Below are 115,343 nucleotides of genomic sequence, written 5' to 3'. Positions count from 1 at the left end.
GCTGATGTTAAAGGCATTACCAATCAAGAAGGTCACTGCCATGGTCTCACCCAATGCACGGCCAAGCCCCAAGATAACGCCGCCAACGACACCGGCTTTGGTATACGGCAAGATAATCTTGAACATCACTTCCCACGTCGTCGCGCCCATACCGTAAGCTGACTCTTTGAGTAGATCTGGCACAACAGAGAAAACGTCACGCATGGTGGCAGCGATAAACGGGATAATCATAATGGCCAGTACCAAAGAGGCGGTAAACATGCCCAAACCCATAGGCGCGCCCTCAAACAACTTACCAACGATAGGCAATGGGCCAATGTGCTCGATGAACCATGGCTGAATGTGATCGCCAAAGAATGGCGCAAATACAAACAGTCCCCACATACCATAAATGATAGAAGGGATACCAGCCAATAGCTCAATGGCAATACCGAGTGGTTTTTTGAGGAACTTAGGACACATTTCGGTCAAAAATATGGCAATCCCAAAACTGACAGGAACGGCGATCGCAATGGCGATAAATGACGTCACTAAGGTGCCATAAATAGGTGCAAGTGCACCGTACTCATTGGCGACCGTGTCCCAATTGTTACTGGTATAAAATCCAAGGCCAAACGTTTGGATACTTGGCCAAGCACCAATAATGAGAGACACCAAAATGCCCCCTAAAGATAGGAGCACCAGTATGGCAAACGCTTTAGTAGAGTTGACAAATAAAGCATCGTAACGTTTTTGTTTAGCCAGTTGGGACCTTAAGTCTGTCATAAGTGTCTCAGCATTGAATGGGTGAATTCAAAAAACCAGTGTGTACATCTTGTCTTATAACAGTAAACTCAACCCATATAATCATTGATGGCGGTTCTCAAATATACCCATCATTACTATCAACATTATGGTCAAATTTGCTGTGATAAAACCTCTCAAACCACTACCGGAGAATAGTGATTTAAGAGGAGATTTATAAAGTTATGAAACAATGACTAGCGTAGGAATATTACTGTGCAGGCTTATAAACAGGCTGACCATCGCTACCTTTAACATCGTTCCATTTCGCTTTGAATAAGGCCACTGCTGTATCAGAGAATGGCACATAGTCTAGTGACATGGCGCTGTCATCACCTTGAGTGTAGGCCCAATCAAAGAAGTTCAGTACACCAGCTACTTGCTGCGGATTCTCTGGTTGCTTATGTACCAAGATAAAGGTCGCAGCAGCGATAGGCCATGCTTGCGCAGTCTCAGAGTTAGTGATGACTTTATAAAAACCTTCTTGTTGTGACCAATCAATGTCACCTGCAGCAGCAAAGGTTTCAGCAGATGGCTGAACGATGTTACCAGCGGCATTTTTTAGTGCCGTATGTGACATTTTGTTTTGCTTAGCGTAGGCATACTCAACGTAGCCGATAGAGTTTTTCATACGGTTTACGTAGCTTGAAACCCCTTCGTTACCTTTACCACCTGCACCAGTCGCAGACGTTGGCCATTTAACCGTTTTATCAACACCAACTGTGTCTTTCCAATCTGGTGAGACTTTGGCTAGATAATCAGTAAAGTTAAAAGTCGTGCCTGAACCATCTGAGCGGAATACCGTGGTAATAGCAGCATCAGGTAGCGTTAAATCTGGATTCATAGCAGTGATAGCAGGATCGTTCCACTTGCTAATTTTACCTAAATAAATATTGGCTAGCGTTTCACCATCTAACTTCAATGCACCAGGCTCAATACCGTCGATATTGACGATTGGTACAACACCACCGATAACTGTCGGGAACTGGATAAGACCAGATTCTTCAAGCTCTTCAGGTGTCAATGGCGCGTCAGAGGCACCGAAATCAACTGTTTTTGATTGAATTTGCTTGATACCACCAGATGAACCAATCGACTGATAGTTGACTTGGCCGCCGGTAGCAGCATTGTAGTCATAAGACCATTTGGCATAAATAGGTTGCGGAAATGATGCACCTGCACCCGTGATATTCATGGCGATATTTTCAGCAGATTTAAAACCTGAAGTAGTAGAAGGTGTCGTTTCAGTTGTCGTGACAGCGCTACTGCTCGTGTCAGCAGTGGTTTCTGCTGTCTCTGTTGATTTATTACACGCCGTGAGCATCAATGTACAACTAACAGCCACTGCCAATAACGAATAACGCATGTAGAGCTCCTAAAGTTTAACAACGGTATGAAAAAGCATCGTTTGTGATATGCATGCTATCTTGCCAAATCTTTATGACAGTTTCATGACAGTTGTCACAATCTTTCATTCGCTTTACATAATATTTAGGTAGCACTGCTATATTTTTAATAAATACATATAATATCAATATCTTATAGCAAACACCCTAACATAACCGTACTCATGCAAACCATCAGATGCCATCTTAAGTTGCCATATACTTAGCTAAATACTATTGGCCGTTGGTGCAGAATTTTGTTAGTATGAAGAAGATTTACAACACTGACAGACTCGGGGTGCGGTGTGTTATTGACTGACTAATAGTTGGTTCTAATACATTCGCTGAGAGATCACCCGCCGAACCTGATGCGGTTAGTACCGACGCAGGGAAGTCTTAAGCACTTTGTTATTTATGACAAGGGACGCGTAGAAATACCTTTTTATCATCACTACTGTCTTCATATGCGTAATGCATGACTAGATAGCGACGATCGATACAAAGCTGCGTCTGATATTTGATGACCAATACCTGCGACGATATTTTTGGTTGCAGGCTTGTACTCACAATATAAACTTGTCTAAATGATGGATGCTACCTCCGCAGATACTGGCGGTGTTGATTTTATTCAAAAACCAACACGCTAGGACAGCATATGACTATTTCAGACACCATCTCAAAAACTAATGCCGCTCAAACCCATACTCCAGCCAGTGCCTCACTCAATACCACTGACAGCAAAGCGGATAAAAAAGCAAACGCCTTAAAAACACCTGCTCACCGCGATCAGACAGACGTGCGCTTTGAAGAAGATGCGCGCGACTTACACCGTATTTTGCCCGCGTCTCGTAAAGTCTATATCGAAGGCTCACGCCCTGATATTCAAGTACCCATGCGCGAGATCACGCTTGACCCTACCCCTGTGCAAGGCGTGTCTGAGAACGAATGGGAACAGAACCCACCCTTTTATGTCTATGACACCTCTGGCGTTTATACCGATCCTAACGTTGAGATTGATTTGACCAAAGGCTTGCCAAAGCTGCGTGAAGGCTGGATAAACGAGCGCGGTGATACCGAACAATTAAGTGGCTTGTCTAGCGCTTATGGACTGGCTCGCGCTCGTGACATCAGCACTGCTAACCTTAGATTTGCTCATATCGACAAACCGCGCCGCGCCAAAGATGTCGATGGCAAAACTGGCAACGTCACGCAAATGTACTACGCACGTCGCGGCATTATTACCCCAGAGATGGAATATATCGCCATTCGTGAAACGCAAAAGCAACACGCATTGACTGACATGCGTCAACACGACGGTGAGAGTTTCGGTGCCAATACACCCAAAATAATCACTCCTGAATTTGTGCGTAGCGAAGTGGCGGCAGGTCGCGCCATTATCCCCAACAACATCAACCATCCAGAATCTGAACCGATGATTATTGGGCGTAATTTCTTAGTGAAAATCAACGCCAATATCGGTAACTCAGCGCTTGGTTCTTCTATTGATGAAGAAGTGTCAAAAATGACGTGGGCAACACGTTGGGGTGCGGACAACATTATGGATTTGTCGACTGGCAATCATATTCACGAAACCCGCGAATGGCTGATTCGTAACTCGCCAGTGCCGATTGGTACTGTCCCGATTTATCAAGCACTAGAAAAAGTCGATGGCGTGGCTGAAGACCTGACGTGGGAGATATTCCGCGATACGCTCATTGAACAAGCCGAGCAAGGGGTGGATTACTTCACCATTCATGCAGGTGTACTATTGGATTATGTGCCAATGACTGCCGGACGCCTAACCGGTATTGTGTCACGCGGCGGCTCTATCATGGCGCAGTGGTGCATGGTGCATCAACAAGAAAGCTTTTTGTACACGCACTTTGAAGACATCTGCGAGATTATGAAAGCTTACGATGTCGCCTTTAGCTTAGGTGATGGTCTGCGCCCTGGGTGTTTACAAGATGCCAATGACGAAGCGCAATTTAGCGAACTCAAAACCTTGGGTGAGCTGACCAAAGTGGCGTGGGAGCACGATGTGCAAGTCATGGTTGAAGGACCAGGCCATGTCGCCATGAACCGTATTAAAGAAAATATGGATTTGCAGCTTGATCTGTGTGCTGACGCGCCATTTTATACGCTAGGGCCTTTGACGACTGACATTGCACCCGGCTATGATCATATCACCAGTGCTATAGGTGCTGCGATGATTGGTTGGTTTGGCACTGCCATGCTCTGTTATGTGACGCCAAAAGAACACTTGGGTTTACCTAACAAAAAAGACGTTAAAGACGGCATCATCACTTATAAGATTGCGGCTCACGCTGCTGATCTGGCTAAAGGTCATCCAGGTGCACAGGCACGTGACAATGCCTTATCTAAAGCCCGTTTTGAATTCCGCTGGGATGATCAGTTCAATCTGGCGCTCGATCCAGATACAGCACGTGAATTCCATGATGAAACGTTGCCAAAAGATGCACACAAAGTTGCTCATTTTTGCTCAATGTGTGGCCCTAAATTCTGCTCAATGAAGATCACTCAAAACGTGCGGGATTATGCGGCGGGGCTCAAAGCCTTATAACTAGGTATTAAACTTAACCCAATAGATAAAAATAAAAGCTGCCTTTTTAAGGCAGCTTTTTTACTTTTGCAAACAATTAAATTTTAACAAACTTTTGTGTATAAAATATAGACAAATTCATAGAATAGAGTAATATACTGGTCAATTAGTAATCAAATGTTACTTAAAAAACCCATTCTCTTAAGGTTCCAGTATGAATCATGTCTACCGCGTTGTCTTTAATCGTTCATTAGGTGTTTATCAATGCGTGTCTGAGCTTGCCAAGTCTCGTGGCAAGTCATCAGGTAAATCACAAGTATCTACTAAGCTCATACTTGCTCCATTAGCAGTAGCTATGCTTGGATTGTCGGGGACGGCCATAGCGGCTGATGTTGTAATCAATGATGGACAGCGGACAGAGTATCAAGACGATGTTGCTATTAATGGTAGTGTTTTGATAACGGGTTCAGGCACTGTTATTACAGCGCCAAACCATCAAATTAACTTCGGTGCAAATCCAGATGGTCAAATTTTGGTTATAGATACAGACGTTTTTATTAAAAATAAGGCCGCTGTAGAAGCAGGTGTCAGTAGTACCGTAGGAGTGAGTAGATTTAGTAGAGTTACTGTCGATAACGCCTCATTAAATGCACCAGCTATAGCGATAGGGGGGCTCGTTGATGGTGAAGTTAACGTTATCAACAATGGAGAGCTAAAGGCTACCGATAAAGTAATATTAGGCTACAGTCCAAACACTACAGGACGTTTGAATGTAGATACCTCAGGCAAGGTTACGACAAATAATCTGATCATTGCCGACGCTGCAGATTCAGTAGGCAACGCGGTCATTGATGGTACTGGAAGTAATTTAACTGCTCAAAATAATACCTTTGTCGGTGATAATGGTATAGGTAGTCTCTCCGTTCAAAATGGTGGTGAACTTACTAGTAACACTCTAGTCGTTGCTAATGATATAGGTTCTTCGGGAAGCAATGTAGTTGTTAAAGGTGTAGGATCAAACATCAACGTTAAAGATAGTTTTTTTATAGGAACAACTGAGGATGGTTCATTAAGCATTAACGGTGCAGGGGCTGTTACTAGCGACAAAATATCTGTAGGCGATCTATCAAAGGCTAAAGGTACCCTTTCTATTACTGATTCAAATTCTGTAGCTAATGTTACTTCAAGTCTAATAGTAGGGCGAGAAGGCTCAGGAATTATAAATATTACAAACAACGCTACACTAAATTCTAATAATGCTGATTTAGCTCAAGAAAGTAGCGCTCTAGGCGAAGTAAATCTCTCTAACGGTGGAAAGTGGAAAAACCTAGATACCATTATAGTGGGTGTCGAAAATATAGGCACTATCAATATGACAGGGCAACAATCTCAGATTGAGACCAGCGACCTTTTAGTTGGAGGCGTTAATGGTAAAGGAGTCGTAAATATTAGAGATAAAAGTAGTCTGAAAGTTGACCGAATCACTCAAGTTGGCGGTTTTGACCAAGATAGTCAAAACGCTATTGGAGAGTTAAACATTGATAATGCAAGAGTCGAAACTCTCGGAATGGTGGTCGGTGCATCTGGTAAGGGTACTGTTGATGTCAAAGAAGGTGGTATCTTGTCTGTAAATGATTTAATTACTGTTGGTAATGAGTCAACAGGAAAAGGCACTATTAATTTAGATGGCGGTTCAAAATTTTTTACGAGTAGCATCGATAGTGAGCGACTCGTAATAGGCAGAGAAGGCAAAGGCATCGTAAACATTAACAACACTTATGATGTTGATGATGGTGCTTGGTCTATTGGAATGGAGATCTCAGAAGATACTATTATTGGTGATACTACAACAGGTATCGGTGAGCTCAATATTGATAGTGCTCTTGTCGATGCTGGTAACCTTATAGTTGGTAATGAAGGGTCAGGGACTCTAAGGGTCGTTAATGATGGATTTTTAGCGGTTGATAATATTTCGCGCGGTGTCGACTCGACACTTTCTGATGTTTATTTTGATCGTGCAGATTTAACTATTGGAAATGACCAGCCAAATCTTTTTGCCAACTTTACCGACAAGCAGCCCATCAAAATAGGTTCAAACGGTCTAATATTTGATGTTATTGATAATGATGTCACGATTAACCCAAATGCTGTACTGATGGGTAATGTAGGCGCTGTGGATTTTGAAGCAGTCAAAGGAGGGTTCGCTAAAGTTGGTACTGGGACTTTGACGATGTCTGCTAATAGCAAGCAATGGACAGGCGAAACTTTAATTACTGAGGGTATTCTGAAGTTGAACGGCGACTATACTATGGCGACAAATGACACGCTAGGTATTGCCCTTGATATCGAAGATGAAGGTAATCTAGAGAGTTATGGTCAATTAGTCGTTAATGGTAATGCTGATATCAGCAAAGGGGCTTTAAAAGTTTACGCTTCTGAAGCTATCGCAGGCATGTCTGGTAGTAATGAGTGGAAAAATATCGTTAGCGCAGACAGTCGTACTGGTGAGTTTGTATCAGTCAGCGATAACAGCCCACTGGTCAGTTTTTACGCAGATTACAGTGACGCTAATGCTGTACATTTAAAAATGGGTACAGCACCAGTTGAGCCTGAGACACCAGTAGTCACACCTGAACCACCAGTAGTCACGCCTGAACCACCAGTAGTCACGCCTGAGCCACCAGTAGTCACACCTGAACCGCCAGTTGTTGATACCACGTTTGTAGAATCAGTAAATACTCAGTCTCAACGTAATGACGTAGGCATCGCCTATGTATTAGACAAAGCCATTCAGGACCGTGTGACAAATGGTGACAATGTATTGGCTGATAGCTTGATTAACTCTACCATCAACTTCAATCAGGCTCAGCTTGCGACAGCTACCAATCAGTTACAGCCATTATTTATGGGTGCAACCAGTCGTATCATCACTGATGCTAACTATGCAGTGACTGATGCTATCAACGAACATAGCCAGACTACCCCTCAGCGTAACCTTTGGGCTCAACTGCTCGGTAATGACAGTAGCCATGATACCGAAAACGGTATTACTGGCTATGACTCTGAAGGATACGGTGCCATTGTAGGATTAGACACACCTGTCAATAGTGATTTAAACCTAGGCGTTGCTTTCTCCTACATCAAGAGTGATGCAGATACCGACGGTACTAGTCTTGATCAGGAGCTAACTACCAAAAACTGGCAAGTATTGGGATACGGTAATTATACTGTAAGCGAAGCAACTGCTCTAAACTTCCATGCAGGTCTAGGTAACAGTGACGTTGAAGGTGAACGTCGTATGACCATATTGACAGATGCTATTGCAAGCTCTGATTACTCTGTTGATACCTTACAAGCAGGACTAGGCGTTGATCATCGTATTGGCACTCAGCAGCGTAATGTGACTCCGTTCGCCCAAGTGAACTATGCGCGTGCTGAGAGCGACAGCTATCGTGAAACAGGGGCTGGTGTATATAACTTAAATGTCGATGAAAATACCTATGAGTCAATGCGTTGGACTGCAGGGCTGCGTTTGTCACAAGCATTGACACCAACGCTTGCACTCACTGGTCAATTGGCAGCAGCTATTGAAAATGGTGATCGCCGATCTGATATTACGGCAAGCTTCATCAGTATGCCTAATGATGAATTCACTACCATTGGACAAGAAGTTGGCCGCGAAATTGGTATTGCAGGTATTGGTTTGAGCTACACACCAACTATCAATACTAAGCTATCTGTAGGTTATCGTGGTGAGTGGCGTGATAACTATGACAGTCAAGGCGCAAATATTTCCTTACAAACGACTTTTTAATAGTTAATACTGCTGCAGAATAAAAAAGCTTGAATCTAATTATCTTAGGTTCAAGCTTTTTTTATGCGTCTAATTTATTGTAAATTTCGTTATTTTTAACCTAAACTTTCGACGCCTGATAAATCTCTTCGATAGAGGTGTTGATAGTGTCAGCAAACTCGCTATCGCTTTGCTGTTTACTCAAACCTTCGGTGAAGGCACGTGAGAAGCTGGCAATCATACCGGGGTTTTGCTTGAGCTTAGCGCATGCGTCACTACGGCTATAACCACCCGATAGTGCCACTACTTTTAATACATTAGGATGGTCAATCAATTCTTGATAAAATCCCGCTTCCTCTGGCAATGTCAGCTTAAGCATGACTTGTACGCCGTCACTCAAACGTTCAAGATTGCGCAAAATATTGGTTTTGAGTATGACTTCGCATTCGTGCTTATTGCTACTGTTGATATCCACTTCTGGCTCAACGATTGGCATTAGACCTTTCGAGATGATTTGTTTGGCCACATCGAACTGCTGCTGTACGACCAGCTCAATACCATCGACGTTTGGCTCATAGATAACAGAACGCATTTTGGTACCAAATACCGGATAGTTTTTTGCTTTGTCTAATAGCAAGTCTAGATTTGGTATCGGCTTCATCACTTGCACGCCACTCATTTGCTCAGCCAAACCCTTATCTACCTTCAGAAATGGCACGATATTTTTATCTTCCCATAGATAATTGGCGGTTGGCTTACCATTGATTTCACGCTCCATGGTGTCTTCAAACAAAATCGCGCCAAGTACCCGTTCATTATCAAAAGCCTTGCACGTTATGATACGAGCACGCATTTCATGCACCATATCAAACATGGCCTCGTCATTATCGTAATCATCACTACCCACGCCATAAGTTTCTAGCGCCTTAGGTGTACTGCCCCCACTTTGATCGAGCGCCGCGATAAAGCCTGAACTGTTTTTTATGCGCTGTAATTGCTTTTCATATTCCATTGAGAGTGCATCCTGTTTTTATTGATTAAAGTTAAACGTTATAGATTGAGCTTTTGTTAGCTTATACAAATCATGCTATTTTTAGATAACCTTACCATAGGATGCTTTGTCTGCCTATATGGGATACGTGAGCATGGCCTAGATATTTCGATGTGTTAATTTATTAGATATCCATTAACGACACCCTAAATCTATCACGCCAAAAATAGTACCGCCACACAACAAACAGCCAGCCCCAATCCCAGCATGTTGACACGATTAAGCGTCTCTTTAAACACCCCAACCCCTATCAATGTTGCCACGGCGATGACCCCAACATTCATACCTGTAAAGACGATACTGGGCGATTCGTGCAATACCTGGTGAGCGCGTACATAGGCATAAATATTCCCCATGTTTAGTGCGCCCAGTAATACCCCAGCTGCTAGTGCATTGCCTTGCCAGCGCACTCGCGTGACGAGCAAATAGATAAAGAGCAGCAAACCGGCCAGACCAAAACTGAGGAACAACGTCAGTGGAAACGCAGTACCATGTTTGGCGACCTGCTTAAACAATATGTCAATGATTCCGTAGCCCGCCAACACGCCAAAGAGCCACAATGGAGTCTGTTTTGCCTGGGCAGTAATACTGTGCTGCTGTGGCCGATAGATCAATGCGCCCAATGCCAAAAAGCCTAGCACCAACCCAAACACACGCGTACCCGTCAGTATCTCACCAAAAAATAAAAAAGCGGCCACAATCGGAATAATGAGAGACAAACGCTGCGCGGCATCAGTTGCGACCATACCCACTGATTCAATAGCACGTCCAAGAATAATGAACACCGCTGGCAGTAGGATACCAAGGGCGATGACAATACCCCAAGCACTTCCAAGCGCATTGATACTACTAAGATCAGGCTTTAGCAAAAACCAAGTGAGCAAAAAGGCAATTGGGTAACCGGCAACGATGGTCTGACGGATGTCTATGTTTTTCTGTCGTAATATTTTTAGAAGTACTGAAACGGCGACACTACATAGCACCGCAATGGTTAAATACATCATACTTTTTGCCTTATTATGCTTTGATATTTTATGCCAATTGATGTGAATACCAAATCTGCCATCACAACTAAATTGAAACAAAATTTGAAATGTAGCAATATATTCATTATAGAGCCAGACATTTCTCAGTGCTCAAAAGATAAAGTGCCAGATAGTGTCTGCTACGTTCAAATTACAATTAGCCTGCAGCTCTACTGGGTAATTTTGCTAAAATAGCGGGTAACCCCAATCACAAAAGTAAAGATTTGAGATAACGAGTCCTCTCGTTCATCTTGACGTACTGCTATTGATGTTTTATGACTGCCTATGAATGCTCTATTTCGCTTTTTCGAAAACCGTCTGCCCGCCTTTCCTGATACCCCTATGCCATTGCCATCACCTCGTGATGGTATGCTCAAGTTTTTGTGGGCATGTACCACTGGACTGCGCGGCTGGCTACTGATTTTCATGATTTTGTCCGCTGGTATCGGCATTTATGAGGCCATGCTATTTGCTTGGATTGGCAATATCGTTGACTGGCTGGGCGTATATACGCCGCAAAATTTATGGCTAGAAAAAGGCGATATGCTGCTCCTGATGCTCGCGGTTATGATAGTCAGTCCGATATGGATTGCCTTATCGTCTTTTATCCATTTTCAGACCTTGCAAGGCGTGTTCCCCATGCAGATGCGCTGGCGTTTTCATCAGCGGATGCTGGGTCAGTCCATGCAGTTTTATCAAGATGAGTTTTCGGGTCGAGTCTCAGCCAAAGTCATGCAGACGGCTCTAGCCGTTCGCGATACGGTGATGACTGTCACCGACATGTTCATGTATGTCTCTGTGTATTTTATCACCTCAGGGGTGATTTTATTTAATTTAGACAGCCTGTTACTTATTCCTTTTATGATTTGGTTGGTTTTGGTTGCGATCACTATTTGGTACTTTATCCCTAAACTCAAGGAGACGGCCATAGTTCAAGCAGATGCGCGCGCGTTGATGACGGGGCGCATCACCGATGCGTATGCCAATATCATGACCGTTAAACTGTTTAGCCATTCGCGTCGTGAGCTCGGCTATGCCAAAAATGCCATGGGACAATTCCTAGGCACTGTCCATGCACAAATGCGCTGGGTCAGTTATTTGGAAGTATCCACGCATATGATTAGTGTGATTTTGGTCAGTAGTACGGCCGGTATTGGGCTTTATTTATGGCAGCAGGGCGCCGTTGGTGTTGGTGCGATTGCAGCAGCGACCGCCATGGCACTACGCCTAAATGGATTAACACGCTGGATCATGTGGCAGACAGCCAGTTTGTTTGAAAGTATCGGTACGGTACAAGATGGTATGCGCACGTTGTCGGCGCCGCAAACGATTGTGGACAAACCTAATGCGCCAGCGCTTGCTGTTACGGACGGTCGCATCGTATTTGACCATGTTGATTTTAGCTATGAAGGGGATGAGGACGAGAGTATAGACGGAGCGCCTCTTGATGCTACTAAGCATACGCCAACCGCATACACCAAATTATTAGACGATTTTCACCTCGACATCAAACCCGGTGAAAAGATTGGTTTGGTCGGACGCTCAGGTGCTGGTAAATCAACGCTCGTTAATTTATTACTGCGCTTCTTCGATGTCGATAGCGGTAAAATCCTGATTGATGGTCAAGCTATCGATGCCGTTACGCAAGAGTCGTTACGCAGTCAAATCGGTATGGTGACTCAAGATACGTCATTGCTACATCGTACTGTGCGTGAAAACATTGCCTATGGTCGTCCTGATGCGACGGATGCAGAAATTATGATAGCGGCCAAACAAGCGCAAGCGTGGGATTTCATCAAAGACTTGTATGATGACAAAGGCAACGTCGGCCTTGATACCCAAGTCGGTGAACGCGGCGTCAAACTATCTGGCGGTCAACGTCAGCGTATCGCCATTTCACGTGTTATGCTAAAAAATGCGCCCATACTACTCTTGGATGAAGCGACCAGTGCGCTAGATTCTGAGATCGAATATGCTATTACCGAGAGCCTAAACGATATCATGACCGGCAAAACCGTCATCGCTATTGCGCATCGTCTCTCTACCATTGCCGCGCTCGATAGACTGGTTGTCATGCATCAAGGTCGCATCATCGAGCAAGGCAGCCATGATGAGCTGTTGGCATTAAATGGCGTCTATGCCCGACTGTGGCAGCGTCAAAGTGGTGGTTTCTTAGGTGAAGACAACTAATACTCATCAAGAAAAATCACGATAAAACAAATCGCAACAATAAGTCACAAGGAAGTGTCTATTTTATGGAAGCATTCACAAACAGCATTGATATTGGCGGAAAACAAGCACGCTATTATAATCTTAGCCAATTTAATCAGCCATTAGAATCCAGCACTACCCCACGCGCGCCAGCACATTTTTATAGCGGTAATAGTTTTACCGTTGGTACCTATACGCCACTATTAAGTGAGCTGGCGACTGAGTTTGATATCAGCTCCCTCGCCCTGCGTGGCTACTGGTATGACAAACCTCAAAGCCGTCGCCTTACGCGTGAGCAAGATGCCGACATGCTGATTGAGTTCTTAGAAAAAACCCAAGACAACCCTGTCGTTGGCATTGGTCATTCGCAAGGCGCAACAGCTACCGCCATTGCAGCAGCCAAACGTCCAGAGTTATTTTCGCAGCTGTATCTCATAGAGCCTGTGACCTTTACCAAAAACCAAGCCACCTTATATAACTTATTACCGCGTAAGCTTTTGCTGAACCGTGAGCCTTTTAAAAGCACGTTAATCAAGCAATCTACTTGGCCGAGCGTCCATAATTACTATGAGAGCCTACGGGCGCAGCGAGCCTATAAACGTATCAGCGATAAGCATTTGCAAGTGTTTGCCGAGCAAAGCTTGAGCAAAAATAAAGATGGTCGCTATACGTTGATATTCGCGCCTGAGCAAGAGCTCGCCAACTATTTTGGCGCACCTCATATTGATGCGGCGCTCAAAAAACTGCACTGTCCGTATACCTTGATTACGGGTAAGCCTACCTTATTCATTAATAACAAAGTGCGAAAACAATGGCAAAAATTTGTCCCAAATAGCAGTATCATCTCGCTGTCAGATTACGGTCATCTTTTGCCAATGGAGGCGCCTGAACTGTGCGCTAGGATCATCAATGAGCATTATCAAAACAGCCAATAAGGACTTAAGACGACTAACCTATGACTGATCTCTTTGCCCCTGCGCCCACCGATAATTTACTACCCTATGATGGTAATGTGAACGATTTAGGGGTAATTATCGATGACGCCAACACCCTTTATAACACCTTACTCACCGGCCTTCCTTGGCAATCAGATATCGTGACGTTGTTTGGTAAGACTCACGTGACGACTCGACAAATCGTCTGGATGGGAGATACAGAGGCAGACTATCAATACTCAGGGCATGTGCGGCAAACAGTGCCATGGTCAAGTACAGTGTTCCACGTGAAACAGTATATTGAGCAAGCTTTAGCAAAAACTGGGGTTATTGCCCATTTTAATACTTGCTTGCTTAACTATTACCCTTCTGGTGTTGATGGTATGGGCTATCATGCAGATGATGAAAAAGAGCTGGGTACTCAGCCAGTTATCGCCTCGCTATCTCTTGGTGCAACACGAAAATTTGTGTTTAAACATAAAAAAACTCAAGATAAAGTTGAATTTTATCTTGAGTCTGGTCAGTTAGTTGTGATGCATGGTGACACACAAACCTTTTGGAAACACACCATTACGAAAACTAAAAAAGTCTCAGAAGGGCGTATTAGCCTGACGTTTAGGCAGATGGTTTTGAGCTAGTCAGCTTTCAAAACTATCTTGCCAAAGGCGTCGCCTTTTTGCAGCTCATGGTGAGCGGCAACGACTTCAGAGAGTGGATAGATTTTTTGAATCTTTAGCGTCAGCTTGCCATCAGCGACTTGCTGCAAAACACGCGCCATATCTTCACCATTACGTTGCGACTTATAACCGGCCACATTTAAGTTCTTTTGACTACCCGCTTCTTTGAGCTTATCTACCCAAATGGTGGGTAATACATAGACATGCCCTTCGGGCTTGATCACGCTAAGCGCTCGTATACCTGCATCACCGCCCACCAAATCTAACAGCACATCCGCTTGCAGCTCAGGGAACGCCTCATCCTTAGTATAATCAATCCAGCCAGTCAGCTTAGATACATCTATCAATTCATCAAGCTTGGCGTACTTTTCCGGCGAGCAAATTACCGTTACTTTGATATTATCTTGCGCCACTTTATTCATGAGCAATTGAATCAATAAATGTCCGACGCCGCCTGCTGGCGCATTGATCACCACATGTTCGCCTGCTTTTATATCCGCAAAATCCACAAACTGTAACGCCGTCTGGCCGATACAAGGCAATGCCCCTGCTTGCTCTAATGTGACATTTTCTGGCACTTTTGCGAGTAGCTTGGCATCTACTGCCGCATATTGTGCATAGCCGCAACCGCTAAAACTCAAAGCGGCCACTCTATCCCCGATAGCAAACTCGTCGCTATTACTGCTGACTACTTCGCCTGCTACATCAAAACCTAAAATTGCAGGCTGGTCATTGTCGAATTTTTCTTTTTGGATGGCAGCCGCTCCCCAACCCTTACCTTGACGTGTTTTATAATCGACAGGGTTGATGCCAGCGTAGGCAATTTTTATTAATACTTGGTCTTCCACCAATTCTGGCATCGCTACACCATCTTGATATTGCATCACTTCAGGCGCGCCAAATTCACGTATGAGCACCGCATGCTGAGTATTTGGTATTTGATTATTAGACATCGTTATATATCCTTATATGTTATCGGACGATTTATTTTGCGCCCATTTTTTGATTGACACTTTATTTGATAAAGGCTGCATTTTATAGAAGCTTAATTTTATAGAACTTTTCTCATTATTTTTTTAGTACTTTATCGCTATTTTATAGCAAAGCCAATTCTGCGCTAATTGGCAGATGATCTGATAGCGTTGACCATGGTTTGCCAGTGTGTACCCAAGCGTCCTTAACAACCAGATTGCGTACATAGATACGATCTAGGCTGAGTACGGGTAACTTGGCTGGGAACGTCGGCATTAGCTTGCCATGGCAATGTTTAAAGGCTTCGGTCATACCAAGATCATGCGCCAGTTTATCGCAAGACATTTTCTTCCAATCATTAAAGTCGCCTGCCAAAATCAATGGCTGATCATCAGAAATCTCATGACATATATAGTTAGTAATGGCTTCATACTGCTTAATACGATCACGCTCAAACAGATTTAAATGCGCGCATAACACAACGACAGGTCGCTCCCAACCGATAGGCTGTACCTCACAGTGTAAGACGCCGCGTTGCTCAAGTTTATTGACGGTGATATTGACATTGTGTTTTGGATCTAACGGAAATCTGCTCAATACGGCATTGCCATGATGGCCGTTCTCGTATTCTGAGTTTTTACCATAGCTGTTTTCTAGATCTAAAAACTCGCCAAACCATTCGTGCTGCGACTGATCTGGGTATTCGTTGTATTGTATGTTGCGCTTGAGGTTTTGTCCTTGCACTTCTTGCAAGCACAGTATATCCGCACCCGCAGCTTCTAGTGCTTTAGCAATACCTTGCATTTTTACTTGGCGGTTCAGTGGTGACATGCCTTTGTGAATATTGTAGCTGGTCAGCACAAAAGAGGTGGTAGTCATAATTTCGTTCGTCATAAAAAGATCAGCAAGCAGATGAATACGCTACTGAGTATAACAGCAGTCGTATTTATCAGCAGCAGTTAATCAGAGATAACTCGTAGTAGTATTGCTAAGAGAAACTGATAAATAGATCATAGTCTTTATGACTCAATACGATAAAGCACAACCAATGCGCCGTATGGCTAACAACGATCGTGCTGGTTAAAATTAATGCTACATGATGCCATTGATAATTTAATATAAATGGTTATGTTACTGATTTGTTTATATCCAAAGGCGTCATACGTGGAATATCTGGCATATCTGTCAACGCAGGATCAATAACAGGCTGTGGATTGTGAACAATACTATTGATATGAGCTTTTAGTTGTAAAAAATGACTGTCTGTCACAATATCAGGAGAACGAGGCCGTGCGAGCGGCACTTCAATAATCTCTTGTACCTCACCTGGATTGGCCTTTAGCACAACGATACGATCTGACAGTAATACTGCCTCATCCATGTCATGCGTAATAAATACGATGGTAATATCAATATTGCGCCACAAATCTAGCAAATGCTTCTGCATTTTTTGACGCGTGTAAGGATCAAGTGCGCCAAAAGGCTCATCCATGATCAATACTTTTGGCTCATTGACCAGCGCTCGCGCAATCGCAACACGCTGCTTCATACCGCCAGACAGCTGATGTGGATAGTGGTTTTCGTACTTGGTCAGTCCAACCACATCAAGCCATTCACGAGCGCTACGCTCTGCACTCGACTTGCTGCGGCCACCCATGATAGGGCCAAACATCACATTCTCTTTGACAGTCTTCCAAGGAAATAACGTATAGCCTTGAAAAACCATGCCACGACTGGCGCTTGGGCCTTTGACTTTTTCTTTATCAACGATCACCTCGCCGCTAGGATACGCATCTAAGCCTGCAACGATACGACCCAATGTTGATTTACCGCAACCAGAAGGCCCAATCACACATACAAACTCACGCTCATAGATTTTTAGGCTGACATCCTTCAATATCACTTTTTGGCTACCACCTTGATCAAACGATTGTGTCAGTTGATCAACTTGCAGCACCACATCTCGCTGATAAAGCGCTTTGAAATAATCATCAGTGGCACCGCTATGGGTGGTGCGTGCACTATCTGTAGGGACGGAAGAGACCATATCGTTATTTATCATTTAAATACTCGCTTTCCATTTGAAGAGTTTTTTACCGAGCTGGTACAACAAGATATCTGTACCTAAACCGATAAACCCAATGAGTAGAATACCTGCATAGACGTTATCAAAATGCTGGTAGCGGGCTTGTTGCACAATAAACCATGTAATACCGGACGTCGTCCCTATCAGTTCAGCGACAATCAGATACGTCCACGCCCATCCCAGTAGAACACGCAGGTCTCGATAGACATCAGGCAAGACTGCAGGCAGCAGTACATAAAAGAAGCTTTTTAGTTTGGTCGTGCCTAGCGTGTAGCCTGCCTCAATCAAACCAAGATCCATGGTGCGCGTGGTATTTGCAATGATTAGAATCTGTTGAAATAGAGTCCCAATCACGATGATGGCAATTTTTGGTCCGTCGTAGATACCGAGCACTGCCACGGCCAAAGGCCCGAATGCTGGCGCTGGTAGGTAACGAAAGAACTCTACGAAAGGCTGAGTGATTTGTGCGATTTTCTGAGAAAAACCGCACAGCAGACCTAGCGGTATACCGACGATAGATGAGATAAAAAAAGCAATAAACACCGTACGGATACTCTGCCAGAGACTCTCATGCAACCAAGGGCCATCCGCTTGCGCAGGCGGGGTGACAAACGCAGTGACCATCGCTGTGGCTACCTCATCAGGTGCTGGCAAGTAGACAGGATTGACCAGCTTGCCTTGCGGCGGTACTGCATCAGAGGCCATCGCATCCTGTGCCTCACGGTAAAATACCTCTTTATCAATACGGCTGCCCTCTTGTAAATAAGTACTTCCGCCTGCATCGGTAATCTCAACTTGCGGATGCCAAATAAAAGGCAGATAGCTGACCGCACACCATATTAAGATTGGAATCAAAAACGAGAGTACATTGAGCCCAAGCGTGGTTTTCTTGGTGAGATATGTATTGATATGACTCATAGACTACCCTCTAAAACGATGATAAAGACTCGACAACCACTGCCTTTGTAATAAATGAAAAAGCAGTTATCCTTACTTATTAATCAAATCAGGATAGATCAATTTATCTATGTCGAGCTTTTGATCATAAACTTTATTATCAATATTGAACTGGTTGACATGATAGCTTGACCCATAAATAGAGCTCAGCTCATCAGACTTTGCAAAAATCTTTTTATTGTCCTCAAGGCTCATCAGTTTTGTCCCATCTAAGAAGGCACTGTACTGATCGGCAGGGACATTGACTTTGTTAGACATAATGCTAATCGCATCATCTCTAGTCGCTGGATCATTGATATAGTTGACAACTTTGCCCCACACCTGAATAATTTTGGCATACTCTGCCTTGTGCGCAGACAGACTGGCTGGACTGACGGCTAACGTGTCATAAATAAGACCTGGCTCATCCGCTGAGGTATAGATGGCTTTTGCACTTGGCACGTTTTTCAGTGCTTGGTTGGCATTAGGCTGCCAGATAGCAATGGCATCAATACTGTCATTTGTGAAGACTTGCGGTAACTCGTTTGTAGTGGCATTTACCAGTGTTACATCAGCCTCTGTCAATCCGTTGTCAGCCAGTGCACTGTTGAGCAGTAAATGATCTACTAAGCCTTTTTCGACACCGATTGACTTGCCTTTTAGGTCGGCTATGCTAGTAATAGAGGGTTTAACGATGATCTGATCATTACCTGCTGAGTAGTCATTGACCAAGATAATGATGCCCTCACTACCACTCGCAGCGTTGACTAGATTGTCGCCATTGGTGACAGAGATGGCATCCAACTGGCTTGATGCAAAAGCAGATAACGAGGCAGAGTAATCAAACCATTTAAACTCAACATTCACGCCAGCTTCATCAAACCAGCCTTTATCAATCGCAATCTGCCACGCTACCCAGCCAGGCCAATCACTGTAGCCGATAGAAATCGGTTCATCATTTGAGGCAGTGACATTTTCTGGTGCCGCTTCCCCTTCAGGTGCTGACACGGTGGCCGTGTTGTCACAACCAAATAGCATAAAGCTTGAGAGAACCGCAAAAGTAAATAAGCGTCGATTCATGAGTCTTGCTCCTTGAATAAAGACAGGCCCATTATGGGAATGTCCGTTGATTATTGTTTGCAATACCACGAGAGAGAATATTACTGGCGCTACTATTTTTGGATCATAAGTCAATTGAGTCAGTCTAAGTTACGGGCTCTGACTGCTTGGCTATATAAGCTTTCCAACCACCGAACGCGGTCACATCTGTACCGCCTTTAAACCCATATTCTTCACAAATGAAGCTCTTGACCCAACGTCCGTCTGCCAATTCAACATTACCGATGCCTAATGGCGCAGGTACTTCGTTGACGATATCGCCAAATCTCGCTCTAGGAATTCTCCAAACTTCTACCGCAATAGAGCGTCCTTCATCATGGCGTTTCAGTCCCGGTTTGGCAGGTGTCGATCCTGCCAATGCAAAGAGCTGATAAGTTGCTGCCGTTTGGGTTTGTTCGGACAACACACCGCCTCTATCGGTCAGCTGATAATTGAGCGGCATACCACTCAAATGCGCACCAACCACGGCTAACGCCACGCTACTATCACTGCCATCTGTACTCAGTGGAATAAGCGGTTGTGGTTGTTCAGATTGAGCTGTTTGTGTTTGAGAGGTGCCGGAGTGATAACGATGGTTAGAGGTTCCCATTGGTATATCCAGAGCGGTCTGCCACTGATGACCAAAATTGGCTAAAGCTTCGTCATGCCAGCCCATAGCGATAAAGGTCACACCGCGCGGCAGGCCATCTCTAGCGATTAGATTCGGCAACGCCAACGCCGACAAGTCCGCTAGATTCACAAAATTAGTATAAGCACCCATGTGACTGTTTTTCGTTAACGGGTCGGCATTGACCGCATCGATGGTATAGATGGTTGGTGCGGTTGGCACCATTAATGCGTCAAATTCAGATAGCGTTTGTTGAATACGGCGACTTAATGCAGCACGAGAATACTCAGCACTCATCGCATCAACCGCATTGTAGTTCTCAGCTTGACTGATGATTTGGCGAGTGACAGGCAACAATGTGTCACGCTCGACGAGCTGATCAATGGCAAAGGTGCGTTCACTAACCCAGCTGTCGTTATAGAGCGCATCTGCTAACTCATTAAAGACGGTAAAGTCTATCGGTGTGATCTCATAACCCATCGTCTGTAGCTGCGAGATGGCTATCTCAAAAGCCTGCTCTGACTCGGTATCACCATAGAACTCTAAAATATCAGGGATAGCGATTTTGCCAAGGCTAAAGGCGACTGGCACAGTGGCAGGATGGATACGACTGTAATCATCCTCTTTATCGTAGCCCTTCATCAGCTGTGCTACGTGCCACGCATCATCAACACCCAGTGCAAAAATAGAAATCACATCATGTAATCGACAAGCGGGAATGAGACCCGTACTGGAGAACCAGCCTTTTGTAGGCTTCAAACCCACTATATTGTTATGACCCGCAGGCACACGTCCAGAGCCTGCTGTATCCGTTCCTAATGCAAAAGGCACGATGCCATTTGCCACACTTACCGCAGAGCCTGAGCTTGAGCCACCACTGATATAGTCAGGATTGAAACTGTTGGCCACTGCCCCATAAGGTGAGCGCGTACCTACCAGTCCTGTCGCGAACTGGTCAAGATTGGTTTTGCCGATGACGATAGCGCCTGCTGATTTGAGCTTGGCGATCACATGCGCGTCTTTGTCAGCCAAATACAAAGGATCTGTACACCCTGCCGTGGTATGAAACCCTGCCACATCGATGTTGTCTTTTACCGCAAATGGTATGCCGTATAGCGGTAAGTCTTGAGGAGTTTGCGCGGCGATACTATCAATCTGTGCGGTTAATTGCTCAGAAGTTGCAATCTCAATCCAAGCATTATTGTCATTGCTAATACCCGCCACATAATCCAGTAGATCACTTAGTTGGGCAGTTCCTTCGGCATAAGCGCTTTGCCAATCTTTGATCGTCCAATTCTTTTGCATAGTTGCTCTCTCTATTATTCTTCGCCATTTTTATCGTTGTTTTGCTATCTCACTATCGTCTAGATGAGTTCGTACAGCATCAGCTTTCTTCGTGTGCGTTTGAGTCTGCCACCAATGTCTCGTGAGCAGTAATGGGTGCAAGTACAAATAACGGTTGCTCGGGTTTCACTGTAGTACCAATCTCAATTTCAATACTCACGACCTGCATCGCAACGGGTGAGACAATTGGTATCTCAATTTTCATGGCTTCTATGATTGCTAGGGTCTGCCTCTCGTCGACTACATCACCTACCGCGCAAGAAATCTTCCAGACACTGCCCATCATATGAGCTTTGACGACTACCCCGCCCTCAGGTACAGAGACCTCTGATGACACTTCTACCGCGTCGATATCTTCGCCAACATACTGGTCAAGGCCTTGTTGCTTCCAGCGTTGTCGTTCAGCATCAAAGTTGGCTTGCTGCTGATCTTTGAACGTCTGAATACTGTCTTTATTTTCACTCAACATATCGTAATACTCAGCGAGGTTTAACACACTATCTTCAACCTCGATCGATAGCTCACCCGCTTTAAAGGCAGTACGCATCGATAACAGCTCTTCTTCACTGACTTCATAAAAGCGAATCTGATCAAAGAATCGTAGCAGCCACGGTTTTTCCGCTTCAAAGCTTGGATGCGAGCGATAGCGGTTCCAGATTTGTAGCGTCCTACCGACGAACTGATAGCCGCCTGGGCCTTCCATACCGTAGATACACATATAAGCGCCGCCGATACCCACCGCATTCTCTGGCGTCCATGTTCTGGCAGGATTGTATTTGGTGGTGACCAAACGATGTCTTGGATCAAGCGGTGTGGCAACAGGCGCACCCAAATAGACATCACCAAGTCCCATAACCAAATAGCTGGCATCATAGACAATATCTTTGACCGCTTGGGCAGAGTCCAAGCCGTTGATACGTCTGATAAATTCGATGTTGTCAGGGCACCAAGGTGCGTCAGGATAGACAAGTTGCTGATACTTCTCAGTTGCTAGCTTAGTCTGAGAGTCAGCCCACGCCATAGGTAGATGAACAATTCTGGACGGCACTTGCATGTGCTTAATATCGGGCAATGCACTTTCTGCTTGCTTGAGGATTGCCAGCAGTGCTGCCTGTGGCAATTTTAATGAATGGTAATGCACTAATAACGAGCGAATACCTGGCGTCATGTCGATGATGGCATCGATATGCTGTGCTTGTAGGCACTCCATCAACGCCTGAACGCGGAAGCGCAATTGAAAATCAAGCACCTGCTCGCCATACTCAATCAATATATAGCTGTCTCCAGCAGGGCGATACACCACTTTTGGTTGGTCGTTATTGATGGGTAAAGTGTCTAATATGGCTGTCTGCAAAGTCGCGTTTTCTGTATGAATGGGTAAATCATAATCCACCAAATCACAGTGATCAGCCCGTAGCATGTCATCGTAACGCTGATGTAATTGTGCTGCTTGATCGTAGCGGACAGGGACAAACTGCACTCGATCACCTGCCTTGAGCTGTCCCATTTTCCAGCGTTCACCTGCAACAATGACGCTTAAACACACAAAGCCACCGAGGCTTGGGCCATCAGGACCTAAAATGATCGGCATGTCACCTGTGAAGTCAATCGCACCAACAGCATAGGCATTGTCATGGATATTTGAGGGATGTAGTCCTGCCTCGCCGCCATCTTCACGCGCCCATTCAGGTTTGGGTCCGACTAGACGTATACCGGTACGGCTAGAGTTATGATGCACCTCCCATTCATGTTCAAAGAACTTCGTCACATCATCGTCCGTAAAGAAATCTGGCGCGCCGTGTGGTCCATACATGACCGCGATTTGCCATAGTCCATTAAACGCTGGTTGCTGTGCAGCAGATAAGGTTTTAGTAGCAATAGACGTATCGCACTGTACAACCGGTAGCATGTCGCCGATAAGTAAGTTACGACCAGCATGACCACCAAACTGGCCTAAACTAAAGGTCGCTTGACTACCCAAATACTCAGGAACATCTATGCCACCCTTGATAGCGATATAGCTTCGGCAGCCTGAGGTGATATTGCCACAAATAAGTTTTTGACCTTTACGTATAGGAATGGTTTGCCACATCGGCTGCTCTACACCATCCAAGGTACAAGCCATGTTACCGCCAGTAATGGCAATCTGACTGTCGCAATGGAACAATAAGGTCGGTCCTGTAACCACGCATTCAAGACCTGCGGTGTTAAATGGATTGCCCAACAGCTGATTACCCGTATTGAGACTCAGACCATCTATTGCCCCTGATGGTGGTACGCCCACATCCCAGTAGCCTTCTCGGCCAAGTACATCTTGTACGGCCGTCTGTACGCCCGACTGCAACACTTCAATTTTTTGACTGAGCCACGTAAAAGTGTTCAAAAATCTTGTAGTCTGCTCGCCTGCATGAAATGTCTCTGAGGCCACTATCTGCTGCAAATACTCAAGATTGGTTTCAAGACCTGCCATACGTGACACGGCTAAACTTTGACTCATTCTCTCCAGTGCTTGCTTGCGATCAGGTGCCGTGACAATGATTTTTGCTAGCATCGGGTCATAAAAGGCTGATATCTCACTGCCTGTTTCTATCCAAGTCTCGACACGAGCGGCTGGGTCAAAATAAGCATCCGTTAAAATCCCCGTACTTGGCTGAAAGCTTTTGACAGGGTCTTCTGCATACAGACGCACCTGAATTGAATGTCCTGATGCATGCAATGGCAACTCTGGTAACACGAACTCGCCTGCAGCCAGCTCAATCATCCAGCGTACTAGGTCCACGTGATAGATTTCTTCTGTGACGCCATGTTCAACTTGCAAGCGTGTGTTCACTTCCAAGAAATAGAAGTCTTGCGTAGACACATCCATCACAAACTCAACGGTACCAGCAGAGCGATAGTTGACTTGTTGCATCAACTTAGTAGCCACCGCTTGTAGGTTTTGTCTTTGTGCATCTGATAATAGCGGCGCTGGTGTTTCTTCAATCACTTTTTGATTACGACGCTGGATAGAACAGTCACGCTCTCCTAAAGTGATGATATTACCTGCCCCGTTACCAAACACTTGCACTTCGATATGGCGAGCATGCTCTACAAATTTTTCGAGATATAGCCCAGCATCACTGAAGTTGCTTTGTGCCAAATGATGCACAGACTCATAAGCATCCTTTAGTTCGACCTCATTCCATACCAGACGCATGCCGATACCGCCGCCGCCTGCAGTGCTTTTTAGCATGACAGGGTAGCCAATACGCTCGGCCTCACATAATGCTTCGTCCACATCTTGTAGCAGTTCGCTACCAGGCAACAATGGCACTTGGCTGTCAATGGCGAGCTTACGAGCCGTATGCTTGAGCCCAAAACTCAGCAGCTGCTCAGAGGTTGGCCCAATAAAAGCAATACCAGCCGCTGTACAGCGATCACAGAACGCCGCGTTTTCTGATAAAAACCCATAGCCAGGATGAATCGCTTCTGCGCCTGAATCAATCGCTGCTTGCAATACTTTATCCATATTTAGGTAACTATCACTGGCAGGGCCAGAGCCAATATTGATGGCTTCATCAGCCTGACTGACATGTAGTGAGCCTCGATCTACATCGGTATAGACAACGACTGAGCCGACGCCCATTTGCTTTAAGGTACGTATAATTCGGCAAGCAATAGCACCGCGATTGGCAATCAATACTTTTTTAAACATTACAACTTCCTCAGCATTCTCATTAATAGGCAGTATCGTCTTGTTCGAAAATCGCTTACTTACTCATAAATCACCAGCTCAATGGGTGTAGGGTTATAGCCGTTGCAGGGATTGTTGAGCTGAGGACAGTTCGATATCAGGACAATCATGTCCATTTGAGCGGTGATATCGACGTATTTGCCAGGGGCTGAGATGCCATCATCAAACGCCAAACTACCATCAGGCGTAATAGGCACGTTCATAAAGAAATTGATATTTGGTCCGACATGACGTAGGTTCAGATCATATTTTTGAGCAATGGGATGCGTTGCTAGAGTATGCATAAAGTTGTTTCGGCAGCTATGCATAGGATAAGTATCATGAGCATAACGCACGGTATTACTCTCACATGAGCATGCACCGCCCAACGTATCATGACGACCACAGGTGTCATCTGTGATAGTGGCAATGACGCGCCCTCTATTAGTGAATAGCTGACTACCCATCTCTAAAAACAGCTTTTGATTTTGTGCCAATGTATCCGTGGCACTATAACGTTCAGCAATATCGGCACAGCTTATAAACAAGGTATCGACCGCTTGATTGCCTTCGGTATCTATAATACGCAAGGTCTGGTTTTTCTTAACCTCTGCCATCCATCCCTCTCCAGCAGCACAAACCTCACGTAGCTTGATCGTCTTGGAATCGATTGACTCTAAAGTTGTTGATGCTGGATTTTGAATAGCTTGATCTTTATTTTTAGTATCATTGTTAGTTGTCATGAGTCTGCTCTCTTAGTTGATATGACTGGTTGTAAACGTTATAGGCATAAATGTTATGTGAATGAGCCTATAAAACTCGTTTTGTCAGTCAAAAATTAGAAATTGGTAACCACTTAATTGATAAGCATTTAATAGCTGCTTTCGCCTATCGAACACTGCCTTTCGTTAGGCGTTCGTATAGTCGCCAAAATAGCGTGCATTATTCTCAAACCCGCGTTGGTTTTGCGAGCAAGAGTCACGGCAAATATCAAACTCTGCCTTTGGCACTATAGGCGCTGCTTGCTGAATGGTTAGCTCAATATCAGCTGGATCATAGATGTCTGATGGATCAAGTGGGTGCGGGGCATTACAGATGAATACTAAGCAATTCATCTCAAACCGTAGGGCGATAGATTGGTTGGTGTTGTCAGCAGCGATATAGGACAGCTGCCCTTGTAGATCGGGGGTGACTTTGGAGAACAGGTTTATCGTTGCCGTAAGGTCGCGCTCATTTAGCGCAAACTTCGACATCTCTGTTAGTAGTCCGTCAAGACCGTTTTGATAGCGCTCGTTACGAGCATCTTGGAAGGTTTTTTTGCCATATTGTGAGCTGATCATAGCAGCGGTGCTAGGGCCACAAATGGCATCGTTCCAGCCATGGTCATCGCTGATAATAGAGGCTAGCACTCGGCCCATATCGGAGTAGAGTACGTGACCTTCAGATAAATATAAGGTGTGTTGTGCTTTTAGACTATCTGGCATGTTGAAGCGTTCAAGCTTCTCATCAGCATTGACCACATATAGGCTAGCATTGGCATTGGCTGCCAGTGATTTAAGCGTTAATACAGTGTTTTTATTGATACGGCCACACCAATGATGGCCACCTGGTAGAGGCGTGGTAAAACGATCTGAATACGAGCTATCGGAAGTAGTAATTGAAACGGATGACATAAAAAACTCCACAGTTATGAGCTTAAGTGAACAGTGTCACTTAGAGTCTCCCGGGCTTTTATCCCTCCGTGTAGTTCTTTCGAACCGCCATCTCTCGGACCAGTCATATAGTTTTAGAAAATGATCTACTACTATATCGGAACCCTAGACGGCATTTTTTTAGCTCTTAGATTGATGATATACGGTAGTTAACCGTGTACTAACAACGATGCAAGCCTTGTGCCAGCTAAGATTTATAATGCTTAATTTATCGCTTATGTTTAGTTAAAAAGAAAATCTACTCAGCAAAAAATCAATAATATTGGCCAAATAAATCTTTAAAAAATCATACTAATAATTCCTTCAATCAACTGATATATATAGGATGTACGCAATATTTATATTACTAGCACTACCTTAAAATCCGAAGCTCACAGTATTCAAAATAATTATTCCAATAAACTTTAGAGAGACTAATTGCCAAATTTAAAAATGCACTATAGTAGAACATGGTGCACCACAATGATAACGACTGCCCTACTCTGCACCGCCCAAAATTGATAAAAGATGGCTTCCTCTCTATTAATACAAGTATCTTCACACAAAAAAAGAGCACTGGCTCATGTTGAACCAGTACTCTCATATCAAAACTACCTGTCATTAATGGCTCATTTATAAATGAACATCGCTAATAGCAGTCACTGTTAGATTAGTAACGAGTGACCAAGGCAATCGGTTGATCTTCACCCATAATATCTTGTGGCATAAACACGGCCTCACCGCCATTATGAATGACGTGCTCGATGATTTCGCCAACGGCATCATCAGTCACCCCTTCTGCAGTAACGTCATCTGCAAGACTTAATGTTTGTGCTTTTTCATCAATTTTGGCAGATTGTATATAGCCACGGCGTACATAGAGGGTCTCGCCAGCACCTTGGAACGCGCTACGATATACTTCCTGCAAATCCGTCTGTAACATATTGGCACCGCGGGCTTTGTCAATCTCGCCCAAAGCAGCATGATGTAATGACGTACGATATCCTTCTACAGATTCTTGCACACTATCAACGATATGCTGTGCACTACCATCCTCTAGATTGGTGGCGTTTGATACCGTGGCGATGATGTTGTCTGGACGATCACAGACTTCTTTGTAGTAACCTATATTTTTGGCATCACCCACAATCACAAGTGGCATTTTATGCTCGCCCCACAGCTCTTGTACGCTTTTATCGACTTGGTTAAAGTATTCTTTTAGATGGCTGCTCTCATTATTTGATGAGCGATCTGAACCGCCGTCACCTGTTGTATATAACCCATTATTCTCAACAGGGAACTGAATATTTTCCATGTTATTTTGTGCATCGTCATCTTTATCAAACTCTCTGATGACACGATCATTTGATGCTTCAATCAAGCGAGCCTTATCACGGGTCAGCACGACTGTATAGTAATGAACGGCACTTGCCATATCACGAACTAGGTCGCGCGTGGCAAAACTGTCCGAAATAACCACACGCTCTGTCGTATCGATGGGCATACGGATCACTTGTACATCGTCGGTACTGGCAAATATGGCTAAGGTATCAAGGTTATAATTATGGTTTAATTCGCTGGTCTTAGCATGAATCTTATCTAAGATAGTTGTCGCTGTACTCTTATCATATTCTTTGGTTAAGCGATCTTCTACGACTTTTAGCTGATTTTTTAGAGCGATTGGATCTTGCTCATTGGCTGGATGCGCTCGATGTGTCTTAACAAAGATACTGACCGCTGGATTGGCTTTGGTTTCACGTAAACTTTTAAGAGTCGCTTTCATATACTGCTCCTTGTTTTATTATCATTTACTTTCTATTTTACACGGATTTTCACCAGCACAGCATTAGAGCTTCTTGCTCTACAGCTTACTGGCATTGGCGTTAGTAGATCGCTTGTAGACAATCAACCATGCTTTTCTTTTATCAGTCGTTTTCCATCTATATACTATTAATATACCCTATGAGCGGGCAATATTTATATTCCTTCACATTGATGCTAACAGTTACTCCTTACTGGCTATAGGGTTAATTTGCAAGCAAATGATAGCGCTTTGTAAGTAGAGCACTCTGCATTGTTCAATATGTAGACTATCTCAACCAAAGCACACATGTGTCAATATCCTGAGCTTTCATGGTCAGTTTATGAGCACTCAGGTTGTATTTTCACTAAATGAACCCATCTTTTATATACCTTAACTATAAAATGTCACCCACTCGCATCACAATGCGCCGTATATGTCAGCAGTGACCAAAATAATGTAACACCAGATTTTCTCTATAATAACTCATCAATATCGGATACCTTTATGACACTTACCTCTCCAGATTTGCGCCTCGTCGACTTTGCCGATACTGCGCCAAGCACCCTACAGAGCCAAGTTATTGACGCCATTGATGCTGCCAATACTTTCTTGGATACATTGACAGTGATAGAAAGCGATAACGCTGCGAAAATAAGCGCCGAACAAGCACTAGCAGATGTGATGCAATTTGATCATATCAATTTGGCATTGGATCGTAGCTGGGGTATTTTGTCGCACCTCAATGGCGTGATGAGTAACGATGAGATCCGTCATGTGCATCATGAGCTACTACCGAAACTGTCTGCTTATGGCACGCGAGTTGGTCAACATCAGCCATTATTTAGCCGTTATCAAACGATTGTCAGTGACACAGCATTCTTTGACTCACTTGAGCCTGCCCGTGCGCGTGCGATTGAGCTAGCACTACGCAGTTTTGAGCTATCAGGGGTCGCACTGCCTAAGGATAAGCAAGAGACATTTGCTACCATTCAAAGCAAACTATCCACCTTATCAGCAACCTTTTCAGACCATATCTTAGATGCGACCCAAGCGTTTGCACTGCCGTTAGAGCAGTTACAATTGAAGGGACTTACAGAGAGCGGTTTGGCATTATTAGCAGATGCAGGCGAGCAATATAAGGCTCGTGAGCTTGCCAGCGGTACGCTTAGTCAGACGGATGTAAATGCACTCCCTACTCCTTATTACGTGGCCAGTCTAAACATTCCTGTCTATCTCGCTATTATGACTCATGCTGATGATCGTGATTTGCGTGAGACTATGTACCGTGCCTACGTCACGCGTGCATCTGAATTTGATACGCATACCAATGCCAAAGGTGAGTCGCTAAACAATGCCGATATTATGAGTCAGATTCTCACGTTGCGTGAGCAAAAGGCCAAGCTATTGGGTTTTGAGAATTATGCTGAAGTATCACTATCGACCAAAATGGCTGACAGTGTGTCAGAGGTTGAAACCTTCTTACGTGATTTGGCTGTGCAAGCCACTCTAGCGGCTAAATCAGATTTGGCACAATTACAAAAGTACGCGCAGGATTACGGGATTGATGAGCTACAACCGTGGGATAGCGCCTATATCGCTGAAAAGGTGAAGCAAAGCGAATTTAGTTTATCGCAAGAGGAGATTCGTCCTTACTTCCCACTACCGACAGTAATCAATGGCTTGTTTGCCATTGTCGAGCGCTTGTACGGTATAAAAGTACAAGAGCAAGACTTTGACAATGCTGATGCTGATGCCGATGCCGATGCCGATGTTCAGGCTGCCTCTCGCTGGCACGATGACGTCCGCTTTTATCAGCTGTTTGATGTTGACGATCAACTGATTGGCGGTTTCTACTTTGATTTATTCGCGCGCAGTGGTAAGCGTGGCGGCGCTTGGATGAGCGGTTTTCAATCTCGTTATACTTATGAAGAACAAAACCACAAACAGCTACCCGTTTGCTTTATGGTCGGCAATTTCACGCCAGCACTTGCGGGCAAACCAAGCCTATTAACACATGATGAAGTATTGACGTTGTTCCACGAATTCGGTCACGGCTTGCATCATTTATTGACCCAAGTGACAGTTGGCGATGTCGCAGGTGTCAACGGTGTTGAGTGGGATGCGGTTGAGCTGCCCAGCCAGTTCATGGAAAACTGGGCATGGGATGCCGAAGGTATTGCACTTATTAGTAGTCATGTCGACACTGGTGAGCCATTGCCTAAAGAAAAGCTTGAGGCACTATTGGCCGTCAAAAACTTCCAAAGCGGACTGCAAACGCTTCGCCAAATCGAGTTCGCCCTTTTTGATTTACTGATTCATGCTCACGCGCCAGCGCTTGATTATGATGGTATTTTGGCCACTCTAAATGCAGTGCGTAGCGATATTGCTGTCATGCAGACACCCGACTATAACCGCTTTGCCAATGGCTTCAGTCATATCTTCGCGGGTGGCTATGCCGCTGGCTATTACTCTTATAAATGGGCAGAGCTGCTATCTGCCGATGCATTTAGTAAGTTTGAAGAAGACGGTATCTTTAATCCAGCAACGGGTAAAGATTTCCGTGAGTCTATCCTATCGGTTGGTGGCAGTTTCCCAGCCAAGACTAACTTCGAGAACTTCCGTGGCCGTAGTGCCAGTATTGATGCCTTATTACGCCATAGTGGCTTTCTTGATGCAAAGCTTAATATTGCGGCCAATGCCCAGACGACGCACGAGGTTATCTAAATGCGCTATCAGTCATCTAGCCCCAAACGTCGGTTTTTAGCAGGCGTCCGCTGTCCAAAGTGCCAAGAAGTGGATGCGGTGGTACAGGTGAATATCATGGCTCCTGAACCTGATGAATACATCGAGTGTACCTTATGTGGACATTCAGAGCATCGTCCTGATCCAGATGCCATCAGTGCCAAAAACCATCTCGAAGATCAGCTTGCACGTGATGCCATGAGCACAGGCACGAGCGGTACTGTGAAGTTTAAACCCTAAGTATTTGATATTACGCGTCAAGTCCTAATCGCTACTGGCCTATCTATCAATAGATAGGCTTTTTATTTTGAGTTTGCTATAGTATGGCTACTGATGTTTTTGGCTTAAATCGATCATAATATGAACCCTAAAAAGACGCGACCTTTGGCAACCAAGTCCTCTAAAGCAACCTCTGCGGAAATAGGCCGGCGAGTTTGGGCTATACTGATTTTTATATTGCTGCTCATCGCTGCGGCTTACTTCATTTGGCCAAAATCTGAGCCAGAGTCTGTATTGCCTGTCAGTAATCCACCATCAATAGCTGAGCAAACCGAAGCGGCTCAAGCAGCTGCGATGGATGATACCACCATGAATGATGAGCCTGAAACCGTGCTGATCGACAGTGCTGTCACTGATGAAAGCATTGATATAGTCGATGACAAGAATATTGACACTCCAAATCCTAAAGCTATCTTAAATGCGCCTTTACCAAAAACGGAAAGCTTAGCCAAAGAAGAGATTGATCTTTTAGAGGATAAGCGTAAGCGTTTCGCTGAACAAGAAAAACTGGCGGCTGAACAATTGGCCATGAACCAACAATTAACTGATATGAAAGCGGAACAAATCGCTCTGCTCGAACAGCAAATCGCACAGTTAGAAGCAGATAGCGCGGCTGATGCAACGTCGAAATAAAAGCAGTGTTTTTTATATAGGGGCTTATGATGGCAAATCTGCAACTCACTCATGCCTCTATTTTGAATAGCAGTGCCCAGCTGCTTGTCTTACCTGTCAACAACGCTGGTGTCATCTTAGACCCTGTGCTGACGCGTGCCAAAGCCTTATTCCCTGATAATTATCATCGTTACCATCGCGCGTGCCGTGATGGTAGCCTGAGTATTGGTAGCTGCTTGCTTCATAAGCGCACCCGTGAGAAAGCAGGTCTAGGCATCAGTAGTAACGGCAATCAGCCAAATTATATCGCCAACCTTGTCATATCAAACCACTCTTATCATCATATTCGCAAACGTTGGCTTATTGCTGCCTTGATAGACTTACAGCAGCAAATGATGCCGCTCATACGCTATCAAGGCATACGCAGGGTGGCACTACTTGCACGGCCACTTATCTCAAGCAATCAAAGTGATATTGCACCCAATAAAAATGATGAAACAAATACACTTGCTTTAGATTGGCATACTGATACGCTGCCATTATTGACTGAGTACTTACAAGATCTACCTAAGCTACGTATCGATATACATTTGCCTAAAGACACTATTTTATAAATCGCCTTTTCGCTTTTGGCTAGCCAATCACCATCTTTTTAAGCACATAAAAAAACCGCCTTGGACACTCATTACGAGCATCTCAAGGCGGTTTTTTATGACGTAAACTACATCAAATATTGAGTATTAGTTCTGCTCAACACCTTTCATAGTCAGTTTAATACGACCACGATTGTCAACATCTTGAACCAAAACTTTAACCACTTGGCCTTCTTTTAGATAGTCTGATACATTCTCTACGCGCTCTTCTGCGATTTGTGAAATATGCACTAGACCATCAGTATTTGGTAAGACATTAACAAATGCACCAAAGTCTACGATACGAGCAACGGTACCTTCATAAGTCTTACCGACTTCAACTTCAGCAGTTAATGCTTCGATTTTGCCGATCGCAGCTTTGGTAGCTGCTTTGTTTTCACCAAAGATACGAATAGTACCTGCGTCATCGATATCGATAACGGCACCAGTTTCTTCGGTTAGCTGACGAATCGTTGCGCCGCCTTTACCGATAACGTCACGAATCTTGTCTGGGTTGATCTCGATAACAGCATAGTTCGGTGCATGAGCATTGATTTCAGTACGGCTCTCAGGCAGTACTTGATTCATTGCATCCAAGATATGGATACGACCAGCATGGGCTTGCTTAAGCGCTTGCTCCATGATGTCAGGGGTAATGCCTTCGATCTTGATATCCATCTGAAGGGCTGTGATACCGTCTTTAGAACCAGCTACTTTAAAGTCCATATCGCCAAGATGATCTTCATCACCTAAGATGTCAGACAAGACAGCGAAACGCTCGCCTTCTTTGACCAGACCCATCGCGATACCAGCAACTGGTGCTTTTATTGGTACACCTGCATCCATCAATGCCAAACTTGCGCCGCAGACAGACGCCATAGAAGATGAACCGTTTGATTCAGTAATCTCAGAGACCACACGAATCACATACGGGAAGCGTTCGCTGTCTGGTAGCATTGCTTGCACACCGCGGCGTGCTAGACGACCATGACCGATTTCACGACGTTTTGGAATACCTTCACGGCCCGTTTCACCAACTGAGAAATGCGGGAAGTTGTAATGCAGCATGAAATGGTCACGAATCGTGCCACCCAATGAGTCAATCATATTGACATCACGGCTATTGCCCAAAGTCGTTGTGACTAGTGCTTGCGTCTCACCACGAGTAAATAGTGCTGAACCATGTGTGAATGGTAGTACACCAACTTGCACGTCAAGCGCACGAACCGTCTCAAGATCACGGCCATCGATACGTGGTTTACCTGACAAAATATTGTCACGAACCGTACGGTATTTAAGGTCGTTATAGATTTCTTTCAGCTCAGTTACGGTATCAGCATAACTTTCTGACTCCGCATCACCAGCAAGCGCGTCAATAATTGACTGCTTGATTTCATCAAGCTTAGCGTAACGTTCTTGCTTGTCTGTAGTGGTGTAGGCGTCAGCCACTTGTGCGCCGAACTGCTCTTTCATGCTGCTAGTAAGCGCTTGATCACGCTCAGGAGCAGAATACTGCTGCTTAGCCGTACCAATCTCTTCTGCCATTGAAGCAATGTTATCAATAACGATCTGTTGTTGCTGATGACCGTATAATACCGCACCCAACATTTGATCTTCTGACAGCTCAGCCGCTTCAGATTCAACCATCAATACTGCAGATTTAGTACCAGCGACAACTAGATCAAGATCACTCTCTTTAAGCTGTTCAATCGTTGGGTTTAGTACGTATTCACCATTGATAAAACCAACACGGGCAGCAGCGACAGGGCCGTTGAAAGGTGCATCAGAGATAGCCAATGCTGCTGAAGCACCGATTAGTGCCGCGATATCTGCTGATTGAGTTTTATCTGATGATACAACCGTCGCTGTGATTTGGATTTCGTTCACATAGCCTTCAGGAAACAGTGGACGAATCGGACGGTCAATAAGACGTGAGGTTAGGGTTTCAAACTCACTCGCACGGCCTTCACGTTTGCCATAAGCACCTGGAATTTTACCAGCTGCATACATTTTTTCTTGATAATTAACGGTTAGCGGAAAAAAGTTCTGGCCAGCTTTGGCTTCAGATTTTACGACCGCAGCAACTAGGACGGTAACGCCGCCCATATGAACCAAGATAGAGTTTGCTTGACGGGCTACGCGGCCTGTCTCGATAACAACCTGCTGATTGCCATATTGAAATTCACGTTTAATAGTGTTGAACATTGTCATGTATTTTTCCTAATGTTGACTGACGAAAATGATACCAGTGCTATAAAATCTGATACCTGTCATTAAAATTCTTTGTATATGTTTAGCATCGTACTGCTATATATCTAGTGATTCGATTTTAACTTTACTATAAATACTATCAAAAGGATGTTAAGTCAAAAGACTTCGGTGCTAAACACCGTATCAGATACGTTTCTATAATTTTGAAAGTTGTGCATTTGCGCTGTGCATTCGAATGATTGTTTTGCAAACCATTGCTTTATGGATAATCATGTTACCAATGATTGCCATTTATGTCGTAGACGTACTATTAAAATCACAAGGCATTATTTTACAGTGATTTGAGGCTATTGACCAATTAATTGGCAAACGAGGCGTTTATCAATCATAAATATCAAGCCTAACGCGCAGTTATTACTAGGCCAGACCCTTAGTTCAATCGACAATCATTTTTATGAGATAAAATATTGCTATGAAAACTCAGGCTATGAAATGAATAAGCATAAAAAAACGGCGTGAAACTATTCCACACCGTTTTAAAAAATCTATTTTATCTTTAACAACCAAGTACCAAGCGGCTTAGCGAAAATACTGAACCCATGCCAAAAAATGACATTTAGTATCTTAGCATCCACTCGTACTATTGTCGTTGGATTAACGACGTAGACCTAGCTGGCTGATAAGAGTGGTATAACGACCAAGATCTTTACCTTTGAGGTAATCAAGCAATTTGCGACGCGTGTTAACCATACGGATAAGACCGCGACGGCTATGATGGTCAGCTTTATGTGCTTTAAAATGGTTCTGCAAATCATTGATACGAGCACTCAATAGTGCTACTTGAACTTCTGGAGAACCAGTGTCATTTTCGCCACGTTGGTATTGAGCAATGATTTGTTCACGATCGGTATTAGTTAACATAAAAAACTCCAGCAATGCTAAAAACTTTAAAAAGACTATGGTTTAGTCAGCTCTAAAGCAATAGAATAATAAATAAAATAACCTGCACGCCATTCAGGACAACCCTGCATTACTAGAGTTGACCTAGTGTACGACAAGCTCAGTTAAGGATATCAGCCATTTAAAAAAGTAAACTTGATATATCTATCAGATACTTAATCAAAATGTGGGGGCAATTATAACAAAAAACTGCTGAACTAGCAGCAGTTTTTCACGATAGTTGTAAAGTCAATTTCAACCGTTATGGAAAGACTTTTCAGATTTGACCAAAAGGTACACTTACTTTTTGATACTATCTTCTGTGGCATTCCCACCTAGTTCATCATCTTCAAGCGGTGCCGCAGTCGTAACTTCTGCTAAGCTATCCGGAACACTATGTTCGCTAGGATTAATCTCTTCTGCAAGCTTTGCAATCTCTTTCTCTTGCTCATCCATATTGCCTGTTGAATTACTCATACTAGCTCCTAAATTATTATTTTTGAACCATCTATTTGTATGCTTGTCGATGTTCAGATAAAAATTAATGTTCAGATGAAAAACCGCAAATACATACATGTCATCCTACTATGGATGACATGCTAGATATATTATTTAGTGTTTTCTGTATTTTCTGCAATACGGTCTGCTGCAGCTTCGCTATTTTCAGCATGGTTATTTTCAACTTGATCTTTAAGAGCGGCAGTTGCTGAATCAGAACGCTGTTGCTCAAGCTTAGTATCGTTTGGGTTAGAATTTGACATAGTATTTTCCTTAGTTATGGTTATGAATAATTAAGATGTATGGTTGTTTAATGATCTAATAAATTAATGTAATAGGTGGAAACAACAATTAAGACAGCGCCTTATCGATTGCATCAACGAAATTACTGATATCGTCTGGGTTACGTGAGGTTATTAGATTGCCGTCAACTTGTACTGTTTTATCTACATAATTTGCGCCAGCATTTTCTAAATCTAGTTGCAACGTAGGGTAAGCAGTCAATGTTTTGCCTTTAGCGATGCCTGTATTAATAAGAGCCCAAGGAGCATGGCATATAACAGCGAGTGGCTTACCTGCATCATTGATAGCATTGATAATACTATGAGCTTCTTCGTTACCACGGATCGTATCCGCATTTACAGTGCCACCTGGTAGCACCAACGCATCATAATCATCAACGTTGGCCTCACTTGCAAAGATGTCAGCGGTAAACATATCACCTTTGTCGGCGTCTTGTTGCATGGCCTGCACTTCTTTCTCTTTATTGGTTGTTACAAGAAGTGTCGTATAGCCTTTAGCTTTCAGCTGATTGTTGACCTCTTCATATTCTGCTTGTTCAAAGTTATTATGTAATAAGAAAGCGATGGTCTTCATAATATTTCCTGTCTTTATATTTGTGATTTTATATAAAAAAATTATTATTGATTTACGTGTTTTTTTTGTTGTTGATACTTCTTATTTTTATTGAATGTCGAGCATTGAGCAGTAAAACCTTCCTTGTTACTTGTTAGACGTATTCCATACTAGTTTTTTATTGTTATGAGTTTTTCTTATTAGGTTAGTCCCTATTTTTACCATTTTATTATATTGATTATTTCGTCTCGCTTTCCCTAGCTGACATATCTAATGTACAAAAAAAACAGGTTTCACCATAGGTGAAACCTGCAATAAAATGTGACGATATGTGATTAGTGTAAACTGTTAGTAAGCCAAAAAGGGTTTATCGCGACTTATTTAACAAGAATAAAACTAACGCTGAATTAATTTTTTTGGCTGTAATCGACCATTCAGACTGACTGCGCCTAAACCTAAGAATTGACCTTCTTCGTTTATCAAGCGAATATCTACCGGTATTTCATGTATCAATGGCTTAGTATCAGTAGACTGATCGCTATTATCTGCCTCAGAAACCAATTTTCTATGAACAGCTATCTCTTTATTGTCCGATGATTCACTATCAATATTGCCTGTTATGTAATTTCTGATGTCATCTGTCAGTTGCTCAAACACATTTAGACGTTGACCCATATGGATACGAGTACATTGTTCAGTCGTCAACACCATCTCAGCGTCGATATTGACACAAGCATCTACTGGCATCAGCTGACCTTGTCGGCTATCCAACGATAACGCTTCTAATTCTAGCAAAGTTATCGCATTTTCAATGTTGAAATCCCCAACTTGCGTACGTCGCAATGCTGTCAGATGCCCTAATGTACCTAACGCTTTGGCAATATCTTCACCAAGAACACGTATATAAGTACCTTTAGTACAAGTCACTATCAATTGGATCTGCTCGTGATCAATTGCTTTTAAATCAATCGCCTTAATCACGATATCTCTAGGTGCTCGCTCTACTTCTATACCAGCACGGGCATATTCATAGAGTTTTTTGCCGTCTTTTTTTAGCGCAGAGTACATCGGAGGTATCTGCTGCTGAGCGCCTGAGAATTGCTGAGCAACTTGCTCTAACATTACAGTATCGAATGTTGGAATAGCTGCTTGCTCAACGATTTGGCCGTCGGCATCACCAGTGTCTGTTTGACTACCTAGCAAAACAATTGCTTCATAGGACTTGTCAGCATCAAGCTGATAATGGCTAAATTTAGTAGCTTCACCTAGACAAATAGGCAGCAAGCCTGTTGCCATTGGATCAAGCGTCCCTGTATGACCTGCTTTTTTGCTGTCGTGGATCGGTGACTTGAACAGATACTTCACCTTTGATACCACTTGCTGTGAAGTCATGCCTTTTGGTTTATCCACCAAAATGACACCTGAAACTTTTATTTTTTCAGGTGTGTTATTGGCTTTTTTTTCAGTGTGCTTGGACGGTATAGACATAATAATAATTTACTCGTCGTTTTCGTTTTGCTCAGTCTTAGTGACAGCCTTACTGATCAAGTCCATCATATAGTTGCCACGAGCAGTCACTTCGTCATAGTGAAAACGCAAGCGCGGTGTGGTACGCGTCTTTAAGCTATGGCTTAATTCAGTGCGCAAAAAACCTGCCGCTTTATTTAATACTTTTATGCTGTCTTCATGATTGGTCTTGGTCATTGCATCATTGAGCTCAGGCTCCATGATAGTAACGTAGACATCAGCATAACCGAGATCTGGGCTGACTTTGACACTAGAGATCGTGACAAAACCCGTTAAACGAGGGTCATTAACTGCGTCGCGAATAAGGACTGCAAGCTCACGCTGAATTTGATCAGACAAGCGTTGTAAGCGTTGGTTCATGGGATTACCTTATGTTTAATATGTTTTTAATATTTTATGATATAAATTATGATGGATAATTGCTAAAAAAGGCCTAGCAGGATGTACCTGTTAGGCCTAAGTACAGCTAAATATCGACAGAATATCTGAAATGCTCCAGTTGGCTCTATTGCATTAGCAGATATCTGACTATCAAGCAGCAGCTTTAGATAGTACGTGCGAACTCTTGAATCTCGAAGACTTCGATTTTATCGCCAGATTCGACATTGTAACCGCGAACCGCTAGACCACATTCTATACCCGTACGTACTTCATTGACGTCTTCTTTATAACGACGTAATGACTGCAATTGACCAGTAAAGATAACTTGGTCATCACGCAATACACGGATAGGTTTGTTGCGATAGATTGTACCTTCAACGACCATACAACCTGCTGCCGCACCAAACTTACTAGAACGGAATACTTCACGAACGTCTGCAACACCCAAGATTTTTTCGCGATGTTCAGGAGCAAGCATACCGCTCATTGCTGCTTTGACATCATCGATCAAACCATAGATAACACTGTAATAGCGAATATCCATATTGGCAGTATCTGCTTTACGACGTGCAGTGGCATCTGCACGAACATTGAAGCCCAATAGTACTGCTTCACTAGATTCTGCTAAAGTGACATCAGACTCAGATATAGGGCCAACGCCTGAGCTAATCACTCTGACTTTCACTTCGTCAGTTGATAGCTCATTTAGTGCCGAAAGCAATGCTTCTAGTGAGCCGCGAACATCTGTCTTCAACACAATGTTCAAGAATGACACATCGCCTTGTTCCATTTGATCAAACATGCTCTCTAAGCGCATAGCGTTCTGACGTTCAAGTTGACGTTCACGCTCACGATTGCTTCTGAAATCAGCCACTTCACGTGCTTTTTTCTCATCCGTCACCACTAAGAACTCGCTACCAGCAGCAGGTGTTTCAGGTAGACCTAAAATCTCTACTGGAATAGAAGGACCAGCTGATTGGATACGTTGGCCATGTTCATTAGTTAGTGCACGAACTTTACCATAATGCTCACCAGCTAGAACCAAGTCACCTTGCTTCAAGGTACCTTTTTTCACGAGGACACTAACAACAGGACCACGACCTTTTTCTAGTCTTGATTCAATGACCACACCCTGTGCAGCACCGTCTAGTGGTGCTTCTAGTTCCATCAGCTCAGCTTGCAAACTGATGAATTCTAGTAAGTTGTCGATACCTTCGCCGGTTTTGGCAGAGATACGAGCCATTGGTGTATCACCGCCCCATTCTTCTGAAACGACTTCTTTCGTCGTCAATTCATTCAGAACACGGTCAGGATCAGCACCTGGCTTATCCATTTTGTTGATAGCAACGATGATTGGCGTACCAGCAGCACGTGCATGATCAATCGCTTCTGCTGTTTGTGGCATCATGCCATCATCAGCTGCAACGACTAGTACAACAATATCCGTTGCCTGAGCACCGCGTGAACGCATGGCACTAAAGGCGGCGTGACCTGGTGTGTCAAGGAAAGTAATAACACCGCGCTCGGTTTTTACATGGTAAGCACCGATGTGCTGTGTGATTCCGCCCGCTTCGCCATTCGCAACTTTCGTTTCGCGAATTTTGTCTAACAGTGATGTTTTACCATGGTCAACATGACCCATAATAGTCACTACTGGCGGACGAGTCTGGATGTTACTACTACGCTCATCAACGGCGTACTGTAGATCATCTTCAACTTTGTTATCACTCACTAAGACTGGGTTATGGCCCATCTCTTCTACTAAGAGACTTGCTGTTGCTTGATCAATGGTATCTGACTCGCGAGCCATTTCACCCATTTTCATAAGCAATTTAGTCACTTCGCGAGCTTTAACTGCCATGCGTTGAGCCAGATCTGCTACTGTGATTTGCTCACTGATTTCAACGTCATAGACGATTTTTTCAACAGGTTTTTCAAACTTATGCTGTGAAGCTTGTGTCGAACGCAAACCGTTTTTGCGGTTCTTGATTTCGCGCTCATCTTGGTTCTTACGACGACGACCACGAGTACCAGTGCTATTCGCACCACGTTTGATTTCACGGCGCTCTTTTTCAAACGACTCTTCTAATGCATCACCGACCAAACCTTCAGCCAATGGTTCATCTTTACGAACTTCAGCAGCAGGTTGGTCCGTATATTGGCCAGCCATTTTACGCATTTGCTCAAGCGTACGCTTCTGCGCTTCTTCAGCTTGAGTACGGCGCGTTTTAGATTCGATTTCACGCAGGCGCGCTTCTTCTTTTTCACGTACTTCGCGCGCTTTGCGTTCAGCAGCGGTTTCAATTTTTGGCTTGGTTGCGGCAACTTTCTTCTTTGGCTGCTCTTTTGGCTTAACTTCAACCGTGGTTTTGCCGCCTTTTTTCACGACAACCGATGTAGAAATATCATCGTTCTTGTCATCTGATTTTTTGCTAGAACCTAAGCTTGCACGCATTGCTGCCAACGTTGCCGCTTGGCGTTCTTCAGATTTTTTCTTGGTGGCAGCACGCTCTTCAGCGTCTTTAGCAGCACGCTCTTGAGACTCAATCAGCGCTTGCTCACGCGCAGCCAATTCTTCAGCCATTTGTTCTGGATTTGGCTTTTCAAATATTTTCTTTTTACGCACTTCAACGTTGACGCTCTTAGATTTGCCTGAAGAGCCAGTCACGCGCGCGGTACTGGTCGTCTTAGACTTAAGACTAATGCGACGCTTGTCTTGTTGACCATGACTTTGCTTTAAATACGTCACCAACTTCTCTTGCTCAAGTTCAGTGACTAAGTCACCCTCTGCACGAGCAGGTAATCCAGCATCTACCAATTGCTGCTTTACAGCATCTGTAGTTTTGCCTACCATTTCTGCCAGTTCTTTGACGGTCTTATCTGCCATTTATTATCACCTACTGTCTATTATTTGCTATATGTTCAATTCAGTTGTTGGCTACAAATGATTGGGGTAAGGCTGGTATATATTACCTCAATACCAGCGCTTTATTTTCAATAGCATATCACCAAAAGACAGCGATATGCAGTTACCGCTTATTCATCGAACCAAGATTCCCGAGCTTTCATGATGAGTTTTCCTGCAGTTTCAGAGTCTAAACCTTCGATATCTTCTAGATCGAAGACGGCTTGTTCTGCCAAATCATCAACGGTAATGATGTCTTGCTGTGCCATTTTATAAGCCCAGCTGACGGTCATACCTTCAAGCTCTTGTAGCTCTTGACTTGGCTCTTTCATGTTTTGTTGTTTGACCAGCTCATCAGCAATGACGACTTCTTTGGCACGTTCTTGAATCATGTCAATGGCGTCGTCATCCAGACCTTCGATATCATAAAAAGTATCGACTGGTACATAAGCCACTTCTTCGATACTGGTAAAACCAATATCGACAAGCGCTTGGGCTAAATCTTTATCTACTTCTAGACGTTCATAGAATAACTCAATGAACGCTTTAGATTCGTTTTGTTGACGTTGCTGATACTCTTCTTCAAGCATCATATTCAACTTATAACCTGTTAGCTCAGACGCCAAACGGACGTTTTGACCTTGTGAGCCAATAGCGCGTGCCAACTGATCATTAGTGCTAAAGATAATGTCTGCTGTTTTCATATCTTCATCTAAAATGATACTACTAACATCAGCAGGCTCTAAAGAGCTAATGATGAACTGGGCTGGGTCATCTGACCAAACCACGACATCGATACGCTCACCATCAAGCTCTTGCTGTACCGCTTGGATACGTGTACCACGCATACCGATACAAGCACCGACTGGATCGATGCGATGATCGTTGGTCTTGACCGCTATTTTAGCACGAGTACCTGGCAGACGAGCGACATTGCGAATTTCGATAATTTGCTCTGCAATCTCAGGCACTTCTTTTTGCATCAATGCCGATAGCATTTCAGGATGCGTGCGTGATAACAACAGCTGTGCACCGCGGTTTTCACGGTTTACATGGTAGAGGATCGCGTTGATACGTGATTTTGCACGTAATTGCTCGCGTGGCAACATTTGATCGCGCGACAAATAACCTTCGGCGTTGTCACCCAAATCAATGATATAACCATCACGAGTTTGCTTTTTGACTTCGCCATACATCATCTCACCAACACGTGGCTCAAAGGCATCTGCGACAAGCGCACGCTCTGCTTCACGGATTTTTTGAATGATGACCTGTTTGGCTTGAGTCGCAGCAATACGACCAAATTCGATCGACTCGATCTGCTCTTCTTTGATATCACCAATTGACCATTCTTCTTGATCAAGGTCAGTGATAGCTAGCTGACAAGCAGGCATTTCATGGTCTTCATCTGCAACCACTGTCCAGTAACGATAAGTATCATAATCACCTGTTGCACGATCGATGGCAACCCGTACCTCCACTTCTGGCTGTTCGGTGTATACTTTTTTCTTAGTCGATACCACTAAAGCATCTTCAATTGCTTCAAAAATATCTTCAGGATTTAAGCCCTTTTCATTACTGACAGTTTCTACTACCGTTAAGATTTCACGACTCATGCTATACCTGTCCTATCATTTTTTGATTGACTCAAATTTTATAATTTGTGTATTGATATTATGTTTCAATTATAAGTCATATAACCTATTTAAAATAAAACCACTGACGACTTAGTAGCTACCCACTTTATATAAGATAAAATTAAGCATCTACATAAATCAAATTGGCTTTATCGATATTGCTCAGTGCAATCTCAAACTGCTGACCATCACTTGACGTCAGTTTTAGAGAGTTATCATCAATACTGTCTAAAATACCCGTTGCCTTGCGACGTTTTTGGTCGCCTTCGCCGATCGCTTGGATCAAACGCAAGCTAACAGTTTGACCGACATAACCATGCATCTGCTCATCTGAGAAAAATGCACGATCAAAACCTGGTGAGGATACTTCTAAGATGAATTCGCCTGAGATAGGGTCATGAACCTCTAAAATACCACTTACTTGGTGATTTACCGCAGCACAATCTTCGATGGTTACTTGCTTATCTTGGGCTTGCACTTCTGGCAATGCCTCAATATAGATACGCAGCAAAGAACGATTGCCTTGTGGCGCGAATTCTATGCCCCATAATGCCACATCACAAGCGGCTACGGCAGGAGCAATAATACTAGTCAGTTCTGCAACTTTGGTCGAAAGCTTCATAATCTATTTGTCTTTTCCTATTCACTTATCTATCGTACTTGGTAAACCGTATCAGAGCATTGCTCTTTTCTTACCTATTTATAGCAAGCCTATAGTAGATAGACAGTATATAGTTATAAGAATGACGGTCATTGTATAATTTTAATCCACAAACATATGATATACGTTGTGTATTTATATAGGGATGAGCATAGAAAACATCAAGCTCAGCCAAATAATGCTTTTATGATTCATAAAGCACTACTATCGGTAAAAGATTGAGGAATAAAGGATAGTGTTGCTCAAGAAACATCGCGCTGGTATCAGCAAATGACGAATAATCTCGTACTCTATAGATTTAGAGCTTAGCATAATTGGGATAGATACCGCGATAACACGTACCATCAGATACAAAAAAACCCACAAGCATAATGGTGGGCTAATCGGTACTGACAAATTTAGTGTACAAAACATCAGTATAAAAAGTGGTAGCGGGGGCTGGATTTGAACCAACGACCTTCGGGTTATGAGCCCGACGAGCTACCAGACTGCTCCACCCCGCATCAATCTAGAACGCATATTATAGGGAGATAATGTAGAAGTGTCAACACTTTATTTAAATTAATTATAAATTAAGTATCTGCTACTAAAAAACCTGACCTGACGCTATGCTGCGTCTGTGAAACTTGGTGCGATTGGGGGGACTTGAACCCCCACAGCTTGCGCCACCACCCCCTCAAGATGGCGTGTCTACCATTCCACCACAATCGCATTTTACTGCCCTGATCTCTAACTTCTTATCTACTATATATGATGCTTAAGGTAGGCATCAATAAATAAGGACTTGCGAAAACAGAAAAGCATTGTAAATGTAACGCAGCGAAATAGCAAGGCCTGCCTGCTTAAAAGATACTTATTCAGGGTTTTGCGTCAATGGCCGCGGCGTTTGCGGCGCTGACACTGGCGCATCTAGACGAAACTGATCTTCTGCTTGCTTACGGGCATGAACCGCCAGTGTCATACTGGTGATAAAAAATATGACCGTCAATACCGCCGTTGCACGTGTTAAGAAATTGGCAGTCCCTGCGGCACCAAATACCGTACCTGATGAGCCCGCACCAAAAGAAGCCCCAGCATCTGCCCCTTTACCATGCTGAATCAAAATCAAGCCGATCATGGCAATCGCCACAATAATATGCAGGGCTAATATAAACGTAAACATGGTGGCCTCTTTTGCCGCGTAATGACGACTGATAACGAAAAATAAAACTGAAGGTTAATAGCAATGACAATGAGCGTCTAATCATGCCAACTCGATTGTATAAATAAGGCGCATTGTACACGATTGCAAGTGCACTGTTAAATCTACTTTTGCCAACTGATAAAGGCATACTATATATACGCTATGGCTTTGATATCTGAGCGTTATTTATTTAACTAAGCATTGGCCTGACTAAAAGCATTGGCAATCATCAAAAAGCTCTCAGCCTTTAATGAAGCACCGCCAACCAATGCGCCATCAACCATAGGATCTGACGCAAAGCTTTCTGCATTATCCGCGTTGACACTGCCGCCATATAGGACAGTAATCGCATCCGATGTATCAACAAAACTTGCCACTCTTTGCTTGATATGCTGATGAGTATTACTCACCTCTGCTACAGTTGGGACTTTGCCAGTGCCGATTGCCCATACAGGCTCATAGGCAATAATGAGCCGATCAGATAATGATGCGATAAGATTTGGCTGATGCTCAAGCATTTCTTTAATCACTGACAGTTGCTGGTCTAGCACCTCAAGCGTTTGCTTGTCATCATATTGCTGCTGGGTTTCGCCAATACAGAACACCACACCTAAGTTTTGAGCAAATGCATGCGACATCTTTTGTACCAAGCTATCATGGGATTCCTGATGATATTGACGACGTTCTGAGTGACCCAGTATCGTCCAAGTAGCCCCTGTATCTGCGATTTGCTGTGCTGAACAGTCACCCGTATAAGCACCTATATCTGCACTATGACCACTAATATTTTGTGCGGCACTGAGTATCGAGCTACCCGACAGACGAGCACTAACAGCACTCAGATGAATACAGCTTGGTGCTACCATCAGTTGACAACGGCTATTTACCATTGCTGGATTGGTTTGCTCCTCAGCGTCGACCTTAGACAATAGATCATCTAACAGGGCATTGACAGCGCTCGTCGTTGCAGGATTCTGTTTCCAATTACCAATCACCCAAGCTTGCATACTCATTTACCTTGTCTCATGTATTCATGCCAATTCGGCTAATATGCGCGTCAGTATAACAAATATTTCGCAAGTGCTATAGTAGAGTACCAACAGAAGTAACAGCGCTTTTCAAGAGCTGCCATCAAGATGTGCGGAATGGAGCACTGATATTTTTGCTTTGAACGTTTAATGGTCTGTATAAATTCTTCAAACTAAAGTAAAGTCCTATATTATTACTGATATTAAGGACCGATACCGTGACAAGGTTGCTAACATAGAATCAGAACGCTATCAGCCACTGACGTATCAATGTTGATTTAATGGTGCTAGACGGTGTCACAAAAACTGAAAATGATAAATAAATTCAGAATGCCAAATAAACAGTATCTGCACATCGTAAAAATGTGCGAAAAACTTTGTATTAAGAAGGGGTCATAATGTCTATCACAAACAGCAAGTATGGTGGTCTAGCGCAGCAGCTTATCAATGATGGGGTGGTTAGCGAAGCGAACATGAAAACGGCACAGACTGAGTCACAGCAGCAACAGATAGGACTCGTACCTTATCTTGTAGACAATAAGTTGGCGGATGCCTATCAACTTGCTCAGATGCTATCACAAGCCTTTGGTGACCCCTTATTTGATCTTGATGCTCTCAGTATAGATACTATCCCTAAAGATCTGGTCGATGAAAAAATCGTTCGAAAATTTAATGCACTTCCATTATTCAAGCGTGGACAGAGACTGTTTGTGGCACTGAGTGACCCAACGCGTGTGGATGCCATTGATGCGATTGCCTTTAACTCTCGCTTGTCTGTCGAGACAATTGTCGTCGAAGAAGGTAAGCTAAAGAAGCGTATTGAAAGTGTTTATGCGGATACCATGCAAAGCTTTGATAGCTTTTCTGATAGCGATCTAAACGTTGACTTCGAAAATCCTGATGAAGATACAGAAGATGGGGAAACCAAACTTAATGACGGTGTTGATGAGGCACCTGTCGTAAAGTTCGTCAATAAAATGTTGGTTGACGCCATTCGTATGGGAGCCTCTGATCTACACTTTGAACCCTACGAAAAAACTTTTAGAGTGCGTTTTCGTGTCGATGGTGTCATGCAAAAAATGGCCAGCCCGCCAGTCCAGCTTGCCAGTAAAATTGCAGCTCGTCTAAAAGTCATGTCGCAGATGGACATCTCAGAGCGCCGTGTACCGCAGGATGGCCGTATCAAGCTAAAACTATCCAAAAATAAAGCTATTGATTTTCGAGTAAACTCGTTACCGACGTTATTCGGTGAAAAAATTGTGCTACGTATCTTAGATCCTTCATCGGCAATGCTCGGTATCGAAGCCTTGGGCTATGAGCCTGATCAACAAGAAATGTTTTTAGAAGCGCTACATAAGCCGCAAGGTATGTTACTTATCACAGGGCCCACCGGTTCTGGTAAAACTGTATCGCTTTATACTGGTATCAATATATTAAATACTGGCGCCACCAATATCTCCACTGCCGAAGATCCTGTCGAAATCAACCTTGAAGGCATTAATCAGGTCAATGTCAACGCTAAGGTTGGTCTAACCTTTGCCAATGCGCTCAAATCTTTTTTACGTCAAGATCCTGATATTGTGATGGTTGGTGAGATTCGTGATTTAGAGACTGCTGAAATTGCCATCAAAGCGGCGCAAACGGGACACATGGTGCTTTCAACCCTGCACACCAATTCAGCGCCTGAAACCTTAACGCGTTTGCGTAATATGGGTGTGGCTTCTTTTAATATTGCAACGTCCGTCAATTTGGTTATTGCCCAACGATTGGCCAGACGCTTATGCAAAAACTGTAAGAAAACCCTCGATATTCCACGACAAAGTCTGCTTGAACTTGGTTTTACAGAAGCTGACTTAGACAATACTGACAATGTCATTTATGAACCAATCGGCTGCAATGAATGCCGTGAAGGCTATAAAGGCCGTGTCGGTATTTATGAAGTGATGAAAGTCAGTCCTGATATTTCACGCATCATCATGGAAGATGGCAATGCCATCGATATCAAAGACGCGGCTCTAAAGAATGGCTTTCGCGATTTAAGGCGCTCAGGTATTTTAAAAGTGCTACAAGGGGTCACCAGTATCCAAGAGATGATGCGCGTTACCTCTGAATAATTCTCATAGGTTCCAAAGGAGTCCTTGCATTATTGTTAAATTTAACAGTATCAAGTGTCATAAATCAGCAATCATAACTACAAGCACCATGTAAAAATAAAACAGATGCGCACTGGTTTTTTGCGCTAAAATAAAGTATGCCTGAATACAATACTCTATCAACTATCGGGCTGTACATTTGCGATATCTATATTAGACAATTTTGAGGGTAGAAAGATGGCAAAAGCTAAGACCGATATGTTGTTAGATTTTACCTATGACGGGGTAAATCGGCGTGGGCAGAAAGTAAAAGGTGAAACCACCAGTCGTAGCTTAGAGCTTGCCAAGGCGACTTTACGCAAACAAGGTATTACGGTCAAAGGTATCAAGAAAAAACCAAAACCTCTTTATACCTTTAAAAAAGCCATCAAAGCCATTGATATTGCTATTTTTGCTCGGCAGTTAGCCACGATGATGAAGGCGGGCGTACCACTTACACAATCTTTTGAAATTGTGGCTGACTCCTTAGATAACCCGAGTATGAAAGAATTGGTACTGCAGATAAAAGCAGATATCGAAGCAGGTAGTACGTTTGCCTTCGCATTACGCAAACATCCACGTTATTTTGATGATTTATTTTGCTCTTTAGTCGAATCTGGTGAACAATCAGGTGCACTAGAAACCATGCTTGAGCGTGTTGCTACTTACAAAGAAAAAAGTGAGCTGTTAAAAGCCAAGATTAAAAAAGCGATGAAATACCCGATTGCAGTTGTTGTCGTCGCTATCATTGTCACTATGATTCTATTAATAAAAGTAGTGCCTGTATTCTCAGATTTATTTGAGTCATTTGGTGCAGAGCTACCGGCCTTTACCCAAATGGTCGTTGGTATGTCTGAGTGGATGCAAGCATGGTGGTTTATTTTAATCGTTGTCATTGGTGGCGCTATTATTGGGTTTTCTGAAGCCAAAAAAAGATCCAAAAAATTCCGTGACCTTTTAGATCGTGCTGTCTTAAAAGCCCCTATCTTTGGCAACATAGCTTACCAAGCTATCATTGCTCGATTTGCTCGTACCTTATCCACGACTTTTGCCGCCGGTGTACCGCTCATTGATGCGCTAGACTCTACGGCTGGCGCGACCAATAACGTCGTGTTTTATAATGCAACGCAGCAAATCAAGAACGATGTCTCTACTGGCCAGCAATTACAATTTTCCATACGCTCGACCAATCTATTTCCAAGCCTAGTCATTCAAATGGTTGGTATCGGTGAAGAATCTGGTAGTTTGGAGGAAATGTTAGATAAAGTGGCGGTCTATTACGAAAACGAAGTAGATAATGCGGTCGATGGTTTGACCAGTCTCATGGAACCCATGATTATGGCGGTATTGGGCGTATTAGTAGGAGGGTTGGTGATTGCGATGTACTTACCAATTTTCCAAATGGGCTCAGTCGTAGGATAATAGAGTTGATGCAATTAATACAATTATTACAAGAAAATATGGCGCTGGCTCTATTCGTATTCGGTCTATTGGGGCTTTGTGTTGGCAGCTTTTTGAATGTCGTCATTCATCGTATACCACTGATGATGATACTTAGCTGGCGACAAGAATGCAGCCAGTTTATGTCTGAACAAGCAGACATGCCGCGCGAGCATATGCAGCCATTAGCCACTATTGTCGCTACTGACCAGCCTATTACGCTTAGCCGACCAGCGTCACGCTGTCCGCATTGCGCTCACAAAATCAAATGGTATGAAAACATACCTTTAATAAGCTGGGTATTTCTGCGTGGGCGGTGCTCAGACTGCAAAGCACCCATTGGTATACGCTACCCCATTGTTGAGCTCATCACCGCTTTGATATCAGTGTTGGTGATTTATCAGTTCGGTGTTGGTGTGGTAGGCTTATCTGCACTGGTACTGGTATGGACATTGGTTGCGTTAACGGGTATTGATTTCGATACCCAGTTATTACCCGATCGCCTAACATTCCCTTTAGCGGGCTTAGGGTTGGCTGTCAATTCACAGAGCTGGTTTGTGTCACCAACACAATCCATATGGGGATTATTATTTGGGTTTCTGTCGCTATGGATAGTGGTCAAAATATTTTATTTGATCACCAAAAAACATGGCATGGGGCAAGGCGACTTTAAGCTCCTAGCTGTACTGGGTGCGTGGCTCGGGCCTATGATGCTACCACTGATTATTCTCCTGTCATCATTGCTTGGATCGATCGTTGGACTGATACTGATGAAAAAACAAGGTGAGAGTAAACCTTTTGCCTTCGGTCCCTATATCGCGATTGCAGGTATCGTGGCACTGTTATATGGTTCAGATATCGTCAGCTGGTACCTTGGTATGTACCCTTAATAATTTATAACAGTAAAAACAGGTTTTGACAGCAAACCATCAGCCTTTAGCTGTCATACTTGAAAGCTATATTTTCAACTGGCAATTGCTACCATTACGATACCAAATAAATAAGTCATCATTATGATAAAAAATACAAATGCCTCTTCACCTTACTCACATCAACCGCAAAGCCTACAAACTACAAGTAAGACGCTAATAGTTGGTTTGACAGGTGGGATCGGTAGCGGAAAGTCGGCAGCCAGCGCATGGTTCACAGAGCAAGGCATTGATATTATTGATGCGGATGTGATTGCTCATGAGATTGTAGCCAAAGGCAGCGATACGTTACGCAAAATTCAAAAGAAATTTGGTGACTGGGTATTAGACAGCGATGGCTCAATGGATAGAGCCGCTGTACGCACGCACGTATTTGCAAATGCTGAAGCGCTGATCGAGCTTGAAGCCATCACTCACCCAGCGATACGTGAGACCGCGAAAGCACAGCTGGCATCCAGTACCTCACCGTATCTAATATTGTCAGCACCCCTGCTACTTGAGGGCGCAGAAGCTGGACTTGCCAATTTGTGCCAACGCATCTTGGTGATGGATGCCACTGAAGACACGCAGCTTGCCCGTGCCAGTCAGCGTGATCATCAAAGTACACAGAAAATCAAAGCCATTATGACCAATCAATTAAGCCGCGAAGAGCGTAACCGTCAAGCCGATGATGTAATCTTGAATGAGAGTGACCTTGCTGCATTATACGTACAGCTTCAGCCCTTACATCAAGAATACCTTAAGCTGGCCCAGCAGCTAAAGTACGCTGCCGATTAACCTCATATAGCGCCATACCAGTTGCTACACTGACATTCAAACTCTGTAGATTACCATGCTCGTTTCCTGACATTGGAATATAGACCAGCTCATCACAGCTCTCCATTGTCAGGCGGCGCATGCCCTCTCCTTCCGAACCCATGATGATGGCTGTTTTGCCTGTCAAATCTGCTGCATAAATGGGTTTGGCATCTGCATTGAGCGCTGTACCAAACACAAAAACCCCTGCATTTTTAATCTTTGACAGTGTACGTGCCAAATTGGTGACGCTAATAATCGGCATCATTTCAGCGGCACCAACTGATACTTTAGCAACGGTTGGCGTTAGGCTTGCGGCATGATGTTTCGGACAGACCACGGCATCCACACCCATTGCCACGGCTGTACGCAAGCAAGCACCAAAGTTATGCGCATCTGTGATTTGATCCAATACCAATAAAAGACACTGATCACGCCCAGCGAGCGTATCAAGCAGACCTTCGTCAGCAAAACCTAACGGACGCGCGTTAAGCACTACGCCTTGATGCTGCGGGCTACCACACAACTGTGTCAGCTTGTCTTTTTGGGTAGGTTGTATGCTGATACCGTTATCGCTTGCTGTGGACATGATCGCTTGTACGTGACTATCCGTCTCGCGACCTTGCTGTACAAAAAGGCTAAGTCCATCAAGAGGACGGTATTCGAGTAAAGCATCGATTGCATGGATGCCATAAAAATAAATGGGTTTTGCCATAGTAGGCCTATTGAATATAAAGTGGGTATCGTACGAAACGATAAAATAAAACTGAGTGTCATCAGGGATGAGTATGGCTACCCATTACCGATGAGATAACGATAAACTAGATATTAAAAACAGAAATAAACAATACCCTTCAGATATTGTTTATTTTTTATATATTTGATCAATACTGTCTAACCAATACTGTGTTGAACAATGTGTCGATGACTCTAATGAGCCCTGTTATTAAAAGTATGCGTCAAGCCTACTAGCCTTCTAAATGACACACGTATTGCACGATCTCTTCAGTACGTAGGTTGAAGCCACTATTGCCTTCGACGACAAATGACTGACCTGCACGGTAATAACTGAAGTCATCATCACCATTTATTTTTACTTCGCACTCACCACCAGTGATTTCGATACGCTCAGAGGTATTGGTGCTAAAGTGGTAATGCTCGACCAAGTTATCACAAGGCAAGATGACGCCAAGGGTCTTATGGCGGCCGTCCTCAAACATAATAGTATGGCTTGAGCAGCGACCATCATAAGATACTGTCGCTTGTGCATTAACGGTTACATTAGTAAATTGCGCCGCTGTCATAGTGGCTTCCTTATCAAATAATTATGGCAAAACTAAAAAATAAGTAACTGATTGAAGTGTTGCTAGAGTGAAGAACACAGAATAACTATACGGCTCTAGATACTGTATCATTTGGATATTATATTGCTTTCCTGGCTCAATCCCTACACGGCCAATAGCTGTATGTCAGAGATAATAGAAACTTTTATCAAAGCCGCTAACACATTGAGCCATATATCTTTATGACTATACGCCTATAATTTTACAAAATTATGACTTATGTTCATGTAGTGAAATTCATAATTCTAACCCTAAGAGTTTATCATTATGTGAGATTATGCTACCACATTATATCTATAAAGTTTGTTAAAGCGACTAGGAAAATGCTATTTCATGATACAACTACCTCGACTTGTTTATCTTCTGTGGAGCAAGTCCTTGTTACTATAGCAGATATATTTTGGTGGGCACTCTCCATAAAATTTATCAGTATATCGATAGTGTTTTGACAGGATAAGTCACTGCTATGCACTCTTATTTCAAACGTTCCGACAGTAGATGCTGATGAATTTTCGCAGGTTTTGTGAGTAGATTTTGACAATAATTCACACTATTTCGGCGCTTAATATTTGTATTTAAACGCATTTAACACCATACTATTTGCCTAAGGTATGCATGGGCATTCGTTGATTTCAGGCGATTCATTAAATAATTCCATCTTTTTATCTATTCTATTTTACATATGGCTTCCCAATAATTATGCGAAGTCCATTGTCTGTCATGAGAGGCTTTGATGCTCGTATCATTAACTTTACACCAGTTTGCATTGATTGCTCAGCATGAGCTGAGCGTGGCTGAAGGCTTCAATGTCATCACGGGTGAAACAGGTGCTGGCAAGTCGTTATTACTTGATGCGCTATCCTTGTGTGTCGGTGAGCGTGCAGACAGTGCAATGGTGCGACATGGCGCCGCGCATGCAGATATTTATGCCCAGTTCGATGTAGAAAATAACAGCGTCGTGGCGGATTGGTTTGCCAAAAATGATCGGTCGCTAGAAGATCCTGACATTTTGATTCGTCGACAACTCAGTAATACGGGCCGCTCAAAATCGTGGTTGAACGGCTCGCCTGTGAGTCTGGCTGAGCTAAAAAGCTTGGGCACATTATTGGTTAATATTCACAGTCAGCATGCTCAGCAAGCCTTACTTAAGCCGCAATTTGTGGTGCAGTGGCTCGATGAGATGGCACAAATAACACCGCTAGCGCGGCAAACTGCCAGCAGTTACCAGCAGTATCAGCAACTAAAACGCCGCGCAGATGACATCGCTAGCCGCGAAGCCCAGCGCCAAGATCGCATACAGCTTTTACAGAGTCAATTGGCAGATATCGCGCCATTGCTAGCCGTCGACTATACAGAGGTTGAATCTGAACACGAAGAACTCTCTAATATCGAAGCACTGATGCAAGAGGCCAGCCATGGCTTACATCTGCTTGATAATGACACGGACGAGCCTGATGTCATGACCTTGCTAGGACAAGCAATCAAACTATGTGATAATCAAATGAGCGTCAGTCAAACCTTTGAGCAAGCCTCTGAGCAGCTGCATTTAGCACAACAGCAAATTACTGAAGTGACAGGGCTGCTATCTGACTATGCTGAGCAGCAGCTACCTGATCCTGAACGCTTGCAGACATTAGACAGTCTGATCAGCTTGGGTCATCGTTTGTCACGAAAGCATGGCTTGCCAGCGAGTGATTTAATCGATGAAGCAAAAGGCTGGGAAACCCAATTAGAGCAATTAGAAAACGAGCCAAGTAGCGATGCGATGGCAGCACAAATTGAGCAGGCTTGGCAAGCGTATTTAACGCTAGCGACTAAGCTCAATAAAGAACGCGCGAAAGCTGCGCCCATCGTGACTAAACAGTTGATTAAGCAACTGCAACCACTGGCACTACCAAATGCCCGCTGTGAGTTTGTTTTTACCAAAAAAGCCGAACCGAGCCACTATAATACACAAGGCTGCTTTGATATTGACTTGCTGTTTAGCGCCAACGTCGGTATGCCGATGCAGCCGCTACACAAAATCGCCTCTGGTGGTGAGCTGTCACGAATGGCGCTGGTCATGCAGGTATTACAAGCGACCAATGCGGACAATAACGCTGCCAAACCTATGCTGGTGTTTGATGAAGTCGACGTGGGTATCAGTGGCGGTACTGCACAGGTGGTTGGCGAACTGCTCCGCGAGCTTGGAAAAACGCAGCAACTACTTGCTATTACCCACCAAGCACAAGTGGCAGCACAAGCGCATCAACATATCCTAGTACAAAAGCATCATCAGGAACAGACTGAAAGCGAGCTGCTGATTTTGACAGACAAGGCTCAGGTCGATGAGCTGGCACGTATGTCAGGCGGTGTTGTTATCACAGAGGTCACTCGTGATCATGCTCGTAGCTTGCTGTCCGATGTAAAATAGCCAAAGCCCTTTCACAAAAGTAATATTCATACCTAAGGCCTTATAATAAGTAATAAGTGTCGCCATTGGCTTCAATCTTGCTTTTACCATTGTTATCACCATATAGTGGTGCTCCACCCTTCTTATTAGGTTGCGTTTTTTTCTATGTCTAAAGCCAATTTGACTCATCATTTTTTGATCGCAGCGCCAGAGCTATCAGACCCAAGGTTTGAGCAGGCTCTTATCTATATCTGCCGCCATGACAAGCACGGCGCGCTCGGTCTGATGATCAATCGTCCGCTGGAGCAATCTCGTGTTGGCAAACTGCTAGAAGATTTAGATATTGAAGTGACTGACCCGCAAGTAATGGAAGATTTGGCATTAGAAGGCGGCCCTATGTATCCTGAGGTCGGCTTTGTGCTGCATACTGGTCAGCCAGAATGGGCGTCATCTTTTGCTATCTCAGAGAATGTCTGCATCACGACCAGTCAAGATATCCTTAAGCGTATTGCCGCCGGTCAAGGCGTTGGTCACTATCAGCTGTGCTTGGGTCATGCCAGCTGGGGCAAAAAACAGCTAGACCAAGAATTGAACAATGGTGATTGGTTGGTCTGTCCTGCGGATCTAAACTTATTGTTCGATACGCCATTTGAAGAGCGCTGGCAAATAGCCGCTGATAAAATCGGGATCAACTTTGATTACCTAAGCAGTGATATCGGTCACGCTTAACCTTAGATGTTCCATGAATACAGAAATAAAAAATCAAAACAGGATACATCCGTTACTATGGTAGATAGCACTCTTATAACAGATAGCACCAATACAATAGAGACTGATACTGGCGTTGCTGAAGCGACCGTTAAGCCACATCTTGTCTTAGCCTTAGACTATGGTGTCAAAAAAATGGGTATGGCACTTGGTAACACCATTACCGAGACAGCGCGTGCCTTTGATATCTTAGCGATGAATAATGGTCAACCTGACTGGGATAATCTACTGGGTATTATCAAGGTTTGGGGCGTGTCAAAGGTGGTCGTCGGCCTACCGCTTAATATGGATGGTAGCAGCTCGATGCTGTCTAAGCGTGCGCATAAATTTGCTCGTCGTCTAGCGCATAGAGTTATGGAGCAGCATCTGCCCGTAGTAGTTTCACTTTGTGATGAACGCCTGACTTCAGTCGCAGCACGAGAAATCGCTTGGGACAATGGCTGGATCAAAAACGAGCGTGACCCTATTGATGACATCTCTGCATGTATCCTGATGTCAACGTACTTTGCGGATCCGAATAGCAGTATCGCCATCGATGCAATCAAAGCAGATTAGCCTAGCAACCAGCTTGTCAATCCTATGCCAATAATTTCTGCTATATAGTGGATTGACCATATCATCTAAACGGATAAATGACTGATTATTATGACTACTGTTTCAGACCAATCAACGCAGAATAAATCACAACGTGGTTTTGCACCGCTTGCCATCGCTCGTATCAAAGGCGCACAGCGGGCAAACCAAGTAGCGATTTATCTCATCTATGCCGCCATTATTGCATTCATCGTGTTCGGTACGATTGCTAGTGTCAAAGCCTTCCATGACAATCAACTACTTTATCAATTATTTTACAACCTACCCTATGCATTAATTACCCTCACAATTCCGATCACCATTTATGATGCGCTGGTGGTTTATCGTTATCGCTTAAACCAGCCTTCGATGATTGCCATGAGTATCGGTGTATCGACCATCATATTGATTGGCGGGCTATTATTTGCTGATACCGTATGGCTTGGATTGTCTTGTTGGCTGGGTGTGGCATTTTTATTTAAAGTCAGTTTTAAGCGGTTTTTTGATTTTTTGGAAGTCGCTGATGAGCATGATATTGATGAAACGTCAGAGACAGTCATTGTAGATGATCCAGACAGTACGCACCCTTAAACGATTAAAACAACCACTCGTTCTCAAATCCATCCATTTAGCGTTATTATCATGACTATGACCACTTCTATACCAGACACTGCTATCAATCACCACTTAGACACCCAAGGGCTGATCTGCCCTGAGCCCATTATGATGCTGCACCGAGTGATACGTAGCGCAGGTGGTGGCGAGGTGATTGAAATACTGGCCACTGACCCTGCTACCACTCGTGATATTCCTAATTTCTGTCGTCATTTGGGCCATGAGCTACTCGGTCAAGAGACGCTGGCTGAAAACGTGAGCTTAGATACTGATCCTGATGAAATCAAAGTGGATAGTGATGATGATGCACCCATAAGTGTGACGCTTTATCGCTATTTGGTTAAGAAAAAAAGCGCTTAAATTCACTTAAGTTACCGCAGCAAAGCATTAGTCACAGCAAAACATTGACAGTGCAACAAACAATATAAAGATATCTTTACTTTGTACGAGATATATCTTTCACAAAAGGTAGGCTATTACGTGTTACAAATAGAAAAGCAGTATGTACAATGGCAAGAAAACGAAACTCTACGTAATGCTCTTTGGTTGTCTGAAAGCAATCATATGCCACCTGCGCGCATTGTATTGGTCGATGATACAACGACCGCAGATGATGCTTATCGCTTGGCGTGCGAAGGTAGCTCACTGCTATGGCGCGGTGATTTTCATAATGCACGCCAGTTGCTACAAGCGCTCGGTCGTCGCATAGATCGTACCAATGAGCGCTCTGAGCTGCGTAAAGCAAAAAAAGCGGCTAATAAAGCAGCGAAACCTACAGCAGAATCTGATTCAGTCAGCTCTAAAGAAATACCTAACCTCTTTCATCAGCAGCGCCAATTACAAGCCCAACGCTCACGCATATTAAGCCGTTTACTACTAGAGCTTGATGCCAGTTACGTCAGCCAACTACGCCGCGCCCCTGATGTCAGTGCGGCCTGTACAGCAGCCTTTGGTGCAATCGATGAGCCATGCGTATTATCATTTCGTGATATGCAAGGCGCACTTGGCGCAGCAGGGTGGCGCGAAAAAGGCGTCCCAATAGACAGCTTAGGCTTATCAATTTTCCCGCATTATGGCGTCTTTGCACCAACCCGTCATGAGTATGTGCAGCTGTTGCTCGATGCACCGCTACCAGCGATTCATGATGTCGCCTATGACATCGGTACCGGAACAGGATTACTGGCTATTATCTTAGCGCAACGCGGCGTTCCGCAAGTGATAGCAACGGATTTGAATCCACGTGCTTTGGCCTGTGCCGACGAGAACTTTACACGGTTAGAGTTACCTGCCGTACAATTGCAGCAAGCGGATTTGTATCCGACTGATGCACCGCTCGCCAATCTGATTGTCTGTAATCCGCCTTGGTTACCTGCTAAGCCAAGCTCGTCTCTTGAGTACGCCGTCTATGATGCCAAGAGCGCGATGCTGCGTGGGGTGTTGCAAGGTGCCAAACAACACTTAGCTGAGCATGGAGAGCTTTGGTTGATCATGTCGGACTTAGCTGAGCACCTACAACTGCGTGCCCGTGATGAGTTATTAAGCTTGTTTACTGATGCGGGATTGGCGGTAAAATATCGTCTAGATACCCAACCTAAGCATAATCGCAGCCAAGATGATACAGACCCGCTACATGTCGCGCGCAGTGCTGAAGTTACCTCGTTATGGTGTTTAACACTTATCTAACATTCAGCTATCGAGTATTGAATTATGAGCCGTGATCGTGCCGTGCAACAGCGCCAACCTAAGGCGCTGGCAGTAGATGACGAACCCAGTTATATGACTGAGTTTCGGCAAGCCATGCTGGCACGTGGTCTAGCGACTCGTACTCGTAATGCGTATGTCCGCGACCTGCGCTCTTGCGAACTGACCAATCCTATTGCCCTGACACGCTGGCAGCCTGATGACGTGCTGCACTGCTTATCAACACTCACTCAAGAAGGCAAAACCCCACGTACCCAAGCACGCATGCTCTCAAGCTTGCGCCAGTTTTATCTGTGGATGATTGCTAGTAATCTGCGTGAAGACAACCCTTGTGAGCGTATCAAAAGCCCAAAACTGGGTCGTCCACTACCGAAAGATTTGGCAGAGGCAGATGTCGACAATCTACTTGCCTCACCTGATACCAGCACTGTACTCGGACTACGTGATAAAGCCATGCTAGAGGTACTATATGCCTGCGGGCTGCGTGTGAGCGAGTTAATTAATCTCTCATTAGAGCAAGTAAACCTAAACGCTGGCTGGCTACAAATCACGGGGAAAGGTAATAAAACCCGACTAGTGCCACTCGGCGAATATGCAAACGATGCGCTAGAGGACTATCTAACGCATGCTCGTAGTGATTTGATTGCGCATTTTAAATCAGGAAATTGCCAAGCGGTATTTTTGACCGCGCAAGGTGGCTATATGACGCGGCAGAACTTCTGGTACTTGCTCAAAAAGTACGCCAAGGTTGCCAGTATTGATAAAGAGCTGTCACCGCATACGCTGCGCCACGCTTTTGCTACCCATTTGCTGAATCATGGTGCAGACTTACGCAGTGTGCAGTTACTGCTAGGGCACAGTGATTTGTCCACCACGCAAATCTATACTCACGTGGCGACTGCCAGATTGCAGAAATTGCATGCCGAGCATCATCCACGAGGTTAGGATTTAATTTTTATTGATGATCGTTAGAGGACTAAACTGTGTTGCAAGCTCAACCATCTCCCTTGCCTGCCCTAACCGAAAAGCAAATTTTTGCTCTTAAGAAATTAACCATCATGGGTTATTTAGAAGGTACGTCTTTTCTACTGTTGCTGGGTATCGCCATGCCATTAAAATATATGCTGGGTATGCCTGAAACAGTGAGCTATGTCGGCCCATTGCATGGGATACTATTTGTTGCTTATATCATAGTGCTGATCATCACAGCGAGCAAAATAAAAATGCCGCTATGGGCGTTACCTGCTGGTGTGCTTGGCTCGTTTTTGCCCTTGGGGCCGTTTATTTTTGATTATGTGTTAAAGAAGCGGTTGGGAAAGTAGTTTCAAAAAATCTCGATAACGCAAACCTATAACGCTGTAGTGATGACGATATTGCAGAAATCATTAAAATAATATCGATGTCTTTTAAATGATCCGTAACCATGTATCATAGATTATTAACCACTGGTCTGTGAATAGCGGGGTGAGCTATGTTTGGATTTGATATCGACTTACAGTTAATGGGCTATCATTTTTTTCAGTTGTGTATTGCCTTTATACTGTCGTTACCCATTGCCCTCAATCGAGAAATGAAAGACAGTGGTGCAGGACTCAGAACCTTTCCATTAGTAACTATTGCCTCCTGTGCTTTTATGTTGGTGGGCCGAGATATTTATCCAGATGGTGATGCCGAAGCACGTATCATGTACGGTATTATTACGGGTATGGGCTTTATCGGTGGCGGCGCTATTTTCAAAAGTGGCGGCAGCGTAAAAGGAACAGCGACAGCAGCAAGTTTATGGAATACAGGTGCTATCGGCATCTCCGTCGCTTATAACCGCTACGAAATCGCTATTATTTTATCTATTGTTAGTTTTTTGATATTGCAGTTCTCTGATCCATTTAAAACAGAGAAGCAAACCGAAAAGTAAGCTGAAATTTTATTCCGTTGTCGCTACAATACTCACCATACTTATCAATTGAGAACCCCATGAGCCATAGACCACCTGCTGACCTATTAAAGAACGCCCAACACTGGCGAGAAGACATTAACTTTCGCCAAGAGGTACTTGGCAAACCATTTGATTTTGCGACCACGTGGGGTATTTTTTCACCGCAGAAGCTTGATGATGGTAGCTTGATGCTGCTTGATTATATTGACTTTGAAGCTGACGATGATTCTATAGATTTAGGTTGTGGTTACGGCGTACTTGGTATGACAGCAGCACGTGAATGTCCAAATGGTCTGCACACTTTGATCGATAAAGACTTTATGGCAGTAGAATATGCGCGCCGTAACTGTGAGAAAAACGGTCTGAAAAATGTCGATGTGCATTTATCAAACGGCTTTAATCATGTGGCAAAAGACAAAGACTTTAGCCTCGTGATGTCGAACTTGCCTGCCAAAGTAGGTAAAGAGCAGCATTATCTATATTTCCTCGATGCTTATGCACGCATGCGTAAAGGCGGCCGTTTTTATGTAGTGACCATCAATGGCTTACGTCAGTTTGTGAAGCGCTCATTTACCGAAGTATTTGGCAATAGCGACAAAGTCAAACAAGGTAAAACCTATACCATTACTATGGCGACCAAAGACTAATACCAAACGCCAAAAATAAGATACAAATAAGAAGCCCGCTAAAAAACTATGTTTTAGCGGGCTTCTTTATGGCAAATGATATCTGGCTACATCTGCCGTTTTATTAAATATCCGCCCAATAGCGCACTGCCGATAATCGGTAATAGCACCATCAGCATAGGCGAAAAACCTGTCGCCAGCGATACAAAACCAACCAAATCCTGAATATAGCTGAATAGCAATCCAAACAGTAATGCTACTACGATGCGTAAGCCTAAGCTGTGCGTCCGTAGTGAGCCAAAGACAAACGAGCAAGCAACGATTACCAGCGACAATATTGATAATGGTGATAGCAGCTTTTGCCAAAACGCGACTTCGTGTTCTAACGAGCGATTGCCCTGTTGCCGCATAAACGTACGATGCTCATACAGCTGCGTCAATGATAAATCCTCTGCCTTACGCGTGAGTAAGTATACTGACTCTGGGGCGAATGGTAAGCTTAGGGTATCTGACGGTGCTACAGCTTGACTGCTTTCAAAACCTTGGTTGATAGAGAGCTTGACCATATCATTTAGTTGCCACTCATAGCGATACTGCTCGCTTGGCTTTTCACTGTCCGTATCGATAGGAGCACGGCCAGTATATTTCCCACCTTCAGCATGGACAGCCGTTTGCAAATTGCCATCGTTGTCCAAATGCCAACGTTTGACCTCACCGATGTTGCCTTTGACATCTGCATAGTCGATATACAAAATATCGCTACCATCTGGGGTGGCGCTACCATCTTTTGCGCTTTCAAATCTTGGCTGTATCGTCCAATAGCCACGTACCGAAGTAACGAGCGAGATATTGTCTTCCTCATTGATCTGCTTTGCCAGCTGGTTGGAATACGGTAACACAAACTGATTGATAGCCAGTGCCAATAACACAAAAATCAAAGCGGGCTGCAATACCCAGCCGACGATGCGATAAATACTGACTCCAGCCGCACGCATAACCACCAGTTCACTTTTATTGGCGAGTAGTCCCAATCCGATAACGGCACCAAGTAATGCGCCCGTTGGAATAAACTGCTCTAAAAAGTACGGTGAGCGATAAAAGATATATTTGAGCGCCTCACCCATGGTGTAGTTGTCATCTAACGAATCGAGCTCTGATAAGTAAGAAAAGACCAACTGTAGCGCCCACAATCCAACGACGGCACCGATGATAGCGAGCAGAGCATTGAGCTTAACGTAACGACTGAGCACTTTTAGGCTGCCGGCCTTTTTGGCCAGCTGATCAGAGTCTACAGATTTAGCAAATAAAGAGCGCATTAGAGCTGCCCTCCTTGTGAGCCACTGTTTTGATTGTCTATGCCATTGCTTGAGGCATTGCCGATCCTGTTTTCTGGTTTGCGAAAACGAAGTCGATGCTGCACACGGCTGCCCCAATTCATATAAAGTGCCAATACCATAAATCCTACAATCAGCCATGCATAGGCCCATACGCTGACGCTGTCTTTGCTCACGGCATTTTTGAGCGAGATGATACCCAGTGCACAACTGACAAACAATAAAATAGAGGGGAATAGGCGCAGCCAGCGACCTTGGCGAGGGCGTACTTGTGCGAGTGGCACTGCCAACATAGGCGCGATAATCATCAGCCACGGTAGTGCGAGACGATAACCGAGTTCACCTTGAGCAGCACGCAATGCACTATTGGTGCTAGTTTGTGATCCACTCGTTGCTGCTTGCCATAGAGGTCCAATTTTTTGAGTTTCGATATTGTCTTCTGTGATGACTTCTTTGGAGGATTCCGTCAACGTGATGCGATAACGATCGAAGGTGACTTGGTTGTATTTCAAGCTGCCTGCACCGACTTCGTAACGGCGACCTTGGAATAAATCCAACTGGGTCACGCCCGTATTGCCCGTGTCGACTTGTTCAGCACGCTTGGCAAGCGTAATCGTATCCTTGCTGATGTTTTTTGCACCACTGTTTATGATGTCTTTTGGCAGATCCGAGATGCCCATTTGCTCAGCGGTGTCTTGGTCTAATGAATTATCAACAGATGCAGTATTTGTCGCAGCACTGCCCTTTTTTTCAGGCTCAGATTGGATCAATATCACATCTTGTAGTTTTTTCTTATCGTCGCTAAGACTGCCTACATACAAATGATAATTGCCGCTACTGATAAACTCATTGGGACGAATCAAATCAAACGCACTGGTTAAGGCTTGCTGCTGCCAAACGGCCTCAGACGAGCGTACGCCCCAGGGTTTGCCCACGACAGACAGTGCAGCCTCGCCCGCAAATAATGCCAATATCAAGGGTGTCATCAACCGTGCAAGCTTACCACGCGATACGCCACTGGCATTGATAACGGCCATTTCTTGATCGACATACAAGCGACCGAACACCAACATCAGCGCGATAAAAAAGGCCAAAGGCAGTATCAATTCTAAAAAGTACGGTAGGTTGTACCCGATAATCGTAAAAAGCAAACTGACATCCAAACGCCCTTCAGCGGCAATGCCAAAATAACGTATCAAACGACCACCCAACATCATTACCACTAAAAAACCCAGTACTAAGGCAGTGGTTGAAGCAACTTGTTGGGTCATATAGCGGCGTAATATCACAATGGGTACTCTTAAACAGTGGGTATGCGTGAGACGTTGGTAGGTGCACAGCTTTTGATACGTTGATCACGAAATTTGGGCGAAATGATAACGCATCATAGGTATGATATTGGTGCAGTCGAGTAGCTGTATAAAGACAAACCTCGTCAAATAATCAACTGATCAGACCTCATAAGCACAAACGACAGACATAACCGTCAATGCTAGCATGTTTTGCTCAAAAATGACGGTGAAATGTGTTTGAAAACATTACGTACTCATTGCTGACAGTGCATTAATGTCAGCAAGCGGAGAATATATCAAATATTGGATAAAAGAGCAGCAAATTCTCGAGTAACATTAGATTATCACTTTTTATTTTATTAGATTCTTGCTTTATTTATTTTAGAAAGCTTTGTTTGTCATTCGTATCATCAAGCGTCACTCTCTAAGATAAATTGCTAGACTAAGTGCTGCTAAAGCAAATGAAGCTCGGTTCTGTATGTTATATAACAGAGCCTATGGCTTAACGATAAACACGACTTGACGGAATAAGCAAATAACAGAATAAGTCATCAACGGAGAATAATACTAATGAATAAAACCACATCTAACCCTGCTACTTTACTCGAACTCGCTGGTGGCGCTTTCGACACACTCGACTGGTCAAACGCTGCGCTTGTTTTAATTGATTATCAAAACGAGTACGTCGACGGTGCGATGCCATTAGGACAAGCAGGTGCCGCAGCCATCTCAAATGCACGCCTGTTACTTGATAAAGCCCGTCAGCAAGACATTCCGATTTTTCACATTACGCATCATGGCGCAGAAAACGGCAATGTATTCGACCCTTTGTCGTCTAACGTCGAGATTGTCGAGCAACTACAGTCACATGATGGTGAGACAGTGATTGCCAAAAAACATCCCAACGCCTTTCATGATACGCAGCTACAGTCATTGATTGCATCAGCGTCAAAGCAGCAAATTATTTTTGCGGGTTTTATGAGTCATATGTGCGTTAGCTCAAGCGTCCGCGCGGCATTTGATTTAGGCTTCGACAGCTTTGTTTGCCACGATGCCTGTGCCACACGTGACTTGCCTAGTGCCAAAAGAGAAACCATCAGCGCTGAGGTGATGCATGATACAGCGATGGCTGCATTACAAGATAGATTTGCCGCTTTAGTGACTACTGATGAGCTGGTCAATGGCTAAATGGCTAAGTAGAGTGACTAAGACATCAGGTTTAGTCTTTGAGCACGTAAACTATGCTCTTGAATAAGTCTCTGATATCACAATCAAAGGCTTAGGTGAATGGACACGGTAACCTAGCTCAAACCTTTTTACTTAAGCTTTGCTAACTGCATAGCGATATTGCAATATGCTACACTATCGTGATTGCTCAATAGACCAAATACTCTAATAATCATAAGCAATATACGAACGTTATAATCATCATAACTCTAATAAGGATAACTGTATGAATATCAAATTATCTCAGCATCTGCCAAAGACACATACCCAAAAAATTCTAAAAAAAGAAGCCAACAGTAAAGACAGCGCTTGCTTGGTTGTTTTAATCGACAGTAAGAAAAACATCTTAGCTGAATCAGCACTGACCGACTACACTGCCCGTATTGAGCAGCTGATTGAAGTGTCACATTTCAAAGGAACAGCATGCGAAACCGTTGCTGACTATGCGTTGGCAGGTGATAAAAAAACCACTAAGCAAAACCCTGTGCAGCTGTTATTGGTTGGTGTGGGCAACACTGACAAATTCAGCAATACCGTATTACAAAAAATCGCCAATACCATTTATAACAGTACGCAAAAACGCGTGGCCTCTATTACGGTCGCACTAGGCGATGCCTTAGAAGAAAATCATTTTGGTCAGTTTGCCCTTAACCTATTGGCAGCCAGCTATCGCTTTGACAAATACAAATCTGAACAAGCGACGCCCGTATTGACTGATGTTTATCTACTGGCTGATGAATCTCTACAACCTGCACTCGCATTTGCTGAATCGGTATTCGCCGGTCAGAGCCTAACACGTGATGTCGCCAATGAACCAGGCAATATCTGCTTCCCTGCGTACATGGCAGAGCAAGCGCAAGAACTTGCAAAAACCTATCCTGACCTATTAACCGTCAAAGTACTGGGTGAAGATGAGATGTCAGCGCTGGGCATGCATTGCTTCTTAGCAGTCTCACAAGGTTCTACCAAAGAAGGTAAGCTTGTCATCATGGAGTATCGCGGCAAATCAGCATTCAGTGCAAACGCGGGCACCACCGAGCAAGCTACTAACAGTGCAAAAGTAACTGGTGGTCTAAAAGCGCTGGCTGATAAATTGCCAACCAAAAAATCGACTAAGAAAGCAGACAAAGCTAGCGACGATAATGCACAAACCACCAATGATGATGCGCCTATCGTATTGGTCGGTAAAGGCGTAACCTTTGATTCAGGCGGTATCTCAATCAAGCCAGGTGCAGCAATGGATGAGATGAAATTTGACATGGGCGGTTCAGCCTCAGTACTAGGCACGATCAAAGCTTTGTGTGAAGCTCGTCTACCAATCAACGTCGTTGGTGCGCTTGCCTGCGCTGAAAACATGCCATCAGGTGATGCGACGCGTCCAGGCGATATCGTCAAAGCCATGAACGGTAAATCAGTTGAAATCTTGAATACCGATGCGGAAGGTCGTTTGGTATTGGCAGATACTTTGTGCTATGTACAGCGCTATAATCCAAAAACCATCATCGATGTCGCGACATTGACTGGTGCTTGTGTGGTTGCATTAGGTCACGTGCGTTCAGCTGTATTTAGTAACGATGAAGACGTATTATTTGATTTAGAGAACGCGAGTAACCTATCAGGTGATCTTATCTGGCATATGCCTTTAGATGATGAGTATCAAGCACAGATTGATTCACCGATCGCTGATATGCAAAACATCGGTGGTAAAGGTGCTGGAGCCGTCACTGCCGCTTGCTTCTTGTCTCGCTTTGTTGAAGAAGGTCAAGCATGGGCGCATTTAGACATCGCGGGTACGGCTTGGAATTCAGGCAAAGACAAAGCAGCAACTGGTCGTCCTGTACCGTTATTTATGCAATATCTAAAAAACAGCGCAGACAGAGTATAAGCATTTTATGAAGATCAGCTTTTATGTATTAAGTGAGAGTAAGGCCCAAGATTTCTTGGGCTTTATTTGTCAGTTGACCCAGACGGCGCTGAATAAAAGCACTCAGTCTTTGCTGATCCTTATCGAAGATGAGACATTATTGACGACGCTAGACACAGCGCTTTGGGCACAAGAGGCGACGAGCTTTATACCGCATCAATGTCTATCTGATGACGGTAAACGTACTGAGGCTAAAATCATCGACACAGACAGTGCTGACGCTCATGTTTTTAATCAATCACGAGCACCCGTATTGCTCGGCCGTCATATGCCAGCAGATTTTGCTGGTATTGTACTCAATACGACGACGCGCCCTGTGAATGACTTTATGGCAGTTACCAATAATGCCAAACCTTCTCGAATCCTTGAGTTAATCAAACCCGATACCACAAGCACCCAAGCAGGCCGTGATAAATATAAGGCTTATCAGCAATTAGGCTATGAGCTGACCCACTTTAAAGTGTAGCTCTACCCTGTCGCTTTCTGTTGAGCTTATCGTTACGAAATATACTTCTCACTTTATACATCGCTGTTTTTAATGCCTCATTGATGAGGCATTTTTATTGGCTAACCTTAGCTCATCCTCGTGGCATCCTTTATCGTACTCGCTATATTCTCCTATTACCTCCTACTTAATGCATAGCAGCCGCTACTATGAGCGGTATGCGAATATGTCAAAAAATGCTACCATCCTTCGATAATTTTTCATTCAAACAATTCATTTACTTTTGACAGACGTCGAGGATGTACAAATGCGTTCATTGATTGCGATGTACCAACGTATCGGGTTGGTTCCGCTCATTATTATCGGTTTGGTATTGGGAGTGTTGATTGGCTGGCTCGCACCAAGTGTCGGTACTGCCATCGGTTTACTTGGTACACTGTTCGTCGGTGCCCTAAAAGCGGTCGCGCCTATCCTAGTATTTATTTTGGTCATGGCAGCGATTAGCCAGCATCGCAGTGGCAATGAAGTCTATGTGAAGCCGGTGCTGATCATGTACATGTTCGGCACGTTTTTGGCAGCGCTAACAGCGGTGGGTGCCAGCTTTTTATTCCCAACCGACTTGGTATTGATAAACGCCGATATCGCACAAGTGCCACCTGCTGATCTAAAAGAAGTATTGACCAACTTATTGATGAACCTAGTGGCCAATCCGATCAATGCCATCGCTGAAGCCAATTACATCGGCATCTTAGCATGGGCCATCATTATTGGTTTTGCTTTGCGTCAAGCCAGTGACACCGCTCGCACAGTCGTTGGTGATTTTGCGGATGCGATCTCACAGGTCGTCAAGTGGATTATTGCGTTAGCCCCATTTGGTATCTTGGGTCTAGTCGCTAGTACCGTGGCTGAGACCGGTTTTGCGTCTTTGGCAGGTTATGCGCGTATCTTAATGGTGCTGGTCAGCTGTATGCTGTTCATCGCGTTGGTCGCAAATCCGCTTATCGTCCTGATCAAAACAGGCAAAAACCCGTACCCACTCGTGTTCACTTGCTTACGTGAGTCAGGAATCACAGCGTTCTTTACGCGCAGTTCAGCCGCCAACATTCCTGTCAACATGAACCTTGCCCGCAAGCTTGGACTGCATGAAGACACGTATTCTGTGACCATTCCACTGGGTGCGACCATCAATATGGCAGGTGCGGCGATCACCATTAACGTCTTGACGCTTGCCGCGGCTCATACCTTGGGTATCGAAGTCACCTTTGCATCAGCACTGTTGTTAAGCATAGTCGCTACGGTTAGTGCTTGCGGTGCTTCCGGTGTCGCTGGTGGTTCGTTGCTGTTGATTCCACTCGCCGCAAGCTTGTTTAGCATTCCAAATGACATTGCAATGCAAGTGGTTGCGATTGGCTTTATCATCGGGGTGATTCAAGACTCGGCTGAGACGGCCTTGAACTCTTCAACTGACGTACTATTTACGGCAGCAGCTGATCCTACGTATTCTCGTTAATTTTTAATAAAGCATTTTCTACCAATAAAAAAAAGGGCCTTTAATGGGCCCTTTTTTTATGCGGTCTTATTGATCATCTAACTATTTTTAACTACTTTGAATTGTCGATATCAACTTCTATGGCTGGGGTTTGCAGCTCTATCTGACGCTTGAGTTGTCGCAGTTGCTCAACCTCATCTAGCAGTTCAAGAATTAAACCAATCGCTGGCACGCTGGCTTCAAAATCGCGACTGAGTCGCGACGCACGGCGCACGGTCGTCAGCTGGTAACCAGTAAATTTTTCATGCTCTGGTACGTCATACTCAATAATACTTTCTTCGATTAACTCGATGACCCATTGGCGCTCTTGGCCACAGGCAGAGACCAGTTCATCTAAGCTCATGATAATGTCGGTAAATTCAGTCGAGTGCTTCATAGCTATTATCCTCGTTTTATCTTTATATCATCGGTATCGTGTTCATCTCTGCGATTTTTTTCTCACTACAGTGATACCTAACGGTTAACCATAATGTTATTTAGCGGTTGATACTGGTGTCAGCAAAGGCTTGCTTTAGCTGCTCATACGCTTGCATCGCCGCATCACTACTGATATCTGGATTGACAATATTTACCGTCAAGTACAAATCGCCTGCTTGCTTGGCAGGGATACCTTTACCCTTCAAACGTAAACTGCTACCAGACTTGCTATTTTTAGGAATGCTCACCCCCAGCGTACCTGCTGGCGTACTGACATTGATTTTTTCACCCAATGCCGCCTCCCACGGTGCGATATTAACGGTCTGATAGACATCTGCACCTTCTATCCGAATATTGCTATCGTGGCGAATTTTAACCTTCAAAAATAAATCACCATTTTTGCCGTTACTGCTACCAGCAGCACCTTGCCCTGCTAAGCGGATTTGCTTGCCATCCGTAATGCCTTTCGGGATTTTTATTTTGAGGGTCTTGTTGTCGTAATCGACAGTGCCATTTGGCTGCCTCACAGGGACATTTAGCTTAATACTATAGTCATCACCGTTATAGACTGAAGACAAATCAACGGTAATCTCGGCATGCTGGTCTTGCCCTTTAGTATCTTGTGCACCAAAACCACCACGTTGTGATTGGCTACCCGCCTGCCCATTCGTTGAACCACGTGCGCCATGACCAAATGCTGAAAAAATATCATCGAAGCGAAAGCCACCATCTCCATAAGCTTCACCATCACCGAACTGATCTTTTACGTCCTCCCAACGGAAGCCGCCTTGACCTGTCGTTGACTGTCCACCAAACCCGCTTGCGCTACTTTGTCCCGCAAATGGGTTGTTTAGCATGGCATCGTATTCGGCACGCTTGTCTTTATCTCTGATGGTTTCGTAAGCGTTATTGATCTCCGCAATCTTATTGTCCGCGTCCGGATGATCGCTGACATCGGGATGATATTGACGAACGAGCTTACGGTATTTCTTTTTGATATCAGCGTCTGAGGCGTCTTTTTTGACCCCTAAAATGTCATAGTAGTTTTTCTCTGCCATGTTATTTTTCCTCAAAATAAAACATATTAGTGATATCGGTCTGCCAATTTAAAACAATACGATAGAAGTGGCTACTTGATTTCAGTATGCAAATTTTCTCAGCTTACTCATCATCTCAATGACAATAGAAATAAACCTCTATATAAATATTACCAGTAATGATGCCAAGCCATTGCAGTATTTAGGTTATCTCTATTACTTAGCACAGCACTGTTGTCAGACCTCATTGAGTCAGAGTATGTCATCATGAGTCTGACATCATTATTCTTTGATAACTGCTGACGTAATGTCAATTTGGTAAGATCAATGGCAGCACGTCCTTCTCGTGTTGAGGCAGTATAAGACAACTCTACACTTTGGCGTTCACGTTTTGCACGTACTCCAAACTCGATGCCAATATCTGCATGTCTGTCTTGATCATGGACAGTCGCATTGATCATGCTATAGCCCAATATATGCTTACCGAATTTAGCGCCTGCACCAATACCAGCTTGTGCATAAGGACTATGATGGTTACCAGTGAAACCGTCTGTACGAGCACCCGTTTTCAATTGCCAAGACAGTTTGGGTTCGCCTGATAACGGTTGTCTAAGATCTTCAATCTGCTGCATATCTAAAAACACAAAGTCCGTCAATGCCCATTTATGCTCATCAATATTGTAGCCGATAGATGCCTGCACTGCCTCAAAACGCCTATCAATATCCGTGTAAGCGTTTAGTGGGTCTTTTACAAATAAGGACAGACCGACTTCTGCCATGTCATCAGATACGACCACTTTAGTTTGTGTGGTTTTATTGCTTAATGCCGGTGATATTTTATTTGGTACAGACAACTGAGCTAGACCATTACTGGCTGGTAGCGAAAAGCGCTGACTGAGCAATTCGCTTTTGAAAGCTCGCTGCTTTGGCGTGTCGTCTTGCGATATTTTGTACGCTCGGTGCAATATTAAAAAATCAAGGGCTAGCGCTCTATCTTCTACATTCAAATTGGTAAGCGAGGTGATATCTTCAGTGCGAATCACTGAATTAATGGTTTTTTGTATTGGCTTAGATAACTGTACAAACTTCTCTCGCAGCTGTGTTTGCTCAGATGGTAAATAGCGTACCGAGGCAACGAGCGACTCAGCCCCGTTTTCGTACTCTAACAACTGATCGAATACATAGTCTGGCGCGTACCAAGGGCCGATGCGTTCAGTCGTATTGATATCACTTATCAGCTCAAGTATTTCTCCTGAGCGATAGCCGCAGTTTTGCTTGATGAAGTAATAATCAAAACGAGCAGACTTGGCTTCATATAAATGATAGTTCAATAACTGTGTGTCGAATGCGCCAAGATTGAGGACATACTCCCACATATCTCGTTGCTCATTTTTGGAGTACACCGCGTCTTGCTTGAAAAATTCCGTCTCTGAAAACCCAGCATCGTACAGTCCAAATAGCCCTTTGATAGCATACATGGCGCCATTCTCATTTGCTGGAATACGCGCACCAAAATTATATGAGTTGTTCAGCAAGTCCTCGCTCGAAAGCGCTCTTACATCATTAACCAAACCATCTGAATCACCTGTAGACGTGTTGGTTTTTACCAGTACATGACCGAACGAAGAAGCTGGGTTTTTTAGGTAATTACTTATTAGAATCAGGCTGATCGCTTGATTTGGATCGGGTAATTGTGAGCAATTTTTTAGGTTGACATTCAATTGAGGTAGGTGATGATTCAACCATAAATATCTGGCAGGATATCTACAAACAATACTATCATCATGCATTTGCTCTATCGTTACGATGAGCTCTGCATAAGGATCAAAGTTTCGTTTTGAGCGTGGCTTTGGGTTGGTTAAATAAAAATCTGGCGAGATGACTTCAGCTTTGCCATTTTTATAAAATAATAAATGTTGCCACTGAGGATGATTGGCCAATGACTCTAGTGTTATGGGATCGATAGCCATATCTTTATTGGCATCTTGTTTTTGCTCTCGTACGTATGCTTCATTAAGCGGTTGTATGCTCTGCTGAGCATCTGATAAGCTATCAGCCCCCCTGTCAGTCTTATATGCTTCAATAGCCGTTTCATCAATAGAGGTAACCTCAGATTCTTTATCTACCCTCACTGATCCTAAGGTATGGGAGTACGATTCATCAAGTACTGCCGCACCAGCAGTCGTCGCAGCAAGACAAGCTATCCATAACAATATTTTTTGCATTTTATCCAGATACCATCAATATATGAGCAATAAAAAACACGTAAACCTAGATTTACGTGTTTTTATCATTAAGTAATCATAAGCGTCAGTATCAAACCAACTGCCTATACTTGCGATCTTTAGATTGCACAGCTTTGCTGAACGATGCTAAATAGCGTCTCTGCATTTTGATCTTGCGTAGCATTGCGATAAGCAGAAGTCTGCGTGTATTGACCATATTGTGCACGTACACTAGCCGCTGAATCACAGTTAGCTACGCTCTGTAGTGCAGATAAATGAGCACCTTGGCCTGACGCTAGATCTTTTTCAACACTTGGGAATGCTTCTTTGATCAAAACAGCTGCTTTGACGTTGCCACCTTGGCAAGTTTCAGGAGACATAGAATTAGAAGTCGCAGCGGTAGTTCCCCAATCCCAAGTCACGTTAGAGATAATAGCTAGGATAGGGCTTGAATTACCAAACAAAGCACCACCAATACCACATTCTTTGTAAACTTGCTCAATCGTACGACCAGTCTCTACTTTTTTAAATTTAGAGCCAAGATCAGCATTTGCTGCACCAAACGGAATCATTGCCGCGATAACTGAAGCAAACGCAATTTTTTTCAACATAAAACTTCCTTAAAAAACGATAAAAAATAAGTTATTAGGCAGTATGGTTAAAATTATGAGGAGTATATGCAATAGATATTCCAGAATAATGTTTAACCTTGCGTATTGTACGAAATAGTAAGAATATAGCAAGGTTTATTTACACGAATTTAGGGACTTGTGATGATTCTCATATAACACTAAGTATGCTATATCGATAGCGCTAGTCTTTATATATTACCTATCTATATTGTATGACTTGCTTTCCAATATTTTGTCGGCTTCTATATAAGAATCAATCTCTATAAGAGCCCTTTTAGCACTTATACCACCATTATTTTTTCTCCAAAGTGTGTTTTTTCTCTTAAAAAACAGGTATTTGACCTCATGAGTTTTTTACAGAGCAGTAATAATATGACAAGCTCATGCTTGTAGAATCTCCCTATTATTCATACTCATAGGGAGTATAGATAACGTAGGCAAGAGTATCTGTCTATTTTATTAATTGCTTAAAGGTATTAAATGTCTTATTTAATCAAGTCTTTGGTTGTCGCATTATCACTATTACTTAGCACCACGGTTTTCGCTGCCAATACCAGCTACTATGGTAGTAAGTTTCACGGTAAGCGTACTGCTAGTGGCAGTATCTTTAATATGAACTCGTTAACCGCTGCACATCGCACGTTACCGTTCGGCACTAAGGTACAAGTGACCAATCAAAAGACAAAGCAGAGCGTAGTCGTAAAAATCACCGATAGAGGCCCTTTCATTGGCGGCCGTATCCTTGATTTATCGAAAGCCGCTGCTGGTGAAATAAACTGTCAGCTTTGTACGACCACGATGAAAATACTGTCGTACGGTGATGGGAAATATCGTAAGGAATGATGTAATAAAAAAGGGATGGCGTAAGCCATCCCTTTTTTATATCTACTATATAAGTACCAATTATTTAAAATGCTTTATGCAAACTTGGCTTCCATCTCTTCTAACGTCGTCATCGATAGCAACAGCGTCTCTTCGTTATGACTATGCTGCTGCTGTAGCGCAGTCTGCTCATTGAGTAGTACCAATAAGTCAAACTTACGGCTCTCTTCATACAATGTTGTATCAGCAAGCTTCTCTTCTAGCGTCACAAGCTGTCCATCAATCTTAGCCAATAGCTTTTCGGTCTCTTCGATCTCACGGCGAATAGGAGCTGTCAACTTGCGTTGTTCAGCAGCCAGTTTACGCTGTGCATCTTTACTAAGCGCAGGCTGAGCAGATGGCTGTTGTTGTGATGCTTTTGATTGCTCGTTATTGTTTGATGCAGCGAATTTATCATCGCCTGTTTCACGTGAAACAAACTTCTTGTTGGCCTTTTTGTTTTTCTTTTTATTGTTGCCTTTATCCTGAGAGTTTTCTTGTTTGCGCTTTTCGGCGAGCCATTTGCCGTAGTCGCTGATATCACCATCAAACTCTTCTATGATACCGTCATGCACCAGATACAGCTCATCACAGACGTTGGCAATCAATTCACGGTCATGCGAGACCAGTACCACTGCCCCTTGGAAACCTTGCAAAGCGATGGTCAATGCTTGACGCATTTGCAAGTCCAAATGGTTGGTTGGCTCATCAAGCACAAGGACATTTGGACGTTGCCAAACGATCAATGCTAGCGTCAGACGCGCACGCTCACCACCAGAGAATAGCTCGCTTGGGGTATCGATACGCTCACCGCGAAAGTCAAAACTGCCCAAGAACGATCGTAGCATCGCATCAGAGGTTTTACCTGCTAGGCGACGTAACATTTCTATAGGCGTTGCTTTGGCATCTAGGATATCCATTTGATGCTGGTTGAAATACCCTAACTTCAGTGTATCCGAAACACGATATTTCCCGGTCAATACCCCAAGTTCACCGACTAACGCCTTAATCAACGTTGATTTACCAGCGCCGTTCATACCAAGCAGACCCAGACGGGTATCAGGTGTCACCTGTACATTGGCATTGTGTAGAAGTGGTGTCTCACTATAGCCAATATCTGCATTGGTCAGCTCAATCAGTGGTGAGCTCATGTTTGCTGGCTCATAGAACTGGAACGAGAATGGGTTGTCTGCCATCATCGGAGACAGCTCTGCCATGCGCTCTAGCTGCTTAATACGGCTCTGTGCCTGCTTGGCCTTACTGGCTTTGGCACGGAAACGACGAATAAAGTCATCCAAATGAGCCTTAGTCGCTTCTTGCTTTTCAAACGCTTGCTGCTGCTGCGCCATACGCTCATGACGCGTGCGAATGAACTGCTGATAGTTACCCGTATAAAGGGTGATTTTTTGCTGTTCTACATGCAAGATATGACCGACGGTTGCATCCAAAAATGCTTGGTCATGCGAGATAACAATGACCAGACCGGTGTAGGCATTGATCCAAGTCTCAAGCCACAAGATAGCGTCTAAATCCAAATGGTTGGTTGGCTCATCGAGTAGCATCAGATCAGCACGGCTCATCAAGGTCTTAGCAAGGTTCAGACGCATGCGCCAACCACCTGAGAAGCCCTCTACTGGCAGTTCATGCTGGCTAGTATTAAAACCAAGACCTGCCATAATTTGTGCGGCTTTAGTCGGGGTACGATAACCATCGATCTCGTCAAACTGCTGATGCAATACCCCAATCTGCTCGTCACTCACGCTACTCAAATCATTGAGAGCGGCATTGATCTCATACCACTGCTCATCACCGCTCAATACATAATCAACCGCAGACTGCGTTGTGGCACCCACTTCCTGTGCCATATGCGCCACATGCCAGCTATCAGGGATACTGACCTCGCCTCTATCAAGCGTGACCTCAGTATCGCCTTTACCCATTTGCGTCAATAACAAAGCAAATAAGGTAGATTTGCCCGTGCCGTTGTTGCCCGTCAAGCCAACTTTGTGACCTGGATGGAGCTGGAAGCTTGCACCTGCAAACAATTCACGACCATCACGGCGAACACCAACGTCTTTAAATTCGATCATATAATTTCTTCATCTCAACAATAATATAAATATAAGGCAATAAAAAACACACATGGGGTATGCTATCTGGCGGCTATTATTTCAAACGCTTGGCCTATAGGCAAACGATTAAATAACTATTTCAAAACTAAGCAATTATTTAGGCCACAGTTATCGTAAAACCTTGGATATTATACAAAGCCAATAGGCTCATGAATACTCGGTATCATGAGCCTATTATGACGATATTTTTGGCAGGTAACATTCAGTTAGTTGCGTCACTCTTGACAAACGAATCAATATCCCCATTATGATATACTGCTAAAATATAAGTGGCTTACATACCTTTATTTGATAGCTATAGTATGTAGCGCGGCCATGATAACAGCACCCAATTTAGTCAAACGCCGTACGTATCTTTATTTGCCACTATTTAATGGCAAACCCAAACAGGACGACGACCGCATTTGATCCTAGCAACTGAGGTAGATATGAACGAATCAGCCAACCAATTTAGTCCAAGCTCAAGTCAGCCAGTAGATCCAACAATATTGAGTCTCACAGACAGTGCGGCACAAAAAGTGCGCCGTCTGCGTGAAGAAGAAGGGGATAGCGACCTCATGCTGCGCGTCTATGTGACTGGCGGCGGCTGCTCAGGATTTTCTTATGGGTTTAATTTTGCCAATGAGCTGAATGAAGATGATGCCAACTTTGACAACGATGATGTAACGTTGGTCGTTGATTCACTGAGCTATCAGTATTTGCAAGGCTCTACGGTTGACTATACTGAAGGTTTAGAAGGCGCACGGTTTGTCGTGACCAATCCAAACGCGACAACCACTTGCGGCTGTGGCTCATCGTTTTCTATATAATATGCTTTAAATGTAATCTGATTTAAATGCCTTATATTTGAGATGCTACGGTGAGCGCTGATATTGTTTTAGACAGCCTAACGGCATAACAATCAAAGCATCTATCTCTGGGGTAGGTGCTTTTTTTGTCGATATTCTTTACCAGTATCGACATCTTACTGCCAGTCAGCTTACTAAAAAATACGTGTCAAAACTCGAGCAAGTCAGCTCTTCTAAAGCTTATCGTATTTGTAAGCGTCCGTGGTTTTCGACACGGCTTTGAGCTAAACTGACGGAATTATTGACCTAATATTTACCTATTTTATGGACCTACACATTGCGTGTTTCGATCCGCCATAATAAATGACCATAGACGACGATTATGAGTAATTTTGCGAGTAGCTTTGTTGATTTTGAGATTCCCAATTGGTTTGACAGCCAGCATTTGACGGGTATGCTCCGCGGTATCGAAAAAGAAGGGCTGCGTGTGAAGCCAGATGGCTACCTAGCACAAACGCCGCATCCTGCCAAACTGGGGTCAAAACTTACCCATCCTTTTATCACTACAGATTACTCAGAGAGCTTGCTTGAGCTTATCACTGAACCCAAAGCCTCACCAAAAGAAACGCTAAATATGCTGCGCCAACTGCATGTATTGGTATATCAGGGCATGCCTGAAGGTGAGCTGATGTGGCCACTATCGATGCCCTGTATGTTGTCTTCTGATGATGCAGATATTCCATTGGCTGATTATGGCAGCTCTAACACTGGTAAGCTCAAAACCTTATACCGCAGTGGTCTAGGTATTCGTTATGGTCGCCGCATGCAGACCATTGCAGGTCTTCATTACAACTTATCATTTGGTGATGAGCTGTTTGAAACGTGGCAAGCCAAAACGCCAACAGCACAAAGCCAGACGCTAGTAGAGTTCAAAAATGAAAAATACTTAGGCCTTATTCGCAACTTTAAGCGTTTGACCAGCCTAGTTCTATATCTATTAGGTGCCAGTCCAAGCGTCTGCCCTTGTTTCTTAGCAGGCCGTGAGCATGACTTAGAGCTGCTGAATAACTCTACCTATTATAAGCCTACTGCCACCAGTCTGCGTATGGGCAAACTTGGCTACACCAATAGCGTGCAAGAGCAGCTTGATATTCGTTATAACTATTTACCAGAATATGTCGCAGGTCTGCGCCGTGCGATTCAAACACCGCATGAAAGCTTTGCCAAGCTTGGCCTAGAAGATGAAGATGGCAATCCGATTCAGATCAACAATCATATTCTGCAAATAGAAAACGAATACTACAGCCCTATCCGCCCAAAACAAATTGCGATGAGTGGTGAGACACCAACTGAAGCGCTTGAGCGTCGCGGTATTGCTTATGTGGAATTCCGTGCTATCGATCTCGATCCATACAGTGATGTTGGTATTCGTCTCTCTAGTGCCTGTTTCCTAGAAGTCATGGCGCTATATTGCTTGTTCAATGAGTCTCCTGATTTGCTCCCTGATGAAGAAGATGCCTTGGCCATCAATCTTGAGCGCGTGGTCAATGAAGGTCGCCGTGATGATTTGCATATTATCAATAACGGTGAAGAGCAATCGCTTGAAAGCTGGATGCTCATGCACTTAGCGCGTATGCAACCGCTTGCCGCATTGCTAGATGCACACTATGGTGGTAACGATTACCGCGCTGCAGTGGCGTTGATGCAAGGCAAAGCAGGGCATTCTGAGTCGACCATCTCCGCTCAAGTCAACTCCGACAGCAAGCGTCTCGGTAGCTTATGGCAACTTGGCTTTACGCTGGCTCAGCAGCATCGTGATTCTCTATTGCAGCAAACGCTCAGTCCAAATACCCAAGCGAAGTATGAAGTATTGGCAGAAAAATCCATTCTCCAGCAAGCTGATATTGAAAAGTCTGAGACAGATGACTTTATGGACTTTTTGCAGCAATATCGCTAGCACTCTGCTAACTCCCTGCTAACTAGGGTCAGTTTGAGATGATTGGGATAAATGACAGACAAGACTGCGCCTTATACACAGTAGACGGCGCACGTCTGACATCGTATCCATATCATATAAGATTGGCTTTACTACCTATTTTAGATGAATCCATAAGAGTAACCGTATAATGCGACAGCTAACCACCTACCGTAATTTGCAAGTATTTTTGGTCTTGATGTCAATCATAGGAATGAGCTTTGCGTTTTTCTTTTTACAGCGCCACTTGGGTCTAATGCCTTGCCCGCTCTGTATCTTTCAACGTGTGGGTCTGATAATCATGGGCAGTTTTGCCTTGATATCAGCGCTATTTAATCCCAAGTCTAAAGTGGTTAGACTGTTATTGTGGTTTGGTAGTTTGGCAGGTATTGGCTGGGCTACTGCGGTTGCTACGCGTCATGTTTGGCTACAGCATCTACCGGCTGATCAAGTGCCCTCATGTGGTCCGGGTCTAGACTATTGGCTTGATACCTTGCCTATTTTGCAAGTATTCAAGGAAGTTTTTGCAGGCTCTGGTGAATGTGCCTCAGTCGATTGGACCTTTGTGGGATTGAGTATTCCTGAGCAGTCTTTGATTTTATTTGTCGTACTGTTGATCGTACATGTATTGATATTGATGCGTATTATTAAATCGCCTAAGGCTACTCGCATCGCCTAGATCTGTCTTGATTGCATAAGTTTTCCACAACTTGCTCTCAGTATTAAGTCTTCTCTTCAAACAAACAGACATTCATATTCTATTATGTAATGTCTGTTTTTATATCCGCCACTGTTTACTGTCCCTTATAAACCCTATTAATCATAGCACAAGACCAATGAGGTTCATCGCTAAGCCACTCGATATATCGACCACAACAAAAAGCCCACAGAGATATTTTTAACCCTTTGATATCTTTAAACAGATTGTTTATGAATAGCTAGACTTTAGTTATTCCTATCTTTGCATATCGGGCCATTTTTGCGATTATTATTAGATAATTCAATAAATTACCCGACTTATGTTATTGATAAATCCGTGCTCCTTACTGCCTCTCTGTTCTGACAAGAGCATTACATCGTCGATCAGATGAGAAAACTCTCAAATATTATCTGAAATTTTTTTGGTATGATCATGATATATCTTGCGTCTATTCGTTCTATCACATCTGCTGTCAGTCGCTGGCACCTTTCGATACTAGCAGTGCCGCTATGTGTACTGCTCGTAGGCTGTGACAGTGCCTCCTCTAATGCTGACCAAGAAATGATGACCAAGATGGCCTCTGTTGAGCAAAATGATCTCTCAAACAGCCTACAAAGTAGTGATGGGTCTCAATCGGACTCTGATAATCTGGATGAAGTGACAGAAGGCCAATCGCTGATCGCGGCAGCGCAATTCAGCAATGATGCTTATAAACCGTCATCGGCAACGCAATCAGAATCCAAAAGCAGTATGCTACAAGCAACGTTGATGGGCGATTATGGTGGGATGGTGCCTTGTATAGACTGCGATAGTATTGATATAACTCTGAATCTATTTGCAGATGGTTCGGTGTTAAAGTCCAGTAGCTATCACAACACTGAACGACCACGAAAACCCTTACTTGAATCTGGCATTTATCGTCAAGATAACGATAAAATCACGATTGTTTATGAAAACAAAAATATTGAAGCTTATCAGATCCAAGACAATCATTTGGTTTTACTCGATAAGCAAGACAACCCAGATAACGACTATACCTTGTCGCGTCAATAAACTTTGCTAGTCAGATTGACCAAATATAGCCTATTGAATGACGCCTACTTGTTGGGCGTTTTTTATTGGTCATCGAACAGCGTTTACTTTACAATGATTGCTGGTTGATAGCGCAATTGTCTTGGCAAGCCTTGGTCAAAAGATGAGCTGTCCTAATGGCAGCCAAGCATCCAAATTCGTATCTTTTATTAGATTTTATTTCCTTTATACAAGCTTGTACGGAACGTCTATGCATATTCATATTCTTGGTATTTGTGGTACTTTTATGGGATCGCTAGCGCTGTTAGCACGAGAACTCGGCCATACTGTCACGGGCTCAGATGCCAGTGTTTATCCGCCGATGTCGACCCAACTTGAGAATGCTGGCGTCACGATTGAAGAAGGCTATTTGATCTCACATTTACAGCCAGCACCTGACCTCGTCGTCGTGGGCAATGCGATGAAGCGCGGCATGGATGTGATTGAGTATATGCTAGATAACGGTCTGCGCTATACCTCAGGGCCACAGTTTTTATCTGAGCAGGTACTGCAATCGCGCCATGTGATCGCCGTTGCTGGTACGCATGGTAAGACGACAACCACCACCATGCTTGCTTGGATACTGCATTATGCAGGTATCGATACGGGGTTTTTGATTGGCGGCGTGCCATTGGTCAACACCACTGATGAGCACTTGCAGAAAGTGTTTGCGCACAGCAGCTACTTGGGTGCTGATAGGAATAACGATAATCCGTCAAAGACAGGATACTTTGTTATTGAAGCCGATGAGTATGACTCTGCGTTTTTTGATAAGCGCTCAAAGTTCGTTCATTACCGTCCGCGTACGGCAATTTTGAACAATCTAGAATTTGATCATGCGGATATTTTTGCAGATCTCAATGCTATCCAGACACAGTTCCATCATATGATACGCATGATTCCAAGCACTGGAAAAATCATCATGCCAGCAGCGACTGACAGTCTAGAGGATACGTTAGCGAAAGGCGTTTGGACACCTGTTTGGCGCACAGCAGTGATTGATGAGAATACAGCTGACAACAATGTCAACGATAGCGAATGGCAAGCTGAGCTCATGCGCGAAGATGGCAGCCAGTTTCAAGTGAGTTTTGCTGATGATAAAAAGGCGACAGCAATCGTAGATTGGTCGATGAGTGGTATCCACAACGTCAATAATGCGCTCGTTGCCGTCGCTGCAGCGTATGATGTTGGCGTCAGTATTTCGACTGCTTGCGCGGCACTATCAGCCTTTGCTGGTATCAAGCGCCGGATGGAGCTGATTGGTGACGTAAACGACATCCTAGTGTTTGATGATTTTGCCCATCATCCAACCGCTATTACCACAACATTAGATGGTGCAAAAAAGAAGCTGTCTGACAGACGTATCTGGGCGATTATTGAGCCGCGCAGCAATACCATGAAGATGGGGATTCACCAAGACAGCTTAGCTGAGTCTGCTGCCCTCGCTGACTATACGCTTTGGTATGAGCCTACGGGTCTTGAATGGGGACTAAGAGAAGTCATCGAACAGGCTACTGCTATAAATGACGCCATTGGTAACCAGCAAGTCATGTCTAGTGTCGATGCTATCATCGAGCATATCACCCATCATGCGCAGGCAGGTGATGCAATTGTAGTGATGTCTAACGGTGGTTTTGAGGGTATTCATCAACGTTTATTAACTGCACTTCACAGCAAGTAATTCTGTTATTTAGACTCTATTCTGAATAGTTACCATAGCAAAAGAAGCGCGACTATCTTATCAAAGATAAGTCGCGCTACTTTGTCTCAGTTTTTATAGATTTCGCCATAATACTAGCCCTGACAAACACTCCTATTAGCATTACAGCTACCTTTGTAACCTCCCGTTTACCTATTGCCCCTACGTGTTAGCAAATAAGACTATTTTCTCACATAGCCCGTACACAGGTAACATTTCGTGCTTACTTTTGTGTCTTGCGACTGTTTACAATGTATTCATTAGAGACGTAACACATTATAACTATTGATAAATTTAGGAGAATATTGTGAGCTTTATTTGGATGATTATTGTAGGTCTAGTCGCAGGTCTATTGGCACGTGCTATTAAACCAGGCAACGATCCTATGGGCTGGATCATGACCATTGTCTTGGGTATCGTTGGTGCAATGCTTGGTGGACTTATCGCAGGAATGATCGGTATCAATGCAGATGGCGGCTTTACGGGTCTTATCTTCTCAGTAATCGGTGCCATCATACTACTATTCTTGTATGAGATGATTGTAAATAAACGCCGTGCATAACTGATAATTTAAAAGAACCGTTCAAAATAGAAGCCCTACGCCAAGTAGGGCTTTTTTGTGCTGTTCATAATGAGAATTTAGATATTCTCGTCTTATAGAGTATCTTGTGACTGCGAAAGTATTGATAAGCATTACTTTTGTCCCCATTTATCTTATAATATCAACCCTATTTTATCTTATCATTGAGGTGAGCGTTATGGCACTACTCCCTATTCTAAGTTATCCAGATCCTCGTTTGCGCACGATTGCCAAGCCTGTCAAGGAAGTCACTGCTGAAATCAAAGCCTTAATCAAAGATATGATTGAGACGATGTATGATGCTCAAGGTATTGGTCTTGCTGCCAGCCAAGTGGATCACCATATTCAGCTTATCGTGATCGACTTATCTGAAGATAAAGACAGCCCTCGGGTGTTTATCAATCCAAAAGTGACACCATTGGTAGAAGACAAACAACCGTATGAAGAAGGTTGTCTGTCCGTTCCTGAGGTTTATGACAGCGTTGAACGTCCTAATAAAGTGCGTATCGAAGCCTTGGATGAGAATGGCGAAAAAATTGACGAAGAAGTAGAAGGTCTGCTTGCCGTTTGCATCCAGCACGAAATGGATCATCTCAATGGTGTCATATTCGTCGATTATTTGTCTCGCCTCAAGCAAACACGTGCTCGTGATAAAGTGCGTAAAGTCCTCAAAATACGCGAAAAGCAAGAAGCAGCTGAAGCCCAACCACAGGCTGCGACCAACGTTTAATCTCTGTATTTGATGTCCACTATATAATAATGCCTAACGCGGATATTATGATTTAATATCCGCTGTTTGACGATAATTTTTCTAGCAGATACTGTCCTTACTAAAGGTTTACCACTATGACAATGATCAAAATTGACCAATATTTTGACCCTGCCAGCTGGCAGAAATTCACCAAAGCTGCTGAAGGTCGTGAGACGCCTTTTTTGATGGTTGACCTTAGTCGTATAAAGACGAAATATCATGAAATGGTTGGGTTCTTCCCTGATGCAAAAATCCATTATGCAATGAAAGCGAGCCCTGCCGTTGAAGTCATTAACCTACTGGCTACGCTTGGCTCAAACTTTGACTGTGCGTCTATTTATGAGCTTGATCGCGTGCTGGACTGCGGTGTAGATGCATCGCGTGTTTCTTATGGCAACACCATCAAGAAAGCCGATCATGTCAAATATGCGTTTGAAAAAGGGGTTGATCTTTATGCCACTGACTCAGAAGCAGATCTAAAAAATATCGCAAAGCATGCACCTGGCTCAAAAATATTTGTACGTATCTTAGTTCAAGGCTCGGACACTGCAGAATGGCCGCTATCTCGTAAGTTTGGTTGCCATCCAAATATGGCAATTGAGCTATTGATTCAAGCGCGAGATTTGGGCTTAGTGCCTTATGGCATCTCATTCCATGTAGGCAGTCAGCAAAAGGATGTCGCCGCTTGGGATGATGCATTAGCCAAGGTCAAATACATGTTTGACTGGATGAAAAATGAAGAAGACATCAAGCTACAAATGATTAACTTGGGCGGTGGTTTTCCAGCCAACTACATCAGTGAAGTGAATCCGATAAAAGTATACGCAGAAGAAATCAAGAGCTATCTAACGGACGATTATAACGAAGATGAAATGCCTGAGATTATTTTAGAGCCAGGCCGCTCGCTAGTAGGCGGCTCAGGGGTGTTGGCGAGTGATGTGATCTTAATATCACGTAAATCTAGCACTGATTTGACTCGCTGGGTATACACCGATGTAGGATTGTTCCAAGGCTTGATCGAGACACTGGGCGAAGCCATCAAATACCCTGTTTATACCCCTAAGATGGAAACCTCAACCAACGAAGGTACTGTGGTATTGGCCGGTCCAACATGTGACTCTACCGATATCATGTATGAAGAAGCAGGCTATCAGTTACCAGAAGAGCTGGAGATTGGTGACAAAATCTATTGGCTCACCACTGGTGCTTATACCAACTCTTATTCATCAGTCGAGTTCAATGGTTTCCCGCCATTAGACGTGATTTATATTGACTAGTTTTCTATAAATAGTCATCCAAAAAAAGCGCGGCACTGATGATATCAGAGCCGCGCTTTTTTATGTTCGTCTAAGGATATCATTGATAAACAACTACTGTACCAATAATGAAATAGGCACACTGTTATGACTATTGACTGATTGGTTACTGCCATAATTGGTACTTTGGTTTTGACTGTCTTGAGAGATTTGCCCGATAATCACCCATTGCCCGCGAGACACGATAATCGTACTATTCAAATTTTGACCTTGAATAGCATGATTCACAGAACCGCTTCGATTATAAGGCGAATTGGATCGCGCGAGTGTCTCTTCTACTTGGGAAATTTGTACTTCAACTTGTCCATTGGCAATCAATCTTGGTGTAACAGCAATTCCTTGAGTGGTTGGAAGCAATACTTGCTGCTGAATAATAATCTGTGGCTTTAGATTAGGGTTAGCGGGTCGCTGCTGATTGTCATAGTGATTGGTTGCATGGCGATTGCTGCTATAAATCTGAGTCAGCGAATAAAGCGTGCCAGTGCTAATGCTCGCTGCACTGCCAGATAAGGTTTTTATTTGGTATAAATTACTGCCCTGCTGCTGGCTATTGCTTTGATTAATAATTGCGGCACCTTGGATACCGCGATTGCTAATAATGACCTGACCTTGTCTAATATTACTCTGCGTGCCGCTATCATTGCCCACTCGCACAGCAACGGTTAGCGCTTGTGGCTGACCATCAATTTGAGTCAAGAGCTGCTGTACTGCGTAATAATTAGCCGCTGTGGTATTCAGTACCAGTTTGTCTTGATAAGTTGTGACCGTCCCGCCATCAGCGCTGCTATTTAATTGCTGTCTGACTGCAGGTAATAGTGCAGCGCCACCGTAAGTTTCAATCACGTAGGTTTGAATGGTAGCCGCTTGTACGGTCACTGGTAGTACAACGACGCTTAGTACAAGTACACAGAAGCACGCCCTGTTAGTCAGGCAAATAGCACTCACCAGTTGATGCTTTATATAGTGCTTAATACCATTCACATCTATTACTTCCTGTCATCGAGCCATCATCGACTTTGTAGTCAACAATGTCTATTCGTTGAGACCTAGCACATCCTGCATATCGTACTGTCCTACTTCTTGCTTAATAATCCAAGTCGCAGCACGCACAGCACCAGCGGCAAAAGTCATGCGAGCTCGGGCACGATGCGTAATCTCGACTACCTCGCCGTCAGCGATGAACATCACGGTATGGTCACCGATAATTTCACCACCACGAATCGCATGAATACCAATCGTACCAGCTTCACGCTCGCCCGTTTGTCCTTCGCGGCCATAAACAGCGACGTCTTTTAGATTCTGTCCACGGGCTTCTGCCACGGCTTCTGCCATCATATAAGCGGTACCTGATGGTGCATCAATTTTGTGCTTATGATGTGCTTCGATGACTTCTACATCTGCGTCATTGCCAAATGCTTTTGCAGCCATCCCCAATAGCTTCAATGACAGGTTGACGCCTGTTGAATAGTTGCCCGCATAAACAATCGCAATCTGCTCACTCGCTTTTGCCAATACCTGCTCTTGCTGCTCGTTGAATCCTGTCGTGCCGATGACCATAGCAACGCCATGCTCAGCACAAATCTGCATGTTTTTTTCAGTAGCATCAGGCAGACTGAAATCAATCAGCACGTCGATATCACTGATTACAGCCTGTAGATCATCAACGATTTGCACGTCTAAGCGTCCGACAGCAGCGACTTCTCCTGCATCTGCGCCGACGAGGCTAGATCCTTGGCGTTCAATCGCAGCTTTAATCATAGTTTGCGGGTTATTTTGCACGGCTTCGATGAGCATACGACCCATACGACCACCTGCACCAATCACACCAACGTTGATGGTTTGTGCTTTTGCTTGTTGACTCATATTGTTACCTTAAATGCTGTATTTTTAGTGAGGTTGTTTGGCATATCATTGGTTGTAAGTTTAGCAAATATCATCCGCTGAGGGGTCTTTTATACAGGCAATAAAAAGCCCAAAGGTTTCATGTGAAACCTTTGGGCTAATTTTGATTATAACTACTTAGTAGTAGTTATTCTTAATCAAACAAGTCACTAATCTTTTTAAAGAAAGACTTTTTATGCGGCGACTGTTGATGCTTGCTATCGTCATCTAAGGTATCTTGGAATTGACGTAACAGATCTTTTTGCTCACCTGTTAGATTCACTGGAGTCTCGATGATGACACGGCAAATTAGATCACCTTTCATCGTGGTGCGAACTGGCGTCACACCTCGGCCACGCACACGTAACAATTTACCGCTCTGCGTACCCTCGGCCACCTTGATTTTCACTTTACCATCTAAGGTTGGGATTTCGACTTCTTTACCTAGTGCAGCATCAGTGATGCTGACAGGCACATCCATATAGAGATCGGCACCTTGACGCGTGAACACGTTATGCGATTTAACGCGCACTTCGACATATAAGTCGCCGTTTTGTACGCCAGCGCCGCCTGCTTCGCCTTCACCTGACAAACGAACGCGATCACCGTCATCAACGCCGGCTGGAATAGACACTTCTAGCGTACGTGATTTGTCTTTTACGCCATTGCCATGACAATCAGAGCAAGGGTTTTTGATTTGTTTACCAGTACCGCCACAATGCGGGCATGCTTGCTGCACAGCAAAGAAACCTTGCTGCATACGGACTTGGCCTTGCCCATGACAGGTTTGACAAGTCACAATATCAGACGCATTTTTTGCGCCTTTACCATCACAAGTTTCACAAGGTGCAGGAGCCGTAAAGCTGATTTCTTTTTTGCAGCCACGTACCGCTTCTTCTAAGGTCAGCTCGATCACATAACGCAAATCCGAACCACGACGTGAGCGTCCACCGCCGCCACCGCCACGCTGCTGACCGAATATATCGCCAAAGTTGCCAAAAATATCGCCAAAAATGTCTTGGAAATTGCCACCGCCTGCACCGCCGAATCCACCACCACCCATACCGTTTTCGAAGGCTGCATGACCCATACGGTCGTATGCTGAACGCTTTTCTGCATCGCTAAGCACTTCGTAAGCCATCGACGCTTCTTTAAATTTATCTTCGGCATCAGGGTCATCAGAGTTGCGATCTGGATGATATTTCATGGCAAGCTTGCGGTAGGCTCGCTTAACTTCTTTGTTGTCAGCGGTCTTGCTGACACCTAATATTTCATAAAAATCGCGTTTACTCATGGTTTCTCCTATCGTCCTTACAGTACCACCGGTTTGTCAGCTCATCTGCTCCAATCAACGACTGTCTCAACCTTATACAATCAATCTACAAGGTTTCACATGAAACATAGAAAACGAACGTTTCATAAACTGGTCTAAGATTTTGTAAGGAGTAGTGCATGACTCTAACAAACTAATACGGTGGAGGGCTGCTTAGCCAAATCAATTATAAAAAGTTTGCGCTATTTATGGAGATGGTCTGCTGAATTATCAAGCTTTGGGCTGATGAAATTCGTGACCGGTGCTGATTAATGGAGATACACAGTTTATTAAGAACGCTATAAAGCTTTTCATACCTGAATCACCTGCACTCGTGATAATATCTATCGCCATAACTGATGACATTTGTGACAAGGTGCCAAGTCTTATGAAAAAGCTGATTGTTTTATTGATAATAATTGCCATTGCAATCTATGCAGGCTCTCCTTATTACAGTGCCTATCAGCTCAAAAATGCTTATGATGACAAGGATGGCGCAACCATCGCAGCAGCGATCAATTATGATCAAGTACGACCAAGCATCCAGAACCAGTTAACTGGCCAATTTGCCACGACGATGACGAAGTACCCTCTTATCTCTGAGCTGGGCGGCGAGCCATTGACTGAGGCTGCCAATGGCTTTATTACTAAAGCCGTCGATGGCGCTATCACCCCGCAAAACATCGAAAAGGTCATCAATACTCAAGGGCAAGCCAACACAGCCACCAAAGAGCTGGCCGCTGCATGGGCCATCGCTAACGATCAGGTCGACCTCAAAAACCTCATTCAGTCTTTAATCATTCAACGCGGTGATGTCGATGCCGTGGTCAAAAGCCAAATACAGCAAGTCATGAAAAAACAAGCTGCCGAACTTGAGCAGCAAGTCGCCCAAGGCAACGACAGCGAGAAGCCATCGCTGAGCTACTGCGGCATCAATTGCTTTAGCGTGAGTGGTCAAGTGAAAGGTTATCCGTTGACTATTGAAATGCAACGTGAAGGACTGATCAATTGGAAAATCGTAGACATCGTCTTGCCATAGGTCATTTAAGACCGCTTTTGAGACACGGAAGCTTCTAAAAAAAACGCTAAAAAAACCGTCTTATGAATCAGCTCATAAGGCGGTTTTTTATGGCTTGCGCTAAGTGCTTAAGATATCAAAGCACTGAAGGTCTCAAACGAAGGGCTAAAAAGAAAAGCCAAAAAGCAGGACTAAAAATATTTAATGCTGCCAATAAATTATTCAATGCCTAGAAATTCTAGAAACTCAGGACTTTCAAAGCTGGCTTGGTACAGCACCCCATCTTCACGGTAGATAGCAGGCGTCGCCATTACCGCAAGTCCAGCCGCTATTTCACGATTGGGTGTCACATGGTCGATGCTACAGCTTGCTGATGCAGGTGTCATTTCACCTGTTAGCATTGCCTTATCGAACGCTTGACGGCGACTGTCTTCATCAGCCTGACACCAGATACCACGCATTTGCGCAGGTGACGCCTCATATATCGGGTAGCCGATGACATTGACCGTCACGCCTTTGGCATTGAGCATCGGTACTTGCTTGTGAAACAGGCGGCAATAAGGACAGTTCACGTCGTCAGCAATATAGATAATAGCACGCTCGACACTGGTCGCAGGATAAGTAATCAGTTGGCTCTTATCCAACGTCGCAAACACAGATTGATTTTTCAACGATTCAAATTCTTCGTCGAGCCCGATAAACTGGCCATTTTCGATAACAGATATCTCGCCATCAGTGATGTATTGTGCATCATCTGACAATAAAAACGGTACACCTTCTAGCGTCGCGCCCCAGATCACACCAGGCACGGCTGTGTAAAAGAATGGCGTTTTCTCACTCATGTTTTTCAGTGCAGCCATATTTGCTAGCATGTCAGATTTGACACTCGCACTGACAGGTTTGCCTACCTGCGCACTCGTGCTGCGTACGGGTGTTTTGGTCACTACCCGCTTGCTTGGGTTCTTTTGTAGCTCACCTTGAATGACATATTTACCATCTTCAGTGATATGCAGCGGCAACTGCCCAGCCAAATTCACTTGATACATATTGGGTAATTTGGACGGCACAATAGCAGTAATTTGCGTTTTGATGCCTGCTTGAGTCAGCACTTGGCGCAGTCGCTTATCAACAGTCGCACTTACTGCTTCGACCGTTTGCGAACGTTGGCTATTTTGACTGGGTTGAGTGCTGGTCGCGTCCACTGAACTTGGCTGCGCGCAAGCCGTGGTTGCTAGTAATATCACACTGATCAAACTGGCTGATTTTAGTACAGGTAATGTCACAGAGAGAGTCCTATCTGGTGTTTAATCATAGCGGCTTTCAATACTTGGCCATACTGAGCTAGCCATACTGAAGCCACACTAAAAAATGATTATATAAAAATATAGATAGAAAAGACTGTAGCATATGGGATGGTTTTGCGAAGTGTTAAATGACTCATGTCGCAAAACTGCTACCTAGCTTTAAGAGATAGGCAACACAAGTTACTGCTAGACATAGCACTATAGTCAGAGAACGACTAAACGGCTACCGCGTTACTCTCCCTAAATGTACTATTTGTACAATCTGCAGTCGGCTGCCTTGTACCCATTTTAGACTTCTTTGACTATATGATAGTGAGTTCAAAAAGAGAGTGGCTATAAAACGATGAATCAAAAAAAGCAGCACACTATATAGTGGCTGCTCATGAACGGTGAAACGATAATCTAAAAAATGACAGTGCTAAGCATTAAGCCGCTCAGTCATTAAAACTTGGCCACTTCTTCTGGCGTTAAGAAACGGCTGTCGCCTTTTTCTAGACCCTCTAGCGAGACATGACCGATACTAGCACGATGAAGCTCAGTAACTCGATTACCAAAGTAGCCCATCATACGCTTAACCTGATGGTATTTGCCTTGCTCCAAGGTCAGACGAGCATGTGTCTCATCGATGAATTCAAGCACGGCAGGCTTGGTTTCTTCGTGATCACCTTCTAGTAAGATGCCTTCAGCCACTTCTTTGACTGCATTGGCCTGAGCATCGCTATCCATCGCATCGGCTAACGTCAGCTCATAGACTTTTGCGTGTTCGTGCTTAGGACTAGTAACACGATGCAGCCAGCCGCCATCATCACTCATGAGCAGTGCACCTGTGGTATCGACATCGAGTCGACCAGCGATACGCATGCTGCCCAATTCTGGTACTGCAATCAGTTCGGTGACGATTGGATACTCTTTAACTTTGAGCGTACATTCAAAGCCTTCAGGCTTATACAACAAGATATAGCGATTGCCAGCAGCGACCGACAATGGCTCGCCTGCCCACATCACTTCATCATTGACGATATCGACATGTAGACCGGGATCTTTGACCACTTGATCGTTTACGGTGATTTCGCCGGCGTGCATAATCTTTTTGGACTCTTTACGCGACAGCTCAGTGGCTTTACTAATAAATTTATCTAAACGCATACTATTTACTACCATCGGTTTTATTATACCAGCCCTAAATCAGAAACTAACGATGCCAGCACTCAGCCGTGAGCGGCTCGTTATCTTCGATGGTTAGAAATGGTACTATAATGAAAATTAAATGAACACTGTGCCAAATATGGACAGCAGTGAAAGTTATGCCAGTTTAACATATCCAACCTAAGCCTGATGAAATATGAGCTATCAAACGCTAAAACGTGCGGTCAACACTCGACTAGAAATCAAAAAATCCGAGTTTATTGCTTACGCCTATCCTGTGACCTCTCGTGAGCAAGCAATGTTTCACGTGGAACAGCTACGTGGGGAGTACACAGATGCGTGTCACTTTTGCTGGGCCTATATCGTGGGCGACCCTGATAACACCACCAGTGCAGGGTTTGATGATGATGGTGAGCCAAGCGGTACGGCAGGCAGGCCAATATTGAACGTCCTACAGCACAAATTAATTGGCAACGTTATCATCATCGTGGTGCGCTACTTCGGTGGTATAAAATTGGGTGCTGGCGGTCTCACCCGTGCTTATGCAGGCTCTGCCCAAGCGGTAGTCGATGAGATGATATTAAGCCCCTATATACCCATGACACAGATTCAGATACTGACAGCGTTTGCGACCGAAGCACAGTGCCGTTACGTCGTCGATAGTCTGAACGGCAGCATCGATAATGTCGCTTATAGTAAGCAAGTGACACTGACTGTGACGGTTGCTGAAGTCGATATCGATAGTTTAAAAGAACGCCTTGCGATGGATGGGCGGGTGTTGGATAAGCCTTAAATGATGCATGATGCTAATCGACTACTTTTAGACGTCTACTTTTAAGTGGCTGACATTCAGTAACCATGCGTTCACTGAAAAAAATTGGTTTTAAGCATTAGCCTCGGTATGATAAGCCATTGCTTTTTAAAAATAATTAAACAAGAGCCCTTTATGTCTGCTTCCAAATCGAACAAGCCATTCTCTCCAGCCCCTTTTAAACCGCCATTTTGGTTGACCAATCCCCATCTACAAAGCATCTTGCCCAAGTTCTTTGCTCCTAAAGCACCAACCTATCGCCGCGTGGTGATGCAAGATTCCTTAAGTGAAACCGATATTGCTTACGACTTTTATGATGCGCACTCTGTAGAGGCATCAAAAGCTGGTGAACTTGAGCAAACGCCATTGATTGTGCTATTTCATGGTATGGAAGGCAGCAGCGATAGCCATTATGCTCGCGCGCTGGCATATCAAATGCATGCGCAAGGCTGGCATTTTGTGGTGGTGCACTTTCGTAGTTGTGGCGGTATTCCAGCTAATGGTCGAGTTTTTTATAATGCGGGTGATACTGCCGAGGTGCATCACGCGCTACAAAACTTACGTGCGCAGTATGCCAATATCTATGCGGCTGGCGTGTCACTCGGTGGTAATGCACTAGCGAAGTACATGGGCGAGTATGGTGACGAAGCCATCTGCAAAGGCGCTGCTGTCATCTCTGCTCCCGTCGATATGTCGTCAGCGGCCATTACCATGCACAGCTTTTTGAGTCATCGTATCTATACACCTTATTTGCTCAATCCAATTATCAAAAAAGCGTTGGCGAACGATATTACCAAAGAAGAAATTGATGCTATCAAAGCCGTCAATCGTATCAGCGACTTTGATGATATCTTCACCGCCCCGCGTCATGGCTACCGCTCCAACAATCACTATTATCAAGCTTCTTCTGCCCTACCTTATTTGATCAACGTAACTAAGCCTCTACTATTAATTAGTGCAAAAGACGATCCTTTTATCGGCTTTACCGCCACGCCAAATGATGTCTCTGATAGTGTCACTATTTTGGATACTCCGCATGGTGGTCATATCGGTTATCTGCGTTATCGCTCTGACAATCATCCAAAAGATAGCGCAGACAAGCATTCAGTAGATGGTCAATCTACTGATAATAAATCTAGCGTTGAGCAATCGGGAACAAATGGTAAAACAACAAAAACCTCAAAATTCGATATCAACTGGATACCCGAGACCGTCAGTGCTTATTTTAATTATATTGGCGTACCGTCTAATAAAGAGCACCAATAATCATCTGGTAGACCCTACCTTTATCCTTTAACCCTTTTGAGAGTGTTCTATGTACCCATTTATCCGTTATGCCGCCACCATCGCTCATGCCGCCCTCAAAGCAAAACGAGGCGATACATTGACATTTAAGGACACCAGTGAGATTCAATTTCGCTGCCGCTTATCTGATATCGATAACTTTTTGGAGATGAATAACGGCCGCGTATTCACGCTGTATGATTTGGGACGTATGGACTTTGCGGTACGGACTGGGCTTGGCAACCAGCTACTAAAACAGCGCTGGGGTTTGGTCATCGCTGGCAGCACCATCCAATACCGTAAGCGTATCCGCGCCTTTCAAAAAGTCACGCTAAAAACCAAAATCGTCGGTATCGATGCGCGTTGGCTCTATATCGAGCAATCCATGTGGGTCAAAGGTGAGCCTTGCTCATCTGGGCTACTGCGTACAGGTGTGACCAAAGGCGGACGAGTGATCGACACGGCACAAGTAATGGCAGCATTAGGGCAGTCTGAGTGGGAGCTACCGCCAACGGGCTACGTCGCCGAATGGATAGAGAGTGATGCTGATCGTCCGTGGCCACCAGTAAGCTAGGTAACTCAAGCGATACTGTTTGATAACAATACATTATATAAAAAAGTATAATAAATGGTAATCTATTAGACAGTCAGTTATTTACTATGACAAAACGCTAATAGGAGAACCATATGGTTAACACAACAAATTATGTCGGTACGTTATTTGATAATAACGAATCAAACCCAAGCAAAATCACGCTAGCCTTTACGATGGCTGGTGTGGCACTCAAAAAAGGGCACTCTGCCTCAGTGATATTGATGGTAGATGCGGTGCGTTTGGCTTTGCCTAACGCACTGGACGATGTCAATATTGGTGCACCGTTTGAACCTGCGGGTGAATTACTAGAAGCCTTTATCGAAAAAGGTGGCCAAGTATTGGTCTGTAGCGCATGCATGAAGCACAATGGTGTTGAAGAATCCGCTATCGATAAACGCTTTACAGTGATTAGCGGTGATGATGTGGTTGAGCTGTTGATGAATGCGAAAGGGTCGTTGCAGTTGAGCTAAAAAACAAGCTTGTACAAGCATACTAGGGCGTGTCTTCAATTCACTCGATAGTCATTTAGATGGGCTAAAAATGGCTAAATCTTGCCAAACATCGTCAAATAGCTGGCTGATATCCCGATATTATCTGTGCTATTTTTCTTGTTTGACGGCAACTTATCTTATTTTTATCACCATTTTTGAAATGAAGACACGCCCTAGTAACGACGCTTCATATAGTAAAAAAGAAACATCAGACATTCTGATGTTTCTTTTTAGTTTAAAACACGCTTAACTAACCTAACTCATTATTTCTCTAATCCTGCCCGAAACTCTTTATAATCTTCGGCCGTATCTTTCACCGCCTCTACCATCGGTACGTGACCCACTTGTGACATCATGATGACCTGTGCTTGCGGCATCAGCTCACTCATTATTTCTGCCGTCTCAGGTTTTATGACCTTGTCCTCTTCTCCCCAAACGATCAGCGTTGGAATATTATATTGTGCGATAACTTTTGCACGCTCTTCTACATTATCTTCGATGATCTGTTTGAGTATTTTAGTATTCAGTGCCCGATTAGCGATACTCTCTTGTGCAAAAACAGCTTGTATCGTCTTTGGAACATAAGGCGGCTTGTACATGACCGTCTCATACATCGCAAAATACGCTTCCGTGCTGTCAATTAACAAAGGACTGTTATCAAGGTCTAATGCTTTGAACTCTCGTTGCGTCTCGGCTGACCAAAATCCACCACTGTCGAGTAACCACAGGCTTTTGACACTATCAGGATACATCGCTGCATACGCAACACTGATAGCACCGCCCATCGAGTTGCCACCGACATGGATATCCGATGCCATTCCTTTCGCTTGTAATAGTTCATGCAAGCGCTTTGCTTGTGCATCAGCGCGGTAGTCCGCCTCTAGTGGTTTGCTAGAATTACCAAAACCTAGCAGATTAGGAACGATCAGATGATAATCGCCTAGCTTATCTGCAATACGAGTAAAGTTGTCTTTATTACCACCAAAACCATGAATCAATAGTAAGGGTTCGCCAGCTAAGTTGCCGCCTTCTAAATACGTCATTTGATCGCCGGATGCCAGCGTCAACGATTTGGCTTCAAGGTCTGACTTGTTGCGCTCGTACTGTACTAGCTTTTGGGTCGTAGCGACAGTGAAGGTATTGGGCGTCGTACATCCCACGACAGAAAGAGCCAGTAGAGCAGCCAAACTTGTACGCAGTAATATCATTGGAGCATCCCTATTAATAAATGGCAAAACCTTATGACCTGAAAGCAATAAAAAACATATAGCCAAGCTTATCGTATTAAAACAGTGAATACCAACCCAATCCGTGTACTCATGCACCTTCAATTGGCTTAACTTGGGACAATGAGGACAACGAATTTTGATAATTATCTGATAAATTTTTGCGTCATTACCACGGTCAGTTTTGTCCAAATTCTGCCAAAATGGTCATGCTCATCATATTGAATTACATTACTATTACCCCATCTTGACCGTATTAACGCCATAATTAATAACTGCCGCGCCCTGCTTATAAAAGTTTTTAAGCAGAGTGATTTTCATATCAGACCGAGCCTCTTTATGTCACAAACTTCTCCCTTCAGAATTCGCACCCGTCGCAAATACTACCGACTTATCTTTACAGGCATTATGGCGTTGATGATGTCATTCATTATCTCGACGGCCTTGTTGGTGGTCAAACAAGGCTTTATCGATGGCTTTTTTATGGAGCTAATGCACTCATGGGGTCTGGCCTTTATGTTTGCGTGGCCAAGCGCTTATATCTGCGCCTATCTGGTGCAGGAGCATGTATTGAGTAGAATAGAGTTTTATTGAGACACCATTTAACCATTATAAAACCGCTATAGCGTCAACCTTATTCTTTAGACAAGCGACCCTATGGTTCAACGTACCTTCTAGCTCAGGTTTGATTTGGGCACACTCGCTATCTCCTATCGGGCAGCGGGTACGGAATACGCAGCCTGATGGTGGGTTGATCGGGCTTGGCAAGTCCCCTTCCAATAATTGAATGGTTTTATTACGCTCGGCGATAGGGTCAGGTAATGGCACCGCAGACATCAGCGCTTGGGTATAAGGGTGCGTCGGATTGCTATACACGGCCTTGTCTACCCCTAGCTCGACCGCATGACCTAAATACATGACCAATACCCGATCGGCGATATGCTTGATCACTGACAGATCATGAGCGATAAAGATCAGCGCCAATCCCATCTCTTGCTGTATATCTTGCAACAAGTTAATGACCTGCGCTTGAATAGAGACATCAAGGGCGGAAACTGGCTCATCACAGATAATGATTTTAGGTTTCAGTATCAGTGCACGAGCAATACCAATACGCTGACACTGACCACCAGAAAACTCATGCGGATAGCGGTTAATCTGATTGGACAGTAGCCCAACCTTTTTCATCAGGGCGCGTACTTCATCCTGTACTTCCGCTTTTTTCATATTTGGATAATACGTCCGCAGCGGTTCTGCGATGATATCGCCTACTGTCATGCGCGGATTGAGCGACGCTAGCGGATCTTGGAATATCATTTGAATGTCTTTGCGCTTCATTCTCATGGTTTTTTTGGAAGCGCCAACGATCTCTTCATCACCGAATTTAATGCTGCCGGAATTGGCTTGTATAAGGCCGATGATCGTTCTTGCCAGCGTCGACTTACCACAGCCCGACTCACCTACCACGCCCAAAGTCTCGCCAGCGAATAGCTCAAACGAGACACCATTGACGGCCTTTAAGGTGTCAGGTTTTTGCCAAAAGTACGTGCCTTTTTGCTTAATATTGAATGTCGTATGCACATTTTGCACTTGTAATAACGGGGCTTGGCTGCTGTTTTTGACCATCTCTGCACTTGCCATCTCTGTATTTGCCATCTCTGAACTTGATAATGTCATACTCTAGCCCTCCAGCGTTGATGGATTTTTGGTGCCCGTATCAATATCAGCATCAGTATCTACTGAAACGCTCTCTTTAATGTCTGCTGACTTATCGACTTGCATCTCAGGCTGCCAATGACAAGCGCGTTGACGCTCATTGGGTAGAAACTCAAGTGGAGGCGGTACATCACGGCAGATATCCATCGCATGCGTACAGCGCTCATGAAAAGGACAACCAGTCGGCAGGTTAAGTAGATTGGGTGGACTGCCAGGAATGGTCTCAAGCTTGCCTTTATCATCATTCAGACGCGGAATGGCTTTTAACAGCCCGATAGTATAAGGATGCGTCGGTGTATAAAAAATCTCTTCCGTCTCGCCATATGCCATGGTACGACCAGCATACATCACAAGTACTCGATCACAGATACCTGCCACCACACCCAAGTCATGCGTAATCATAACAATAGTGGTGCCAAAATCACGCTTTAGCTCATTCAACAGCACCATAATCTGTGCTTGTACCGTCACATCAAGCGCTGTCGTTGGCTCATCGGCAATCAGTAGTTTTGGGCGACAGAGCAGCGCCATCCCAATCATGACCCGCTGACGCATACCACCTGAAAACTCATGCGGATACATGCCAATACGGTTTTTTGCCTCAGGGATTTTGACTGCATCTAGCATACGTATCGACTCTGCCCACGCTTGCTTTTTGCTCATACCTTTATGCAAGATCAACACTTCGGCAAGCTGATCGCCTATTTTCATATAGGGATTCAAAGAGGTCATCGGATCTTGGAAGATCATAGCGATTTGCTCAGCGCGAATTTTATTAAGTGCCTTTTGCGATAAACCCAGCAGCTCATTGCCTTCAAATTTTACGGAACCTTTGGTACGGCCATTCTTTGCTAGCAAACCCATGATGGCAAACGCCGTCTGCGACTTGCCAGAGCCTGACTCGCCGACGATGCCCAAGGTCTCACCCTCATGCAGGTTAAAATTTAAACCATTCACGGCGGTCACAAGTCCATCTTCGGTCGTGAATTGCACGGATAAATCTTTGACCGCCAACAAGCTGCTTTGCTGACTGGTTTGGCTGGCTGGATTGCCCTGATTATTGAGCTCTGACTCAGCACCTATCTTACGGACAGTAGAATCTATTTTTTTAGGTACACTATTAATATCTTGAGTTGCCATAATGTTGTTCTCCTAGCGAGCTTGAGCCTAGCGGTCTTTGGGGTCAAACGCATCACGCAGACCATCGCCAATAAAGTTAAAGCAAAATAAAGTAATGACCAAAAAAGCCGAAGGAATCAAAATCTGCCAAGGGGCGACTTGCATCGTTTGCGAGCCTTCCTGTAATAGCGCACCCCAACTGGTCATAGGCTCTTGTACACCAAGTCCTAAAAAGCTCAAAAACGATTCAAATAAAATCATCGTTGGCACCAGTAATGAGGCGTAAACTACCACCACGCCAAGCACGTTGGGCACGATATGACGCAGGATAATATTAAAGCCGGATACCCCGCCGACGTGTGCCGCTTCAATAAACTCTTTGCTTTTTAGACTGAGCGTCTGACCACGGACGATACGAGCGACATCCAACCAAGAGACCAATCCGATAGCGACGAAAATTAAGATAAGGTTACGACCAAATATCGTCACGAGCAAAATTACAAAGAACATAAAAGGAAAGGCGCTAAGGATTTCTAAAAAGCGCATCATAATCATGTCGACTTTGCCGCCCAGATAGCCTGACGTTGCGCCATATACCGTACCAACCAGTACCGCCACCGTGGCGCCAGCGATACCCACCAATAGCGATATTCTTCCGCCGACTGCTGTGCGCACGAGCAAATCTCGACCAAGCGAGTCCGTACCAAAATAGTGCTTGTTTTCAATCGAAGGTGCAGACTGCATAAAGTTCCAATCGGTATCTGCATAACCAAAAGGCGCTAGCATGGGCACAAAGATAACAAACATACCGACGAGCAATAAGATAAAAAAGCTCGTCACTGCTGCTTTGTTTTGATAAAAACGTCGCCACGCATCTTGCCACAGGCTGCGACCTTTAATCTCTTTAACAGGCGTATCCATAAGCTCGGTTGGCTGGTCTACGGTCAGGCTCATAGTCGTCCTTTTACTTATCTAATTGAGAATCTGATATTTATTTTTAAGCGATGATTGGCATTTATACGGTGTTTTTTAAGTGGCCATCACTACCAATATCAATATCAACATTAATATCAATACTGGATTTTTGGATCAATGATGGCGTATAAAATATCGACGATGGCATTAAAGGCGATCGTCAATACACCAACCAAAATGGTCAAACTAAGCACGACCCCATAATCACGATTGAGCGCCCCATTCACGAATAACTGCCCAATACCCGGCAAACCAAAAATAGTCTCGATCACGATAGAGCCGGTAATAATGCCCACAAAAGCAGGGCCTAGATAAGAGATGACGGGTAATAAAGCGGGTCTGAGCGCATGCTTCATGACGATTTGTCGCATCGGTAAGCCTTTAGACCTAGCCGTGCGGATGTACTGGCTATTCATCACCTCAATCATAGAGCCACGCATAATCCGCGCGATACTGGCGACATAAGCCAATGCTAAGGCCGTGACGGGCAATATCAGATTTCGCACTGCCCCATCGTTCCAGCCACCTGCTGGCAGCCACTGCAAAATAATGGCAAAAATAAGTACCAATAGTGGGGCTTTTACAAAGCTTGGAATCACGACACCTGTCATGGCAAACGCCATCAGTACATAATCCATCCACGAGTTTTGCTTGAGCGCCGCTATTACACCAAGGATCAGTCCTAACACCAGTGCCAATATAAACGCGTACATGCCCAGTTCCATAGACACTGGAAACGACTGCGACAATAGCTCGTTGACCGTATAGTCTTTATATTTAAAAGACGGGCCAAAATCGCCTACTGCCAGCTGCTGTAGATAGTGGATATATTGTAGCCACATGGGATCGTTAAGATTGTATTTGGCTTCGATATTGGCCAATACCGCTGGCGACAAGCTGCGCTCACTACTAAAAGGACTGCCCGGTGCTAACCGCATCATAAAAAAGGACACGGTTATCAAAACAAACATGGTCGGAATGGCTTCTAAAATCCGCCGAAAAATAAGCTTTAGCATAATGCCTCTTTATAATATTACCTGTACAACGATGCCTGATTTTAAAATGCTCGTTTTGAGTATTTACGCCGCTTTCAGATTTTCTCTGATCCATAGCAGACCGACGCTATCAATCGGAATTACTCCTTTTCATAGCGCCTGCTGATAAGACTATTGGATGGTTAGTGCTTGATGATCAATGCTTGATGATTAGTGCTAAATGATCAGTGCTTGGCGATAGAGATATCTTTACCTTGCCAATTGTCTAGAGGATCGTTCTTTGAAAAGCCGATGACGTAAGGTTTTACCAAACGAGGGCTGACGTAATGATAGATATTGAGTAGCCCCATATCTTGATCTAGCTGTGCTTCGGCTTTTTGATACAAACTTGCACGCTGCTCAGGCGTGACGCCTGCTTTTAGTGTTTGTGCCATCAAGTTGTCAAAATTGGTATTGGCGTACTTACCGTAGTTACCGCTATTGTCAGATTTGGCAATATTCAAAAAGGCTGACGGTTCGTTATAGTCCGCACACCAGCCAGCACGAGCGATTTGATAGTTACCGTTGCGGCGCGTATCAAGATAGGTTTTCCACTCTTTATTGGTCAATGTCACATCAACAAAACCAAGCGCCTGTGTCCATAACGAAGTGGCAGCAACTGCGACCTTTTTATGATTGTCATTGGTGTTGTACAGCAGCTCAAAGGCGAGTGGATTGCTCTCGTTGTAACCGGCTTCATTCAGTAATTTTTTGGCCTCAGTGATACGCTTCTCTTTGTCCCAAGTAGACCACTCTGGTGTATTAGCCACATCTCCATTCGCGGCTGTAGGCGTGAGCTGATAAGCGGCCGTCTGTCCTTGACCAATCACTTTGTCTGCAATAGTGTCGCGATCCAATGCCAAGGCTAGCGCACGACGTACTTTTGGATTATCAAAAGGCGGTTTGACCGTATTAAATTCATAGTAATACGTACAAAGATAAGGAGAGACTCTGAGCTCATCGCCATTGGTTTCTTTTAAAGACGCAAATTGCTCGGTTGGAATCTCGTTATAAGTGACATCTACTTCGCCAGCTTGATAGCGTGCGACATCGGTGGTGCTAGAAGGAATCGGTAGTATCGTGATGGTATTCAGCGTCGTATTGGCATCGTCATAATAGGAAGGGTTACGTGTCAAAACGAGTTCATCGTTGATCTTCCACTTACTGACTTTGTAAGGGCCATTGACGACGATATTGGCAGGATCTGTCCATTTATCACCGAACGCTTCGACCGTTTTTTGATGCACAGGTTTGACGGAGTTGTGAATCAGCATATCGGGGAAATAAGGTACAGGCTCTGACAACGTGACTTGCAATGTTTTGTCATCGATTGCTTTTACCCCAAGCATCTCGATGCCAGCAGCGCCTTCGACGATTTTGTCAGCGCCGACGACCTTGGCATCAACCAAATAACTTGAGTAAGGTGATGCAGTATCTGGATCGACCAATCGGCGCATACTATAAACAAAGTCTTGCGCCGTCACTGGATCGCCGTTTGACCACTTAGCGTCACGCAGTTTGAACGTCCAGACTTTGTTGTCCGGACTCTCCCACTCAGTTGCCATTCCTGGAATGGTTTTGCCATCTGCATCGGTATTGGTCAATCCTTCGAATAATTGACGACCAATATTAGACTCCGGTACACCAGATACTTTATGAGGGTCTAGCGACTCAGGTTCCGTCCCGTTATTAATGACCAATTCTTGAGTTTCAGACAGTACACTAGGATCAATATCGGCTGATGAGCTGGTATTATTGTTTGCCGTATTGTCACTACATCCGGTCGTAAACATAGCAAGTGCAAGAGAAGTAGGTAAAAATACAGCAGTACGAAGGGAGAGAGGGTTGTGGCTCATATAGCGTCCTAGCGGGCAGATGGCGAACAGATTAATCAACCTGTTCATAAATCCATTAAAGTTGAATGTTTATCGTTTTCATAGCCGTTATTATGTTGTTAGAGGTCATAGTCTGACCATCTGTCAATAATGAACGTTAGAAAACTATTGGTAATAGTAATAATAAAAAAAGTTATTGGTGTCAACAATTTTTCAGTTCATAGAAAAAACATGAATTTAGTCAAACATACGCATATAGTAATCATGAGTAAAAACGAACAAAAAACATACTAATTCACGTAATTCTACAAGGATTTAACCATTTTTTTTATAAAGAATGCACCACTCGTCAAAATGCTACTCTCATGTTATTAATTGTAACTGACATCTGTTTGACATTTTATAATGCTAATGAATTAATACTGGGAGGAGTATTATGCTATCGAGCGTAAGACGTTTGATGATTTAGACAATCATATTAAAGACTGCTCATGCAATCAGTTCTAACGCGACCGCGAGTGACATGGTGATTAATTAACATAAGTGATTAGTTGACATATTCGCCATAATTTGTTAAGTCATGTTACCAATAATTTTTCTTTTTAGTTTCTCTCTAAAAGGCCATACTCATTAGAGAATCCTGCTGAAACCGATAAACCAAATAACATGAACGGCTCTACATCAGTGCGAGCGGTAACACAAAGAATATTACCGATGTAAGCCAAGCTTTCTATAACAAAATCCGGTTAGCGCAAATGTATCCGACGTCTATACGACCAGTCTATTTTTGAGTATAGTGTCTTTGTGAGTCGATAACCTATCAGCATCATTATCGTGGTATCGTTTCTACTCGAAGAATAAATACATTGGTGAATGACCTTGGTGACATGATGTTTATAGTCGGTTATTCATACTCTTAATACACTTATAAATAAACCAAATCATAAATACATAAAGGAAATTATTATGCGTAGTGCTATTCATAACAGCTTTGGCAAACCCTCCAACGTATTGAGCGTGGGCGAGAGTCCTATGCCGCAGCCTGCTGCCAACGAAGTGCGTATCAAAACCATCCTCTCCCCTATTCACAACCATGACATGCTGACAGTAAGTGGACAATATGGCTATAAGCCTGAGATGCCAGCCATCGGTGGTAGTGAAGCGCTAGGTATTATCGATGCCGTCGGCGATGACGTGACAGATCTAAGCGTCGGCCAGCGTGTGGCGTGTGCCAGTGTGCATGAGACGTGGGCAGAGTATTTTGTCGCACCTGCCAGCATGGTATTTAACATGCCTGATAGCATCAAAGACGAGCTAGCTGCCCAGCTGATTGCGATGCCACTGTCTGCCTTAATGCTATTAGAATTCTTGGAAGTAGATAGCGGTCAATGGATCATCCACAATGCGGCAAACGGCGCAGTGGGTAAAACCCTTGCTATGCTCGCAGCAGCGCGCGGCGTAAATACGATTAACCTCGTACGTAGTAAAGACGCGATAGAAGAGCTGACCTCACTCGGTATCAAAAACAATGTCGTCACAGCTGATGACGACTGGAAAGACCAAGTCCGCGCCATCATCGGCGATGATAAAATCACAGCGGCTGTTGATTCAGTCGGTGGTGAATCAAGCAATGAGCTGCTATCACTATTGGGTAGCAAGGGAACGCTGGTTTCATTCGGTATCATGTCAGGCAAGCCAATGGCACTGGATGCTGGCAGCTTGATCTTTAAGCAGGCGACTGTTAAAGGATTCTGGGGTAGCAAAACCAGCCAAGAAATGGATCTAGACAACAAACAACGTCTGATCGATGAGTTACTAGAACGTGCATCGAATGGCGATTTGAAGCTACCGATCGAAGCCGTCTATAGTCTGGACGATATCGCAACCGCCGTCTCTGGAAAAGTACAATCAAGTAAAAAAGGCAAAGTGTTGTTAAAGCCATAAGTCGTAGTTTTAAACACTTAAGTGTTAAACGCTTATTGGTACTAATATACAAACACACAAGTATTAAACACGCATACAAAAAATGTAATGAGGAACAGCCTTATGTCTAACAACACATTTAAAGCCTTGGTCGTCGAAGAAACCAGCGATGGCGAATTTAAAAAAAGCATTCAAGAACGCAAGGTTAGTGACTTGCCAAAAAACGATTTGCTCATCGAAGTACATTATTCATCGTTAAACTTTAAAGATGCAATGTCCGCATCGGGCAATAAAAGAATCACCAAACAGTATCCGCATACTCCTGGTATCGATGCAGCAGGCGTGGTCGTCAGTGACAAATCAGGCACGTTTACCGTAGGGCAAGAAGTATTGGTGTTCGGCTATGATCTTGGTATGGATACAGATGGTGGTCTGGGTCAAATGATATCAATCCCAGCAGAATGGGCGCTGGCTTGTCCAGAAACGCTGACGCTAAAAGAAGCAATGACCTATGGTACAGGCGGATTGACCGCAGCGCTGAGTGTCCAAAAGCTAGAGAAAATGGGCGCAAAACCAAGTGATGGTCCAGTCGCTGTGACTGGCGCAACAGGTGGCGTCGGTACGATCAGTATTGCTATCTTAAAGCAGTTAGGCTATGAGGTGATTGCATTCTCAGGTAAGCCAGAGCAAAGCGAGCACTTAAAGGCATTGGGCGCGAGCGAAGTACGTCATCGCGATACCATCAATGAGATCGGTAATAAACCTGTCGGCCGTGAGCTATGGGCAAACGCTATCGATACCATCGGTGGCGACTACTTACCCAACCTGCTCAAGCAGACCAAATCTGGCGGTGCAGTGACCAGTTGTGGCCTCGCTAGCGGCGCTGATTTTTCGATGTCAGTGATACCTTTTATCACCCGCGCGGTGTCGCTACTAGGTATCGATTCGGTCTATATTCCGCTGGCTGATAAAGAAGCTATTTGGAAACGTGTTGCCACCGATATGAAACTGCCTAATCTAGAGAGCTATGGTGAAGAGATTACGTTAGAACAAACACCGGAATACCTAGATCGCTTTATGTCGAGTAAGGTGGTTGGGCGTTATGTGGTGAATGTGAAGGGCTAAGTTTTTAAGAGTTAGCGTTATAAATAAAAGGCAGCATTTCTTTTGAGGTGCTGCCTTTTACTTATTCAATAAAAATATTGTAGTGTTGTTGAGCGCTCAAGCTTATACTTCTATTCTGTAGTAGTTGGGGTATTAGAGTAATCAGGATGAAAAAACTCTTAGTACATTCATACCCTCAAACTAAATAATTTTTTTGTATTTGAGAAACGTTCAATGTCGAAGATTTCGTTAGTAGTCGGAAATGGTTTATCAATGAGCTTTGGAGCTCAAAGTAAAATTAATCATACTTTTAATTCACAAGAGCCTTTAAAATGGAATGTAAAATGTCCATCGACAGGTGACTTACTAATAAGCAGCTTCCCTAATTTGAAAAAACTTTTTGTAGAAAACGAAGCCAAAAATCATTTCGATATATTTGCGCTTGCTCTAGACAAAGATTATTGCCGTAGTATTTCCCTAGACTCATCACAAGTTATTTTAGAGTCTAGACATTTTTTAACTATCGCTTTTTCAGAGTATAGTTTACTACAAAAAAATAATTTAGATTTAGACTGGAGTTGGTTTAAGTGGATTAGCTCAAATAAATCTAGAATTAACGGAGCTTTTTCACTTAATTATGATTTATTACTTGAATCAGTTTTTGATAAGTTAGCAATGACTTACCACTCACTACAAGTTAATCATGATAGAAAAGGTATACCTTTAGTAAAACCACACGGTTCCGTAGATTTTGAAATAGCGGATGGAATGATCGATATTGGCAAAATACAGTATCCAATGACAAATTTATTCATTGATGAGAACGATATACCTATCAAACGATTAGATTCTGACAATCTACTTTATCCTCGTACACAAGCTCATTGTATAATTCCAAATGAAGCTAACAAATACAAAGACTACCAATGGGTTAAACCAGCTAACAATTGGTTTGAATCTATTATAAAAACAAGCAACTATTGTCTTTTTATTGGAATTTCCTATTTTTATTGTGATCGTATAGAAATAGATAAGATTATCGATTCATTACCTTTAGCATGCACAATAATTATTGCTAACCCATCTCCTCCTAAAGAATTTTTACAGAAAATTAAGGGCAGAAAATATTTAGTTTGGGACTCTTTGAATGGGCCTATAGATGAAAGCGGTAAATTATATAATCTCAAATAGATGAAAACTTAGCCTTTGTTATGTTACTTCTCTATATCAGAATTCAAAAAAAACACCCAACCAAGTTGAGTGTTTTTTCATTGACGACAAGCTGTATATCAATTCAAAAAATCTGAGTTGAAAAGCTGTTTAGATAAGTTTACGTAGTATAAGATGGTAACAAGGCAACCGAGCGCAGATAATACGTGTTTGTATATCTAGCAAGGTTAACACCGTTACCGTTTAGAATACGTAAACGAATTATTCCCACTCAATCGTAGCAGGTGGCTTACTCGAAACATCATAAGTCACGCGTGATACTTCAGCGATTTCATTCATAATACGGTTCGATACCGTCTCGATCAAATCATACGGCAGATGCGCAAAGCGAGCCGTCATAAAGTCAACAGTCTCAACCGCACGTAGCGCGATTACCCACGCATAGCGGCGGCCATCACCGACCACACCGACTGATTTGATTGGTTGGAATACGGCAAATGCTTGTGCAGTCTTGTCGTACCAGCCTGATTTTTCTAACTCTGCCATAAAGATAGCATCAGCCAAACGCAGGATATCAGCATATTCTTTTTTCACTTCACCAAGGATACGCACGCCCAAACCTGGACCTGGGAACGGATGACGATAGATCATTTTTGCTGGTAACCCTAACGTGATACCAAGCTTACGCACTTCATCTTTGAACAAATCACGTAACGGCTCAATCAGCTTAAATGCCAAATCATCTGGCAAACCGCCAACGTTATGATGGCTCTTAATCACGTGTGCTTTGCCTTGATGTGACTTAGCAGATTCGATCACGTCAGGATAAATCGTACCCTGTGCTAAGAACTCAACGACTTTACCATCGCTCTGCTCGCTCACTTGACGCGCGCTATCAGCGAATACGTCAATGAACGTTTTACCGATGATTTTACGTTTCTTCTCTGGATCAGACTCGCCTGCTAGCGCATTTAAGAATAAATCTTCTGCATCAACACGGATGACTTTTACGCCCATGTTTTCTGCAAAGATTTGCATGACTTGGTCGCCTTCGTTTAAACGAAGTAGGCCGTTGTCTACAAAGACGCAGGTCAGCTGATCGCCAATAGCTTTGTGTAATAATGCTGCTACTACTGAGCTATCGACACCGCCCGATAGACCTAGCAATACCTGCTTGTCACCGATTTGCTCTTTTAACTGTGCGATACGCATATCAGCGATATTGTCTGGCGTCCACTCACCAGCACATTCACAGATTTGATGGACGAAACGACCTAGCAACGCTTGACCTTGTAGAGTATGCGTCACTTCTGGATGGAACTGTAGACCGTAATATTGCTTGTCATCATTGGCCATAATCGCAATTGGGCAGCTTGGTGTGCTGGCCACAATATCAAAGCCAGCTGGTGCATCTACCACTTTGTCACCATGACTCATCCAGACATTGAGCGTGCCAGCCACATCTTCGATACCATCGATCAAGGTAGAAGTACCATTGATGTTGATCGTCGCTGCGCCAAATTCATGGATATCACTGGCATGAACCTGCCCGCCGAAACGATCTGCCATCGCTTGCATACCGTAGCAAATACCCAATACTGGTACGCCCAAATCAAACACCGCGTCGTTGATACGTGGGCTGTTTTCAGCATGGACGCTCTCAGGACCGCCCGATAGGATAACGCCTTTTGCGCCAAAGTCGATGATGCGCTGAGCGTCAATATCATAAGGGAACATCTCACAAAATACGCCAGAATCACGTACACGGCGAGCGATCAGCTGGCTATACTGCGAGCCAAAATCGAGAATTAAGATGCGGTCTTCTTTAATGGTAGGAGTGGCAGCGGCAGTGGTCATAAATCGATGTCCATCAATAGATAAATTGGTGCCCTATTTTAACAAGTTTATGCCGCATAAGGGCTACTTCATCCGCAAAATTTCATTATTCAGTCATTTTTCTGGTACAAACTACCTAATAACGCGTTTTCACCTGTGACCCGTGTTATTAAGACCTATTATTTTTATGCAAGCTTCTATTAAAAGTATCTATTTTTTGGACGTCTTGTTTTGAGATTCTTTGACGTCTTGAGACATTCTGTTCTACTAGGCTATTCGTTTCATCTTCATATAGTGGTCGTGAGTTGAAGATAATCCAAATATAGCCGCTCAACTGATTGCTGTCATATTCCTTTAATTACCGTGCCCTACTTTTAACTGTGCTTAATGATGAGACAAAAAACATCACTTAAAATATTTTCTTAAAAGTCTATAAAGTTTAGCTATTCAAATCCGTATCATATTGAAACAATAGAAAAATATTAGTCGATTTTTGTTACAAAGACGTGTACTTTATTAATAAATTCTTGCTGTAGTCGTTACAGTTAATTATCAGATTTTTAGATAAAATCACATGATACTGAGGGTCTAATATTTCCTTAGCCACACTAACCGGACGAGTCACAAAGCACTTAACGCTTTTATAAAAGGATTAAAGTTATGGAAATGAATTTCTCAAAACGCTCAGCCCTTAAGCTTAGCTCACTCACTTTAGCGATTGCCGCAGCGTCTTTTAGTACGTCCACCGTCATAGCGGCTGAATGTCAACTCAGTGATTCAAATGGTGATACCACCACTCTAGGTGCAATCAGTAACGGTGATACGGCTCTGGCTTGTGGCATCATGGCAGATGCTGGTGGCACTAATGATACCGTTGCCATCGGTAATGTGGCATTTGCAGGTCAGAACTCAGCCACTGCTGTTGGCGGTCAAGCCAATGCCTCAGGATTGGGATCTACTTCTATCGGTTGGCAATCAAACGCCACTGCTGAACGCGCACAAGCTTTCGGTCATCTCGCCAATGCCAGCGGCGAACGCTCTACCGCAGTCGGTGAAGCGGCAATGGCAGGTGGTAGTAATGATACCGTCGCTATCGGTAACCAGTCGATTGCTGGCATGAATTCAGCCACAGCGGTCGGCGGTCAAGCCAATGCCGCAGGATTGGGATCTACTTCTATCGGTTGGCAATCATCAGCCACCGCTGAACGCGCGCAAGCTTTCGGTCATCTCGCCAATGCCAGCGGCGAACGCTCTACCGCAGTGGGTGAAGCGGCAATGGCAGGCGGTAGTAATGATACCGTGGCTATCGGTAACCAAGCCAATGCTGGCATGAACTCAGCCACAGCGGTCGGTGGTCAAGCCAATGCCGCAGGACTAGGATCTACTTCCGTAGGCTGGCAGTCAGCAGCAACTGGCGAACGTGCGCAAGCATTTGGTCATTTAGCGACGGCTCAAGGTGAGCGCTCACTGGCCATCGGTGAAAACGCTGATGCAAAATCTGGCTTCGCTACCGCTATCGGTAACGAATCAATTGCGAATGGTATAGATGCCTTGGCGATTGGTGATACTGCCAATGCAACTGGTAACTCTACTACCGCAGTTGGGGGCGAGTCAGTAGCGACTGGCCCAGGCGCAACGGCTATCGGTTGGCAGGCAGCAGCAAACGCTGAGCGCGCGCAAGCATTCGGTCATTTGGCTCAAGCAAACGGTGTACGCTCTACCGCAGTCGGTGAAGCGGCAATAGCAGGCGGTAGTAATGATACAGTCGCCATCGGTAACCAAGCCAATGCTGGTATGAACTCAGCTACTGCGGTCGGTGGTCAAGCAAATGCCGCAGGATTAGGGTCTACTTCAGTAGGTTGGCAATCAGAAGCTACTGGTGAGCGTGCTCAGGCCTTTGGTCATCTTGCATCAGCAACAGGTTTACGCTCGACCGCAGTGGGTGAAGCGGCCAGTGCTGAGTCAGACAATGCAGTCGCTATTGGTAACAACTCAGTAGCCTCAGGCCTTGATGGGGTGGCGATCGGTGGAGACAGAAGTGGCGTACGTCAAACCACAGCTTCTGGTACCTCTTCCACGGCTGTCGGTGCGCAAGCGCAAGCAACGCAAGCAGGTGCTACTGCCATTGGTTGGCAGTCGACCGCGAGTGCTGAACGCGCTCAAGCATTCGGTCATCTAGCATCAGCAACGGGCGTACGCTCGACTGCAGTCGGTGAAGCCGCCATAGCCCAAGGCGCAGGATCTGTCGCGCTAGGCAATCAATCATCTGCGACTGGTTCAAACGGTATCGCTATCGGTAACGGTGCTACTGCAGCAAATGACAACCAAGTTGTCTTGGGCAGCACAGGTCAGCTACAAGCCAGTACCGCATCACAGTCAGGTGCCACCAATATCGTAACTGCCGATGCAAACGGTACGCTAGGTACTAGCATCAGTGTAGACTCGCTAGCGACATCGAGACAGTTTAACGATTTGCGTAGTCAATATAATCGTCAAGAAGATCGCTTGGATGAAGCAGAGGACGGTATCGCCATGGCATTGTCTATGGAGACGCCAGTGATTCCTTCAGGCAAAAAATACGCGATGACTATTGGTACGGGTTACTATAACAGTAGCACTGCGATCAGCGCCTCGTTTGCCGGACGCGTGAGTGACAGCGTAACGATTTCTACCGGTGCTGGTTTCGGTACTGATACTGGTAAAGTAGGTGCACGTGGCGGGGTTACCTTTGCTTGGTAAACAGTCCATCAGTCTTTATCAAACCTATCACTCTATATAGGCAAAAAGATTGATAACATTCTAATAAAAAGGCTGGGCTACATTGGTAGTCCAGCCTTTTTATCATTTATCGCTCAAACCTTAGTTTCTTATGAAGACGTAGCGGTAACACCCAACGCTGCATGCATACGATTGAGCCCCTCTAATAGCAATACTCTAGGGCAAGCGACATTAATACGCATTTTCAGATGACCTTCCTGACCATATTTGAATCCCGCACTCAGCTCAACTTTAGCTTCTCTAAGCGTCTCATAAAGCACTTGATCGTCTTTAGCATATGCTGAGCAATCTACCCAAATTAAATACGAGGCTTCTGGGCGCATAACCTTAATCTTAGGCAAATACTTTTCTAAAAACTGCACCGTTACATCAATATTGGCTTCGATATAATTCAGCGCCTGCGTCAACCACTCATTGCCCTGCTCATAAGCCACACGCATAGCCCTATAAGCAAATAAATTCAGCTCATACTCATCATTTAAGTGCTGCTGCTGGCTAATTTTTTTGACCAATGCCTCATCTGTTGCAAATATCATAGAGCCTTTGATACCTGCGATGTTAAAGGTTTTGGTCATCGACGTCAGGCTTACGACATTGTGCTCGTAGCCTTTTGCTAATGTTAAAAACGGTATAAATGTGTGACCAGTCAAGGTCAAATCTTGATGAATCTCATCACTCACAATCGCCACATTGTGCTTTTTACAAATCGCAAGCAATGCTTCAAGCTCAGCAATCGTCCACACGCGCCCGCCCGGATTGTGTGGATTACACAATAAATAAAGCTTAACGTCATGTTCGATAATTTTGGCTTCGATATCGGCCAAGTCCAGATGATACTTGCCATCAACTTCCTTTAATGCAGAGAGCACAAGCTTACGACCATTTTGCTCAACTTTGCTCATAAAAGGTGTATAAATAGGATCATTCACCAATACTGCTTCGCCTACTTCGGTAAAGACATTCATCATCAGCGCTAAGCTTGGGACGACACCGGGAGAGAATGAAATATTTTGCTTAGTAAGCTGCAAATCATAAAGACTGCCATGCCACTTAATGATTGAGTCATATAAGGCATCAGTGGGTTTGGTATAACCCAATATGCCATGCTGCACGACCTGCTCAACGGCATCTAAAATTGGTTGGGCGGCTTTAAAGTCCATGTCTGCGACCCATAACGGAATCGTGTCATCGGTATAATACCATTTAAGTGACCCTGTATCACGTCTGTCGATTATCTCATCAAAGTTGTATTGCATTGGACTTCTTCTTAATTGTAAAAATAATGGCTTTGGTTAAAAAAAATATAGTGCCGTATATGTACTACGTTATCGATATACTTTATTGTATTTGTATCAATAGACGAATAGTTAGCATGCCTTTTTAGCTTGCCTTTAGAGCATAACTATCTATTCTCCGTTTGAGCACTCTTTGAGTATATAAAGGGTATAAAGCGTTTATTGATTGAATTGTCATTATAAGTTAATGTGAAATTCGTATAGTTAATTTTACGTACCGATTGGAACTCATGTCATGACAGTATATTAATACTATCAATCTGATGATTCCAAGTCACCTATAACCCCACCATAAAGTCTCTATGGCTTTTTTACAGGACGATGCATAATGAAAATGGACTTTCTATCAAACGTAGCACTTAAGAGTACAGCACTCAAGATTAGCGCCCTTACTTTAGCTATCGCCGCAACCACGGCATGCACGACGATGGCAACAGGCGCTGATCATAAGATGTCAGACGCTCCAACCACTGCAACTGCGACTAGCAGTACCGCCATCACTCTTGGCAACGCTGCCACGACTAGCGGCACTAATGATACCGTCGCTATCGGTAGTCAGGCCAATGCAGGTCTGAACTCAGCAACGGCTGTCGGTGGTCAAGCCAATGCAGCAGGTCTAGGCTCAACCTCTATCGGTTGGCAATCAAAAGCCACCGCTGAACGCGCGCAAGCTTTCGGTCATCTAGCCAATGCTAGCGGTGTACGCTCTACCGCAGTTGGTGAAGCAGCCATGGCTGGTGGTACTAATGATACGGTCGCTGTCGGTAACAAAGCCAATGCAGGTCTAAACTCAGCAACAGCTGTCGGCGGCGAAGCAAACGCTGCTGGTCTAGGCTCAACGTCTATCGGTTGGCAATCAAAAGCCACAAGCGAGCGCGCACAAGCTTTCGGTCATTTGGCTGACGCTAGTGGTGTTCGTGCTACGGCAGTCGGTGAAGCAGCAGCAGCACAAGGTGCAAATTCGGTCGCTGTCGGTAATAAGTCTATGGCAGCTGGCATGAACAGCATCGCTATCGGTAACGAGGCAAAGGCAGCTAAAAATAACCAAGTTGTCTTAGGTAACGCCGGACAAGTGCAGTCGAGTACCGCAGCACAATCAGGTACTGTCAGAATAGTCACGATCGATGACAACGGCACTTTGGGTACTATGATGGTTGATTACTATAAGTCAGCTAAATAATCGTCAATCACAGCCTAGTTTCTAACGCTGGTAAAGATGTAATTAGCTATACTCAATAAAATAAAAAAGACCTCGCAATTGCGAGGCTTTTTTTAGGTGGTGTATTTGACTAAATAGGTCTTTTACGGAAATTTAAAAGATAACCGCACGTATCGAACTTTTATCTTTTGCGTATGAGAAATAACTCTTAAACCATATTAGTATTAACACCCCTTAAACTCAGCCTCACGTCTTTCAACCATCGCCATTACACCTTCCTTGGCATCTTCTGAATGAAACAGTGGTGGCAGATAACTATGGATATTGGCCAATGCCATTGCTGCACCA

Annotated in this window: 96 protein-coding genes, 2 tRNA genes and 2 riboswitches (2 of these 100 cut by a window edge); of the genes, 47 read left to right on the top strand and 51 right to left on the bottom strand. The window is 44.0% G+C overall.

The genetic code is table 11. The annotated features are described in order from the left end of the window. Together pstC and pstS are read right to left on the bottom strand one after the other, a co-directional pair. Nucleotides 1-765, bottom strand: the 5' portion of a protein-coding gene (gene pstC / locus IP485_RS04165) for a phosphate ABC transporter permease subunit PstC (protein WP_197174825.1). Its footprint begins 186 nt before the window's first position; the window shows 765 of its 951 coding nt (coding positions 1-765); its start codon is at nt 763-765; the stop codon falls past the left edge of the window. A gap of 229 nt (nt 766-994) precedes the next feature. Beyond that, nucleotides 995-2,149, bottom strand: a complete 1,155-nt coding sequence (gene pstS / locus IP485_RS04160; RefSeq protein WP_197174826.1) for a phosphate ABC transporter substrate-binding protein PstS — start codon at nt 2,147-2,149, stop codon at nt 995-997. Nucleotides 2,150-2,452: 303 nt separating this feature from the next. After that, nucleotides 2,453-2,577, top strand: a riboswitch (TPP riboswitch). 246 nt (nt 2,578-2,823) lie between these two features. Here pstS and thiC point away from each other — a divergent pair. Together thiC and IP485_RS04150 are read left to right on the top strand one after the other, a co-directional pair. Beyond that, on the top strand, nt 2,824-4,749 hold the full coding sequence (gene thiC, locus IP485_RS04155; protein WP_198326161.1) for a phosphomethylpyrimidine synthase ThiC: 1,926 nt from the start codon (nt 2,824-2,826) through the stop codon (nt 4,747-4,749). Nucleotides 4,750-4,942: 193 nt separating this feature from the next. Further along, entirely contained in the window at nt 4,943-8,542 is a 3,600-nt protein-coding gene (locus tag IP485_RS04150) for an autotransporter domain-containing protein (RefSeq protein ID WP_198326159.1), read from the top strand. A 100-nt stretch (nt 8,543-8,642) separates the two neighbouring features. On the opposite strand, the gene IP485_RS04145 is transcribed toward IP485_RS04150, so the two are convergent. Both IP485_RS04145 and IP485_RS04140 read right to left on the bottom strand, forming a co-directional pair. Next, complete coding sequence (locus tag IP485_RS04145) at nt 8,643-9,533, bottom strand: fructose bisphosphate aldolase (protein WP_198326156.1); 891 nt, start codon at nt 9,531-9,533, stop codon at nt 8,643-8,645. 194 nt (nt 9,534-9,727) lie between these two features. Beyond that, nucleotides 9,728-10,576 (bottom strand): DMT family transporter, encoded by an 849-nt coding sequence (locus tag IP485_RS04140; protein WP_198326155.1) that lies wholly within the window; start codon nt 10,574-10,576, stop codon nt 9,728-9,730. A gap of 306 nt (nt 10,577-10,882) precedes the next feature. Between IP485_RS04140 and IP485_RS04135 the strand changes: the two genes are divergently transcribed. The 3 genes from IP485_RS04135 (at nt 10,883) to IP485_RS04125 (ending at nt 14,381) form a co-directional block, all read left to right on the top strand. After that, nucleotides 10,883-12,787: an ABC transporter ATP-binding protein gene (locus IP485_RS04135; protein WP_198326153.1), complete on the top strand. Its 1,905-nt coding sequence runs from the start codon at nt 10,883-10,885 to the stop codon at nt 12,785-12,787. 65 nt (nt 12,788-12,852) lie between these two features. Further along, nucleotides 12,853-13,743: an alpha/beta fold hydrolase gene (locus IP485_RS04130; protein ID WP_198326151.1), complete on the top strand. Its 891-nt coding sequence runs from the start codon at nt 12,853-12,855 to the stop codon at nt 13,741-13,743. A 20-nt stretch (nt 13,744-13,763) separates the two neighbouring features. Then, the gene (locus IP485_RS04125) at nt 13,764-14,381 is read left to right on the top strand and encodes an alpha-ketoglutarate-dependent dioxygenase AlkB family protein (RefSeq protein WP_198326149.1); all 618 of its coding nucleotides are present in this window, start codon (nt 13,764-13,766) and stop codon (nt 14,379-14,381) included. Here the strand turns inward: IP485_RS04125 and IP485_RS04120 are convergent. From IP485_RS04120 to IP485_RS04075, 10 genes are all read right to left on the bottom strand, one after another. After that, a complete protein-coding gene (locus IP485_RS04120; protein ID WP_198326148.1) occupies nt 14,378-15,373 on the bottom strand; it encodes an NADP-dependent oxidoreductase in 996 nt (331 codons plus the stop codon). The two genes, IP485_RS04125 and IP485_RS04120, sit on opposite strands and share 4 nt — an antisense overlap. Before the next feature lie 142 nt (nt 15,374-15,515). Further along, nucleotides 15,516-16,271, bottom strand: a complete 756-nt coding sequence (locus IP485_RS04115; protein WP_197174835.1) for an endonuclease/exonuclease/phosphatase family protein — start codon at nt 16,269-16,271, stop codon at nt 15,516-15,518. Between the two features lie 247 nt (nt 16,272-16,518). After that, nucleotides 16,519-17,439 (bottom strand): ABC transporter ATP-binding protein, encoded by a 921-nt coding sequence (locus IP485_RS04110; protein ID WP_197175034.1) that lies wholly within the window; start codon nt 17,437-17,439, stop codon nt 16,519-16,521. Between the two features lie 15 nt (nt 17,440-17,454). Further along, nucleotides 17,455-18,396 (bottom strand): ABC transporter permease, encoded by a 942-nt coding sequence (locus tag IP485_RS04105; protein ID WP_198326146.1) that lies wholly within the window; start codon nt 18,394-18,396, stop codon nt 17,455-17,457. Nucleotides 18,397-18,468: 72 nt separating this feature from the next. Beyond that, nucleotides 18,469-19,494 carry an ABC transporter substrate-binding protein gene (locus IP485_RS04100; RefSeq protein ID WP_198326144.1) on the bottom strand — a complete coding sequence of 342 codons (1,026 nt, stop codon included), beginning with the start codon at nt 19,492-19,494 and terminating at the stop codon, nt 18,469-18,471. A 124-nt stretch (nt 19,495-19,618) separates the two neighbouring features. Continuing rightward, nucleotides 19,619-21,445 carry an allophanate hydrolase gene (atzF, locus tag IP485_RS04095; RefSeq protein ID WP_198326143.1) on the bottom strand — a complete coding sequence of 609 codons (1,827 nt, stop codon included), beginning with the start codon at nt 21,443-21,445 and terminating at the stop codon, nt 19,619-19,621. A gap of 79 nt (nt 21,446-21,524) precedes the next feature. Next, entirely contained in the window at nt 21,525-25,178 is a 3,654-nt protein-coding gene (uca, locus tag IP485_RS04090; protein WP_198326142.1) for an urea carboxylase, read from the bottom strand. A 59-nt stretch (nt 25,179-25,237) separates the two neighbouring features. Next, on the bottom strand, nt 25,238-25,939 hold the full coding sequence (locus IP485_RS04085) for an urea amidolyase associated protein UAAP2 (RefSeq protein WP_198326141.1): 702 nt from the start codon (nt 25,937-25,939) through the stop codon (nt 25,238-25,240). 165 nt (nt 25,940-26,104) lie between these two features. After that, a complete protein-coding gene (locus IP485_RS04080) occupies nt 26,105-26,869 on the bottom strand; it encodes an urea amidolyase associated protein UAAP1 (RefSeq protein WP_198326140.1) in 765 nt (254 codons plus the stop codon). Between the two features lie 45 nt (nt 26,870-26,914). Next, a riboswitch (guanidine-I (ykkC/yxkD leader) is annotated at nt 26,915-27,028 on the bottom strand. Nucleotides 27,029-27,557: 529 nt separating this feature from the next. Next, nucleotides 27,558-28,670, bottom strand: coding sequence for a hypothetical protein (locus IP485_RS04075; RefSeq protein ID WP_198326139.1), 1,113 nt, complete (start codon nt 28,668-28,670; stop codon nt 27,558-27,560). A gap of 525 nt (nt 28,671-29,195) precedes the next feature. Here IP485_RS04075 and IP485_RS04070 point away from each other — a divergent pair. From IP485_RS04070 to IP485_RS04055, 4 genes are all read left to right on the top strand, one after another. After that, nucleotides 29,196-31,415: a M3 family metallopeptidase gene (locus tag IP485_RS04070; protein ID WP_198326138.1), complete on the top strand. Its 2,220-nt coding sequence runs from the start codon at nt 29,196-29,198 to the stop codon at nt 31,413-31,415. Further along, complete coding sequence (locus tag IP485_RS04065; protein ID WP_198326136.1) at nt 31,416-31,673, top strand: YheV family putative metal-binding protein; 258 nt, start codon at nt 31,416-31,418, stop codon at nt 31,671-31,673. Nucleotides 31,674-31,793: 120 nt separating this feature from the next. Further along, nucleotides 31,794-32,345 (top strand): hypothetical protein, encoded by a 552-nt coding sequence (locus IP485_RS04060; RefSeq protein WP_198326134.1) that lies wholly within the window; start codon nt 31,794-31,796, stop codon nt 32,343-32,345. Between the two features lie 29 nt (nt 32,346-32,374). Further along, nucleotides 32,375-32,938, top strand: coding sequence for a hypothetical protein (locus IP485_RS04055; RefSeq protein WP_198326132.1), 564 nt, complete (start codon nt 32,375-32,377; stop codon nt 32,936-32,938). 126 nt (nt 32,939-33,064) lie between these two features. Here IP485_RS04055 and pnp read toward each other — a convergent pair whose 3' ends face one another. From pnp to tpiA, 14 genes are all read right to left on the bottom strand, one after another. Then, complete coding sequence (gene pnp, locus IP485_RS04050; protein ID WP_198326130.1) at nt 33,065-35,167, bottom strand: polyribonucleotide nucleotidyltransferase; 2,103 nt, start codon at nt 35,165-35,167, stop codon at nt 33,065-33,067. A gap of 654 nt (nt 35,168-35,821) precedes the next feature. Beyond that, on the bottom strand, nt 35,822-36,088 hold the full coding sequence (gene rpsO, locus IP485_RS04045) for a 30S ribosomal protein S15 (protein WP_045443035.1): 267 nt from the start codon (nt 36,086-36,088) through the stop codon (nt 35,822-35,824). A 318-nt stretch (nt 36,089-36,406) separates the two neighbouring features. Then, nucleotides 36,407-36,583, bottom strand: a complete 177-nt coding sequence (locus IP485_RS04040; protein WP_197174847.1) for a hypothetical protein — start codon at nt 36,581-36,583, stop codon at nt 36,407-36,409. A gap of 131 nt (nt 36,584-36,714) precedes the next feature. Further along, the gene (locus IP485_RS04035; RefSeq protein ID WP_198326128.1) at nt 36,715-36,867 is read right to left on the bottom strand and encodes a hypothetical protein; all 153 of its coding nucleotides are present in this window, start codon (nt 36,865-36,867) and stop codon (nt 36,715-36,717) included. Nucleotides 36,868-36,955: 88 nt separating this feature from the next. Further along, entirely contained in the window at nt 36,956-37,480 is a 525-nt protein-coding gene (locus IP485_RS04030) for a type 1 glutamine amidotransferase domain-containing protein (RefSeq protein ID WP_198326122.1), read from the bottom strand. A 375-nt stretch (nt 37,481-37,855) separates the two neighbouring features. Further along, nucleotides 37,856-38,947 (bottom strand): tRNA pseudouridine(55) synthase TruB, encoded by a 1,092-nt coding sequence (truB, locus tag IP485_RS04025; RefSeq protein ID WP_198326120.1) that lies wholly within the window; start codon nt 38,945-38,947, stop codon nt 37,856-37,858. 9 nt (nt 38,948-38,956) lie between these two features. Further along, entirely contained in the window at nt 38,957-39,346 is a 390-nt protein-coding gene (locus tag IP485_RS04020) for a ribosome-binding factor A (RefSeq protein WP_194363387.1), read from the bottom strand. Nucleotides 39,347-39,530: 184 nt separating this feature from the next. Continuing rightward, complete coding sequence (gene infB, locus IP485_RS04015; protein ID WP_198326118.1) at nt 39,531-42,254, bottom strand: translation initiation factor IF-2; 2,724 nt, start codon at nt 42,252-42,254, stop codon at nt 39,531-39,533. Nucleotides 42,255-42,403: 149 nt separating this feature from the next. Continuing rightward, a complete protein-coding gene (gene nusA / locus IP485_RS04010) occupies nt 42,404-43,888 on the bottom strand; it encodes a transcription termination factor NusA (RefSeq protein ID WP_194363385.1) in 1,485 nt (494 codons plus the stop codon). A 142-nt stretch (nt 43,889-44,030) separates the two neighbouring features. After that, on the bottom strand, nt 44,031-44,531 hold the full coding sequence (rimP, locus tag IP485_RS04005; protein WP_194363384.1) for a ribosome maturation factor RimP: 501 nt from the start codon (nt 44,529-44,531) through the stop codon (nt 44,031-44,033). A 465-nt stretch (nt 44,532-44,996) separates the two neighbouring features. Next, nucleotides 44,997-45,073 (bottom strand) — tRNA-Met (locus IP485_RS04000). Between the two features lie 124 nt (nt 45,074-45,197). Beyond that, nucleotides 45,198-45,281: transfer RNA gene (locus IP485_RS03995), tRNA-Leu, on the bottom strand. Nucleotides 45,282-45,423: 142 nt separating this feature from the next. Beyond that, nucleotides 45,424-45,732 (bottom strand): preprotein translocase subunit SecG, encoded by a 309-nt coding sequence (secG, locus tag IP485_RS03990; protein WP_021814138.1) that lies wholly within the window; start codon nt 45,730-45,732, stop codon nt 45,424-45,426. Between the two features lie 215 nt (nt 45,733-45,947). Then, nucleotides 45,948-46,760: a triose-phosphate isomerase gene (gene tpiA / locus IP485_RS03985; protein WP_198326457.1), complete on the bottom strand. Its 813-nt coding sequence runs from the start codon at nt 46,758-46,760 to the stop codon at nt 45,948-45,950. Nucleotides 46,761-47,179: 419 nt separating this feature from the next. Here tpiA and pilB point away from each other — a divergent pair, with 419 nt between their 5' ends. From pilB to coaE, 4 genes are all read left to right on the top strand, one after another. Beyond that, nucleotides 47,180-48,895, top strand: a complete 1,716-nt coding sequence (gene pilB, locus IP485_RS03980) for a type IV-A pilus assembly ATPase PilB (RefSeq protein WP_227686409.1) — start codon at nt 47,180-47,182, stop codon at nt 48,893-48,895. Between the two features lie 216 nt (nt 48,896-49,111). Then, a complete protein-coding gene (locus IP485_RS03975; protein ID WP_198326116.1) occupies nt 49,112-50,335 on the top strand; it encodes a type II secretion system F family protein in 1,224 nt (407 codons plus the stop codon). An 8-nt stretch (nt 50,336-50,343) separates the two neighbouring features. Then, nucleotides 50,344-51,243: a prepilin peptidase gene (locus tag IP485_RS03970; RefSeq protein WP_198326114.1), complete on the top strand. Its 900-nt coding sequence runs from the start codon at nt 50,344-50,346 to the stop codon at nt 51,241-51,243. Nucleotides 51,244-51,366: 123 nt separating this feature from the next. Continuing rightward, nucleotides 51,367-52,059, top strand: a complete 693-nt coding sequence (coaE, locus tag IP485_RS03965) for a dephospho-CoA kinase (RefSeq protein WP_198326112.1) — start codon at nt 51,367-51,369, stop codon at nt 52,057-52,059. Here the strand turns inward: coaE and rlmB are convergent. Next, nucleotides 52,022-52,792: a 23S rRNA (guanosine(2251)-2'-O)-methyltransferase RlmB gene (rlmB, locus tag IP485_RS03960; protein ID WP_198326110.1), complete on the bottom strand. Its 771-nt coding sequence runs from the start codon at nt 52,790-52,792 to the stop codon at nt 52,022-52,024. The two genes, coaE and rlmB, sit on opposite strands and share 38 nt — an antisense overlap. 253 nt (nt 52,793-53,045) lie before the next feature. Continuing rightward, nucleotides 53,046-53,381 (bottom strand): pyrimidine/purine nucleoside phosphorylase, encoded by a 336-nt coding sequence (locus IP485_RS03955; protein WP_197174857.1) that lies wholly within the window; start codon nt 53,379-53,381, stop codon nt 53,046-53,048. A 772-nt stretch (nt 53,382-54,153) separates the two neighbouring features. Here IP485_RS03955 and recN point away from each other — a divergent pair. From recN to IP485_RS03905, 10 genes are all read left to right on the top strand, one after another. Next, nucleotides 54,154-55,833 carry a DNA repair protein RecN gene (gene recN, locus IP485_RS03950; RefSeq protein WP_198326109.1) on the top strand — a complete coding sequence of 560 codons (1,680 nt, stop codon included), beginning with the start codon at nt 54,154-54,156 and terminating at the stop codon, nt 55,831-55,833. A 144-nt stretch (nt 55,834-55,977) separates the two neighbouring features. Continuing rightward, nucleotides 55,978-56,541: a YqgE/AlgH family protein gene (locus tag IP485_RS03945; RefSeq protein WP_198326107.1), complete on the top strand. Its 564-nt coding sequence runs from the start codon at nt 55,978-55,980 to the stop codon at nt 56,539-56,541. A 57-nt stretch (nt 56,542-56,598) separates the two neighbouring features. Beyond that, on the top strand, nt 56,599-57,135 hold the full coding sequence (gene ruvX, locus IP485_RS03940) for a Holliday junction resolvase RuvX (protein WP_110922083.1): 537 nt from the start codon (nt 56,599-56,601) through the stop codon (nt 57,133-57,135). Between the two features lie 90 nt (nt 57,136-57,225). Beyond that, nucleotides 57,226-57,744 carry a hypothetical protein gene (locus tag IP485_RS03935; protein WP_198326105.1) on the top strand — a complete coding sequence of 173 codons (519 nt, stop codon included), beginning with the start codon at nt 57,226-57,228 and terminating at the stop codon, nt 57,742-57,744. 57 nt (nt 57,745-57,801) lie between these two features. Then, nucleotides 57,802-58,128: a sulfurtransferase TusA gene (gene tusA, locus IP485_RS03930; protein WP_198326455.1), complete on the top strand. Its 327-nt coding sequence runs from the start codon at nt 57,802-57,804 to the stop codon at nt 58,126-58,128. Nucleotides 58,129-58,248: 120 nt separating this feature from the next. Further along, the gene (locus IP485_RS03925) at nt 58,249-59,451 is read left to right on the top strand and encodes a methyltransferase (protein WP_198326103.1); all 1,203 of its coding nucleotides are present in this window, start codon (nt 58,249-58,251) and stop codon (nt 59,449-59,451) included. A 24-nt stretch (nt 59,452-59,475) separates the two neighbouring features. Beyond that, nucleotides 59,476-60,414 carry a site-specific tyrosine recombinase XerD gene (xerD, locus tag IP485_RS03920; RefSeq protein WP_198326102.1) on the top strand — a complete coding sequence of 313 codons (939 nt, stop codon included), beginning with the start codon at nt 59,476-59,478 and terminating at the stop codon, nt 60,412-60,414. A 38-nt stretch (nt 60,415-60,452) separates the two neighbouring features. Then, nucleotides 60,453-60,791, top strand: coding sequence for a DUF3817 domain-containing protein (locus tag IP485_RS03915; protein WP_320159113.1), 339 nt, complete (start codon nt 60,453-60,455; stop codon nt 60,789-60,791). 149 nt (nt 60,792-60,940) lie between these two features. Then, nucleotides 60,941-61,381, top strand: coding sequence for an MgtC/SapB family protein (locus tag IP485_RS03910; RefSeq protein ID WP_198326100.1), 441 nt, complete (start codon nt 60,941-60,943; stop codon nt 61,379-61,381). 59 nt (nt 61,382-61,440) lie between these two features. Beyond that, nucleotides 61,441-62,049 (top strand): class I SAM-dependent methyltransferase, encoded by a 609-nt coding sequence (locus IP485_RS03905; protein WP_197174865.1) that lies wholly within the window; start codon nt 61,441-61,443, stop codon nt 62,047-62,049. 86 nt (nt 62,050-62,135) lie between these two features. Here IP485_RS03905 and lptG read toward each other — a convergent pair whose 3' ends face one another. Beyond that, nucleotides 62,136-63,344: an LPS export ABC transporter permease LptG gene (gene lptG / locus IP485_RS03900; protein WP_198326099.1), complete on the bottom strand. Its 1,209-nt coding sequence runs from the start codon at nt 63,342-63,344 to the stop codon at nt 62,136-62,138. Then, nucleotides 63,344-64,633, bottom strand: a complete 1,290-nt coding sequence (locus IP485_RS03895; protein ID WP_198326097.1) for an LPS export ABC transporter permease LptF — start codon at nt 64,631-64,633, stop codon at nt 63,344-63,346. Before IP485_RS03895 ends, lptG begins: the two co-directional genes overlap by 1 nt. A 591-nt stretch (nt 64,634-65,224) precedes the next feature. Between IP485_RS03895 and IP485_RS03890 the strand changes: the two genes are divergently transcribed. From IP485_RS03890 to sstT, 4 genes are all read left to right on the top strand, one after another. Beyond that, on the top strand, nt 65,225-65,842 hold the full coding sequence (locus IP485_RS03890; protein ID WP_198326095.1) for a cysteine hydrolase family protein: 618 nt from the start codon (nt 65,225-65,227) through the stop codon (nt 65,840-65,842). Nucleotides 65,843-66,107: 265 nt separating this feature from the next. Further along, the gene (locus IP485_RS03885) at nt 66,108-67,766 is read left to right on the top strand and encodes a leucyl aminopeptidase (protein ID WP_198326094.1); all 1,659 of its coding nucleotides are present in this window, start codon (nt 66,108-66,110) and stop codon (nt 67,764-67,766) included. A gap of 7 nt (nt 67,767-67,773) precedes the next feature. After that, entirely contained in the window at nt 67,774-68,271 is a 498-nt protein-coding gene (locus IP485_RS03880; RefSeq protein ID WP_198326093.1) for a DNA polymerase III subunit chi, read from the top strand. A gap of 286 nt (nt 68,272-68,557) precedes the next feature. Continuing rightward, nucleotides 68,558-69,760 (top strand): serine/threonine transporter SstT, encoded by a 1,203-nt coding sequence (gene sstT, locus IP485_RS03875; protein WP_198326092.1) that lies wholly within the window; start codon nt 68,558-68,560, stop codon nt 69,758-69,760. A 91-nt stretch (nt 69,761-69,851) separates the two neighbouring features. Here sstT and IP485_RS03870 read toward each other — a convergent pair whose 3' ends face one another. The 4 genes from IP485_RS03870 to IP485_RS03855 form a co-directional block, all read right to left on the bottom strand. Then, complete coding sequence (locus IP485_RS03870) at nt 69,852-70,175, bottom strand: chaperone modulator CbpM (RefSeq protein ID WP_197174872.1); 324 nt, start codon at nt 70,173-70,175, stop codon at nt 69,852-69,854. 100 nt (nt 70,176-70,275) lie between these two features. After that, on the bottom strand, nt 70,276-71,274 hold the full coding sequence (locus IP485_RS03865; protein WP_198326091.1) for a DnaJ C-terminal domain-containing protein: 999 nt from the start codon (nt 71,272-71,274) through the stop codon (nt 70,276-70,278). Between the two features lie 149 nt (nt 71,275-71,423). Continuing rightward, the gene (locus tag IP485_RS03860) at nt 71,424-73,478 is read right to left on the bottom strand and encodes a DUF4105 domain-containing protein (protein ID WP_198326086.1); all 2,055 of its coding nucleotides are present in this window, start codon (nt 73,476-73,478) and stop codon (nt 71,424-71,426) included. A gap of 119 nt (nt 73,479-73,597) precedes the next feature. After that, on the bottom strand, nt 73,598-74,089 hold the full coding sequence (locus IP485_RS03855) for a DUF3015 family protein (protein ID WP_198326085.1): 492 nt from the start codon (nt 74,087-74,089) through the stop codon (nt 73,598-73,600). 501 nt (nt 74,090-74,590) lie between these two features. On the opposite strand from IP485_RS03855, the gene IP485_RS03850 reads away from it, so the two are divergent. Then, complete coding sequence (locus IP485_RS03850; protein ID WP_194363360.1) at nt 74,591-74,953, top strand: septal ring lytic transglycosylase RlpA family protein; 363 nt, start codon at nt 74,591-74,593, stop codon at nt 74,951-74,953. Between the two features lie 74 nt (nt 74,954-75,027). On the opposite strand, the gene IP485_RS03845 is transcribed toward IP485_RS03850, so the two are convergent. Continuing rightward, nucleotides 75,028-77,061 carry an ABC-F family ATP-binding cassette domain-containing protein gene (locus IP485_RS03845; RefSeq protein WP_198326082.1) on the bottom strand — a complete coding sequence of 678 codons (2,034 nt, stop codon included), beginning with the start codon at nt 77,059-77,061 and terminating at the stop codon, nt 75,028-75,030. 470 nt (nt 77,062-77,531) lie between these two features. On the opposite strand from IP485_RS03845, the gene erpA reads away from it, so the two are divergent. From erpA to IP485_RS03805, 8 genes are all read left to right on the top strand, one after another. Next, entirely contained in the window at nt 77,532-77,912 is a 381-nt protein-coding gene (erpA, locus tag IP485_RS03840; RefSeq protein ID WP_227669969.1) for an iron-sulfur cluster insertion protein ErpA, read from the top strand. 361 nt (nt 77,913-78,273) lie between these two features. After that, the gene (gene gshA / locus IP485_RS03835; RefSeq protein WP_198326079.1) at nt 78,274-79,848 is read left to right on the top strand and encodes a glutamate--cysteine ligase; all 1,575 of its coding nucleotides are present in this window, start codon (nt 78,274-78,276) and stop codon (nt 79,846-79,848) included. 169 nt (nt 79,849-80,017) lie between these two features. Beyond that, the gene (locus IP485_RS03830) at nt 80,018-80,545 is read left to right on the top strand and encodes a disulfide bond formation protein B (protein WP_198326078.1); all 528 of its coding nucleotides are present in this window, start codon (nt 80,018-80,020) and stop codon (nt 80,543-80,545) included. A 453-nt stretch (nt 80,546-80,998) separates the two neighbouring features. Then, on the top strand, nt 80,999-81,619 hold the full coding sequence (locus IP485_RS03825) for a copper resistance protein NlpE N-terminal domain-containing protein (RefSeq protein WP_227686408.1): 621 nt from the start codon (nt 80,999-81,001) through the stop codon (nt 81,617-81,619). A 229-nt stretch (nt 81,620-81,848) separates the two neighbouring features. Next, entirely contained in the window at nt 81,849-83,318 is a 1,470-nt protein-coding gene (gene mpl / locus IP485_RS03820; protein WP_198326077.1) for a UDP-N-acetylmuramate:L-alanyl-gamma-D-glutamyl-meso-diaminopimelate ligase, read from the top strand. Nucleotides 83,319-83,643: 325 nt separating this feature from the next. Then, nucleotides 83,644-83,898 (top strand): GlsB/YeaQ/YmgE family stress response membrane protein, encoded by a 255-nt coding sequence (locus IP485_RS03815; RefSeq protein ID WP_198326076.1) that lies wholly within the window; start codon nt 83,644-83,646, stop codon nt 83,896-83,898. Nucleotides 83,899-84,094: 196 nt separating this feature from the next. Beyond that, the gene (def, locus tag IP485_RS03810) at nt 84,095-84,646 is read left to right on the top strand and encodes a peptide deformylase (protein WP_197174880.1); all 552 of its coding nucleotides are present in this window, start codon (nt 84,095-84,097) and stop codon (nt 84,644-84,646) included. A 122-nt stretch (nt 84,647-84,768) separates the two neighbouring features. Continuing rightward, nucleotides 84,769-85,944, top strand: coding sequence for a type III PLP-dependent enzyme (locus IP485_RS03805; RefSeq protein ID WP_198326452.1), 1,176 nt, complete (start codon nt 84,769-84,771; stop codon nt 85,942-85,944). Nucleotides 85,945-86,037: 93 nt separating this feature from the next. Here the strand turns inward: IP485_RS03805 and IP485_RS03800 are convergent, their stop codons facing one another. From IP485_RS03800 to dnaJ, 3 genes are all read right to left on the bottom strand, one after another. Continuing rightward, entirely contained in the window at nt 86,038-86,964 is a 927-nt protein-coding gene (locus tag IP485_RS03800) for a hypothetical protein (RefSeq protein ID WP_320159112.1), read from the bottom strand. A 51-nt stretch (nt 86,965-87,015) separates the two neighbouring features. Further along, nucleotides 87,016-87,846, bottom strand: a complete 831-nt coding sequence (gene dapB, locus IP485_RS03795) for a 4-hydroxy-tetrahydrodipicolinate reductase (protein WP_198326075.1) — start codon at nt 87,844-87,846, stop codon at nt 87,016-87,018. Nucleotides 87,847-88,018: 172 nt separating this feature from the next. After that, the gene (gene dnaJ / locus IP485_RS03790) at nt 88,019-89,158 is read right to left on the bottom strand and encodes a molecular chaperone DnaJ (protein WP_194363350.1); all 1,140 of its coding nucleotides are present in this window, start codon (nt 89,156-89,158) and stop codon (nt 88,019-88,021) included. Nucleotides 89,159-89,564: 406 nt separating this feature from the next. Between dnaJ and IP485_RS03785 the strand changes: the two genes are divergently transcribed. After that, nucleotides 89,565-90,215 (top strand): DUF2939 domain-containing protein, encoded by a 651-nt coding sequence (locus IP485_RS03785; RefSeq protein ID WP_198326074.1) that lies wholly within the window; start codon nt 89,565-89,567, stop codon nt 90,213-90,215. Between the two features lie 197 nt (nt 90,216-90,412). Here IP485_RS03785 and IP485_RS03780 read toward each other — a convergent pair whose 3' ends face one another. Then, a complete protein-coding gene (locus IP485_RS03780) occupies nt 90,413-91,477 on the bottom strand; it encodes a disulfide isomerase DsbC N-terminal domain-containing protein (protein WP_198326073.1) in 1,065 nt (354 codons plus the stop codon). 462 nt (nt 91,478-91,939) lie between these two features. Beyond that, the gene (locus IP485_RS03775) at nt 91,940-92,644 is read right to left on the bottom strand and encodes a pseudouridine synthase (protein ID WP_198326071.1); all 705 of its coding nucleotides are present in this window, start codon (nt 92,642-92,644) and stop codon (nt 91,940-91,942) included. 196 nt (nt 92,645-92,840) lie between these two features. Between IP485_RS03775 and IP485_RS03770 the strand changes: the two genes are divergently transcribed. The 4 genes from IP485_RS03770 (at nt 92,841) to IP485_RS03755 (ending at nt 95,804) form a co-directional block, all read left to right on the top strand. Next, nucleotides 92,841-93,437, top strand: a complete 597-nt coding sequence (locus IP485_RS03770; RefSeq protein WP_198326070.1) for an IMPACT family protein — start codon at nt 92,841-92,843, stop codon at nt 93,435-93,437. Nucleotides 93,438-93,590: 153 nt separating this feature from the next. Then, on the top strand, nt 93,591-94,721 hold the full coding sequence (locus IP485_RS03765; protein WP_198326068.1) for a YheT family hydrolase: 1,131 nt from the start codon (nt 93,591-93,593) through the stop codon (nt 94,719-94,721). A gap of 49 nt (nt 94,722-94,770) precedes the next feature. After that, nucleotides 94,771-95,313, top strand: coding sequence for an acyl-CoA thioesterase (locus IP485_RS03760; RefSeq protein ID WP_198326066.1), 543 nt, complete (start codon nt 94,771-94,773; stop codon nt 95,311-95,313). 113 nt (nt 95,314-95,426) lie between these two features. Further along, nucleotides 95,427-95,804 carry a DsrE family protein gene (locus tag IP485_RS03755; protein WP_198326064.1) on the top strand — a complete coding sequence of 126 codons (378 nt, stop codon included), beginning with the start codon at nt 95,427-95,429 and terminating at the stop codon, nt 95,802-95,804. Nucleotides 95,805-96,088: 284 nt separating this feature from the next. Here the strand turns inward: IP485_RS03755 and IP485_RS03750 are convergent, their stop codons facing one another. After that, nucleotides 96,089-97,033: an alpha/beta fold hydrolase gene (locus tag IP485_RS03750; RefSeq protein WP_198326063.1), complete on the bottom strand. Its 945-nt coding sequence runs from the start codon at nt 97,031-97,033 to the stop codon at nt 96,089-96,091. A gap of 357 nt (nt 97,034-97,390) precedes the next feature. On the opposite strand from IP485_RS03750, the gene IP485_RS03745 reads away from it, so the two are divergent. Continuing rightward, nucleotides 97,391-97,645 (top strand): DUF2798 domain-containing protein, encoded by a 255-nt coding sequence (locus IP485_RS03745; RefSeq protein WP_198326061.1) that lies wholly within the window; start codon nt 97,391-97,393, stop codon nt 97,643-97,645. Nucleotides 97,646-97,660: 15 nt separating this feature from the next. Here the strand turns inward: IP485_RS03745 and oppF are convergent, their stop codons facing one another. From oppF to IP485_RS03720, 5 genes are all read right to left on the bottom strand, one after another. Further along, entirely contained in the window at nt 97,661-98,677 is a 1,017-nt protein-coding gene (gene oppF / locus IP485_RS03740) for a murein tripeptide/oligopeptide ABC transporter ATP binding protein OppF (RefSeq protein ID WP_198326450.1), read from the bottom strand. 54 nt (nt 98,678-98,731) lie between these two features. Further along, a complete protein-coding gene (gene oppD, locus IP485_RS03735; RefSeq protein ID WP_198326059.1) occupies nt 98,732-99,907 on the bottom strand; it encodes an oligopeptide ABC transporter ATP-binding protein OppD in 1,176 nt (391 codons plus the stop codon). Between the two features lie 27 nt (nt 99,908-99,934). Beyond that, entirely contained in the window at nt 99,935-100,840 is a 906-nt protein-coding gene (gene oppC, locus IP485_RS03730) for an oligopeptide ABC transporter permease OppC (protein WP_010197600.1), read from the bottom strand. 116 nt (nt 100,841-100,956) lie between these two features. Beyond that, nucleotides 100,957-101,877: an oligopeptide ABC transporter permease OppB gene (gene oppB, locus IP485_RS03725; RefSeq protein ID WP_194363336.1), complete on the bottom strand. Its 921-nt coding sequence runs from the start codon at nt 101,875-101,877 to the stop codon at nt 100,957-100,959. Nucleotides 101,878-102,080: 203 nt separating this feature from the next. Continuing rightward, nucleotides 102,081-103,751, bottom strand: coding sequence for an ABC transporter substrate-binding protein (locus tag IP485_RS03720; RefSeq protein WP_198326058.1), 1,671 nt, complete (start codon nt 103,749-103,751; stop codon nt 102,081-102,083). 945 nt (nt 103,752-104,696) lie between these two features. On the opposite strand from IP485_RS03720, the gene IP485_RS03715 reads away from it, so the two are divergent. The 3 genes from IP485_RS03715 to IP485_RS03705 all read left to right on the top strand — a co-directional run bounded on the left by IP485_RS03715 (nt 104,697) and on the right by IP485_RS03705 (nt 107,948). Next, nucleotides 104,697-105,674, top strand: a complete 978-nt coding sequence (locus IP485_RS03715; RefSeq protein WP_198326056.1) for a zinc-binding dehydrogenase — start codon at nt 104,697-104,699, stop codon at nt 105,672-105,674. 102 nt (nt 105,675-105,776) lie between these two features. Further along, nucleotides 105,777-106,778 carry a YhdH/YhfP family quinone oxidoreductase gene (locus IP485_RS03710; RefSeq protein ID WP_198326054.1) on the top strand — a complete coding sequence of 334 codons (1,002 nt, stop codon included), beginning with the start codon at nt 105,777-105,779 and terminating at the stop codon, nt 106,776-106,778. 213 nt (nt 106,779-106,991) lie between these two features. Next, complete coding sequence (locus IP485_RS03705) at nt 106,992-107,948, top strand: hypothetical protein (RefSeq protein ID WP_198326052.1); 957 nt, start codon at nt 106,992-106,994, stop codon at nt 107,946-107,948. A 240-nt stretch (nt 107,949-108,188) separates the two neighbouring features. Here IP485_RS03705 and guaA read toward each other — a convergent pair whose 3' ends face one another. Next, nucleotides 108,189-109,784: a glutamine-hydrolyzing GMP synthase gene (gene guaA / locus IP485_RS03700; protein WP_198326051.1), complete on the bottom strand. Its 1,596-nt coding sequence runs from the start codon at nt 109,782-109,784 to the stop codon at nt 108,189-108,191. A gap of 639 nt (nt 109,785-110,423) precedes the next feature. Between guaA and IP485_RS13745 the strand changes: the two genes are divergently transcribed. Further along, on the top strand, nt 110,424-112,502 hold the full coding sequence (locus tag IP485_RS13745; RefSeq protein WP_227686407.1) for a YadA-like family protein: 2,079 nt from the start codon (nt 110,424-110,426) through the stop codon (nt 112,500-112,502). Between the two features lie 128 nt (nt 112,503-112,630). Here the strand turns inward: IP485_RS13745 and IP485_RS03680 are convergent, their stop codons facing one another. Beyond that, a complete protein-coding gene (locus IP485_RS03680; protein WP_198326049.1) occupies nt 112,631-113,797 on the bottom strand; it encodes a MalY/PatB family protein in 1,167 nt (388 codons plus the stop codon). 367 nt (nt 113,798-114,164) lie between these two features. Here IP485_RS03680 and IP485_RS03675 point away from each other — a divergent pair, with 367 nt between their 5' ends. Continuing rightward, nucleotides 114,165-115,016: a hypothetical protein gene (locus IP485_RS03675; RefSeq protein ID WP_227686406.1), complete on the top strand. Its 852-nt coding sequence runs from the start codon at nt 114,165-114,167 to the stop codon at nt 115,014-115,016. A gap of 203 nt (nt 115,017-115,219) precedes the next feature. Here the strand turns inward: IP485_RS03675 and IP485_RS03670 are convergent, their stop codons facing one another. Next, nucleotides 115,220-115,343 carry the end of a crotonase/enoyl-CoA hydratase family protein gene (locus IP485_RS03670; protein ID WP_198326047.1) on the bottom strand. The gene runs 677 nt beyond the window's last position, so the window shows 124 of its 801 coding nt (coding positions 678-801); its start codon lies beyond the right edge, outside the window; its stop codon occupies nt 115,220-115,222.

The organism is Psychrobacter sp. NG27, from assembly GCF_016106655.1.
In the GTDB taxonomy this organism is placed as follows: domain Bacteria; phylum Pseudomonadota; class Gammaproteobacteria; order Pseudomonadales; family Moraxellaceae; genus Psychrobacter.
This window is presented reverse-complemented; position numbering and strand designations above follow the sequence as displayed.

Excerpts from the sequence above, each read along its gene's own strand:
- pstS (WP_197174826.1), bottom strand. The coding sequence starts at position 2,149 with ATGCGTTATTCGTTATTGGCAGTGGCTGTTAGTTGTACATTGATGCTC.
- thiC (WP_198326161.1), top strand. The coding sequence starts at position 2,824 with ATGACTATTTCAGACACCATCTCAAAAACTAATGCCGCTCAAACCCAT.
- IP485_RS04150 (WP_198326159.1), top strand. The coding sequence starts at position 4,943 with ATGAATCATGTCTACCGCGTTGTCTTTAATCGTTCATTAGGTGTTTAT.
- IP485_RS04145 (WP_198326156.1), bottom strand. The coding sequence starts at position 9,533 with ATGGAATATGAAAAGCAATTACAGCGCATAAAAAACAGTTCAGGCTTT.
- IP485_RS04140 (WP_198326155.1), bottom strand. The coding sequence starts at position 10,576 with ATGATGTATTTAACCATTGCGGTGCTATGTAGTGTCGCCGTTTCAGTA.
- IP485_RS04135 (WP_198326153.1), top strand. The coding sequence starts at position 10,883 with ATGAATGCTCTATTTCGCTTTTTCGAAAACCGTCTGCCCGCCTTTCCT.
- IP485_RS04130 (WP_198326151.1), top strand. The coding sequence starts at position 12,853 with ATGGAAGCATTCACAAACAGCATTGATATTGGCGGAAAACAAGCACGC.
- IP485_RS04125 (WP_198326149.1), top strand. The coding sequence starts at position 13,764 with ATGACTGATCTCTTTGCCCCTGCGCCCACCGATAATTTACTACCCTAT.
- IP485_RS04120 (WP_198326148.1), bottom strand. The coding sequence starts at position 15,373 with ATGTCTAATAATCAAATACCAAATACTCAGCATGCGGTGCTCATACGT.
- IP485_RS04115 (WP_197174835.1), bottom strand. The coding sequence starts at position 16,271 with ATGACTACCACCTCTTTTGTGCTGACCAGCTACAATATTCACAAAGGC.
- IP485_RS04110 (WP_197175034.1), bottom strand. The coding sequence starts at position 17,439 with ATGGTCTCTTCCGTCCCTACAGATAGTGCACGCACCACCCATAGCGGT.
- IP485_RS04105 (WP_198326146.1), bottom strand. The coding sequence starts at position 18,396 with ATGAGTCATATCAATACATATCTCACCAAGAAAACCACGCTTGGGCTC.
- IP485_RS04100 (WP_198326144.1), bottom strand. The coding sequence starts at position 19,494 with ATGAATCGACGCTTATTTACTTTTGCGGTTCTCTCAAGCTTTATGCTA.
- atzF (WP_198326143.1), bottom strand. The coding sequence starts at position 21,445 with ATGCAAAAGAATTGGACGATCAAAGATTGGCAAAGCGCTTATGCCGAA.
- uca (WP_198326142.1), bottom strand. The coding sequence starts at position 25,178 with ATGTTTAAAAAAGTATTGATTGCCAATCGCGGTGCTATTGCTTGCCGA.
- IP485_RS04085 (WP_198326141.1), bottom strand. The coding sequence starts at position 25,939 with ATGACAACTAACAATGATACTAAAAATAAAGATCAAGCTATTCAAAAT.
- IP485_RS04080 (WP_198326140.1), bottom strand. The coding sequence starts at position 26,869 with ATGTCATCCGTTTCAATTACTACTTCCGATAGCTCGTATTCAGATCGT.
- IP485_RS04075 (WP_198326139.1), bottom strand. The coding sequence starts at position 28,670 with ATGAAAGCGACTCTTAAAAGTTTACGTGAAACCAAAGCCAATCCAGCG.
- IP485_RS04070 (WP_198326138.1), top strand. The coding sequence starts at position 29,196 with ATGACACTTACCTCTCCAGATTTGCGCCTCGTCGACTTTGCCGATACT.
- IP485_RS04065 (WP_198326136.1), top strand. The coding sequence starts at position 31,416 with ATGCGCTATCAGTCATCTAGCCCCAAACGTCGGTTTTTAGCAGGCGTC.
- IP485_RS04060 (WP_198326134.1), top strand. The coding sequence starts at position 31,794 with ATGAACCCTAAAAAGACGCGACCTTTGGCAACCAAGTCCTCTAAAGCA.
- IP485_RS04055 (WP_198326132.1), top strand. The coding sequence starts at position 32,375 with ATGGCAAATCTGCAACTCACTCATGCCTCTATTTTGAATAGCAGTGCC.
- pnp (WP_198326130.1), bottom strand. The coding sequence starts at position 35,167 with ATGACAATGTTCAACACTATTAAACGTGAATTTCAATATGGCAATCAG.
- rpsO (WP_045443035.1), bottom strand. The coding sequence starts at position 36,088 with ATGTTAACTAATACCGATCGTGAACAAATCATTGCTCAATACCAACGT.
- IP485_RS04040 (WP_197174847.1), bottom strand. The coding sequence starts at position 36,583 with ATGAGTAATTCAACAGGCAATATGGATGAGCAAGAGAAAGAGATTGCA.
- IP485_RS04035 (WP_198326128.1), bottom strand. The coding sequence starts at position 36,867 with ATGTCAAATTCTAACCCAAACGATACTAAGCTTGAGCAACAGCGTTCT.
- IP485_RS04030 (WP_198326122.1), bottom strand. The coding sequence starts at position 37,480 with ATGAAGACCATCGCTTTCTTATTACATAATAACTTTGAACAAGCAGAA.
- truB (WP_198326120.1), bottom strand. The coding sequence starts at position 38,947 with ATGTCTATACCGTCCAAGCACACTGAAAAAAAAGCCAATAACACACCT.
- IP485_RS04020 (WP_194363387.1), bottom strand. The coding sequence starts at position 39,346 with ATGAACCAACGCTTACAACGCTTGTCTGATCAAATTCAGCGTGAGCTT.
- infB (WP_198326118.1), bottom strand. The coding sequence starts at position 42,254 with ATGGCAGATAAGACCGTCAAAGAACTGGCAGAAATGGTAGGCAAAACT.
- nusA (WP_194363385.1), bottom strand. The coding sequence starts at position 43,888 with ATGAGTCGTGAAATCTTAACGGTAGTAGAAACTGTCAGTAATGAAAAG.
- rimP (WP_194363384.1), bottom strand. The coding sequence starts at position 44,531 with ATGAAGCTTTCGACCAAAGTTGCAGAACTGACTAGTATTATTGCTCCT.
- secG (WP_021814138.1), bottom strand. The coding sequence starts at position 45,732 with ATGTTTACGTTTATATTAGCCCTGCATATTATTGTGGCGATTGCCATG.
- tpiA (WP_198326457.1), bottom strand. The coding sequence starts at position 46,760 with ATGCAAGCTTGGGTGATTGGTAATTGGAAACAGAATCCTGCAACGACG.
- pilB (WP_227686409.1), top strand. The coding sequence starts at position 47,180 with ATGTCTATCACAAACAGCAAGTATGGTGGTCTAGCGCAGCAGCTTATC.
- IP485_RS03975 (WP_198326116.1), top strand. The coding sequence starts at position 49,112 with ATGGCAAAAGCTAAGACCGATATGTTGTTAGATTTTACCTATGACGGG.
- IP485_RS03970 (WP_198326114.1), top strand. The coding sequence starts at position 50,344 with ATGCAATTAATACAATTATTACAAGAAAATATGGCGCTGGCTCTATTC.
- coaE (WP_198326112.1), top strand. The coding sequence starts at position 51,367 with ATGATAAAAAATACAAATGCCTCTTCACCTTACTCACATCAACCGCAA.
- rlmB (WP_198326110.1), bottom strand. The coding sequence starts at position 52,792 with ATGGCAAAACCCATTTATTTTTATGGCATCCATGCAATCGATGCTTTA.
- IP485_RS03955 (WP_197174857.1), bottom strand. The coding sequence starts at position 53,381 with ATGACAGCGGCGCAATTTACTAATGTAACCGTTAATGCACAAGCGACA.
- recN (WP_198326109.1), top strand. The coding sequence starts at position 54,154 with ATGCTCGTATCATTAACTTTACACCAGTTTGCATTGATTGCTCAGCAT.
- IP485_RS03945 (WP_198326107.1), top strand. The coding sequence starts at position 55,978 with ATGTCTAAAGCCAATTTGACTCATCATTTTTTGATCGCAGCGCCAGAG.
- ruvX (WP_110922083.1), top strand. The coding sequence starts at position 56,599 with ATGGTAGATAGCACTCTTATAACAGATAGCACCAATACAATAGAGACT.
- IP485_RS03935 (WP_198326105.1), top strand. The coding sequence starts at position 57,226 with ATGACTACTGTTTCAGACCAATCAACGCAGAATAAATCACAACGTGGT.
- tusA (WP_198326455.1), top strand. The coding sequence starts at position 57,802 with ATGACCACTTCTATACCAGACACTGCTATCAATCACCACTTAGACACC.
- xerD (WP_198326102.1), top strand. The coding sequence starts at position 59,476 with ATGAGCCGTGATCGTGCCGTGCAACAGCGCCAACCTAAGGCGCTGGCA.
- IP485_RS03910 (WP_198326100.1), top strand. The coding sequence starts at position 60,941 with ATGTTTGGATTTGATATCGACTTACAGTTAATGGGCTATCATTTTTTT.
- IP485_RS03905 (WP_197174865.1), top strand. The coding sequence starts at position 61,441 with ATGAGCCATAGACCACCTGCTGACCTATTAAAGAACGCCCAACACTGG.
- lptG (WP_198326099.1), bottom strand. The coding sequence starts at position 63,344 with ATGCGCTCTTTATTTGCTAAATCTGTAGACTCTGATCAGCTGGCCAAA.
- IP485_RS03895 (WP_198326097.1), bottom strand. The coding sequence starts at position 64,633 with ATGACCCAACAAGTTGCTTCAACCACTGCCTTAGTACTGGGTTTTTTA.
- IP485_RS03890 (WP_198326095.1), top strand. The coding sequence starts at position 65,225 with ATGAATAAAACCACATCTAACCCTGCTACTTTACTCGAACTCGCTGGT.
- IP485_RS03885 (WP_198326094.1), top strand. The coding sequence starts at position 66,108 with ATGAATATCAAATTATCTCAGCATCTGCCAAAGACACATACCCAAAAA.
- IP485_RS03880 (WP_198326093.1), top strand. The coding sequence starts at position 67,774 with ATGAAGATCAGCTTTTATGTATTAAGTGAGAGTAAGGCCCAAGATTTC.
- sstT (WP_198326092.1), top strand. The coding sequence starts at position 68,558 with ATGCGTTCATTGATTGCGATGTACCAACGTATCGGGTTGGTTCCGCTC.
- IP485_RS03870 (WP_197174872.1), bottom strand. The coding sequence starts at position 70,175 with ATGAAGCACTCGACTGAATTTACCGACATTATCATGAGCTTAGATGAA.
- IP485_RS03865 (WP_198326091.1), bottom strand. The coding sequence starts at position 71,274 with ATGGCAGAGAAAAACTACTATGACATTTTAGGGGTCAAAAAAGACGCC.
- IP485_RS03860 (WP_198326086.1), bottom strand. The coding sequence starts at position 73,478 with ATGCAAAAAATATTGTTATGGATAGCTTGTCTTGCTGCGACGACTGCT.
- IP485_RS03855 (WP_198326085.1), bottom strand. The coding sequence starts at position 74,089 with ATGTTGAAAAAAATTGCGTTTGCTTCAGTTATCGCGGCAATGATTCCG.
- IP485_RS03850 (WP_194363360.1), top strand. The coding sequence starts at position 74,591 with ATGTCTTATTTAATCAAGTCTTTGGTTGTCGCATTATCACTATTACTT.
- IP485_RS03845 (WP_198326082.1), bottom strand. The coding sequence starts at position 77,061 with ATGATCGAATTTAAAGACGTTGGTGTTCGCCGTGATGGTCGTGAATTG.
- erpA (WP_227669969.1), top strand. The coding sequence starts at position 77,532 with ATGAACGAATCAGCCAACCAATTTAGTCCAAGCTCAAGTCAGCCAGTA.
- gshA (WP_198326079.1), top strand. The coding sequence starts at position 78,274 with ATGAGTAATTTTGCGAGTAGCTTTGTTGATTTTGAGATTCCCAATTGG.
- IP485_RS03830 (WP_198326078.1), top strand. The coding sequence starts at position 80,018 with ATGCGACAGCTAACCACCTACCGTAATTTGCAAGTATTTTTGGTCTTG.
- IP485_RS03825 (WP_227686408.1), top strand. The coding sequence starts at position 80,999 with ATGATATATCTTGCGTCTATTCGTTCTATCACATCTGCTGTCAGTCGC.
- mpl (WP_198326077.1), top strand. The coding sequence starts at position 81,849 with ATGCATATTCATATTCTTGGTATTTGTGGTACTTTTATGGGATCGCTA.
- def (WP_197174880.1), top strand. The coding sequence starts at position 84,095 with ATGGCACTACTCCCTATTCTAAGTTATCCAGATCCTCGTTTGCGCACG.
- IP485_RS03805 (WP_198326452.1), top strand. The coding sequence starts at position 84,769 with ATGATCAAAATTGACCAATATTTTGACCCTGCCAGCTGGCAGAAATTC.
- dapB (WP_198326075.1), bottom strand. The coding sequence starts at position 87,846 with ATGAGTCAACAAGCAAAAGCACAAACCATCAACGTTGGTGTGATTGGT.
- dnaJ (WP_194363350.1), bottom strand. The coding sequence starts at position 89,158 with ATGAGTAAACGCGATTTTTATGAAATATTAGGTGTCAGCAAGACCGCT.
- IP485_RS03785 (WP_198326074.1), top strand. The coding sequence starts at position 89,565 with ATGAAAAAGCTGATTGTTTTATTGATAATAATTGCCATTGCAATCTAT.
- IP485_RS03775 (WP_198326071.1), bottom strand. The coding sequence starts at position 92,644 with ATGCGTTTAGATAAATTTATTAGTAAAGCCACTGAGCTGTCGCGTAAA.
- IP485_RS03770 (WP_198326070.1), top strand. The coding sequence starts at position 92,841 with ATGAGCTATCAAACGCTAAAACGTGCGGTCAACACTCGACTAGAAATC.
- IP485_RS03765 (WP_198326068.1), top strand. The coding sequence starts at position 93,591 with ATGTCTGCTTCCAAATCGAACAAGCCATTCTCTCCAGCCCCTTTTAAA.
- IP485_RS03760 (WP_198326066.1), top strand. The coding sequence starts at position 94,771 with ATGTACCCATTTATCCGTTATGCCGCCACCATCGCTCATGCCGCCCTC.
- IP485_RS03755 (WP_198326064.1), top strand. The coding sequence starts at position 95,427 with ATGGTTAACACAACAAATTATGTCGGTACGTTATTTGATAATAACGAA.
- IP485_RS03750 (WP_198326063.1), bottom strand. The coding sequence starts at position 97,033 with ATGATATTACTGCGTACAAGTTTGGCTGCTCTACTGGCTCTTTCTGTC.
- IP485_RS03745 (WP_198326061.1), top strand. The coding sequence starts at position 97,391 with ATGTCACAAACTTCTCCCTTCAGAATTCGCACCCGTCGCAAATACTAC.
- oppF (WP_198326450.1), bottom strand. The coding sequence starts at position 98,677 with ATGGTCAAAAACAGCAGCCAAGCCCCGTTATTACAAGTGCAAAATGTG.
- oppD (WP_198326059.1), bottom strand. The coding sequence starts at position 99,907 with ATGGCAACTCAAGATATTAATAGTGTACCTAAAAAAATAGATTCTACT.
- oppC (WP_010197600.1), bottom strand. The coding sequence starts at position 100,840 with ATGAGCCTGACCGTAGACCAGCCAACCGAGCTTATGGATACGCCTGTT.
- oppB (WP_194363336.1), bottom strand. The coding sequence starts at position 101,877 with ATGCTAAAGCTTATTTTTCGGCGGATTTTAGAAGCCATTCCGACCATG.
- IP485_RS03720 (WP_198326058.1), bottom strand. The coding sequence starts at position 103,751 with ATGAGCCACAACCCTCTCTCCCTTCGTACTGCTGTATTTTTACCTACT.
- IP485_RS03715 (WP_198326056.1), top strand. The coding sequence starts at position 104,697 with ATGCGTAGTGCTATTCATAACAGCTTTGGCAAACCCTCCAACGTATTG.
- IP485_RS03710 (WP_198326054.1), top strand. The coding sequence starts at position 105,777 with ATGTCTAACAACACATTTAAAGCCTTGGTCGTCGAAGAAACCAGCGAT.
- IP485_RS03705 (WP_198326052.1), top strand. The coding sequence starts at position 106,992 with ATGTCGAAGATTTCGTTAGTAGTCGGAAATGGTTTATCAATGAGCTTT.
- guaA (WP_198326051.1), bottom strand. The coding sequence starts at position 109,784 with ATGACCACTGCCGCTGCCACTCCTACCATTAAAGAAGACCGCATCTTA.
- IP485_RS13745 (WP_227686407.1), top strand. The coding sequence starts at position 110,424 with ATGGAAATGAATTTCTCAAAACGCTCAGCCCTTAAGCTTAGCTCACTC.
- IP485_RS03680 (WP_198326049.1), bottom strand. The coding sequence starts at position 113,797 with ATGCAATACAACTTTGATGAGATAATCGACAGACGTGATACAGGGTCA.
- IP485_RS03675 (WP_227686406.1), top strand. The coding sequence starts at position 114,165 with ATGAAAATGGACTTTCTATCAAACGTAGCACTTAAGAGTACAGCACTC.